Annotated in this window: 104 protein-coding genes, 1 tRNA gene and 3 pseudogenes (2 of these 108 cut by a window edge); 72 read left to right on the forward strand and 36 right to left on the reverse strand. The window is 64.2% G+C overall.

Annotation, left to right across the window (positions count from 1 at the left end):
• A protein-coding gene (locus P6U30_RS08460) for an IclR family transcriptional regulator (RefSeq protein WP_407168953.1) crosses the window boundary here: on the forward strand, positions 1-471 show its 3' portion. It extends 408 nt beyond the left edge of the window; only the last 471 of its 879 coding nucleotides appear in the window; its start codon lies beyond the left edge, outside the window; it ends in the stop codon at positions 469-471.
• Positions 472-873: 402 nt separating this feature from the next.
• Here the strand turns inward: P6U30_RS08460 and P6U30_RS08465 are convergent, their stop codons facing one another.
• The 4 genes from P6U30_RS08465 to P6U30_RS08480 all read right to left on the reverse strand — a co-directional run bounded on the left by P6U30_RS08465 (position 874) and on the right by P6U30_RS08480 (position 5347).
• A complete protein-coding gene (locus P6U30_RS08465) occupies positions 874-1977 on the reverse strand; it encodes an alkene reductase (RefSeq protein ID WP_407168954.1) in 1104 nt (367 codons plus the stop codon).
• Between the two features lie 87 nt (positions 1978-2064).
• A complete protein-coding gene (locus P6U30_RS08470; protein WP_407168955.1) occupies positions 2065-2925 on the reverse strand; it encodes an SDR family NAD(P)-dependent oxidoreductase in 861 nt (286 codons plus the stop codon).
• Positions 2926-3024: 99 nt separating this feature from the next.
• Positions 3025-3528 (reverse strand): DUF1993 family protein, encoded by a 504-nt coding sequence (locus P6U30_RS08475; protein ID WP_407168956.1) that lies wholly within the window; start codon positions 3526-3528, stop codon positions 3025-3027.
• 472 nt (positions 3529-4000) lie between these two features.
• A complete protein-coding gene (locus P6U30_RS08480; RefSeq protein WP_407168957.1) occupies positions 4001-5347 on the reverse strand; it encodes a lytic murein transglycosylase in 1347 nt (448 codons plus the stop codon).
• A gap of 411 nt (positions 5348-5758) precedes the next feature.
• Between P6U30_RS08480 and htpX the strand changes: the two genes are divergently transcribed.
• Both htpX and P6U30_RS08490 read left to right on the forward strand, forming a co-directional pair.
• Entirely contained in the window at positions 5759-6691 is a 933-nt protein-coding gene (htpX, locus tag P6U30_RS08485; protein WP_407168958.1) for a zinc metalloprotease HtpX, read from the forward strand.
• Positions 6692-6908: 217 nt separating this feature from the next.
• The gene (locus P6U30_RS08490; protein WP_407168959.1) at positions 6909-8654 is read left to right on the forward strand and encodes an adenylate/guanylate cyclase domain-containing protein; all 1746 of its coding nucleotides are present in this window, start codon (positions 6909-6911) and stop codon (positions 8652-8654) included.
• A 169-nt stretch (positions 8655-8823) separates the two neighbouring features.
• Here the strand turns inward: P6U30_RS08490 and P6U30_RS08495 are convergent, their stop codons facing one another.
• The 4 genes from P6U30_RS08495 to P6U30_RS08510 form a co-directional block, all read right to left on the reverse strand.
• The gene (locus tag P6U30_RS08495; protein ID WP_407168960.1) at positions 8824-9774 is read right to left on the reverse strand and encodes an aldo/keto reductase; all 951 of its coding nucleotides are present in this window, start codon (positions 9772-9774) and stop codon (positions 8824-8826) included.
• 179 nt (positions 9775-9953) lie between these two features.
• Positions 9954-10172 (reverse strand): hypothetical protein, encoded by a 219-nt coding sequence (locus P6U30_RS08500; RefSeq protein WP_407168961.1) that lies wholly within the window; start codon positions 10170-10172, stop codon positions 9954-9956.
• 714 nt (positions 10173-10886) lie between these two features.
• On the reverse strand, positions 10887-11681 hold the full coding sequence (locus P6U30_RS08505) for a DUF2927 domain-containing protein (protein WP_407170403.1): 795 nt from the start codon (positions 11679-11681) through the stop codon (positions 10887-10889).
• Positions 11682-11771: 90 nt separating this feature from the next.
• Positions 11772-12341: a L,D-transpeptidase gene (locus P6U30_RS08510; protein WP_407150914.1), complete on the reverse strand. Its 570-nt coding sequence runs from the start codon at positions 12339-12341 to the stop codon at positions 11772-11774.
• A 224-nt stretch (positions 12342-12565) separates the two neighbouring features.
• Here P6U30_RS08510 and P6U30_RS08515 point away from each other — a divergent pair, with 224 nt between their 5' ends.
• Together P6U30_RS08515 and P6U30_RS08520 are read left to right on the forward strand one after the other, a co-directional pair.
• Positions 12566-14113 carry an acetolactate synthase large subunit gene (locus P6U30_RS08515; RefSeq protein WP_407168962.1) on the forward strand — a complete coding sequence of 516 codons (1548 nt, stop codon included), beginning with the start codon at positions 12566-12568 and terminating at the stop codon, positions 14111-14113.
• Between the two features lie 146 nt (positions 14114-14259).
• Positions 14260-14796 (forward strand): hypothetical protein, encoded by a 537-nt coding sequence (locus tag P6U30_RS08520; RefSeq protein ID WP_407168963.1) that lies wholly within the window; start codon positions 14260-14262, stop codon positions 14794-14796.
• A 295-nt stretch (positions 14797-15091) separates the two neighbouring features.
• Here P6U30_RS08520 and P6U30_RS08525 read toward each other — a convergent pair whose 3' ends face one another.
• Positions 15092-15304 carry a hypothetical protein gene (locus tag P6U30_RS08525; protein ID WP_407168964.1) on the reverse strand — a complete coding sequence of 71 codons (213 nt, stop codon included), beginning with the start codon at positions 15302-15304 and terminating at the stop codon, positions 15092-15094.
• Between the two features lie 184 nt (positions 15305-15488).
• On the opposite strand from P6U30_RS08525, the gene P6U30_RS08530 reads away from it, so the two are divergent.
• The gene (locus P6U30_RS08530) at positions 15489-15629 is read left to right on the forward strand and encodes a hypothetical protein (RefSeq protein WP_407168965.1); all 141 of its coding nucleotides are present in this window, start codon (positions 15489-15491) and stop codon (positions 15627-15629) included.
• Positions 15630-15726: 97 nt separating this feature from the next.
• On the opposite strand, the gene P6U30_RS08535 is transcribed toward P6U30_RS08530, so the two are convergent.
• Positions 15727-16098: a DUF4118 domain-containing protein gene (locus P6U30_RS08535; RefSeq protein ID WP_407168966.1), complete on the reverse strand. Its 372-nt coding sequence runs from the start codon at positions 16096-16098 to the stop codon at positions 15727-15729.
• A 193-nt stretch (positions 16099-16291) separates the two neighbouring features.
• Here P6U30_RS08535 and P6U30_RS08540 point away from each other — a divergent pair, with 193 nt between their 5' ends.
• A complete protein-coding gene (locus P6U30_RS08540) occupies positions 16292-16651 on the forward strand; it encodes a hypothetical protein (protein WP_407168967.1) in 360 nt (119 codons plus the stop codon).
• 131 nt (positions 16652-16782) lie between these two features.
• Here the strand turns inward: P6U30_RS08540 and P6U30_RS08545 are convergent, their stop codons facing one another.
• From P6U30_RS08545 to P6U30_RS08560, 4 genes are all read right to left on the reverse strand, one after another.
• Positions 16783-16971 (reverse strand): hypothetical protein, encoded by a 189-nt coding sequence (locus tag P6U30_RS08545; protein WP_407150921.1) that lies wholly within the window; start codon positions 16969-16971, stop codon positions 16783-16785.
• A 201-nt stretch (positions 16972-17172) separates the two neighbouring features.
• Positions 17173-17247 (reverse strand) — tRNA-Val (locus P6U30_RS08550).
• 111 nt (positions 17248-17358) lie between these two features.
• Positions 17359-18633, reverse strand: a complete 1275-nt coding sequence (locus P6U30_RS08555; RefSeq protein ID WP_407168968.1) for a hypothetical protein — start codon at positions 18631-18633, stop codon at positions 17359-17361.
• 136 nt (positions 18634-18769) lie between these two features.
• Positions 18770-19375, reverse strand: a complete 606-nt coding sequence (locus P6U30_RS08560; RefSeq protein WP_407168969.1) for a DUF1134 domain-containing protein — start codon at positions 19373-19375, stop codon at positions 18770-18772.
• A 92-nt stretch (positions 19376-19467) separates the two neighbouring features.
• On the opposite strand from P6U30_RS08560, the gene P6U30_RS08565 reads away from it, so the two are divergent.
• Complete coding sequence (locus tag P6U30_RS08565) at positions 19468-19992, forward strand: YHS domain-containing (seleno)protein (protein ID WP_407168970.1); 525 nt, start codon at positions 19468-19470, stop codon at positions 19990-19992.
• A gap of 104 nt (positions 19993-20096) precedes the next feature.
• Here the strand turns inward: P6U30_RS08565 and cysQ are convergent, their stop codons facing one another.
• Entirely contained in the window at positions 20097-20924 is an 828-nt protein-coding gene (gene cysQ, locus P6U30_RS08570; protein ID WP_407168971.1) for a 3'(2'),5'-bisphosphate nucleotidase CysQ, read from the reverse strand.
• Positions 20925-21109: 185 nt separating this feature from the next.
• Between cysQ and chpT the strand changes: the two genes are divergently transcribed.
• The 6 genes from chpT to P6U30_RS08600 all read left to right on the forward strand — a co-directional run bounded on the left by chpT (position 21110) and on the right by P6U30_RS08600 (position 27793).
• Complete coding sequence (chpT, locus tag P6U30_RS08575; protein ID WP_407168972.1) at positions 21110-21757, forward strand: histidine phosphotransferase ChpT; 648 nt, start codon at positions 21110-21112, stop codon at positions 21755-21757.
• Between the two features lie 191 nt (positions 21758-21948).
• Entirely contained in the window at positions 21949-24669 is a 2721-nt protein-coding gene (locus P6U30_RS08580; protein WP_407168973.1) for a chemotaxis protein CheW, read from the forward strand.
• 98 nt (positions 24670-24767) lie between these two features.
• Complete coding sequence (locus P6U30_RS08585) at positions 24768-25238, forward strand: chemotaxis protein CheW (protein WP_407168974.1); 471 nt, start codon at positions 24768-24770, stop codon at positions 25236-25238.
• 74 nt (positions 25239-25312) lie between these two features.
• Complete coding sequence (locus P6U30_RS08590) at positions 25313-25678, forward strand: PleD family two-component system response regulator (RefSeq protein ID WP_407168975.1); 366 nt, start codon at positions 25313-25315, stop codon at positions 25676-25678.
• Positions 25679-25754: 76 nt separating this feature from the next.
• Positions 25755-26930: a chemotaxis response regulator protein-glutamate methylesterase gene (locus P6U30_RS08595; protein ID WP_407168976.1), complete on the forward strand. Its 1176-nt coding sequence runs from the start codon at positions 25755-25757 to the stop codon at positions 26928-26930.
• Positions 26927-27793: a CheR family methyltransferase gene (locus P6U30_RS08600; protein WP_407168977.1), complete on the forward strand. Its 867-nt coding sequence runs from the start codon at positions 26927-26929 to the stop codon at positions 27791-27793. Before P6U30_RS08595 ends, P6U30_RS08600 begins: the two co-directional genes overlap by 4 nt.
• A 236-nt stretch (positions 27794-28029) precedes the next feature.
• Here P6U30_RS08600 and ctrA read toward each other — a convergent pair whose 3' ends face one another.
• On the reverse strand, positions 28030-28731 hold the full coding sequence (ctrA, locus tag P6U30_RS08605) for a response regulator transcription factor CtrA (RefSeq protein ID WP_016848562.1): 702 nt from the start codon (positions 28729-28731) through the stop codon (positions 28030-28032).
• A gap of 367 nt (positions 28732-29098) precedes the next feature.
• Here ctrA and fliI point away from each other — a divergent pair, with 367 nt between their 5' ends.
• The 4 genes from fliI (at position 29099) to P6U30_RS08625 (ending at position 32636) form a co-directional block, all read left to right on the forward strand.
• Entirely contained in the window at positions 29099-30424 is a 1326-nt protein-coding gene (gene fliI / locus P6U30_RS08610) for a flagellar protein export ATPase FliI (protein WP_407168978.1), read from the forward strand.
• Positions 30425-30533: 109 nt separating this feature from the next.
• The gene (gene fliJ / locus P6U30_RS08615; protein WP_407150931.1) at positions 30534-30953 is read left to right on the forward strand and encodes a flagellar export protein FliJ; all 420 of its coding nucleotides are present in this window, start codon (positions 30534-30536) and stop codon (positions 30951-30953) included.
• 234 nt (positions 30954-31187) lie between these two features.
• Positions 31188-31733: a sigma-70 family RNA polymerase sigma factor gene (locus P6U30_RS08620; protein ID WP_407168979.1), complete on the forward strand. Its 546-nt coding sequence runs from the start codon at positions 31188-31190 to the stop codon at positions 31731-31733.
• A gap of 3 nt (positions 31734-31736) precedes the next feature.
• On the forward strand, positions 31737-32636 hold the full coding sequence (locus P6U30_RS08625) for an anti-sigma factor domain-containing protein (RefSeq protein ID WP_407168980.1): 900 nt from the start codon (positions 31737-31739) through the stop codon (positions 32634-32636).
• Positions 32637-32790: 154 nt separating this feature from the next.
• On the opposite strand, the gene P6U30_RS08630 is transcribed toward P6U30_RS08625, so the two are convergent.
• From P6U30_RS08630 to P6U30_RS08640, 3 genes are all read right to left on the reverse strand, one after another.
• Positions 32791-32991, reverse strand: a complete 201-nt coding sequence (locus P6U30_RS08630; RefSeq protein ID WP_407168981.1) for a hypothetical protein — start codon at positions 32989-32991, stop codon at positions 32791-32793.
• Between the two features lie 350 nt (positions 32992-33341).
• Positions 33342-35477 (reverse strand): flagellar biosynthesis protein FlhA, encoded by a 2136-nt coding sequence (gene flhA / locus P6U30_RS08635; protein WP_407168982.1) that lies wholly within the window; start codon positions 35475-35477, stop codon positions 33342-33344.
• Between the two features lie 300 nt (positions 35478-35777).
• Positions 35778-36074: a hypothetical protein gene (locus tag P6U30_RS08640; RefSeq protein WP_407168983.1), complete on the reverse strand. Its 297-nt coding sequence runs from the start codon at positions 36072-36074 to the stop codon at positions 35778-35780.
• Between the two features lie 627 nt (positions 36075-36701).
• Between P6U30_RS08640 and P6U30_RS08645 the strand changes: the two genes are divergently transcribed.
• Entirely contained in the window at positions 36702-37160 is a 459-nt protein-coding gene (locus P6U30_RS08645) for a hypothetical protein (RefSeq protein WP_407168984.1), read from the forward strand.
• Between the two features lie 109 nt (positions 37161-37269).
• Positions 37270-38505, forward strand: a complete 1236-nt coding sequence (locus tag P6U30_RS08650; RefSeq protein ID WP_407168985.1) for an MFS transporter — start codon at positions 37270-37272, stop codon at positions 38503-38505.
• A gap of 95 nt (positions 38506-38600) precedes the next feature.
• On the opposite strand, the gene P6U30_RS08655 is transcribed toward P6U30_RS08650, so the two are convergent.
• The gene (locus P6U30_RS08655) at positions 38601-39149 is read right to left on the reverse strand and encodes a cupin domain-containing protein (RefSeq protein WP_407150938.1); all 549 of its coding nucleotides are present in this window, start codon (positions 39147-39149) and stop codon (positions 38601-38603) included.
• A gap of 197 nt (positions 39150-39346) precedes the next feature.
• Between P6U30_RS08655 and P6U30_RS08660 the strand changes: the two genes are divergently transcribed.
• The gene (locus P6U30_RS08660) at positions 39347-40627 is read left to right on the forward strand and encodes an aspartate aminotransferase family protein (protein ID WP_407170404.1); all 1281 of its coding nucleotides are present in this window, start codon (positions 39347-39349) and stop codon (positions 40625-40627) included.
• Positions 40628-40903: 276 nt separating this feature from the next.
• Entirely contained in the window at positions 40904-42169 is a 1266-nt protein-coding gene (locus P6U30_RS08665; protein ID WP_407168986.1) for a D-amino acid dehydrogenase, read from the forward strand.
• A 34-nt stretch (positions 42170-42203) separates the two neighbouring features.
• Here P6U30_RS08665 and P6U30_RS08670 read toward each other — a convergent pair whose 3' ends face one another.
• Complete coding sequence (locus P6U30_RS08670) at positions 42204-42407, reverse strand: hypothetical protein (protein WP_407168987.1); 204 nt, start codon at positions 42405-42407, stop codon at positions 42204-42206.
• A gap of 159 nt (positions 42408-42566) precedes the next feature.
• Here P6U30_RS08670 and P6U30_RS08675 point away from each other — a divergent pair, with 159 nt between their 5' ends.
• On the forward strand, positions 42567-42956 hold the full coding sequence (locus P6U30_RS08675; protein ID WP_407168988.1) for a hypothetical protein: 390 nt from the start codon (positions 42567-42569) through the stop codon (positions 42954-42956).
• 65 nt (positions 42957-43021) lie between these two features.
• Here the strand turns inward: P6U30_RS08675 and P6U30_RS08680 are convergent, their stop codons facing one another.
• Entirely contained in the window at positions 43022-43660 is a 639-nt protein-coding gene (locus P6U30_RS08680) for a TetR/AcrR family transcriptional regulator (RefSeq protein ID WP_407168989.1), read from the reverse strand.
• Positions 43661-43811: 151 nt separating this feature from the next.
• Between P6U30_RS08680 and P6U30_RS08685 the strand changes: the two genes are divergently transcribed.
• The 5 genes and pseudogenes from P6U30_RS08685 (at position 43812) to P6U30_RS08705 (ending at position 48974) form a co-directional block, all read left to right on the forward strand.
• Positions 43812-44309, forward strand: a complete 498-nt coding sequence (locus P6U30_RS08685) for a (2Fe-2S)-binding protein (RefSeq protein WP_407168990.1) — start codon at positions 43812-43814, stop codon at positions 44307-44309.
• Positions 44306-45352: an FAD binding domain-containing protein gene (locus P6U30_RS08690; RefSeq protein WP_407168991.1), complete on the forward strand. Its 1047-nt coding sequence runs from the start codon at positions 44306-44308 to the stop codon at positions 45350-45352. The genes P6U30_RS08685 and P6U30_RS08690 overlap by 4 nt, the downstream gene beginning before the upstream one ends.
• A gap of 3 nt (positions 45353-45355) precedes the next feature.
• Positions 45356-47626, forward strand: a complete 2271-nt coding sequence (locus tag P6U30_RS08695) for a xanthine dehydrogenase family protein molybdopterin-binding subunit (protein WP_407168992.1) — start codon at positions 45356-45358, stop codon at positions 47624-47626.
• 248 nt (positions 47627-47874) lie between these two features.
• Positions 47875-48456, forward strand: a pseudogene (locus P6U30_RS08700) (IS4/IS5 family transposase); the annotation flags it as partial.
• 113 nt (positions 48457-48569) lie between these two features.
• Positions 48570-48974, forward strand: coding sequence for a transposase (locus tag P6U30_RS08705; protein ID WP_407170405.1), 405 nt, complete (start codon positions 48570-48572; stop codon positions 48972-48974).
• Positions 48975-49283: 309 nt separating this feature from the next.
• On the opposite strand, the gene P6U30_RS08710 is transcribed toward P6U30_RS08705, so the two are convergent.
• Positions 49284-49922 carry a cupin domain-containing protein gene (locus tag P6U30_RS08710; RefSeq protein ID WP_407168993.1) on the reverse strand — a complete coding sequence of 213 codons (639 nt, stop codon included), beginning with the start codon at positions 49920-49922 and terminating at the stop codon, positions 49284-49286.
• Positions 49923-50105: 183 nt separating this feature from the next.
• Here P6U30_RS08710 and P6U30_RS08715 point away from each other — a divergent pair.
• From P6U30_RS08715 to P6U30_RS08730, 4 genes and pseudogenes are all read left to right on the forward strand, one after another.
• A pseudogene (locus P6U30_RS08715) lies at positions 50106-50874 on the forward strand (ABC transporter substrate-binding protein).
• 174 nt (positions 50875-51048) lie between these two features.
• Positions 51049-51702, forward strand: coding sequence for an amino acid ABC transporter permease (locus P6U30_RS08720; RefSeq protein ID WP_407150949.1), 654 nt, complete (start codon positions 51049-51051; stop codon positions 51700-51702).
• Positions 51699-52430, forward strand: coding sequence for an amino acid ABC transporter ATP-binding protein (locus P6U30_RS08725; protein WP_407168994.1), 732 nt, complete (start codon positions 51699-51701; stop codon positions 52428-52430). Before P6U30_RS08720 ends, P6U30_RS08725 begins: the two co-directional genes overlap by 4 nt.
• Positions 52431-52616: 186 nt before the next feature.
• Complete coding sequence (locus P6U30_RS08730) at positions 52617-53909, forward strand: NAD(P)/FAD-dependent oxidoreductase (RefSeq protein WP_407168995.1); 1293 nt, start codon at positions 52617-52619, stop codon at positions 53907-53909.
• Between the two features lie 353 nt (positions 53910-54262).
• Here P6U30_RS08730 and P6U30_RS08735 read toward each other — a convergent pair whose 3' ends face one another.
• Positions 54263-55855, reverse strand: coding sequence for a gamma-glutamyltransferase family protein (locus P6U30_RS08735; RefSeq protein ID WP_407168996.1), 1593 nt, complete (start codon positions 55853-55855; stop codon positions 54263-54265).
• Between the two features lie 101 nt (positions 55856-55956).
• Here P6U30_RS08735 and P6U30_RS08740 point away from each other — a divergent pair, with 101 nt between their 5' ends.
• The gene (locus tag P6U30_RS08740; RefSeq protein WP_407168997.1) at positions 55957-56730 is read left to right on the forward strand and encodes an enoyl-CoA hydratase-related protein; all 774 of its coding nucleotides are present in this window, start codon (positions 55957-55959) and stop codon (positions 56728-56730) included.
• Positions 56731-56994: 264 nt separating this feature from the next.
• Here P6U30_RS08740 and P6U30_RS08745 read toward each other — a convergent pair whose 3' ends face one another.
• Entirely contained in the window at positions 56995-58008 is a 1014-nt protein-coding gene (locus P6U30_RS08745; RefSeq protein ID WP_407168998.1) for an NAD(P)-dependent alcohol dehydrogenase, read from the reverse strand.
• A gap of 194 nt (positions 58009-58202) precedes the next feature.
• Between P6U30_RS08745 and P6U30_RS08750 the strand changes: the two genes are divergently transcribed.
• From P6U30_RS08750 to P6U30_RS08775, 6 genes are all read left to right on the forward strand, one after another.
• Positions 58203-59081, forward strand: a complete 879-nt coding sequence (locus P6U30_RS08750; protein ID WP_407168999.1) for a DUF2066 domain-containing protein — start codon at positions 58203-58205, stop codon at positions 59079-59081.
• A 281-nt stretch (positions 59082-59362) separates the two neighbouring features.
• Positions 59363-60889, forward strand: a complete 1527-nt coding sequence (locus P6U30_RS08755; RefSeq protein ID WP_407169000.1) for an FAD-binding oxidoreductase — start codon at positions 59363-59365, stop codon at positions 60887-60889.
• Between the two features lie 23 nt (positions 60890-60912).
• A complete protein-coding gene (locus tag P6U30_RS08760; protein WP_407169001.1) occupies positions 60913-62562 on the forward strand; it encodes a hypothetical protein in 1650 nt (549 codons plus the stop codon).
• Between the two features lie 11 nt (positions 62563-62573).
• Positions 62574-64319 (forward strand): ferritin-like domain-containing protein, encoded by a 1746-nt coding sequence (locus P6U30_RS08765; protein WP_407169002.1) that lies wholly within the window; start codon positions 62574-62576, stop codon positions 64317-64319.
• 89 nt (positions 64320-64408) lie between these two features.
• Complete coding sequence (locus P6U30_RS08770) at positions 64409-65671, forward strand: radical SAM protein (protein WP_407169003.1); 1263 nt, start codon at positions 64409-64411, stop codon at positions 65669-65671.
• Positions 65668-67077, forward strand: coding sequence for an NAD(P)/FAD-dependent oxidoreductase (locus P6U30_RS08775; protein WP_407169004.1), 1410 nt, complete (start codon positions 65668-65670; stop codon positions 67075-67077). Before P6U30_RS08770 ends, P6U30_RS08775 begins: the two co-directional genes overlap by 4 nt.
• A 4-nt stretch (positions 67078-67081) precedes the next feature.
• Here P6U30_RS08775 and P6U30_RS08780 read toward each other — a convergent pair whose 3' ends face one another.
• Both P6U30_RS08780 and P6U30_RS08785 read right to left on the reverse strand, forming a co-directional pair.
• Complete coding sequence (locus P6U30_RS08780) at positions 67082-70465, reverse strand: adenylate/guanylate cyclase domain-containing protein (protein WP_407169005.1); 3384 nt, start codon at positions 70463-70465, stop codon at positions 67082-67084.
• 258 nt (positions 70466-70723) lie between these two features.
• The gene (locus P6U30_RS08785) at positions 70724-71419 is read right to left on the reverse strand and encodes a GntR family transcriptional regulator (RefSeq protein ID WP_407170406.1); all 696 of its coding nucleotides are present in this window, start codon (positions 71417-71419) and stop codon (positions 70724-70726) included.
• Positions 71420-71635: 216 nt separating this feature from the next.
• Here P6U30_RS08785 and P6U30_RS08790 point away from each other — a divergent pair, with 216 nt between their 5' ends.
• The 9 genes from P6U30_RS08790 to P6U30_RS08830 all read left to right on the forward strand — a co-directional run bounded on the left by P6U30_RS08790 (position 71636) and on the right by P6U30_RS08830 (position 82048).
• On the forward strand, positions 71636-72958 hold the full coding sequence (locus P6U30_RS08790) for an MFS transporter (RefSeq protein ID WP_407169006.1): 1323 nt from the start codon (positions 71636-71638) through the stop codon (positions 72956-72958).
• Positions 72959-73047: 89 nt separating this feature from the next.
• Positions 73048-74112, forward strand: a complete 1065-nt coding sequence (locus P6U30_RS08795) for a phosphotransferase (protein WP_407169007.1) — start codon at positions 73048-73050, stop codon at positions 74110-74112.
• Positions 74113-74116: 4 nt separating this feature from the next.
• On the forward strand, positions 74117-75433 hold the full coding sequence (locus tag P6U30_RS08800) for an aspartate aminotransferase family protein (protein ID WP_407169008.1): 1317 nt from the start codon (positions 74117-74119) through the stop codon (positions 75431-75433).
• A gap of 58 nt (positions 75434-75491) precedes the next feature.
• Positions 75492-76772 carry an ArgE/DapE family deacylase gene (locus P6U30_RS08805; RefSeq protein ID WP_407170407.1) on the forward strand — a complete coding sequence of 427 codons (1281 nt, stop codon included), beginning with the start codon at positions 75492-75494 and terminating at the stop codon, positions 76770-76772.
• A gap of 157 nt (positions 76773-76929) precedes the next feature.
• Positions 76930-78123: an adenylate/guanylate cyclase domain-containing protein gene (locus P6U30_RS08810; protein WP_407169009.1), complete on the forward strand. Its 1194-nt coding sequence runs from the start codon at positions 76930-76932 to the stop codon at positions 78121-78123.
• Positions 78124-78333: 210 nt separating this feature from the next.
• A complete protein-coding gene (locus tag P6U30_RS08815) occupies positions 78334-78696 on the forward strand; it encodes a hypothetical protein (protein WP_407150965.1) in 363 nt (120 codons plus the stop codon).
• 220 nt (positions 78697-78916) lie between these two features.
• Positions 78917-80068 (forward strand): efflux RND transporter periplasmic adaptor subunit, encoded by a 1152-nt coding sequence (locus P6U30_RS08820; RefSeq protein ID WP_407169010.1) that lies wholly within the window; start codon positions 78917-78919, stop codon positions 80066-80068.
• 28 nt (positions 80069-80096) lie between these two features.
• Complete coding sequence (locus P6U30_RS08825) at positions 80097-80792, forward strand: ABC transporter ATP-binding protein (RefSeq protein WP_407169011.1); 696 nt, start codon at positions 80097-80099, stop codon at positions 80790-80792.
• Between the two features lie 23 nt (positions 80793-80815).
• On the forward strand, positions 80816-82048 hold the full coding sequence (locus tag P6U30_RS08830) for an ABC transporter permease (RefSeq protein WP_407169012.1): 1233 nt from the start codon (positions 80816-80818) through the stop codon (positions 82046-82048).
• Positions 82049-82124: 76 nt separating this feature from the next.
• Here P6U30_RS08830 and P6U30_RS08835 read toward each other — a convergent pair whose 3' ends face one another.
• Both P6U30_RS08835 and P6U30_RS08840 read right to left on the reverse strand, forming a co-directional pair.
• Positions 82125-82415, reverse strand: a complete 291-nt coding sequence (locus P6U30_RS08835) for a hypothetical protein (protein ID WP_407169013.1) — start codon at positions 82413-82415, stop codon at positions 82125-82127.
• 91 nt (positions 82416-82506) lie between these two features.
• On the reverse strand, positions 82507-84855 hold the full coding sequence (locus P6U30_RS08840; protein WP_407169014.1) for an LPS-assembly protein LptD: 2349 nt from the start codon (positions 84853-84855) through the stop codon (positions 82507-82509).
• A 426-nt stretch (positions 84856-85281) separates the two neighbouring features.
• Here P6U30_RS08840 and P6U30_RS08845 point away from each other — a divergent pair, with 426 nt between their 5' ends.
• Positions 85282-86010, forward strand: a complete 729-nt coding sequence (locus tag P6U30_RS08845; protein WP_407169015.1) for a response regulator — start codon at positions 85282-85284, stop codon at positions 86008-86010.
• A complete protein-coding gene (locus tag P6U30_RS08850; RefSeq protein WP_407169016.1) occupies positions 86007-87431 on the forward strand; it encodes an ATP-binding protein in 1425 nt (474 codons plus the stop codon). The genes P6U30_RS08845 and P6U30_RS08850 overlap by 4 nt, the downstream gene beginning before the upstream one ends.
• Before the next feature lie 239 nt (positions 87432-87670).
• Here the strand turns inward: P6U30_RS08850 and P6U30_RS08855 are convergent, their stop codons facing one another.
• The 3 genes from P6U30_RS08855 to P6U30_RS08865 are packed head-to-tail and all read right to left on the reverse strand — an operon-like array spanning position 87671 to position 90568.
• Positions 87671-88669, reverse strand: coding sequence for an SIS domain-containing protein (locus P6U30_RS08855; protein WP_407169017.1), 999 nt, complete (start codon positions 88667-88669; stop codon positions 87671-87673).
• 11 nt (positions 88670-88680) lie between these two features.
• Entirely contained in the window at positions 88681-89625 is a 945-nt protein-coding gene (locus tag P6U30_RS08860) for an N-acetylmuramic acid 6-phosphate etherase (RefSeq protein WP_407169018.1), read from the reverse strand.
• Between the two features lie 19 nt (positions 89626-89644).
• A complete protein-coding gene (locus tag P6U30_RS08865; protein WP_407169019.1) occupies positions 89645-90568 on the reverse strand; it encodes a BadF/BadG/BcrA/BcrD ATPase family protein in 924 nt (307 codons plus the stop codon).
• A gap of 114 nt (positions 90569-90682) precedes the next feature.
• Between P6U30_RS08865 and nagA the strand changes: the two genes are divergently transcribed.
• On the forward strand, positions 90683-91855 hold the full coding sequence (nagA, locus tag P6U30_RS08870; RefSeq protein WP_407169020.1) for an N-acetylglucosamine-6-phosphate deacetylase: 1173 nt from the start codon (positions 90683-90685) through the stop codon (positions 91853-91855).
• Entirely contained in the window at positions 91856-93058 is a 1203-nt protein-coding gene (locus P6U30_RS08875) for an aspartate kinase (protein ID WP_407169021.1), read from the forward strand. It abuts the gene before it with no gap.
• 139 nt (positions 93059-93197) lie between these two features.
• Here P6U30_RS08875 and P6U30_RS08880 read toward each other — a convergent pair whose 3' ends face one another.
• Genes P6U30_RS08880 through P6U30_RS08890 form a run of 3 tightly spaced genes read right to left on the reverse strand, consistent with a single transcriptional unit; the run spans position 93198 to position 95097 of the window.
• The gene (locus P6U30_RS08880) at positions 93198-93755 is read right to left on the reverse strand and encodes a TetR/AcrR family transcriptional regulator (RefSeq protein ID WP_407169022.1); all 558 of its coding nucleotides are present in this window, start codon (positions 93753-93755) and stop codon (positions 93198-93200) included.
• Positions 93756-93757: 2 nt separating this feature from the next.
• Complete coding sequence (locus tag P6U30_RS08885) at positions 93758-94483, reverse strand: SDR family NAD(P)-dependent oxidoreductase (RefSeq protein WP_407169023.1); 726 nt, start codon at positions 94481-94483, stop codon at positions 93758-93760.
• 17 nt (positions 94484-94500) lie between these two features.
• Positions 94501-95097, reverse strand: a complete 597-nt coding sequence (locus P6U30_RS08890; RefSeq protein ID WP_407169024.1) for a glutathione S-transferase N-terminal domain-containing protein — start codon at positions 95095-95097, stop codon at positions 94501-94503.
• A gap of 146 nt (positions 95098-95243) precedes the next feature.
• Here P6U30_RS08890 and P6U30_RS08895 point away from each other — a divergent pair, with 146 nt between their 5' ends.
• From P6U30_RS08895 to dhaK, 13 genes are all read left to right on the forward strand, one after another.
• Complete coding sequence (locus P6U30_RS08895) at positions 95244-95753, forward strand: EamA family transporter (RefSeq protein WP_407169025.1); 510 nt, start codon at positions 95244-95246, stop codon at positions 95751-95753.
• Positions 95754-96163: 410 nt separating this feature from the next.
• A complete protein-coding gene (locus tag P6U30_RS08900) occupies positions 96164-97522 on the forward strand; it encodes an ABC transporter substrate-binding protein (RefSeq protein ID WP_407169026.1) in 1359 nt (452 codons plus the stop codon).
• Positions 97523-97590: 68 nt separating this feature from the next.
• Positions 97591-98565: a carbohydrate ABC transporter permease gene (locus P6U30_RS08905; protein WP_407169027.1), complete on the forward strand. Its 975-nt coding sequence runs from the start codon at positions 97591-97593 to the stop codon at positions 98563-98565.
• Positions 98562-99518 (forward strand): carbohydrate ABC transporter permease, encoded by a 957-nt coding sequence (locus tag P6U30_RS08910; protein WP_407150974.1) that lies wholly within the window; start codon positions 98562-98564, stop codon positions 99516-99518. Before P6U30_RS08905 ends, P6U30_RS08910 begins: the two co-directional genes overlap by 4 nt.
• A complete protein-coding gene (locus P6U30_RS08915; protein ID WP_407169028.1) occupies positions 99515-99715 on the forward strand; it encodes a hypothetical protein in 201 nt (66 codons plus the stop codon). The genes P6U30_RS08910 and P6U30_RS08915 overlap by 4 nt, the downstream gene beginning before the upstream one ends.
• Positions 99716-99723: 8 nt before the next feature.
• Positions 99724-100821: an ABC transporter ATP-binding protein gene (locus P6U30_RS08920; protein WP_407169029.1), complete on the forward strand. Its 1098-nt coding sequence runs from the start codon at positions 99724-99726 to the stop codon at positions 100819-100821.
• The gene (locus tag P6U30_RS08925; RefSeq protein WP_407169030.1) at positions 100814-101839 is read left to right on the forward strand and encodes an ABC transporter ATP-binding protein; all 1026 of its coding nucleotides are present in this window, start codon (positions 100814-100816) and stop codon (positions 101837-101839) included. Before P6U30_RS08920 ends, P6U30_RS08925 begins: the two co-directional genes overlap by 8 nt.
• 14 nt (positions 101840-101853) lie before the next feature.
• Positions 101854-102477, forward strand: coding sequence for a dihydroxyacetone kinase subunit DhaL (dhaL, locus tag P6U30_RS08930; protein WP_407169031.1), 624 nt, complete (start codon positions 101854-101856; stop codon positions 102475-102477).
• A complete protein-coding gene (dhaM, locus tag P6U30_RS08935) occupies positions 102474-102866 on the forward strand; it encodes a dihydroxyacetone kinase phosphoryl donor subunit DhaM (RefSeq protein WP_407150979.1) in 393 nt (130 codons plus the stop codon). The genes dhaL and dhaM overlap by 4 nt, the downstream gene beginning before the upstream one ends.
• Positions 102867-102891: 25 nt before the next feature.
• The gene (locus P6U30_RS08940; RefSeq protein WP_407169032.1) at positions 102892-103200 is read left to right on the forward strand and encodes an HPr family phosphocarrier protein; all 309 of its coding nucleotides are present in this window, start codon (positions 102892-102894) and stop codon (positions 103198-103200) included.
• Between the two features lies 1 nt (position 103201).
• The gene (gene ptsP / locus P6U30_RS08945; protein WP_407169033.1) at positions 103202-104821 is read left to right on the forward strand and encodes a phosphoenolpyruvate--protein phosphotransferase; all 1620 of its coding nucleotides are present in this window, start codon (positions 103202-103204) and stop codon (positions 104819-104821) included.
• Positions 104814-105236 carry a hypothetical protein gene (locus P6U30_RS08950; protein ID WP_407169034.1) on the forward strand — a complete coding sequence of 141 codons (423 nt, stop codon included), beginning with the start codon at positions 104814-104816 and terminating at the stop codon, positions 105234-105236. Before ptsP ends, P6U30_RS08950 begins: the two co-directional genes overlap by 8 nt.
• Positions 105237-105272: 36 nt before the next feature.
• Positions 105273-106256, forward strand: coding sequence for a dihydroxyacetone kinase subunit DhaK (gene dhaK, locus P6U30_RS08955; protein ID WP_407169035.1), 984 nt, complete (start codon positions 105273-105275; stop codon positions 106254-106256).
• 177 nt (positions 106257-106433) lie between these two features.
• Here the strand turns inward: dhaK and P6U30_RS08960 are convergent, their stop codons facing one another.
• Positions 106434-108536, reverse strand: coding sequence for a bifunctional rhamnulose-1-phosphate aldolase/short-chain dehydrogenase (locus tag P6U30_RS08960; RefSeq protein WP_407169036.1), 2103 nt, complete (start codon positions 108534-108536; stop codon positions 106434-106436).
• Between the two features lie 195 nt (positions 108537-108731).
• Between P6U30_RS08960 and P6U30_RS08965 the strand changes: the two genes are divergently transcribed.
• From P6U30_RS08965 to P6U30_RS08995, 7 genes and pseudogenes are all read left to right on the forward strand, one after another.
• Entirely contained in the window at positions 108732-109514 is a 783-nt protein-coding gene (locus P6U30_RS08965; RefSeq protein WP_407169037.1) for a DeoR/GlpR family DNA-binding transcription regulator, read from the forward strand.
• 91 nt (positions 109515-109605) lie between these two features.
• Positions 109606-109986, forward strand: a pseudogene (locus tag P6U30_RS08970) (ATP-binding cassette domain-containing protein); the annotation flags it as partial.
• 15 nt (positions 109987-110001) lie between these two features.
• Entirely contained in the window at positions 110002-111051 is a 1050-nt protein-coding gene (locus P6U30_RS08975) for a sugar ABC transporter ATP-binding protein (protein ID WP_407170408.1), read from the forward strand.
• A complete protein-coding gene (locus tag P6U30_RS08980; RefSeq protein ID WP_407169038.1) occupies positions 111048-112046 on the forward strand; it encodes an ABC transporter permease subunit in 999 nt (332 codons plus the stop codon). The genes P6U30_RS08975 and P6U30_RS08980 overlap by 4 nt, the downstream gene beginning before the upstream one ends.
• A gap of 133 nt (positions 112047-112179) precedes the next feature.
• Positions 112180-113118 (forward strand): ABC transporter substrate-binding protein, encoded by a 939-nt coding sequence (locus tag P6U30_RS08985; RefSeq protein WP_407169039.1) that lies wholly within the window; start codon positions 112180-112182, stop codon positions 113116-113118.
• A gap of 66 nt (positions 113119-113184) precedes the next feature.
• Entirely contained in the window at positions 113185-114078 is an 894-nt protein-coding gene (locus P6U30_RS08990; protein WP_407169040.1) for a sugar phosphate isomerase/epimerase family protein, read from the forward strand.
• Positions 114075-114377, forward strand: partial view of an FGGY-family carbohydrate kinase gene (locus tag P6U30_RS08995; RefSeq protein WP_407169041.1) — the 5' portion only. The gene runs 1113 nt beyond the window's last position; 303 of the gene's 1416 nt are visible here — the first part of the coding sequence; its start codon is at positions 114075-114077; its stop codon lies beyond the right edge, outside the window. The genes P6U30_RS08990 and P6U30_RS08995 overlap by 4 nt, the downstream gene beginning before the upstream one ends.

Genomic DNA, 114377 nt, shown 5'->3' on the forward strand with positions numbered 1-114377 from the left:
TGCAACATGCACGAGCTCGACGGCCACGAAGTCGTGTTCGTGGCCCGCTTCCCGGGACAGCACCTGATCAACATCGACATCGTGATCGGCAGCCGGCTGCCGACTTACTTCACCGCGTCAGGCACGGCGATCCTGTCGGCGCTTCCCGAGGATGAGCGGATCGAATTGCTCAAGCGCACGCCGCTGGTGCCGCTGACACCCTACACCGTGACCGATCCGGACCAGCTCCTGGAGCGGGTGCGCGTCGCCGCGAAGCGCGGCTATTCCGTGATCATGAACGAGACGGTGATGGGGGACATCTCGGTCGCCGCGCCGATCATCGACGAGCACGGCCGGGCGGTCGCCGCGATCAATATCTCGGTGCCGACGACGCGCTGGACCCGCGAACGCGCGGAAGCCGAGCTGGTGCAGCACGTCCACGTCGCCGCGACCTCGATCTCGAAGTCAAAGTTCAATCGCTACGCGGCGTGACGCCGATGGTGCGCTAGCGCTGACAAAAGAGGCCGGGAGCGATCCCGGCTTCTTCTTTCTTACCTCGCCCCGCTTGCGGGGAGAGGTCGGGTTGCGAAGCAATCCGGGTGAGGGGGACTCCCCGCATATCCGCCTCTCGAATTTGCGAAGAGAGCCTCTCACCCCAACCCTCTCCCCATCGGGGACAGGGCTATCGCATATGCCGCCTTGGCGGCTGCGCACGAACCCGGCCTCGTGGTTCGAGACGCGCCGCAAGCGGCGCTCCTCACCATGAGGGTCTACTATTGTGCCGCAAAAACAAGACCTCATCCGGAGGAGCCCGCCAAAGGCGGGCGTCTCGAGGATGGCCACAGGGCGCTTTCTCCCAAATGCCGTAAGAACGGGGAGAGGGAGCGCATTGTGCTACTCCGCCGCTTCCGTCGCCTTTAGCGTCGGATAGTCGGTGTAGCCCTTGGCGCCGCCGCCGTAGAAGGTGGCCTTGTCCCAATCGTTGAGCGGCGCGCCCGTCTCCAGCCGCTCGACCAGATCGGGGTTGGAGATGAACGGCTTGCCGAACGCGATCAGGTCGGCGGCGCCGGCATCCAGCACCTTGGTCGCCAGCGCGAGGTCGTAGCCGTTGTTGGCCATGTAGGCCTGCTTGAAGCGCTTGCGCAAGCTTGCGTAGTCGAACGGCGCGACGTCGCGTGGGCCGCCGGTCGCGCCCTCGATGACGTGGATGTAGGTCAGCTTCAGCGCATTGAGGTGATCGACGATGTAGTCGAACAGCGGCTGCGGGTTGGAGTCGGAGACGTCGTTGGCCGGCGTCACCGGCGAGATGCGGATGCCGGTGCGATCGGCGCCTGCCTCGGCAGCCACGGCCTTCGAGACCTCGAGCATCAGCTTGGCGCGGTTCTCGATCGATCCGCCGTAGGCATCGGTGCGCTTGTTGGTGCCGTCCTTGGCGAACTGGTCGAGCAGATAGCCGTTGGCGCCGTGGATCTCGACGCCGTCGAAGCCGGCGGCCAGCGCGTTTGCGGTGCCGCGCTTGAAGTCGTCGATGATCCCGGGAATTTCCGACAATTCCAGCGCGCGCGGTTCGGAGACGTCGGCGAAGGTGCCGTTGACGAAGGTCTTGGTCTTGGCCTTGAGCGCGCTCGGCGCCACCGGCGCGCCGCCGTTCGGCTGCAGTGCCACATGCGAGATGCGGCCGACATGCCAGATCTGGATGAAGATGCGGCCGCCGCGCTCATGCACGCGGTCGGTGATCTTCTTCCATCCCTCGACCTGCTCCTTCGAGTAGATGCCGGGCGTGTCCTGATAGCCCTGGCCCTGCTGCGAGACCTGGCTCGCCTCGGTAATGAGAAGGCCGGCGGAGGCGCGCTGGGCGTAATAGTCCACGGCGAGCGGGCTCGGCACCATCGCGGGCGGCACCGCGCGGTTGCGCGTCAGCGGCGCCATCACCAGGCGGTTCGGCAGCGTCAGCGCGCCAAGCTTGAAGGGCTCGAAGAGTTTGGTCGGTTGGCTCATGGGGAAATGTTCCAGGACATGACGGATAGGGGAGAGTTGTGCATCGCGGCGACGAGCGCAATGGCCGCGCCATTCCGATCCTGCAGACTAGCCACGCACGATCCCGCCCATGTGGCCGGCGTCGAGGAACAGCGTGTGCGCGTTCACGTAGGACGATTCATTCGAGATCAGGAACAACGCGGTATAGGCGACCTCCCAACCGGTGCCCTGGCGGCCGAAAGGCACTGTCAGCGCCCGATCGGTCCGCCTGCGGCTGGCATCGCGGCCCATCGGCGTGTCCATGAAGCCGGGCGCGATCACATTGCAGCGAATGCCCTTGTCCTCGCCGGCGCGCGCGATCGCCCGGCCGAGCGCGATCTGCGCGGCCTTGGAGGATTCATAGGCGGGGTTGCGGCCGCCGGCGCGCTGGCTCGCCATCGAGGAGATCAGGATGATCGCGCCGCCAGGCGCCATCACCTCCAGCGCCTTCTGCGCGAACAGCATGTGGCTGCGGACATTGACGGCGTAGTCGCGGTCCCACGCTTCAGCGGTCATCTTGGGCAGCGGCAGCCCGCAGGAGATGCCGACATTGAGCGCCAGCCCGTCGAGGCCGCCGAGCTTTTGCGCACAGCGCTCGACCACGGGCGCGATCGCTGCTGCGTTGGAGACGTCGACCACCTCGGTGAACGCCTTGCCGCCCTCGCGTGAGATCTGTGCGACGGTGTCGTCGGCTGCTTCCTTGTTGATGTCGAGGCACGCAACCGAGGCGCCCTCGCGCGCGAACAGCACGCTCATCGCGCGGCCGTTGCCGATGGGCGGATCCTCATCGACGGTGTTGCGCTGTCCCGCGCCAACCACGACGATGCGGCGGCCGGCAAGGCGACCGTGGTTCTTCGCCTGCCCCAGCGCCTCCGCGTGCAGCGAAGCGGAGGGATCGATGGACTTTGGCGCGTGGGTGGTGACGGACATGGCGTGCTCCCTGACGTCTTGTTGTTGTCAGGGAGCAGTAGCACGGCTGCGCGCGCGAGGCTAAAATCCCGCGGCGGGGAATATGACGCGCGAAGCGCGTCAGCTCACGCCGAGGAAATCGCGCTTGCCGATCTCGACGCCGTTGTGGCGCAGGATGCCGTGCGCGGTCACGGCGTGAAAGTAGAAATTCGGGAACGAGAACGCGCTGAGGAATTGCTGGCCCTTCAGGGTCATGGTGCGGCCGGCGCCGATCGGGAAGGTGACATCCTTGGCGTCGGCGCCCTCGAACTGCGCGGGCGTGAACGACTTTACATAGTCGATCGTCTTCGCCAACCGCTGCTTCAATTCGGCAAACGTGGTCTCGGTGTCGGGCGTCGACGGCACCTCGCTATGCGTCAGCCGCGCGCAGCCCCTCGAGGCGTGATCGCAGACGAGCTGCACCTGCTTGGTCAGCGGCAGCATGTCCGGATAGAGGCGCGATCCCAGGAGCACCTCGGGCTGAATCGTCTTCGCCTCGCAATACGCCTCCGCCTTGGTGAGGAGGCCGGTGAGGCTGTTGAGCATTTGCAGGTAGGCCGGGACAACGGCGTCATAAAAGGACATGGGATGCTCTCTCGATGTGGAAATCGGATGTGCCGAACGGCGATGCTGCAAATGGGGCGGCAGGGGGAGGAATACAACTGTGAGAGGCTGTAACAGTTGGTCAAATATTTCTTGTCTTCACCTCGCCCCGCTTGCGGGGAGAGGTCGGATCGCATCGCAAGATGCGATCCGGGTGAGGGGGATTCACCGCAAGTCCGCTGCGTGAAGAGAGCCCTCACCCCGACCCTCTCCCCGCAAGAGCTAGGGCAATCGCATTTGGGAGAAAAGTGCCCCGCGGCCATCCTTCGAGACGCCCGCCTTTGGCGGGCTCCTCAGGAAGAGGTCTTGTTTTGCGGCACAATAGTAGACCCTCATGGTGAGGAGCGTCGCTTGCGGCGCGTCTCGAACCACGAGGCCGAGCATGTGCGCAGCCGCCGCCCAAGGCGGCATATGCGATAGCCATGCCGCAAGAGCGGGGCGAGGGGGCTAAGATCTACCGCATCCCTGGCAGCGCGGCTTCCGTGGGCGGCGGCGTGCGCGTCCCGTGCATCCGCGCCAGGAGCTCGGCGGTCGGCCAGGAATCCGCCGGCAGACCGTATTTGAGCTGCATCGCCTTCACCGCGCTGCGGCTCGCCTGTCCAAGCACGCCGTCGACCTTGCCGACATCGAAGCCGGCGCGCACCAGCAGACCCTGCAATTCCTTGATCTGGTTGAACGGCAGTTGCGCGACCGCCCCCTGGGGCCGCTGCATCGGCGGCGCGCCGGCGATGCGGTTGGCGAGATAGCCGGCGGTGGTCGAATAGATCAGCGAGTTATTCCACTCGGTGTAGGCGGCGAAATTCGCGTAGGCGAGAAACGCCGGGCCCATCCGGCCCATCGGCAGCAGCAGCGAGGCCGGCATGTCGTCGTTCGGCAGCGGCCTGCCGTCGCTATAGGTGACGCCGAGCGAAGCCCATTTTGCGCGCGGCAGCTTGACGGTGAGATCGGCCTGGTCCCAAGGGAAGCTTGCGGAGCTCGCCTGCGGCACGCGCACCTCCTGCAGCCACGGCTCGCCGCGCCGCCACTTCAATCCGTTGGCGATGTAGTTTGCGGTCGAGCCGATCACATCCGGCCCGCTGCTGAGCAGGTTGCGACGGCCGTCACCGTCATAGTCGACCGCGTAGTTGAAGTAATGCGTCGGCAGGAATTGCGTTTGCCCGAGTTCGCCGGCCCAGGAGCCGATCATCTCGTCGGGTGCCAGATCGCCGCGATCGATGACCTTCAGCGCCGCGATGGTCTCGCCCTGGAACATCTCGGAGCGGCGGCAATCATAGGCGAGCGACACCAGTGATTTCAGCGTCGGCAGGTTGCCCATCTGGGCGCCGAAATCGCTCTCCAGTCCCCAGAAGGCGGCGATCACCGCAGGCGGCACGCCATATTCCTTTTCGGCGCGCGCGAAGGCTGCGGCATAGGTCCTGATGTGCTGCTGGCCCTGCTGCATCCGATAGGTCGCAGCCATGCGGCCGGCGAACTGGGTGAACAGTTGGCCGAACACGCGCTGGCCGCGATCGCGATTGACGATGCCCTGATCGTAGACGAGGTAGGGCGAGGCCTCCGCGATGGTCTGCTGCGAGACGCCAGCAGCGATAGCCTTCTGCTTCAGCTCGGCGAGGAAGCGATCGAAGTTTTGCCCGTTGTGGCATGACGCTGCGCGCGGCGCGGCCGCGGCCGGCCGCGGTTTTGCCGGCGGGGAGGTGAGAGGGGCCGGAAACGGCTGTTGCGCCGAGGCGAGGGATGACAGCGCCAGCGCAGCCGCCATCGCAGCGACGGTGATGGAGGCGCGAGGGGAGGGGGCTGGCATCGATGTCACCGGTTTGGGGGAAAGGAGGAAAGGCACGTCCTGCATACACCAGCCCGGCGCCGCGCAACAACAGGATCGACTGTTACACCCGGAATGCCTTCGACCAGGACGTCCGCCGCGCATGAGGCACGTCGCTTCGCGCCTTGTCCCGCCCTGCGCCAGATGGCCGATCGTTAACCCGTGCCCGCGTCGCCGCGACGCAGTGGTTCCCCTTGCGGCGCCGACCGTCAAATCCCTACCTGAATGGCGTCGGTTATGGCAGCATACAGGCTGCCCCTGGAGCATGATCCGGACCCAAAGGGCCGCGTTGGCGCAAAGTGTGAAGCGGCTTTTCGAAAAGATCATGCTCAAACAAGGAGCTGAAGCGCGATGACATCTCGATCCAATCTCATTGTGCTTTAGGGGATCACGATGAACTATTTCCGCACTGCGCTTCTGCTTGCCGGCCTCACCGCCCTGTTCATGGGCGTCGGCTACCTGATCGGCGGAGGGACCGGCGCTGTCATCGCGCTTCTGGTCGCGGCTGCGACAAATCTGTTCACCTACTGGAATTCCGATCGCATGGTGCTGTCGATGTACGGCGCCCATCAGGTCGATCAGCGTACCGCGCCGGAGCTTTATAATCTCGTCGCCGAGCTCGCCCAGCGCGCGAGCCTGCCGATGCCGCGCGTGTTCCTGATGGACGAGGCGCAGCCCAACGCGTTCGCGACCGGCCGTAACCCAGAGAACGCGGCGGTCGCCGTCACCACCGGCCTGATGCAGCAGCTCAGCCGCGAGGAGCTCGCCGGCGTGATCGCGCACGAGCTCGCGCATATCAAGCATCACGACACGCTGACGATGACGATTACAGCGACGATCGCCGGCGCGATCTCGATGCTGGCGCAGTTCGGCATGTTCTTCGGCAACCGCAGCAGCAACAACGGCCCCGGCATCATCGGCTCGATCGCGATGATGATCCTGGCGCCGCTCGGCGCCATGCTGGTGCAGATGGCGATCAGCCGCACCCGCGAATACGCCGCCGACAATTTCGGCGCGCGCATCGTCGGACAGCCGATGTGGCTGGCGTCTGCACTCGCGAAAATCGAGAATGCCGCGCATCAGGTCCCGAACATGGAGGCCGAGCGCAATCCCGCGACCGCGCACATGTTCATCATCAATCCGCTGTCAGGCCACGGCGTCGACAATCTGTTCGCCACCCATCCCTCGACCGCCAACCGTATCGCCGCGCTGCAGCAGCTCGCCGCCGAGCTCGGCACGCAGACCGCGCCGCGCTCGGCTCCGACCGATTATCCACCGCGCGGTCCGTGGGGAGGATCGTCCGCTCCTCGTGGTCCTTGGGGCTGAATGCTCGTAGACGTTGCCTTCGGGGGAAAAGCGGACCTCTGGTGCTGCGCTTCCGCAATTCCGGAGTTGCCCCAACTTGAACTTCCCCAGTTGGCACGCGCTTGTCGCCGCTGTGCGCTGGCCCGGCAAATGCCGGTTGAGGCAAGCCCTCAATTCCGCTCGCGGGACCACACCACCATGCTAATGTAAGTCCATTCAAAAAGCTCTCGGAGGCGCCGTGACTGGGGAGCGGGTTCAACGGCGGTTAGCGGCCATCCTGGCGGCCGATGTGGTCGGCTATTCCGCTCTTATGGAGCGAGCCGAGGAGGCGACCTATGCGGAGATCGGGCGGCTCAGGCGGGAGGTGATCGATCCTTGCTTCGGCCGACATCAGGGTCGCCTCATCAAGACGACCGGAGACGGCATCCTCGCGGAATTTGCCAGCCCGCTGGCTGCGGTAAAGTGCGGGCTGGAAATTCAGGATCATCTCGCGTCGAATCAAAGCCCCCTTCAACTGAGGATCGGCATCAACCTCGGCGATGTGATCGTTGATGAACAGGGCGACGTTTTTGGCGACGGGATCAACGTCGCGGCCCGGCTTGAAAGCGTTGCCAATCCGGGCGGCATCCTGATCTCTGGCAAGGTCCACAGCGAAGTCGAAGGCAAGCTCGACGTTGGCTTCGAGGATCGCGGTGAGCAGCAGCTCAAGAACATCTCCAAAGCGGTCCGTGCTTACGCAGTATGCGAGGGAGCGCATCGTGCGCCGACCGGGCGGCTCAGCACGGCTCCTCCACTCCCAGACAAGCCATCTATCGCCGTGCTGCCCTTCCAAAACATGTCCGGCGATCCTGAGCAAGAATTTTTTGCAGATGGGATCGCCGAGGACGTGCTCACGACGTTGTCGAAGCTCCAAGAGCTGCTTGTGATCGCTCGCAATTCAAGTTTTGTCTTCAAAGGTCAGGCTAAGGATGTGCGCGAGGTCGGCCGGATATTGGGTGCCCGCTATGTGCTGGAGGGAAGCGTGCGCAAGGCCGGCAATCGAGTGAGGTTGGCGGCACAGTTGATCGACAGCCTGAATGGCAGCCATGTGTGGGCCGATCGTTTCGAGGGTGATCTCAACGACGTGTTCGAGCTTCAGGACCGAATAACGCAGGACATCGTCGTCGCACTCGAGGTCCGGCTGACACTCGGCGAGCAAGCAAGGGTTTGGCGAAAACGGTCTGGAAGCCCGCTTGTCTATGAGCATTTTCTCAAAGGTCGAAGCCTGTACGTCAATTTCGCCCGACACACTCACGCGCAGGCCCGGAGCGACCTTGAGCAAGCACTGGAAATTAATCCCAACTTCACACCGGCACTGGTATGTTTGGGATGGACACTGACTGACCAAGCTCGATTTGGCTGGGAAAAAGACCAGGCCGCAACCTACGACGCGGCGCTAGAGTGCGCTGCTCGTGCTTTGGGAGCCGATCCAGGCTGCGGCGAAGCGTACACGGTCGTCGGGTATGTGCGCACGTATCAACGTCGTCATGAAGAGGCGTTGGAAGCCGGAGAAAAGGCGGTCGCCTTGTGTCCGAGCGGAACGGATGCATATCACATGACGGCAATGTCTTATGGATACGCGGGCGATTTTGAACGGGCCATTCTGTATGAAGAGCAGGCGCAGCGCTTGAGTCCGATCGAGCTCAGTGTATCCATGGTTGATGAGGCCCGTGCGAGGTTTCACCTGAACGACTTGACGGCGGCGCGGGACATCGCGCGACGCGTCCTGCAGGCGAAGCCGCGCTGGCTTACTGCGCAAACAACTTTAACCGCGTCTCTTTGGAACCTGGCCGAGTATGATGACGCTCGTGCGATCGCAAGAAGCATACTGGCCGGTCACCCTCATTTCTCCGTCAGGCGCTGGGGACGAGGGTTACCCTATCGGTATGATGAGCATCTCGATGCATTGCTTGCACCATTGCGATTGGCAGGGCTTCCAGACTGAGCGGCGTGTCTCCGCTGTTTGGCGCTACCAGCGACAGAACTCACCAGGTCCGGTTCTGCCCCCAAAGCCGACATGCGTTCGTGTCGGCTGCACATCGCCTTTCGAATCGTAAAGCCGACGTCACGAACCTTATGCGTAGCCACCCTCGGCGCGGGAGCGCCGCTTCGTTCTATGCGCTCGCGGCATCCAGTCGCTCGACTTGATCCTTCGTCAGCTCGAGCCGGGTCGCCGCGACCAGCGTTGCGACGTGCTCGGGCTTGGTCGCGCTGGCGATCGGCGCCGTGACGGACGGCTTGGCCATCAACCAGGCGAGCGCGATCGCGGCGGGCTCGGCGCGGGTTTCGGCGGCGACCTCGTCGAGGCCGGCCAGGATGCGCTTGCCGCGTGCATTCATATACTTTGGAATGCTGCGCGCGCCACGCGGGCTCTTGGCGAAGTCGGCCTCCGAGCGATACTTGCCGGTCAGGAATCCCGCGGCGAGCGAGAAGAACGTGATCACGCCGACGTCGTTGTCCTTGCAGACGCGTTCTAGCGCGCCTTCATAGCTCGACCGCTCCGCCAGGCTGTATTCGGGCTGCATGCTTTCGTAGCGCGGCAGCCCGTTCGCCTTGGCGATCTCGAGCGCGCTCTTCAGCCGCTCCGCGGAGAAGTTCGATGCGCCGATCGCCCTGACCTTGCCGGCCTTGATCAGTTTGTCATAAGCCGCGAGCGTCTCTTCCTGCGGCGTCGCCTCGTCGTCCTTGTGGGATTGGTAAAGGTCGATGGTGTCGGTCTGCAGGCGTCGCAGCGAGTCCTCCACCGCGCGCGTGATGTAGTCCGGCTTCAGCCCGACATTGCCGTTGCCCATGTCCATGCCGACCTTGGTGGCGAGGATGACGCGGTCGCGGTTGCCGCGCGCCTTCATCCATTTGCCGATGATCTTCTCGGACTCGCCGCCGCTGTGGCCCGGTACCCAACGCGAATAGACGTCCGCCGTATCCAGAAACGTCAGCCCGTGCTCGAGCACGGTGTCGAGCAATCGAAACGATGCGGCCTCGTCTACCGTCCAGCCGAACACATTGCAGCCGAAGCACAGGGGAGGGACGGTGAGGCCCGAACGGCCGAGCGGACGATGCTTCATGAGTTTCTTTCGTTTGTTCTTGATGGCAGGCACTGACACGGAAACACTGAGGCAGATCGATCTCATTTGCAAGACCGCCCGCGTCGGTCGTGCCAAGCCGGCGCGACCAAAGGCGAGACGGCGATACGAGCTAGCGTCGCAGGGCATGACGCGAGCGGTCATATCATCGCCCAGAGATCCTAGTCGTTTGACGCCAGCGCAAGCTCCAGCAACGCTATCCGTTGCAGCGCGTCGACCTCGCGTTCGCCTTCATGCGCGGTGCGCAAGATCGATTCCGCGATCAGGGTGACCTGCGAGGTGTTGACGGGATCGGGCAGCGTTGCGACCGAGGATTCCAGCGCCCGTGTCATCAGCTCGATCACTTCGGGAGAAAATGCAGCATCGGGAAAATTCTTCATTGTTCAGGCCGTCGCGTTGACAAGCAATTGCCGCCGCTGCGTTCCCAACTCTGAAGACGACGTGCCTGTTCCGGCGCCGGACGAGGGCAAAATCGTGTGATGTGCCGGAACTGGTCTGTCGGGCGAGCGAAATCCCCGGCGTTTTCGTTATTCCGGGGCTCGCGCCGGGAGGCGCGCCCATAGCGCTGAGTTGCCCCGACGGCGCAAGACCTGGCGGCAAGAATATTTCGGTTTATCGTGCCGCGAGAACACAATGCCACATCTCAGTGCCTGTCATCGCCCGCGAAGGCGGGCGAGCCAGTATTCCAGAGGCCGCAGTGATGGATCCGAGAGGCCGCAGCGTACTGGATTCCCCGCATGCGCGGGGGATGACGGTGGAGAGAGATGAGTTGCGTCGCGGAGCCTGTCGTCGGGTGCGTTCGCGCGACCCGTTGGCCGCTCGCAATGACGGCGTTGAGACATCGCGCGAGAACGATCCCCATCGTCGTCCCGGCCGAGTGCGCAATTGCGCACGGTGGCCGGGACCCAATGTCAGCTATTGCGCGACGCTGAGACCACGATCGGGTTCATCACCAAATGCGGTGGTCATGGGTCCCGGTCTTCGCCCGAATGACGAGTCCCTTTCACAACATCTGCTGCGGCGTATGGGTCCCTGCTTTCGCTGGGACGACCGGCGTTGCGAGCGGCGCGCAACGCGGCTCGAAGCCTCCAGCGTTACTCCAGGTGGTTCACCTTTTTCACCCACGCGCGCACGTCGGCGAGGACATCGGGCAGCACGCCCTTGACCTCCTGCACGGTCATGCCGGCCTTGATGCGGGGATCGTAGAGCAGGTTGAGCAGATATTGATCGTAGACGTCGAAATAACCCATCGAGACATTGTCGTTGAACATGGTCCACGGCACGGTCGCGGTGTCGTTGATCGGTCCGAGCGACTGCAGCAGTTCCTCATAGGCGCAATCGAGGAAGACAAAGTCGCCGTTGTCGACGGTGAGGATCACGTCGGAATGCTCGATCTCGTAATTGTCGTTCTTGCGGAAGCCGGACAGGCACTGCGGATCGAGCGAGGTGCGGATCTCCCGGGCGCGTTCGCGGCCGTAGAAGGTCGCGATGGTGCGATAGAGGTCGTGGTCGCGCACGAGCTTGACGCGCACATTGGCCGCGTTGTTGTCCTCGGTCATCGCAATGTCGAGATGCCGGACCTTGGCGCGGATGTCGGCGACGACTTTCGCGAGCTGGGTCTTGCGGTCGGCGCGGGTGCCGTCGGCGAATACGCGCACCGGGCTGTCGTATTTTCTGATGCGATCGACTCGGCCGGCGAGATGATATTCGGCGCCGAACGCCGTCTTCAGGAAGCCCTCGACGATCTCGGTGTCGCTGAAAGCTTTCCGCTCGGTGTGCTGGCGCGAGGTGATGGCCGGAATTTCGGTGGCGACCGCGAACGTGGTCGCAGCGTCGACGGCAGCAACTGCCGCGGCGAAGAGAAGCAGGGTCGAGAGGCGGTGCCGCATTCGGACGACGCTGCCGCAAGTGCTGCGGCAGCGCAAGTCGGGATCAGTCATGCCGGATTGCGGCCTTGGCGCCGGCGGGGGGCGGCGCGGTCAGTTCTTCACCACCACCGTGGTGCCGACCGAGACCCGATTGTAGAGGTCGACGATGTCGTCGTTGGTCATGCGGAAGCAGCCCGACGAGACCGCCTGGCCGATGGTCTCGGGCTCGTTCGAGCCGTGGATGCGGTACAGGGTCGAGCCGAGATACAGCGCACGCGCACCGAGCGGATTCTCGATACCGCCGGCCATGTGGCGCGGCAGGTCGGGACGGCGGCGCAGCATCTGGGAGGGGGGCGTCCACCCCGGCCACGCCTTCTTCGCGGTGATACGATGGGTTCCGCTCCAGCGGAAGCCGTCGCGGCCGACGCCGATGCCGTAGCGCAGCGCTTCGCCGCCGGGCAGCACCAGATAGAGCCGCCGCTCGGCGGTGTTCACGATGATGGTGCCGGGCGCATAGTTGGTCGGATACATCACGGTTGTGCGCTGGATCGGACTCGCGCCGCTACCGAAGAAGCTCGGGCCGAAGCCCATGAAGTCGCGGGTGTCGAGGCCTTCCGCCAGCGCCTGGCCCGCGCCTGCGAGCATCGTGAGCGCAGCAAAGATCAGGGCAATCGGGCGCATCGTCGTGATCCCCCAGGAAGCATCAAGTACGTGTCGAGACAGGCCACAATCTCAGGTGTTTCGCAACCGACGATGCTGTGAGATCGCGAGTTTCGAACAACAGGGTTTAAAAAGGCAACACATCGGACGCGATACCTGCATTGATCGGCTAAACCTTTGACGAACCGGGCGAACAATGGTTGATCTGGGCCGACGACGAGAACATCTCTGACGGGAGCGAGACCATGAATGGTGCGGAAAGCCTGGTGCGGACATTGGTCGCAGGCGGTGTGGACGTCTGCTTTACCAACCCGGGCACGTCCGAGATGCATTTCGTCGCGGCGCTGGACAGGGTCCCGGGCATGCGCTGCGTGCTCGGCCTGTTCGAGGGCATCGTGACCGGCGCGGCCGACGGCTATTTCCGCATGAAGGGCACGCCGGCCTCGACGCTGCTGCATCTCGGGCCCGGCCTCGCCAACGGGCTCGCCAATCTGCACAACGCCAAGAAGGCTCATTCCGGCATCGTCAATATCGTCGGCCAGCATGCGACCTATCACATCGGCTACAACGCGCCGCTGACGTCTGACATCGAGGGGCTCGCGCGGCCGATGTCGTCCTGGGTGCGCACCTCGCCGGATGCGAAGTCGGTCGCCGCCGACGGCGCAGCGGCGATCGCGGCGGCCAGGAGCGCACCGCCGCAGATCGCAACGCTGATCCTGCCCGCCGACACCGCATGGAACGAGGCCGACGGCATTGCCGAGATGCCGGCGGAGAAGCAGCGCCCGAGCTATTCGCCGCAGGCGGTCGATACCGCAGCGAAGATCCTGCACGGCGATGCAGCGCATACACTGCTCCTAATCACCGGCAGCGCGCTCTCCGAGCAGGGGCTGGCGCTGGCGGAGCGGATCGCCGGCAAGACCGGCTGCACCGTGATGGGCCAGACCTTCCACCCGCGCATGGCGCGCGGCCGGGGCCGGTTTTCGATCAACCGCATTCCCTATGTGATCGAGCAGGCGCTGCCGATCCTCAAGGATTTCCGGCACATCGTGCTGGTCGAAGCCAATGATCCGGTGGCGTTCTTCGCCTATCCGAACAAGCCGAGCCTATTGAAAGCGGAGGGCTGCGATGTGCATCGCATGACCGCCTGGGGCGAGAACTCGGTCGCGGCGCTCGAGGCGCTCGCCAATGTGCTCCACGCCACGCCGCAGCACGTCAAGCCGCAGCAGCGGCAAGAGCTGGTCAAGCCGACCGGCGCCCTCAATCACACGACGATCGCGCAGGCGATCGCCTATGCGATCCCTGAGAACGCTATCATGGTCGACGAATCCGTCACCACCGGCCGCGGCTTCTTTCCGCCGACGGCCGCCGCGGCGCCGCATGACTGGCTGCAGAACATGGGCGGCTCGATCGGTTTCTCGACGCCGGTCGCAACTGGGGCGGCGATCGCCTGCCCGGACCGCAAGGTGATCTGCATGGTCGGCGACGGCAGCGCGATGTACACGATCCAGTCGCTCTGGACGCAGGCACGCGAGGGGCTCAACGTCGTCACCATCGTGTTCGCCAACCGCATCTATCAGATCCTGCGCGGCGAGTTCGACGGCGTCGGCGCCGGCGAGCCGGGCCAGCGGGCGCAGGACATGTTGAAGATCGACCGGCCGACGCTCGATTTCGTCGCGCTCGCCAAGGGCATGGGCGTGCCGGGCCGCGCGGTGACCAATGCGGACGAGTTCAACAAGGCCTTGGCGGAAGCCGTCGCGGAGCCGGGCCCGCGACTGATCGAAGTGCAGATGTAGCAGCATGATCCGGACCCGAAGGGCCGCGCGAGCGCAAAGTGGAAACCGGTTTTCCCTGCGACAAACGCGAAGCGTTTGCGCGGGGATCATGCTCAACTAAAGCATCGCAACCGGCCGCAGCGGCGGCCCTGTCAGTCGGAGGCCTGATGCAGACCGCGCTGAACAAGGTGATCGCCGCGCTGCAGGACTTCTACGCACAGGAACGCTTCCTGCTGGAGCGCGATTTCGGCGAACGGACGCTCACGCACCGGCTGGCGGTCTATGTCGAGCGGCAGTTCGCCGGCTGGCAGGTTGATTGCAACTACGACCGGCTCGGCGAGCGCACGCTGCGGCTGCCGCACGGCTCGACCGTCTCGTCCGACGATCATCTCGGCAAGTCGATCTATCCCGACATCGTCGTGCATCAGCGCGACATCCCCAACAATCTGCTGGCCATCGAGCTGCGCAAGGAGAGCAATCACCAGCCGATCGAGCACGATCAGCACAAGCTGCGGGCGTTGACCGATCCGCTTGTCTGGTTCGCCTACGAGATCGGCGTGCTGGTGATCGTCGGACGGGATGGGGTGACCTCGTCGGAGGTCTATGCGGGCGGTGCGATCGAGCGGGGGGCGTCGCTGTGGTTTGCCGAGCGGCTGCGCGTGAGCGGGCTTGCGCGAAGGCGCGACGATGACGCTGGACGTTAGGTCTGTCGTTGAACGGTGGGGTCCCGATCGTCCTCGTGATAGCCCGTTTGGATCATGCGCTGCTCGCGGCATCACGCCACAAGTAAGGTGCGGCAGGTGGAGCAATTACAGGGGCTGGTGGTCAATTTTCAGTACGGTCCAATAGCGCTGCTCATCACCGGCTTCGCTTGGCTTCCCCCTCCGCACCTGAGTTCACCGGCGATGACGGTTGCACTGATCGCAATGTCACCGGCCGGGACCGAGAAAGGCCGCCCCGCAGGCGGCCTTTCCTGTGCGCACCGGGCGCGATTGTTTCCTACTGTTGCTTGGTCGCTTCGCCGCCGGATTTGGCGCTGGACTTCTTCGCCGTCTTCTTCGCCTTCTTCGGCGCCATCTTGCTCGTATCGCCCTTGCTCATCGTGTCACCGCTCTGTGCGGCGGGCGCGGGGCTGGCGCCGGTCTTGTCTTGCGCGAGCGCGGTGGAGGACAGGAAGGCAAGAGCAGTGGCGGCGAGGATCAGTGTTCGCATCGGATAGGTCTCCCAAGTTGCTGTTTTCCGGCGCGCCTCAACGGGGCGGAATGTCGCAGGGTTCCGCGGGCTGGATCAGTTGTCCGTGAGTGGTCCGTGAACTGTGCGGCTCACGATCGCCGGCGGGAACCGGGAACTTTGCTGCGCGTTATGCCGATGGGCAGGAGTTCCGAGGAGAGACGCCATGCGCTGGCGGTCAATGACGGAAACGACCGATGCGGTGCTCGACACCGCTCCCGAGAATGCGTTCTACGCGGTCGGCTGGACAATCAGCGGCGTGGCGACACTCGCCACCATCATCGCCGTCTGGATGTTCGGGATGTGAGGGCGCCGATAACGGCGCCACAGCGAGCCGCGGCGAGGTCAAGCCGGTCGGCTTGGTTGCCGGTGCAAACGGGCGGCGCTGGGGACGCGATCGAATTTCACTTCCGCAGAATGGCGAGCGCTTCGCGATAGAGCTGCGAGAAGCAGACGAGGAGGGCGCTCGACAGCAAGAAGCTCGAGATGCTGTCGTAGTCGGCAGCCGTGGGCCAGGCAAACTCGAAGCAGGGCGGCATGAACATCCACCACACGATTGGGACCGTAATGACGGTGGCAAAGGCGCCGGCCGGGGCGCCGCCCAACAGGCCTGCGATCAGGATCGCTGGCACGAAGGTTGCGAAGTAGAGCTGCAGGCCGAAGGTCGCGAAGACTTCCTGCATCGCGGTGGCGAACACCACGGCCAGCAGGGCGGCGGCGAAGGTAGACAGCGACCACGGGCGCAGCTTCAAAATGTAGTCGTTGCCCTTGCGCATCGGATTCCCACGCCCCCGCGAGTTCCGCGGAAGGTAGCGAAGCAGGACATCAAATAAAAGCCCGTAGGATTCCGTGGACCACGGCGCTCCGTCGGCACCCGCGCATCCTCCACGAAACCGAACCGTCCTCGTCAAGCCCCTGCCTCATTGTCGCGCTTACTGCATTGCGGCAGGGTGATTGCGGGACAACACAATGCTCGGACTTCTGATCATTCTTATCGCCGTCGGCATGGGCTTCTGTTCGGGATATGCCGTACGCGAAATGGAGTCGCGCCGTCGCCGCCGGATTGCGCGCGGGGATGCACCGGCGGCCCACCCACAGCGGCGCGCGCCGCCCGCTGCCGGTGCAGGACGAGACGATCTGATGATCAATCTCGAGGGGCTTCTGGTCGCCGCCAATGGCAGCTTCTCCGGACGCCGCAAGGCGTCACGCCGCACGCCGCAGGTCGATCCTCGTCGGCAGCCCGATGAATTCGATGGGGCCGTGCGCGATTTGCTCGGTGAACTCAACCGGCGCCCGTCCGCGCCGTCGCCGCATCCCGTCCGGCAATGAGCCGGAGGCCGGGACGTCGCCGGCCGGCGGTGAATTGGCGGGCGCGCGAGGCCGCACAGCGGTCCGCTGCGAAGGGGCCCGTTTCAGGACTTAAATACCTGAACCAGCACAAAAAATTCCGGCGGGGAGAATCAATTCATCATGTGTGACGGCGCAAATTTTCCGATCTTGCGCGCGCCGTCCCAAAGCTCCACCGGCTGATCGTCAGTCGCCAGATTCTGGGCCTGCTCCCGCGCGTCGTCGTCGTTGCCGCAGAACAGATCAACCCGCCATAGAATGCGGTCGTCGGAGCTGAGGACGTACGCCGTGTAACCGTGCATCGGATCGTCCTTTCGACCCTGCCTTCACCGAAACAACATCCAAGACCTATTGTTCCTCGGACTGACCTAGCCTCAGGCAAGCCGAAGCTCGATGCACGGAATCCGCATACCTTCGCACGCAACTTTCATGGACAGATATCGACCGAGCGCCTCCATCGAGCGGGCCACATCTTCCGATCTAATTGATTTTATTGAGGTAAATGGTGGACGCACAAGGGATCGAACCTTGGACCTCTCCCGTGTGAAGGGAACGCTCTCCCGCTGAGCTATGCGTCCGGGATAACGGCGCACGAAAGGCCGCTGCTCGGCGGCCGGTCGAAACGTGCTTCGTCAGAGGCTGCGATTTACGAAGTGCCGGGTGGAGGTGTCAAGCCAAGACCTTCGAGATCAGGCGCCCCGCCGGCGGGCGCGGGAGGCGTGCGACTGCAGCGCCCGGATGCGTTCGGCCAGTGTACCGCCACCCTCGGGCGGGCCGCTGCCGGCGGCAGCCCCATTTCCGGTCCCACCGGCGGGTTTGGCGGCCGTCTTGGCCGGCACCGTCGGTTCGGCCGCCAGCATGGCCTCGATCGTCGAATTCGGTCCCTCGAGCTGGATCGCAAGCTTCGCCACTTCGGCGGCGATGTCGTTGATGCGCTCGCGCAGCAGCGCGTTCTCCATGCGCTCGGTCGTCCAGGAGCTCTCGGCCTGCTGCTGGATCTCGCTAATGTCGCGTTGCAGCTTGGCGCCCTCATCACGAGCGACACTGAGCTGCTCCTCGGCTGCGGCCTTCTCCTGGCGCAGTTTCGCAAGGAGCGATGATTTGCCTCCGCTTGGCGCGGCGGTCTCCTCGCGCAGCTTCTGCAGGGCCAGCTCGGCGGCGGCGTTCGCCTGCTTGAGCTGGCTGTTCTCGTATTCGCGTTCGGCGAGCAGCTTGCCCTGGGTCGCGAGCCGCGTCTCGAGATCGTTGACGCGGTTGCCGAGCGTTTCGGCTTCCTTGACAAGGTCGGCGACGCGCTGGGTCAAATTCTTGACCCGGCCGCGCGCTTCCGCCAGGTCGCGGGTCGCGATTTCCGACTGGCTGCGCTCCTCGGCGAGGCGGGCCTGGGTCGCCGCGTATTCCTTCTCGGCGTTGCCGATGCGGCCCTTCAGCGCCTCAACCTGCGTTTGCGCCGTGACGAGCTCGATCCGGCGACTGTCCACCGTCAGGGAGCGATCGCTCAGCACGGCGTTGATCTTGCCAAGCTCGGTCTGCTTCTCGGTCAGTGCCTGCTCGACCGCGCGCAATTGCTCGGTCTTGGCGGAGATTTCCTGCTCGGTGGCTTGGAGCTGCTCCTGCATCGCCTTATCGCGTGTTTCCAATGCGAAAATCGCGGCGTTCTTCTCGCCAAGCTCGATCTTCATGCGGTTGATCGCATCGGTCTTCTTGCCGAGTTCGGCGAGCTGGCTCGTGGTCTTGCTCTTGAGCTGGTCGACGCTCATCTCGAGCCGGCGTGCCGACATCGCGAATTCGGCGCGAAGCTGGTCCTTGTCGGCCTGGATCTCGGCCATCGAGAGCGGGGTGGCCGCCTCCATGCGGCGCGTCGTTAACCGCACGGCGCGATTGTGCACCAGCGGCACGATCATCAGGCCGCACAGCATCGAGATCAGGAAACCGATCGCGCCGTACATGATCGGTTCGATCATGAAGGGTCACTCCACAAGAAATAATTGGTTAATCACAATGCCATGGCGGGCTGGCCAAAGGCCAGCCCGTTGCAGCGTTAACGTGAATCGCTGATTGGCGGCCAAGGTCGTCCACGACAACCCGCACAGACGGCGATTAGAACGGGTTCCAGGTCGCCCGCGGAGTGTATTTGAGGTAGCCGACATTCGCGCCGAGCCGCAAGCCGATGCCGGAGCGGATCGGTACCAGCACGATGTTGTTGGCGGTCAACGCGGTCATGCCGAAACCACCGATGATGTAGGCAGACCCGTCGATGCCGACGAAGCGCTGATAGATCGCGCTGGTGGAGGGCAGGTTATAGACCAGCGTCATGGTGCGGGCGCCGTCCCCACCCCAGTCGAAGCCCACTGACGGCCCCTGCCAGTAGACTCGAAGGTCGCCGGCATTCTTGGTGTAGAGCGTGCCTTCGCCGTAGCGCAGCCCCGCCACGAAGGCGCCGGAGCCTTCCTCGCCGAGCACATAGCCGTTGGGAAGCCCCCACTGGCTGACGGCGCGCTCGATGATCGAGGCGAGTCCACGAGACACGTTGCCGAAGAACTTGTGTCCGGCGTTGACCAATTCCTCCGGTCCGTAGGTATACGGGGTCGGGTCACGCTGGGGCGGTGGATATTGCGGCGGCGGGGGCTGCTGCGCGGACGCATGTCCGGTCCAGCACATCAGCGCGGCAAACGCGACCGCGGCAAGGCGTGATGCGAAAGTCATTAAGAACCCCTGCTATCGAAATCCGGACGTCACCCTTAACCCTATGCCAACAGGCACGGCTCTAGGTTGCGCCCAGTGTCCCCTCGACTCGGATGTTATCGGTATCAACTATGACGGCACAACGGCAGGAAAAATATGGTTGGTGCCGTCGAGTGGCGATTTTCGGCCTGTTGGCGGGCATTTTGGCGGCCACCTGGCTCGACTCGTCCGCCCGAGCCTCCACCACCGAGCGGGTGGTGACGAACCGATTTTCCGGTCTCGCGATCGAGGGATTCGATCCCGTCGCCTATTTCACCGACGCCGCCGCGTCCGTCGGCCGGCCTGAATTCGAGGCCGCCGAGGGTGGCGCGGTCTGGCGCTTTCGCAACGAGGGCAACCGCGCCTCCTTCGTGGCGCATCCTGAAATCTATGGCCCGCAGTTCGGTGGTTACGATCCGACCGATTTGGTGCGCGGGGTGACCTGCGCGGGCAATCCGCGATTCTGGGTGGTCGCCGGGAACAGGCTCTATCTCTTCAATCGGGAAAAGAGCCGCGACGCCTTTGCTGCCGATCCGGCGCGCTTTCTGAAGGAGGCCAAAGCGCGCTGGCCGAAGCTCGAAGAGAATCTCGCCCAATAGAGTGTTTTCGAGCGCAGTGGACACCGGTTCGCGTGAAGAAGACGCGTCAAACCGGGAATCGAGAGCTTCGGCTCTGATTCAATCAGGACCGATAAGGCTCTGGATCAGGACGCTGCAGCCGGGTCACCCCAGGCAATGAATTCCGGGACCAGGAAGTCCTCGCGACCCAACCCGAAATGCAGCGGTTGCCCTCGCGAATCGGTCACCTTGCCGCCGGCCGCGACGACCACCGCGGCGCCGGCCGCGACATCCCATTCCGACGTCGGCGAAAGGCGGGGATAGATATCAACCTCTCCCTCGGCGACCCGGCCGAATTTAACCGCTGAGCCCAGCACCGCGCGCGTGGCGCCGCCGCGCGCGTCGATGAAGGCTTCGGTGCGCGGATCGCCATGCGACCGGCTGACCGCCACGGTCCACGGCGCGCCACGCGCCGGGCGCGGACGGGTCTTGATCGGCACCGTGTGCGAAACCTTGCCGTCACGCAGCGTCAGCCGTTCCGCGCCCGCGCCGACGATGCCGCGCCAGATCAATCCCAGCGCAGGTGCACCGACGATGCCAAGCAGCGGTGCGCCGTGTGTGACGAGCGCCACATTGACCGTGAACTCGTTGCGGCCGGCGACGAACTCCTTGGTGCCGTCGAGCGGATCGATCAGGAAAAAGCTGTCCTTGTAGGGTGGCTTCGCCAGATGAGCGCGCTCTTCCGACAGCAGCGATACTCGTGGTGCCAGCCGCCCTAATCCCTCGACGATGATCTGATCGGCGGCAAGATCCGCTTCCGTCACCGGCGAGCCGTCACCCTTGCCGGCAACCTTCATCGTGGAACGATTGACTGAAAGAATCGCCTCGCCGGCCTGGATCACCAGCTCGGTCAGCGATTCGAGCAGCGCGGCGGCGATATCGCGACCGATGGCGGGCGATTTTGCCTCATTCATAAGCGGGTCCCATGTCCTGTTGATCTTTTATTTGAGCATAATGCGCTAACGCGGCCGTTCCCGTCCGGATCATGCCTTATCAGTCCCGCCGCAAGCTGGCAGCATGCGTCTTCGCAGTGTATCAAGCCGACAGGCATGCGTGATTCGCACTCCTCCCGCGGCGTGCGGCTTTCCAGGAACAATCTATGTCTGGCACTTCGTCTCCCGGTCCCGCTCCCGACGCACTTGAACTCGCCGCGCTGCTGTGCTCGCGGGTCTGTCACGATCTCATCAGTCCGGTTGGTGCGATCGTCAATGGACTTGAGGTCCTCGACGACAATCCCAAGCCCGAAGATCGTGACTTCGCACTCGATCTGATCCGCAAGAGCGCCAAGACCGCTTCGGCGCGATTGCAGTTCTGTCGGCTGGCGTTCGGCGCAGCCGGTTCTTCCGGTGCGCAGATCGACCTCGGCGACGCCCACAACATGGCGAAGGGCCATATCGAGGACGGCAAGGTCACGATGAGCTGGAATTTGCCGCGGCTGCTGCTGCCCAAGAACCGGGTCAAGCTGCTGTTGAACATGCTCGTGATCGCGCAGCAGACGATTCCGCGCGGCGGCACGCTCACCATCGATCCGGTCGGCGAGGGCGAAGCCTTGAGCTTCCGCATCACGTCCGCCGGTCTCAATGCCCGCGTGCCGCAGAACATCGTCGATCTCCTCAACGGAACGGCGGCCAACACGGTCGACGCGCATGCGGTGCAGCCGCATTACACGCGGCTCCTCGCGGAAGCCTGCGGGCTCAAGGTGACGCTCGCGCTGGACGGCGACAAGGTGATTGTCGCGGCGTCCTGAACGCGGTCTCCGCCACACTGTTAATCAACGGTTACCACAGGCCGCGCGATTTGATCGCGCGGCCTTATGTCTTTGTTGATCCCGTTCCTTTGCGATTACTCAACCAAACTTAAACGCTTTGCAGGGAAGCTGGCCCGGTTCCGTAAGGCGCGGCGATGTCGCGCGCCGCTGCGTTTTAAAGGCTGGTTTCCATGGACGATCTGTTGCGCGAGTTCCTGACGGAGAGCAGCGAGAGCCTGGACACGGTCGACAACCAGCTTGTGCAGTTCGAGCAGGATCCGAACAACGCCAAGATCCTGGATAACATCTTCCGCCTGGTGCACACGATCAAGGGGACCTGCGGCTTCCTCGGGCTGCCGCGGTTGGAGGCGTTGGCGCATGCCGGCGAGACCTTGATGGGCAAGTTCCGCGACGGCATGCCGGTGACCGCGGAGGCGGTGACGCTGATCCTGTCCTCGATCGACCGCATTAAGGAGATTTTGGCCGGGCTCGAGGCCACCGAGGCCGAGCCCGACGGCACCGACCGCGACCTGATCGATCAGCTCGAAGCGATGGTCGCGCGCGGCATGGCGGCGATGGCCGAGACCAGCGCGGCTGACGCTACGGCGGTGCCGGTGGTGGAGGCGCCCCCGGTGCAGCCGGCGCTCGCCACGGGCACGCTGGTGGCGCAGACATTGGAGCGGCCGTTGCGCCCGGGCGAGGTCTCGCTCGACGAGCTCGAGCGCGCCTTCCGCGAGACCGCAACCGAGGTGGTGGCGCCGGTCGCTAGGCCCGCCGCGGCGCCTGCCGCCGCCCCCGCCCCACCCGAGGGCGCGAAGCGGCCGGCGCGCCGGAGCGCCATCGAGGCCGAGGCCGAGGCCGGCGACAAGATCGCCAACCAGTCGATCCGGGTCAATGTCGACACCCTCGAGCACCTGATGACCATGGTCTCCGAGCTGGTCTTGACCCGCAACCAGCTCCTGGAGATCTCAAGGCGCAACGAGGATACCGAGTTCAAGGTGCCGCTGCAGCGGCTCTCCAACGTCACCGCCGAGCTGCAGGAGGGCGTCATGAAGACGCGGATGCAGCCGATCGGCAACGCCTGGCAGAAGCTGCCGCGCATCGTCCGCGACCTCTCCGGCGAGCTCGGCAAGCAGATCGAACTCGAGATGCACGGCGCCGACACCGAGCTCGACCGCCAGGTGCTCGACCTGATCAAGGATCCGCTGACCCACATGGTGCGCAACTCCGCCGACCATGGCCTCGAGACCCCGGCCGAGCGGCTCGCGAGCGGCAAGCCCGAGCAGGGCACCATCCGGCTGTCCGCCTATCACGAGGGCGGCCACATCATCATCGGCATCGCCGACAATGGCCGCGGCCTCAACACCGAGCGGATCAAGGCCAAGGCGCTCTCGAACGGTCTCGTCACCGAGGCCGAGCTGGAGAAGATGACGGAAGCGCAGGTCCACAAGTTCATCTTCGCGCCCGGCTTCTCGACCGCCGCGCAGGTGACCTCGGTGTCCGGCCGCGGCGTCGGCATGGACGTGGTGCGCACCAATATCGACCAGATCGGCGGCACCATCGACATCAAGAGCGTGGCCGGCGAGGGCGCCAGCGTCACCATCAAGATCCCGCTGACGCTGGCGATCGTCTCCGCGCTGATCGTCGAGGCCGCCGGCGACCGCTTTGCGATCCCGCAATTGTCGGTGGTCGAATTGGTGCGGGCCCGCGCCAACTCCGAGCACCGCATCGAGCGCATCAAGGACACCGCGGTCTTGCGGCTGCGCAACAAGCTGTTGCCGCTGATCCACCTGAAGAAGCTCCTGCAGATCGACGACGGCGCGGCCGCCGCGGCCGAGAACGGCTTCATCGTGGTGACGCAGGTCGGCAGCCAGACCTTCGGCATCGTGGTCGACGGCGTGTTCCACACCGAGGAGATCGTGGTCAAGCCGATGTCGACCAAGCTGCGCCACATCGACATGTTCTCCGGCAACACCATCCTCGGCGACGGCGCGGTGATCATGATCATCGACCCCAACGGCATCGCCAAGGCGCTCGGCGCCTCCGGCGCCGCGGCCCATGAGCTGGCCGAGGACACCGCCGCCGCCCATGCCGCAAGCGGCGAGCAACTGACCTCGCTCTTGGTGTTCCGCGCCGGCACCTCGCAGCCCAAGGCGGTGCCGCTCGGCCTCGTCACCCGGCTCGAGGAGATCGCCGCCGACAAGATCGAGCTCTCTAACGGCCGCCACATGGTGCAGTACCGCGAGCAGCTGATGCCGCTGGTGCAGATGGCGGGCGTCGAGGTGCAGCGCCAGGGCGCGCAGCCGATCCTGGTGTTCTCCGACGACGGCCGCTCGATGGGGCTGGTGGTCGACGAGATCATCGACATCGTCGAGGAGCGGCTCAACATCGAGGTCGCGGGCTCCCAGGACGGCATTCTGGGCTCGGCGGTGATCAAGGGCCAGGCCACCGAGGTGATCGACGTCGGCCACTTCCTGCCGATGGCGTTTGCCGACTGGTTCGCGCGCAAGGAGATGCGCCCGTCGGCCAGCGCGCAGTCGGTGCTGCTGGTCGATGATAGCGCGTTCTTCCGCAACATGCTGGCGCCGGTCTTGAAGGCCGCCGGCTACAGGGTGCGCACCGCGGGCGGCGCGCAGGAGGGGCTCGCGGCGCTGCGCTCGGGGCAGGCCTTCGACGTGGTGCTGACCGACATCGAGATGCCGGAGATGAACGGCTTCGAGTTCGCCGAGGTGATCCGCGCCGACGGCAACCTGACCGGGCTGCCGATCATCGCGCTGTCGGCGATGGTGTCGCCGGCGGCGATCGAGCGCGGCCGGCAGGCCGGCTTCCACGACTACGTCGCCAAGTTCGACCGTCCCGGGCTGATCGCGGCGCTCAAGGAGCAGACCGCCGAACTGCGCAAGGCGGCGTAGAGCATGATCCGGACCCAAAGGGCCGCGTTAGCGAAAAGTGGGAACCGGTTTTCCGATCAGATCATGCTCAAAACAAGGGGCTTGAAGGACCAGATGCGATGACCAGCACGAGCGAGATCAGCGACGGCGCGATGGCCGAATACGTCACCGCTGTGATCGGCGGGCAATTGTTCGGGCTGCCGATCTCGCGGGTGCAGGACGTGTTCATGCCGGAGCGGCTGACCCGGGTGCCGCTGGCCTCCGGCGAGATCGCCGGCGTGCTCAACTTGCGCGGCCGCATCGTCACCGTGATCGACATGCGCGCCCGGCTCGGCCTGCCCAAGGCCGACAGCGGCCAGGTGATGATGGCGGTCGGCGTCGACCTGCGCGGGGAATCCTACGGCCTCCTGATCGACCAGATCGGCGAGGTGCTGCGGCTGCCCGAGGCGAGCCGCGAGGACAATCCGGTCAACCTCGATCCCCGCATGGCCAAGCTCGCCGGCGGCGTCCACCGCCTCGACGGCCAGCTCATGGTCGTCCTCGATGTCGATCGCGTGCTCGAATTGATGCCCGACGTCAAGGCCGCCTGAGAAAGGCAGCGTGACCAGGGTAACCGAAGTGAAGAACAGACATCCCCGAGGGGATGAGGAAGCAGAGGTCGCAGATGAGAACCTGTCTTGTTGTCGATGACTCCAGCGTCATTCGCAAGGTCGCCCGCCGCATCCTCGAAGGTCTCGATTTCCAAATCGTCGAGGCCGAGGACGGCGAAAAGGCGCTCGAGGTTTGCAAGCGCGCAATGCCGGACGCGGTGCTGCTCGACTGGAACATGCCCGTGATGGATGGCTACGAGTTTCTCGGCAATCTGCGGCGCATGCCGGGCGGCGATCAGCCCAAGGTGGTGTTCTGCACCACCGAGAACGACGTCGCGCATATTGCCCGCGCGCTGCATGCCGGCGCCAACGAGTACATCATGAAGCCGTTCGACCGGGACATCGTCACCGCGAAGTTCCAAGAAGTCGGGCTCATCTAAAGTTTGCGTCCGATCCGGCGGCGGAAGCCATCGGCTCTACCGTTATCCTACGTGCCGTTGCGTCGCTGGTGAGTTCATGAGTGTTGCGTTGACAAGTGCTGCGACCCCGACATCGCCCCGTACCGAGAAGGTGCGGGTGATGGTGGTCGATGACTCCGTCGTGATCCGCGGGATGATCTCGCGCTGGATCGGGGCGGAGCCCGACATGGAAGTCGTGGCGTCGCTGCGCACCGGCCTCGACGCCGTCAATCAGCTCCAGCGGATCAATCCCGACGTTGCTGTGCTCGACATCGAAATGCCCGATCTCGACGGCATTTCGGCGCTGCCGCAACTGCTGGCCAAGAAGCGCGACCTTGTCGTCATCATGGCGTCGACGCTGACCCGCCGCAACGCCGAGATCAGCCTGAAGGCGCTGTCGCTCGGCGCCTCCGACTACATTCCGAAGCCGGAAAGCACACGCGAAGCGACCGCCGCGGAAACCTTCCGCCACGACCTGATCCAGAAGATCCGTCATCTCGGCGCCAAGGCGCGCCGCAACGCCGTCAGTAGCACGGCGAGCCCGACGCTGGCGCCGGGGCATGACAGGCCGCGTGTGACGGCAGCGGGCGCTGCGCCTGCGTCGGCCGCCGCGCCGGTGCAATTCGTCCGCCGCCAGCTCGGCCTGATGCCGCCGAAGGTGCTGCTGATCGGCTCCTCGACCGGCGGTCCGCAGGCGCTGATGGCGCTGGTCGCCGAGATCGGACCGGTGATCGATCGCTTCCCGGTGCTGATCACCCAGCACATGCCGCCAACCTTCACCACCATTCTCGCCGAGCATTTGGCGCGCACCAGCAAGCGGCCGGCGCATGAGGCTGTCGACGGCGAGGTCATCAAGGCCGGTCAGATCTATCTTGCGCCGGGCGGCCGCCATATGCGCGTCGCCCGTCAGGGCATCCATGCGGTGATCGCGCTCGACGACGGACCGCCGGTCAATTTCTGCAAGCCCGCCGTCGATCCAATGTTCATCTCTGCGATCGAAGTCTGGCAAGGCAGCATCATGTCGTTGATCCTGACCGGGATGGGCTCCGACGGCATGCGTGGGGGCAAGGAGATCGTCGCGGCCGGCGGCAGCGTGATCGCCCAGGACGAGGCGACCAGCGTGGTGTGGGGTATGCCCGGCGCGGCGGCCAATGCCGGCATCTGCGCCGCCGTGCTGCCGCTCAATCAAATCGCACCGAAACTTGTTCGTGTGTTTTCGGGAGACCGTTCGTGACGCCGCTGGATTATGAGTATCTGCGCAAGCTGCTGAAGGAGCGGTCCGGGCTCGACCTCTCGGCCGACAAGCAATACCTGGTCGAGAGCCGTCTCCTGCCGCTGGCTCGCCGATGGAATCTCGCCGGCATCCCGGAGCTCGTGCAGAGGATGATGAAGGGCGGTGCGGACGCGCTGGTAGCAGAGGTGGTCGAGGCGATGACCACCAATGAGACCTTCTTCTTTCGCGACAAGATCCCGTTCGACCATCTGAGGGAGGCGGTGCTGCCGGCGCTCGCGCAGGCGCGTGCGGCACGTCGCTCGCTACGCATCTGGTGCGCGGCCTCGTCGACCGGGCAGGAGCCTTATTCGATCGCGATGTGCCTGAAGGAGGCAAGCGCGCTGTTCGCCGGCTGGCGGATCGAGATCGTCGCCACCGACCTGTCGCAGGCGGTGCTGGAGAAAGCCAAGGCCGGCCTGTTCAGCCAGTTCGAGGTCCAGCGCGGCTTGCCGATCCATCTGCTGCTCAAATATTTCACCCAACACGGCGAGCTCTGGCAGCTCAACGCGGATATCCGCGGCATGGTGCAGCATCGCCAGCTCAATCTCCTGCACGACCTCTCTCATCTCGGCACCTTCGACGTTATCTTCTGCCGCAACGTGCTGATCTATTTCGATCAGGACACCAAGACGGGCATCTTCGCCAAGCTGTCGCGGATGCTCGAGCCCGATGGCGTGCTGGCGCTCGGCGCCGCCGAATCCGTGGTCGGCATCACCAATCTGTTCAGGCCCTATCCGGAGAGGCGCGGGCTCTATCAGCCGAATACCGTGGCGCGTGCCGGCGCAGTCCATGTGCTGAAAGCGGTGGCTTCGGCTGCGCGCTGAGGCGAGCGAGATTCTCTTGTGGCGCGACGCGGCTTACCGCCCGTGATCCTGAGAGGCTGTGAATCTATGCAGTCTCGCTCCACACATCTCCCGTAGCAGGGCAAGGATGTCGTTGTTCGACAGGATCGGCCCATACAAAGCGACGGGTCAATCCAAACAAAAACCCCGCCGGTTGCGGCGGGGTTCAGTCGGGAGCAGCGAACCGGATGGTTCGGCTGCTGATACCCTTGAGAAGATCAGGCGGGGATGCGCTCGTCGGCCTCGTGCGGCTCGCGCAGCACGTAGCCGCGGCCCCACACGGTCTCGATGAAGTTGCGGCCCTCGGAGGCGTTGGCGAGCTTCTTGCGCAGCTTGCAGATGAAGACGTCGATGATCTTCAGCTCCGGCTCGTCCATGCCGCCATAGAGATGGTTGAGGAACATTTCCTTGGTCAGCGTGGTGCCCTTGCGGAGCGAGAGCAGCTCCAGCATCTGGTATTCCTTGCCGGTCAGATGCACGCGCTGGCCGCCGACCTCGACCGTCTTGGTGTCGAGATTGACGACGAGGTCGCCGGTCTGGATGACGGACTGGGCGTGGCCCTTGGAGCGGCGCACGATCGCATGGATGCGGGCGACCAGTTCGTCCTTGTGGAAGGGCTTGGTCATGTAGTCGTCGGCGCCGACGCCGAGACCCTTGACCTTGTCCTCGATGCCGGCGAGGCCGGAAAGGATCAGAATGGGGGTTTTGATCTTCGACACCCGGAGCTGCTTGAGCACGTCGTAGCCGGACATGTCGGGCAGGTTGAGGTCGAGAAGGATGATGTCGTAGTCGTAAAGTTTGCCGAGATCGACGCCTTCTTCCCCGAGGTCCGTCGTGTAGACGTTGAAACTCTCGGACTTCAGCATCAATTCGATCGACTGCGCGACGGCGCTGTCATCTTCAATCAGCAAAACGCGCATGCCAGTCCCCTTTAGTCGCCGCTCCGGGCGTCAGGTCGGCCGCACTTGCGGCACTCACAGAACGCCTTTGAACAACTGATTCGGATCCTGACGAGCTATGGTTAACAAAAACTGATTCCTCGACGCAAGCTCTAACCGTGCAATTTCTGTCGAATCGCCCTAAGATATTGCGTAGAAGAAGCTTTTCCTACCCGCTCTCGTTCAAGTTCCAGATTAAGAGACGGCGCTAACCGACTCTCGCGACTCGCCCTTCTTCTGACGGGCAAGCGACCTCAGTCACCAAAGACAGTGACGCAATGATTAATGATGCGGGTAAACACGAAGTTAAGCGGCAAATCCAAAAGCGCGGAAACTTAAGGTTTTCGCAATGAAGGCGCTCGCGGAGCAGATCGGCGACATCGACGGTGTCAATATTTATGGCCGCGTCGTCGGGGTGCGCGGGCTCATGGTCGAGATCGCGGGGCCGATTCACGCGATGTCGGTCGGCGCCCGCATCGTGATCGACGTCGGCGCCGGCCGCGTCATCCCGGCCGAGGTGATCGGCTTCTCCGGTGAGAACGCGGTCGTGATGCCGTTCGGCGGCCTCGACGGCGTCAGGCGCGGCTGCCGCGCCGTGATCGCCAACGCGGCAAGCCAGGTGCGGCCGTCGCCGGCTTGGCTCGGCCGCGTCATCAACGCGATGGGCGAGCCGATCGACGGCAAGGGGCCGCTGGTTCACGGCGCCTCGCCGATGCCCTACCGCAACTCGCCGCCGCCGGCGCATTCGCGCAAGCGGGTCGGCGCCCCGCTCGATCTCGGCGTGCGCGGCCTCAATACATTCCTGACCTGCTGCCGCGGCCAGCGGCTCGGCATCTTCGCGGGCTCCGGTGTCGGCAAGTCGGTGCTGCTGTCGATGCTGGCGCGCAACGTCGATGCCGACATCTCCGTGATCGGCCTGATCGGCGAACGCGGCCGAGAGGTGCAGGAATTCCTGCAGGAGGACCTCGGGGAAGAGGGCCTGGCGCGCTCGGTCGTCGTGGTCGCGACCTCGGACGAGCCGGCGCTGATGCGGCGGCAGGCCGCCTATCTCACGCTCGCGATCGCGGAATATTTCCGCGACGAGGACAAGGACGTGCTGTGCCTGATGGACTCGGTGACGCGCTTTGCGATGGCACAGCGCGAGATCGGCCTGTCGGCGGGCGAGCCGCCGACCGCCAAGGGCTACACGCCGACCGTGTTCACCGAATTGCCGAAGCTGCTTGAGCGGGCAGGGCCGGGCACGGGGGCCGGCACCATCACCGCGATCTTCACGGTGCTGGTCGATGGCGACGATCACAACGAGCCGATCGCGGACGCGGTGCGCGGCATTCTCGACGGCCACATCGTGATGCAGCGCGCGATCGCCGAGCGTGGTCGCTATCCGGCGGTCAACATCCTGAAGTCGGTGTCGCGCACCATGCCGCGGTCCGCCGATCCGGCCTTCCTGCCGTTCATCACCAAGGCGCGGCAGGTGATGGCGACCTATGCCGACATGGAAGAACTGATCCGGCTCGGCGCCTATCGGCCGGGTTCCAGCGCCGAGGTCGACGAGGCGATCCGGCTGCACGAGCCGCTGGAAGCCTTCCTGCGTCAGGCCAAGGACGAGGCGACCAGCCTCGGTGATGGCTACCGGCAACTCGCTCAAATCCTGTCGGGTTTGGAAACGGAACGCTAACTTTGTCAGGCCATCATCCGCGGCAGACCATTAGCGATGCCGGCGGGGCCCAGCGGGAAGCCGGCTCTGTCCCGCGTTCAAAATCGGGACTTCTGGGGAGTAGGAGTCGATGAAGTCACGTGAAACGCTGATCCGGCTGAAGAAGTTTCAGGTCGACGAAAAGCGCCGCCGGGTCACCCAGATCGAAGGCATGATCGCCGACTTCCAGCGCATGTCGGTCGAGCTGGAGCGCGAGATCCAGGTCGAGCAGGAGCGTGCCGGGATCAACGATCCCACCCATTTCGCCTATCCGACCTACGCCAAGGCGGCGATCCAGCGCCGGGAAAATCTCACCCGCTCCGCCGACGAATTGCGCAGCCAGCTCGAGGACGCCAAGGCTCTGCTGTCGGAGGCATTCGAGGAGCTCAAGAAGGTCGAGCTGCTCGACGAGCGCGACCAGGCGCGTGAGCGCGCCGAAGAGACCGCCCGCGAGCAGGCCGACATGGACTCGATCGGGTTGATGCGCGCCCGTCTCGGCGTCATCGCCTGACGCATCGCCTCCAGCTTGCAAGACGATGACAGCCCGGGCTTTGGCCCGGGCTTTTGTTTGAGCTGTCCACAACCCGGCCCATTGGCTGGGTCGGCTGGCAAAAAAGTATGCTACGAGCGTTCAGGAGATGGCGACGGAAAGACAATTGGCGGCAAGACCATTGGCAACAGGGCAGGCGGGCACCGAGCGGTCGGCGAGGACGCGATGGGGGAAGCGGGCTTTGGGGGACGCTGAATGCTGACCTCGGCTGAGCTGGTCTGGCTGGTCGCCGCCGTCGCCAAGGGGGACGAGGCCGCCTTTGAGCGGCTTTACGTTGCCACGCGCGCGAAACTCTTCGGCGTTGTGCTCCGTATCTTGCGGCGTCAGGACCTCGCCGAGGAAGTCATCCAGGAGGCTTACGTCAAGATCTGGAACGGCGCCGGGCAGTTCAATCCAGCCCTCTCTTCCCCGATCACCTGGATGACGTCGATCGCGCGCAACCGCGCCATCGATGTCGCGCGCAAGCGAGGCGAGGTCTCGCTCGAGGAGGAGCCGGCGGCCATGGAAGCGGCCGCGGAATCGCCCGATCCGCTGGCGCGACGGGAGATGACGGAAGAGTTGAGGCGATTGCTCGAGTGCGTCGGCCGTCTGGAGCCGGATCGTCAGAAGCTCGTACTGCTCGCCTACTACAACGGTTGGAGCCGCGAGCAATTGGCCGCGAAATTCGAGACGCCGGTCAACACGGTAAAGACCTGGCTGCGCCGGAGCATGATGGAAATCAGGGAGTGTCTTGGACTCTAAGTGATGGCCTATAGCGAAGACCATATCGTGCTCGCCGCGGAATATGCGCTCGGCACGCTCGATGCCGACGAGCGCACGCAGGTCGAGACCATGATGGCCGTCGACACGGAGTTCGCCGCGGTCGTGCAAGCGTGGGAATTCAGGCTCGGGCCGCTGAACCAGATGGTCGGCCTGGTCGAGCCGCGGCCGATCGTCTGGGAGAACATCAAATTCGCGATCGGTCGTCCCGGCGAAGCGCAGGCGCCGCTCGCGCTACCCGAGCCGGTGCCGCCACCGGAGCCAATGCCTGCGCCGTCACCGTCGCCGCAAGTCGAGCCGGCCGAGATTCGCGCACCGGTCGCCGACCAGAGCAACGTCATCGATCTCGCGGGTCGCGTGAAGCGCTGGCGCGGCATCGCGTCGGTTGCGAGCGCGATCGCGGCGGCGCTGCTCGTGATGGTCGGGTTGCAGATCTTCCAGCCCGACGCCTTGCCGGACAGCCTGCGGCCGAAGCCGCGCATCCGCACCGTCGAGGTGAAGACGCCGGCGCCGGTGCTCACGCCATCAGCGCAATATGTCGCACTGCTACAGGGCCAGGGCGGCGGCCCGGCCTTCATCCTGACCATCGACGGCGCGACCAAGAACTTCACGGTGCGCAAGGTCGGCGCCGCGGCGGAGCAAGGCAAGAGCTTCGAGCTATGGCTGATCTCCGACAAGCTGCCGCAGCCCCGCTCGCTCGGCGTGATCGGCGCTGATGATTTCACCGAGCGCCCGGCACTCGCGGGCTACGATCCCGACGTCATCAACGGCGCCACCTATGCCGTCACGATCGAACAAGAGGGCGGATCGCCGAGCGGACAGCCGACCTCCGCACCGGTCTTCACCGGCAAGCTGATCGAGACGGTGCCGGGCGGGCAGAATTAGCGGTCGCCTTTGGTCAGAAATGCACAAAAAAGAAAACGCCCGTGGGGAGCGGGCGTTTTCAACAGTCAACTTGGGGGTAGTTGGGGGTCTTAATATCCACGTAGCGACTTTGGGGGGCTGTAAAGAGCTACGTGAATTCCGTGAAATTCTCCTGTTAGCGGACGAGCGAGTTGCCCGAGCTTGTCACTGCAACCGGCTTGCCGGCCTTGATAACGCGCGCCGTCTGGGCATAGCCATCGTCCGACGCGTTGTGTACCGAGATACCGAAACCGGCGACCAGGATACCCGCGATCAGGGCAACCACGACGATCTTCAGGTGCGTCATACGATCGGCGCTATAGATCGAGTGGTTCATGGAAGTCTCCTGCCGCCTTCCTGCTCTCTGCTCTCGTCGATGTGTCGCTTACGTTCGTCGATGTGTCGCTTACGTTCGCTGCCGGGTTCAATGTCTCGCGCCCCGCTAACGTAGGATTTGTCCATTCCGTTCCCTAGAGGCGATCACAAGGCAGTGATGAGACGTGATCCTGCGCGATCAAAAGCGGCGATGTGAAGGTCATCCAAGAAGATAAACGAAATTATATCAGGTGCTTATAAGGAAGGTGCGCTGCGGCGGTCAAGATAGGGCCGTTCCGGTCCGGTTCCGAACAAATCGGTTGCCTGTGACGGAAAAGCACTCGGCGAACGCAACTGATTTGCCTCGAAAACCTAGACGCTGCCGACCGTTTTCAGGCGTGCCCGCGGATGGATCTCGGCCTGCGACAGCACGGTGGTTTGCGAGCGGAACCGCTCGACCAGCGAGCGGACGAACGGCCGGATCGCAGCCGACGTCACCAGCACCGGAGCCTCGCCTTCGCGCGCCGCCTGCTCGAAGGCGTTGCGCACCGCGGTCATGAACTCGGAAAGCTTCGAGGGTTGCATCGCCAGGCTGCGGTCATCGCCCTGTCCGACGATCGACTCGGCGAAGGCCTGTTCCCATCGCGCCGACAGTGCGATCAGCGGCAAATAGCCGTTCGGCGAGGTGTTCTGCGCGCAGATCTGTCGCGCCAGCCGGGCGCGGACGTGTTCGACCATGGCAGCGGGATTGCGCGAGAACGCCAGCGCGTCGGCGATGCCCTCGAGGATGGTCGAGAGGTCGCGGATCGAGATGCGCTCGGCGAGCAGGAGCTGCAGCACGCGCTGGATGCCCGACACCGTGACCTGGCTCGGCACGATGTCCTTGATCAGCTCGCCCTGCTCCTTCGGCAGCTCCTTGAGCAGCTTCTGCACCTCGCCATAGGACAGCAGGTCCGCCATGTTGGTCTTGAGCAATTCGGTCAGGTGGGTCGACAGTACGGTGGCGGCATCGACCACGGTGTATCCCTTCAGCGCGGCCTCTTCCTTGAGGCCGGCATCGACCCAGGTTGCCGGCAAGCCGAAGGTCGGCTCGATGGTGTGGATGCCGGGTAGCTGAACCTGGTTGCCGGCGGGGTCCATGACCATGAACTGGTTCGGCCAGATCTTGCCGGTGCCGGCGTCGACCTCCTTGATCTTGATGGCGTAGCTGTTGGCCTCGAGCTGCACATTGTCGAGGATGCGCACCGCCGGCATCACGAAGCCCATCTCGATCGCGAGCGAGCGGCGCAGCGCCTTGATCTGCTCGGTCAGGCGGTCGGTGCCGTCGGGGCCGTTCACCAGGGGCAACAGCGCGTAGCCGAGCTCGATCTTGAGGTCGTCGATCTTCAGCGCGGCTGAGATCGACTCGTCCGCGGCGGCAGCGGCGGCGGCCGCCGCGGCAGCCGGGGCCGCTGCGGCGGCGGCTTCGGCGGCCTTCACCGCCCGCTTCTGTTTGCGCGCGGACCAGGCCAGTGCCGCGGCGCCCGAGCCGAGCGCCATGAAGGGGAGCATCGGAATGCCAGGCAAGAGCGATAGCACCAGCATGACGCCGGCGGACATGCCGAGCGCCTGCGGATAGCCGGAGAGCTGCCCCATCAGCGCCTTGTCGGCGGCGCCGGTGATGCCAGCCTTGGAGACGAGCAAGCCCGCCGCAGTCGAGACGATCAGGGCGGGCACTTGGGTGACGAGGCCGTCGCCGACGGTCAGCACCGTGTAGGTGCGGGCGGCTTCGCTGAAGGAAAGGCCCTGCTGGGCGACGCCGATGATGATGCCGCCGACGATGTTGATGCCGACAATCAAAAGGCCCGCGATGGCATCGCCGCGGACGAATTTCGAGGCGCCGTCCATCGCGCCGAAGAAACCGCTCTCGTCCTCCAGCGCTTTGCGCCGTTCCTTGGCGGTCTTCTCGTCGATCAATCCGGCGGAGAGGTCGGCGTCGATCGCCATCTGCTTGCCGGGCATCGAGTCGAGCTGGAAGCGCGCCGCGACCTCGGCGATGCGGCCCGAACCCTTGGTGATGACCACGAAGTTCACGATCACCAGGATCGCGAACACGATGATGCCGATCACGAAGTTGCCGCCCATCACGAAGTTGCCGAACGCCTCGATGACATGGCCGGCGGCGGCGGTGCCCTCATGGCCGTGGCTCAGGATCAGCCGGGTCGAAGCCATGTTCAGCGACAGCCGCAGCATGGTCGAGATCAGGAGGATGGTCGGGAACGACGAAAATTCCAGCGGCGCCTGGATGAACAGCGAGGTCATCAGGATCAGGACCGAGACCGTGATCGAGACCGCCAGGAAGAGGTCGAGCACGATCGAGGGCAGCGGCAGGATCAGCACCACCAGGATAGTGAGGACGCCGAGCGCAAGCGCGAGATCGCCGCGCTTTAAGATATCGCCGATGTCACTGAGGCTCGGGAAGCTGCCGCCTTTGCCCGCCGTGCCCTGACCCGCCGTGATGTCGACCATGGTAGCCGCTCTCCCCCGCGATTGGCGGCTGCGGCCGCCAAGCGTCTGCGCGACCGCCGAAGGGCCGCCGCTTCGAAAGTGAGGCACCGCACTTGCGTCCACGGGGATCTCCGCCCGTCATACGCGATCGACGACACTCGACTTCACTCGGCAATTTTTGCCCGGTGTATGGTTAGCAAAGGGTTAATTCGGCTCGCGGTTGCGCCGTTCTGGGCCGATCGGCGGGGCGGGAGGCTGGCCTGCTACATCCGCGAGCGGCAGGGCTGCGCGGTTACTCCGGCTGCGGGTTGGGGCCAACGGCTATCTGAGGGCGCCGAACACGACGCCCGATGCGGCGACCAGGCCCAGCAGGATGACGCTTGCGCGCCAGAGCAACTGCCGGCGCGCGGTGCGCCGGTCATGAAAGGCCAGCCAGTCGCGCACAAAGCCGGCGGGGATATCGAACACCACGGCCGGCTCTTCGAGATGGTGCGTTTCGTGCTCGCAGAACATGGCTCTCACGGTCGGGACGCCCAGCCGCTCAAGCTCGCAATGCCATTCCCAGGCATGCTTGCCGTTGGTCCAGCGATTTTCGAAAGGGATCGCGTGCGATTCCATGACGAGCCTCCGGCTCACCCTGAACCCACACGACAACTCTAGCCGATTTTCCAGATCGGTGCGAGGCGCTGCTTCGAGACCGGTGCGCCCCGTCGCCTAATTCGCCGCATGCCTCCAGTTGCGCCAATGCGTCGGCTGGATGTCGAGGTGCTTCCTGTTGGCGTCGTCGACCCATTCGGCGCCTTGCCGGTGACAAGGGAAGACGAGCGCATGAACAATCCCATCATAGTCGAGGACGCAGACTTCGAGGTCCCGGTCCGACGGCGCGGTTGAGACGGGTAGCCATTCCGCTGACGACAAATGCATGGTGACCCTCCGACGATGCAGCATTGCTCGTTGTCTTCCAAGGCGTGCGGCACGGTGCCGGCCCGCAGGCAACTCCTTCCGGTCCAGGCTGAACAGGCGTGCGAAGAGTGTCCCGGGCACGCGCGGCCATGGTAACGGGAATGGCAAATGGCCTGTGTGAACCGACACACATTGTAACAGCCTTCGTAGCTGCCTTCCTGGCCAGGATGATCACCATCCAGCGAGCGATATTCCCGAACGGCCCGCTGCGGCTGGGATTGAACCTGCCGACCGCTGCGTCCGACGAAGTGCGAGGTCATCGTCCATGGAACAGGAGGCAAGATGCCAAGCCAAATGCACCGCACGATTGCCGCAACCAGCAGGCACGGCTGCGCGGCGATTGGCCTTGTCGTGGCCGTCACCCTTTGCTTCGCGACGGCTGCCGCCGCCAAGCCTCCGGGCTTCGAAGCCGCGATGATCCGCATGATGGCTTGCGAGGGTGAGGGTGTCCGGATGGAGCTCTACCTGCCGCTATCGGTCGATCGCCACATGCGCGGCGGACAATCGGTGATCGGCTACTACGCACTCGATCTGACTGATGTAAACAAGGGTAAGCCGCTCGAGCCGGTTCGCGTCACCTTGAGCGATGACGAGAAGACCGTGACCGTCAATCAGTACCTCCGGGGCCTGCCGCCGACCCGCATTCCCGTCACCGGCGGCACCGTCGACTTCGATCAGCGGTTCGCAACGCACGCGAAATGCGGCCCGTTCCAGTCGCAGGATCCGAATTTCGGCAATTGATCCGGCTCGCATTCCCGTCGCGGGGCACGCGTCCCGTTGTTCGCGCATGCCTAATCTCTCGGCATTGCGGCTTGACGTTGCGGCAAATGCCGACGAAGTTCCGGCTGCCGTGGCAATTTATTCTCAATTTTCCTCCGAACCTGCAACGTTCGTTCCCGACTCGCGCCGGGCATGGCTGAGGCTTGCCGTCGCCGTAGTCATCGGTTCGCTCGGCAGCGTCGGCATGTGGTCGGTCGTGGTGGCGCTGCCGGTGGTGCAGTCCGATTTCGGCGCAACGCGCGGGACCGCATCGCTCGCCTTCACCATGGTGATGCTCGGCTTCGGCCTCGGCCAGGTGGTGACCGGCAGGATCAGCGATCGCTATGGCATTGTCGCCGCGATCGGCGTCGGGATCGGCATCCTAGGCCTTGGCTATATCGGGGCCGGCTACGCACCGTCGGTCTGGGCGTTCATTCTGCTGCATTTCGCCATCGGGCTGTCCTCGGCCGCGACCTTTGGTCCGTTGATGGCCGAGGCCTCGCACTGGTTCGACCGCTTTCGCGGGCTCGCGGTCGCGATCGCGGCGAGCGGCAACTACATCGGCGGCACGCTGTGGCCGCCGGCGGTGAATTTCGGACTCCAGACCTTCGGCTGGCGGACCACCCATATCGCGATCGGCATCTTCACCGCGATCGCCATGGCGGTCTCGCTCGTCGCGCTGCGCCTGTTGATGGGGGCGGCGACCCAGCGCAGCCATGTCAACGCGCCGCCGCCACGGGTCGACCTGAAGCTCTCCACCAATGCCCTGACCGCGATCCTGTCGGTGGCCTCGATCGCTTGTTGCGTCGCGATGTCGATGCCGCAAGTCCACATCGTCGCCTACTGCGGCGATCTTGGCTATGGCGTGGCGCGCGGCGCCGAGATGCTGTCGCTGATGCTCGGCTTCGGCATTATCAGCCGGATCGGCTCCGGCTTCCTCGCCGACAAGATCGGAGGCATCCGCACACTCCTGATCGGCTCGGTCGCGCAAGGGTCGGCGCTGTTGTTCTATCTGTTCTTCGACAGCCTGACCTCGCTGTACATCATCTCCGCGATGTTCGGCCTGTTCCAGGGCGGTATCGTGCCGAGCTATGCGATCATCGTGCGGGAGGCGATGCCGGCGGCGGAAGCGGCGACCCGCATCGGCATCGTGATCTTCGCTTCGGTGTTCGGCATGTCTCTCGGCGGCTGGATCTCGGGCGTGATCTTCGACGCCACCGGCTCCTATGCGGCGGCCTTCGCCAATGGGCTGGCCTGGAACCTGCTCAACGTCACCATCATGGTGCTGTTGCTGCTGCGCGCCCGGCAGCGGCTGGCGCTGGCATAGAGCATGATCCGTCGCGCGTTTTCATGCGAAGCCTGTCCCGCATTTGATCCGTGACGGCGAGGCAGAAGCACACGCAAGACTTGCGGGCGCGGGGTTCAAAATGACGGCGGCGTGCAGGCCGAGATCACCTCGCAGGGCTTGGCGCCGATGCAGCGGAAACGATGCGGGCGGCGGCTCTCGAAATAATAGGCGTCGCCGGCATTCAGCACCCGCCGCTCGTCGTCGACCGTGACCTCGAGCCGTCCGCTCACCACGATGCCGCCTTCCTCGCCCTCATGGGACAGCGGCACCCGGCCGGTATCGCTGCCGGGCTCGTAACGTTCTTTCAGGATCTGCAAGGCACGGCCGAACAGATTGTCGCCGACCTGGCGGTAGGAGATCGGCTTCTTGCCGATCTCAGTCAGCTCCTCGGCGCGGTAAAATGCCTTGCGCGGGCGCTCCGGCTCGATCGCGAAGAACTCCGCAAGCCCCATCGGGATGCCATCGAGGATGCGCTTCAGGGCGCCGACCGAAGGATTCATCTGGTTGGATTCGATCAGCGAGATCGTCGAATTGGTGACGCCGGACCGCTTGGCGAGTTCCCGCTGCGACAGCTTGTGGCGCGCGCGGATGAATCGCAGCCGTCCGCCGATATCGACGCTCATGGCAAAGTCCTGTTGCAGGTGTTGCGGATCGAACAAATCTTCGCAGACCGCCCCAATCAGATCAATGGCTTGCGGTGCGACAGAAAAGGACTTGTTGAGTAGCGCGAAGCGTGGTCCGACTAGGCAAACTCAGCCCATGGAGCGCCGCCGTGACCGTTCATCAGATTCCGAACACCATCAAGACCGATTCGTTCTGGATGCCGTTCACGGCCAACCGGCAGTTCAAGAAGACGCCGCGGCTGTTCTCCTCCGCCAAGGGCATGTACTACACCTCCGTCGACGGGCGACAGGTGATCGACGGCTCCGCCGGCCTCTGGTGCGTCAACGCCGGCCACGGCCGTCCGCAGATTGCATCCGCCGTCGAGCGCCAGCTCGCCACGCTGGATTTCGCGCCCTCCTTCAACATGGGCCACCCGCTGGCGTTCGATTTCGCCGAGCGGCTCGCCGAGATCGCGCCGAAGGGCCTCGACCGCGTCTTCTTCACCAATTCGGGTTCTGAATCGGTCGACACCGCGCTGAAGATCGCGCTCGCCTATCACCGTGCGACCGGCCAGCCGACCCGCACCCGGCTGATCGGCCGCGAGCGCGGCTATCACGGCGTCGGCTTCGGCGGCATGTCGGTCGGCGGCATGGTCGCCAACCGCCGCGCCTTCGCGACCCATCTGCCCGGCGTGGACCACATCCGCCACACCCACGATCTCGCCCGCAACGCCTTCGCCAAGGACCTGCCGGAGCACGGCGCCGAGCTCGCCGACGACGTCGAGCGGATGGTGGCGCTGCATGGCGCCGACACCATCGCGGCCGTCATCGTCGAGCCGGTGCCCGGCTCGACCGCGGTGCTGCCGCCGCCGAAGGGTTACCTGCAGCGGCTGCGCGAGCTCTGCACCAAGCACGGCATCCTCCTGATCTTCGACGAGGTCATCACCGGCTTTGGCCGTCTCGGCACGCCGTTCGCCGCCAACTTCTTCGGCGTCACGCCCGACCTGATGACGACCGCCAAGGGCATCACCAACGGTGCCGTGCCCTGCGGTGCCGTGTTCGCCGACCGCAAGATCTATGACGGGCTGATGAACGGCCCGGAGGGCACGATCGAGCTGTTCCACGGCTACACTTATTCGGCCCATCCAGTGGCCTGCGCGGCCGGCCTGGCCACGCTCGACATCTACAAGGATGAGGGTCTGCTGACCCGCGGCGCATCGCTCGCCGACTACTGGCGCGATGCCTTGCACTCGCTGAAGGGCCTGCCGAATGTCATCGACATCCGCAATGTCGGGCTGATGGGCGCGGTCGAAGTCGCGCCGCGCAAGGACGCGGTCGGCACGCGCGGCTACGACATCATGGTCGATTGCTTCAACTCCGGCCTCTATCTGCGCCTCGGCGGCGATTCCATGGCGATGTCGCCGCCCTTGATCGTCGAGAAGAAGCACATCGACGACATGGTCTCGATCCTCGGCGACGCCATCAAGCGCGCGGCCTGATAGTTGCTATAAGCCGCGACGAGATTGGGTCGATAGGAGCAGGCGCGGGAATTCACCTCTCCCTTGGGAGAGGTCGGCGCGTAGCGCCGGGTGAGGGGTTAAGGTCCCTCGCTGGCGCTGCGGCCCCTCACCCGATTTGCTGCGCAAATCGACCTCTCCCCATTGGGGAGAGGTGAGACCGAATCCGCGGTCAACGTGTTCAATGCGAAGTCATTCCGCTCTAGCTCCTGCGGAACGTGTCTTGCAGCGGCAGTCCAGCGCCGCAGGAGTGTGATCGTGAAGGTCCTTGTTCTCGGTAGTGGCGTGATCGGCGTCACCTCGGCCTATTATCTCGCCCGTGCCGGCCACGAGGTGACGGTGATCGACCGTCAGCCCAAGCCCGCGCTCGAAACCTCGTTCGCCAATGCCGGCGAGGTGTCGCCGGGCTATTCCTCGCCCTGGGCCGGCCCAGGCGTGCCGGTGAAGGCGGTGAAGTGGCTGTTGATGAAGCACGGCCCGCTGGTGATCCGCCCGAAGCCCGATCCGGTGATGTGGCTGTGGCTGCTCAAGATGCTGCGCAACTGCACCAGCGCGCGCTACGCGGTGAACAAGAGCCGGATGATTCCAATCGCGGAATACAGCCGCGATTGCCTGCGCGGCCTGCGCGACGAGATCGGCATCCGCTACGACGAGCGCGCGCGCGGCACGCTGCAACTGTTCCGCTACCAGGCTCAGCTCGATGGCACCGGCGAGGACATCGCCGTGCTCAAGCAATATGGCGTGCCGTTCGAGGTGCTCGACCGCGAGGGCTGCATCGCCGCCGAGCCGGCGCTGGCGCAGGTCAAGCAGAAGTTCGCGGGCGGGCTGCGATTGCCGCACGACGAGACCGGCGATTGCCATATGTTCACGCAGGCGCTGGCGCTGGAGGCCGAGAAGCTCGGCGTGCGCTTCAATTTCAACGTCGGCATCGACGGGCTGAACGCGGATGCGACGCGGATCACGGGAGTAGCGACCAGCGCCGGCGTGATGCAGGCCGATGCCTACATCGTCGCGCTTGGCAGCTATTCGCCGCATCTGGTGCGGCCGCTCGGCATCTCGCTGCCGGTCTATCCGGTGAAGGGCTATTCGATCACCGTGCCGATCAAGGATGCGGCCGGCGCCCCGGAATCGACCGTGATGGACGAGAGCTACAAGGTCGCGATCACGCGGCTCGGCGACCGCATCCGCGTCGGCGGCACCGCGGAGATCTCGGGCTATTCCACCAAGCTCTATGCCGCGCGGCGCGCAACGCTGGATCATTCATTGACCGACTTGTTTCCGGGCGGCGGCGATCTTTCCAGGGCGACGTTCTGGTGCGGCCTGCGCCCGATGACGCCGGACGGCCCGCCGGTGATCGGCGCGACGCGCTACCCCAATCTACATCTCAACACCGGCCACGGCACGCTCGGCTGGACCATGGCTTGCGGCTCGGGAAGAGTGCTGGCCGATCTGCTCTCGGGCAGGACGCCCGAGATCGACACCAAGGAGCTGTCGATCACCCGCTACGACCACCGGTTCGGGTAAGGCCATGCGTCCGGCGCGCCAATGATGGTGTGCGCTAGGCGATGTCGAACTCGCCCTGCATCCGCGTGACCTCCTCGCGCAGTTGCTTTTCCTTCGCCTCGTCCAGCGCGGTCTCGCGCGTGCCCCCGAGGTCCCAGCTCGGGTCGTAGCCCTTGAGGCGGATCAGCTTCAGTCCTTTGACGCCGGATCGCCGTTCGAGTTCGGTGGTGAGTTCGTGCTGCATCAGAAGCGTCTTCATAGCGTTCTCCTCAGTCTTGTTGCCGGGCTGAACAGGAGAGGCGGCCGCAGGTTCCTTGCGCCGTGCGGGAGGCTGCTGGGTGGGAAACGCCCGTCGCGCCCTAGGAACGTGGCTGCGCGGGACACGTTTGGTCCGATCGAAACCAGGAAAGGATTTCGCATGAAGAAACTGGCAACGATCGGTCTAGCCGCGGTCATGGCGTTATCGTCTTCGCTCGCTTTCGCGCAGGCAGGGGGCGGCGCGGGTGGCGGTGCAGGCGGCGGAGCCGCAGGTGGCTCGAGTGGGAGCACCGGGATGAGCGGTACAGGTTCAGGTACGGGCACCGGTACCGGCACAGGTTCGTCGGGCATGGGCGGCACGACCGGCATGGGAACCGGCTCGTCGGGCATGACTCAGCCGCCCGGCAGCACCACCGGCAATAATATGAACAACAACCCGAACACATCGACACCAGGCGGTTCGACCAGTCCGAGCAACAACTCCGCGACCGGGACCGGGACGTCGAACCTGCCCGGGAACAACTCGACATCACCGAAAAATCCGCAGTGAGCGCAAAGAGCCCCGCATCGCGCGGGGCTTTTCTTTTGGGCGTTCGGAATGTGCCGCAGCGCAGGCTAGCGCGCGGGCTTGCGCCGCGCCTTCGTCTTGGCAGGCTTTGCTGTCGCCGCACTTGCCGGCCGCACGCGCAAGCCGTCAACGAACACATCCAATAGCCGCAGCGTCGTGGTCTGCCATCCGGCCTGGTCGTGCATGTAGCACATGCCGATCAGGGCGCGCAGCACGTCCTCGGCGCTGATGTCGGCGCGGATCTCGCCGGCTGCGACCGCGCGCGCGAGCAGGGTGCCGATCGCCTTGGTCAGCCGATCGAAGGAATAGGCGTGCAGCTCGGTCGAGCCGTGCGCGACCAGCGCCAGCGCCGCCACCATGCCCTTCTTGGTTGCGACGAATTCGACATTGGCGCGCAGCCAGCGCCGCAGCGCCTCGACCGGATCGGGCGCGTTCTGCAGTTGCTCGGCGAGATCCCCGAGCTGCTCGACCTCGCGGCGATAGACGGCCTCATACAGGGCTTCGCGGGTCGGAAAGTGGCGATAGAGCGTGCCGATGCCGACCCCCGCATGCCGCGCGACGGCTTCAAGGCTCGCCTCGCTGCCGCCGGCCGAGAACACCGCCTTGGCTGCTTCCAGCACACGCTCGCGGTTGCGCACGGCGTCCGCGCGGGGCTTGCGAACAATTTCTGTTGAATGACCGGCCATTCCTTTTTCTTCTCACCCTCCCTTGTAAACGGAGGACGCCTCCGTATATGGCGGCCAGCATCCGGCCTGACAAGGCGCGCCGACCATCGGTTGGCGGCCACGGGACTGCGTTGCTCGCTTCAACCCGACCATACACGGATCGGAGCCCTGCATGAATTTTCCTCTCAGTCTCACCATCAACGGAGTTCGCCGGGACATTGTGCTCGACGACCCCCGCGTCACCCTGCTCGATCTCCTGCGCGAGCGCCTCGATCTCACCGGCACCAAGAAGGGATGCGACCGCGGCCAGTGCGGAGCGTGCACCATCCTGGTCGACGGCCGCCGCATCAACTCCTGCCTCGCGCTCGCCGTCAGCCATGACGGTGCCGAGATCACCACCATCGAGGGTATCGCGCAGGGCGACCAGTTGCATCCGGTGCAGGCCGCCTTCATCGCGCATGACGGTTTCCAGTGCGGCTTCTGCACGCCGGGCCAGATCATGAGCGGGATCGGCTTGATCCAGGAAGGCCAGGCCGGCGACGATCCGGAGCGCGTGCGCGAATGCATGAGCGGCAATCTCTGCCGTTGCGGCGCCTATGCCGGGATCACCGAGGCCGTGCTCGAGGCGACGGCCGAAATCAATGCTGCCAATCGGAGGCGCTCCGCATGATGAACTTCGATTACGTCAGGCCGGCCAGCGTCGCGGAGGCGATCGCGGCGGCATCCGAAAAGGGCGCGAGCTATCTCGCTTCCGGCACCAATCTGCTCGACCTGATGAAGGGCGGCGTCAGCCGGCCGAGCCGGCTGGTCGATGTCACGCGCCTTCCCGGGCTCGACCGCATCGAACGTCTGGCCGATGGCGCCTTGCGCATCGGCGCGCTGGTGCGCAATGCCGATCTCGCGCATGACGCCGAATTCTCGCGCAGCTATCCTGCGGTCGCCGAGGCATTGCTGTCGGGCGCGTCGGCGCAACTGCGCAACGCCGCGACCGTCGGCGGCAATCTGATGCAGCGGACGCGCTGCGCCTATTTCTACGACGCCGCCAGCGCCTGCAACCGGCGCTGGCCCGGGGCCGGCTGCGACGCGCGACACGGCGAGAACCGCCTGCACGCGGTGCTCGGCTGGAGCGAGGGCTGCATCGCCACCCATCCGTCCGACTTCTGCGTGCCGCTGGTTGCGTTCGACGCCGTCGTCGAGATCGAGGGCGCCGGCGGCCGGCGCGAGCTGCCGCTTGAATCGCTGCATCACCTGCCCGGCGAGACGGCAGAACGCGAGACCGCGCTGGAGCCGGGCGATCTCATCGTCGCGCTGCGCCTGCCGGCCGAGGCGAAGGATTTCGCCGCGCATGCGCGCTACATCAAGGTGCGCGAGCGCACCTCCTATGCCTTCGCGGTGGTGTCGGCCGCAGCAGGCCTGCGCATTGAGGACGGCGCAATCCGCGAGGCGCGGCTTGCGCTCGGCGGTGTCGCGGCCAAGCCGTGGCGGTCGCGCGAGGCCGAGCAGGTGCTCGCGGGGCGCGCGCCCGATGCCGCGCTCTATCGCGAGGCGGCGCGTGCCGCGCTCACGGATGCCACGCCGTCCGGTGACAACGCGTTCAAGATCGAGCTCGCGCAGCGCATCATCGTGCGCGCGCTTTCCCTTGCCGCCGCAGGTACGCCGGCGCGCATTCCCGCGCTGCCGGGCTCTCCTTTCTCATCCGTTGCAGGAGCGTAAAGCATGACGGTTGAACTCAATCCCACCCGCGATCCCGCCCATCTCAGGCACGGCTCGAACATCGGCCAGCCGCTGACCCGTACCGACGGCGTGCTGAAGGTGACCGGCAAGGCGCGCTACGCCGCGGACAATCATCCGCCCGGCATGCTCTATGCCGTGATCGCGACGAGCTGTATCGCGCGCGGCCGCGTCAAATCGCTCGATGTCGCCGCTGCCAAGCGTCATCCCGGCGTCGTCGACGTGATGACGCCTTCGCACAAGCCCGAGCTTGCCGAAGATCCCGACGCCAAGGGTAATCCGTTCACCTTCCGCATGGAGCTGTTGCAGAGCGACGAGGTGCGTTACGCCAACCAGGCGATCGCGGTGGTGATCGCGGAAACGCTGGAGGCTGCCACCGAAGGCGCGGCACTGCTGTCGCCGCGTTTCCAGGTCGAGATCGCCCGCGTCGGCCTCGACGCCGGCGAGCCCTACGTGCCGCCGGCGGTCGGAATAGGTAATCCCGCCGAAGTCCAGCACGGTGATATCGATGCGGGTTTTGCCGCTGCGTCGAAGCTGATCGACGCCACCTATGAGACGCCGGCGCAGTATCACAACGCGATGGAGCCGCACGCGATCGTCGCGGTGTGGGACGGTGACAAGCTGTTCATCGACACGCCGAGCCAGGGCATGGCGATGGCGCAGCTCCGCATCGGTGGACTGTTCGGCATTCCGCCGGCCAACATCCACATCAACAGCCCGTACCTCGGCGGCGGCTTCGGCTCCAAGGGCCTGGTGTCGGGGTCGCAGGTGCTTGGCATCATGGCCGCAAAGCTGGTGGGACGTCCGGTCAAGCTGGTGCTGCGCCGGAGCCAGATGTATGGCCCGGTCGGGCATCGTTCGGCGACCCGGCAACGCATCCGCATCGGCGCCGACGATGCCGGCAAGCTGACCGCGCTCGATCATCACGCGCGGATCACCACGTCGAGCTTCGATGACTTCTACGAGCCTGCCGCCGATGCCTCGCACACGCTCTATGCAAGTCCCGCGATCCGCACCGCACATGACGCGGTGCGCATCGATACCGGCACGCCGCTGTTCATGCGCGCGCCGGGTGAGGCGACCGGATCGATCGCGCTGGAGAGTGCGATCGACGAGGCGGCATTCGCCTGCGGCATCGATCCGCTGGACTTCCGGCTGAAGAATTATGCCGAGGTCGAGCCGACCACCGGCAAGCCGTTTTCGTCGAAGGCGCTGCGGCAGTGCTATGCCCGTGGCGCCGAACGCTTCGGCTGGGCGCGTCGTCCGCTGCGGCCGCGGCAGATGCGCGACGAGAATGGCTTCCTGGTCGGCTGGGGCATGGGCACGGCGACCTTCCCGGCGCTGATGTTCCAGGGCAACGCTCGCGCGGTGATCCGCGCCGATGGCCGCGGCGTGATGGAGAGCGGCGCGCACGACATGGGGCAGGGCGCCTGGACCGCGCTGACCCAGATCTCGGCTGACGCGCTTGCCCTCGATCTCGCGCAGATCGAATTCCGCTCCGGCTCGTCGGATTTGCCCGATGCCGGCATCGCCGGCGGCTCGGCGCATACTGCAACCGTTGGAGCTGCGATCCACAATGCCGGCGCGGCCGTGATCGCAAAGCTTGCCGAGCTCGCGACCTCGGATGAACGCTCGCCGCTGTTCGGCGCCGGCAACGCCGGCGTGGTCGCGCGCGCCGGGCGGCTGCATCGCCGCGACGACGATGATCGCAGCGAGAGCTATGCCGACATCCTCGCCCGCGCCGGTCTTGCCGAGATCGAGGCCAGCGGCACCGGCGCGGCCGATCCGGCGGCGCAATCGCAATACGCGATGCATGCACACGGTGCCGTGTTCGCCGAGGTGAAGGTCGATCCGGCGCTCGGCCAGATTCGCTCGACCCGGCTGGTTGGCGCCTTCGCCGCCGGCCGCATCATCAATCCGCTGTTGGTGCAGAGCCAGCTCCGTGGCGGCATGATCTGGGGCCTCTCCTTTGCGCTGCATGAGGAGGCGGTGATGGACCGCAGGTCGGGCCGCATCCTGAATGCCAACCTTGCCGAATATCATGTGCCGGTGAATGCCGACGTGCCGCCGATGGATGTGATCACGGTCGACGAGCATGATCCGCATGTGAATGCGCTCGGCATCAAGGGCGTCGGCGAAATCGGCATTACCGGCAGCGCCGGCGCCGTCGCCAACGCCGTCTGGCACGCCACCGGCATCCGCGTGCGGAAATTCCCGATCAAGATCGAGGAGGTGGTGAGGGGGGTAGCGGACTAACTAACCCAGTCCGTCATTGCGAGCGAAGTAAGCAATCCATGTCTTCGCTCGGGAGCGATGAATTGCTTCCGCCTTCGCCAAGGGTTCGGCGGACAAGTCGTCGCTTCAGCGCAAAATTGCTTTGCAATTTTGCCGCAAGCTCCTCGCAATGACGGTGCGCGAAACGCCCATCAGCGTCGTCCCGGCGAAAGCCCATGGGCGCTAAAATAGGATTTGCGGGTTGGGTTTGCTTGTGATTCCAAGATGGGATGAGACACGAATCGCTTGTGAACGAAGACTGGGCGCGTGTTGTTGCGCGGCTTGGCGGAGCCGATGCTCTGGAGGTCAGCGCCCGCGAGACGAAGGCGTTTGTCCGGCCGCGAGAGATTAGCAATGCAGTCGATTTGCTGCGTCTGATCCTTGCGTACTGTCTCGGCGAGAGGGGTCTGCGGTTGACAACGGCCTGGGCAACCTCGGTGGGCCTTGTCGATATCTCCAACGTGGCTCTGTTGTATCGCTTGCGTCAATGCGGGGATTGGCTGGCGCGCCTGGTAGGCCAAGCGCTTGTGAGCGGCGCACCGAAGGCGAGCCGCGGTCGCCTGATCCGCATTGTTGACGCCACGACGGTCCCCAAGGCTGGGACGAGCGGCAGGAACAAGAACGCGGTGTGGCGCGTCCACAGTGCGTTCGATCTTCCGCGGGAGCGTTTTGGTCACTTCGAATTGACTGATGAGCGCGGGGGCGAGACGCTGGATCGGATACCGGCGGTTGCCGGCGAAATCCGTCTTGCCGATCGCGCCTATCTGCAGCCCGAGCGGATGGCACGTCTGCGCGATGCCGGTGCGGACTTCGTGATCCGGTCCGGCTGGAAGAGCGCGCGTTGGCTTGATGCCGAAGGTGGTCTGGTTGATCTCACGGCCGAACTGCGCAAAGCCACGGCAGGCGGCATGATCGATCGGCCGATCTGGATAAAACGCAAGTCTGGCGCGCCGCTCGCCGTGCGTCTGGTTGCGATCAGGAAGCCGGCGCAAGCTGCCGCGGCTGCGCGACGCAAGGCACGCCGGACCGCACAAAGGGAGGCCATCAGCTCTCCAGCCAAACACTGGACGCCGCAGATTGGGTGATCCTGGTGACCTCACTCAAACCAAAGGACTTCACGACGGCCGACATTCTCGCCCTCTATCGGCTGCGATGGCGCATCGAGCTCGGCTTCAAGCGGCTGAAAAGCTTGATTGGCCTGAAGGGGCCGCCCGGAACTGACGAGCGATCCGCCAGACCCCATATCCTTGCCCATCTGCTGATCATTCTTCTGCTCGAGCCGCTCGTCGACGAACTCGAGGACTCTCCCCGCTTGGCCGACGCCGCCTGACCCGCCCAGGGGCGTGGCGACTCCTGCACCAGCTCGTCGCTTCGCTCCGGCAAGCCATCATTCCCCAGCCCGCAATCGCTTGCCTCCGCAGACTCCGCTCCACGCTCCGACGGCACCTCCGCGAGCCGCCCAGACACAAGCGTCGCTATCAAGCAATCCAACTACCTTAGCGCCTATGGGCGAAAGCCGGGACCCATAACCACGAATGTGGGTTATGGCGCGACGCTGGGGCTGCAGCTTTCGTAAACAACACAACCCTGTGGTCATGGTCCCGGCTTTCGCCGGGACGACGCGAGATAGGTTGGCGGCTCACCCCGCTGCCGTCACGCAGTTCACCCACAGCACCACGGCATTCGCATCGGCGTCCGGATTGGAAAAACTATGCGGCCTCCGGCTGGCGAAGCGGAAGCTGTCACCTTGTTTCAAGGTCCAGGTCTCGGCATCCACGGTCAACGTCATTTCGCCTTCGAGCACGAGGCCGGCTTCCTCGCCGTCATGAGTGTAGAGTTCGTCGCCGGTGCTGCCGCCGGGGGCGAGATGCACCAGGAAAAGATTGAGCCGGCTCTCGCTGCCGGCCGGGCTCAGCAATTGTTTCGAGACACCGCTGCGCCACAGCTTCAGCTCGGCGCGCTGCGCCTCGCGCGTGACCACGCCGTTTGCCGCCGCGTCGTCATTCGGCGTGGTACCGAACAGCGCGGCGATGCCGACGCCGAGCACGTCGGCGAGCGTCGCCAGCACGCGCAACGAGGGCGACGACAGGCCGCGTTCGATCTGGCTGACGAAGCCGATCGACAGCTTCGTGCGCGCGGCGACCATCTCCAGCGACATCTGCCGGGCGCGACGCAGGTCGCGGATGCGGCGTCCGACGGCGAGGTCGACCAGCGGCTCGGCCGGCTTCCTTGCCGCGCGGCGCGCCGTCGCAGGCTTGCCTGTCGTTGCTTTGCGCATTCGCTTGCCGCCACTCACGTCAAGCCGCTTCCTTCATGTGCATGAAAATAACTTGCATTGGCCGTGATTTCGTGACCACAATTTCATATTGGTGAAAATAGGCCGGAAGGGCGTTGCCCGCAACAACAAGCTCGAAAGTAAACGGGCGACGCGGCGCCGGTGTCAGCTTCGGGAGGTGTTGCGATGTCGTTTCAGCGTCTCGTCCAGGCCGCGATCGCGGCGCTTGCGCTTGCCTTGAGCGCGCCGTCTGAGGCGCAGCAGGTCCTGAAGGTCGGCTCCACGCCGACCGGGATCCCCTTCACCTTCCTCGACACCAAGACCAATTCGATCCAGGGCATCATGGTCGATCTCGCCACCGAGATCGGCAAGGATGCCGGCTTTTCGGTGCAGATCGAGCCGATGCAGTTCTCGGCACTGATCCCCTCGCTGACCTCGAACAAGATCGATATCATCGCCGCCGCGATGTTCGCGACCGCGGCGCGCAAGGAGGTGATCGACTTCTCCGACGCCGTCTACACCTATGGCGAGGGCCTCGTGGTGCCGAAGACCGACACCAAGGCCTACACCTCGCAGGAGGATCTGAAGGGCACGGTGGTCGGCGCCCCAGGTCGGCACCGCCTTCGTCGATGCGCTGAAGAAGACCGGGCTGTTCAGCGAGGTGAAAGTCTACGACAACATTCCCGATATCCTGCGTGATGTGAATGCAGGCCGCCTCAAGGCCGGCTTCGCCGACTATCCGATCCTCGCCTATAATCTGCAGCAGGGCAATTTCGCCGAGGTGCGTCTGGTCGATGGCTACAAGCCCGTCACCGTCGGCACGGTCGCGATCGGCGTGCGCAAGAGCGATACCGAGCTGCTCAAGAAGATCAACGCCTCGCTCGCCAAGCTGAAAGGCAACGGCAGCATCGCAAAGATTCTCGAGAAGTGGGGCCAGAAGGGCAGTGCTTCGTGAGAGCGCCGATGGCATTCGGTTGCACAGTACCATCCACGTCATTGCGAGCAAAGCGAAGCAATCCATTTCGCCGCGCTCGCGGAAGGATGGATTGCTTCGTCGCTTCGCTCCTCGCAATGACGGGTTCGTGCGGCAGCCGGCTAATCGTGCCGATGTCGTCTCGCGTTTGAGCCGATGCAGAAATTCTTCAGTGACGCCGTCGAGTTCGTGCCTATCCTGTTGCAGGGGGTCTGGCTGACAGTCGTCGTCACCGTCGGCTCGCTGGCTCTGTCGACCGTGCTTGGGCTGGTATGGGCGCTGATGCGGGTGTCCGGCATCGGATTTTTCGTCGGCCTTAGTGCCTCGCTGATCAACGTGATCCGCGGCATCCCGATCATCGTGCTGCTGTTCTACCTCTATTTCGTGATGCCCGATTTCGGCATCGCGCTCACCGCGTTGCAGGCGGCGATCCTCGGGCTCGGCATCGCCTATTCGGCCTATCAGGCCGAAAACTTCCGCGCCGGCATCGAGGCGATCGACAAGGGGCAGATCGAGGCGGCGCAGACCATCGGCATGGGCTGGTGGCTCACCATGCGCCGTGTGGTGCTGCCGCAGGCAATCAGGATCGTGCTGCCGCCCTACGGCAACATCATGATCATGATGCTGAAGGATTCCTCGCAGGCCTCGACCATCACGGTCGCCGAACTCGCGCTGCAGGGCAAGCTGATCGCCTCCTCCACCTTCAAGAACACCAGCGTGTTCACGCTTGTTGCGCTGATGTATCTGACCATGAGCATTCCACTCATCCTATTGGTTCGGCATTTCGAGACCAAGGCGAACCGCAAATGATCGAGCTGAAGGACGTTCACAAGAGCTTTGGCAAGGTCGAGGTGCTGAAGGGCATCTCGGCGTCGGTCGCGAAAAGCGAGGTGGTCTGCATCATAGGCCCCTCCGGCTCCGGCAAGTCGACCATCCTGCGCTGCATCAACGGGCTGGAGAGCTATGACCGCGGCGAGATCAGCGTCGAGGGTGCGCGGGTGGATCGCGACTCGCCTTCGATCGTGGCGATCCGCACCCAGGTCTCGATGGTGTTCCAGCGCTTCAACCTGTTCCCGCATCGCACCGCGCTGGAGAACGTCATCGAGGGCCCGCTCTATGTGAAGAAGGAGCCGCGTGAGCAGGCGATCGCGCGTGGCCGCGCGTTGCTGGCGCAGGTCGGGCTCGCCGAGAAGGCCGACGTGCATCCACCGCAGCTCTCGGGCGGCCAGCAGCAGCGCGTCGCCATCGCCCGCGCGCTGGCGATGCAGCCGAAGGCGATCCTGTTCGACGAGCCGACATCGGCGCTCGATCCTGAACTGGTCGGCGAGGTGCTCTCGGTGATGCGCAAGCTCGCCGACGACGGCATGACCATGGTCGTCGTCACCCACGAGATGGGCTTCGCCCGCGACGTCGCCGACCGCGTGCTGTTCATCGACGGCGGCGTCATCGTCGAGCAGGGCGCGGCGAAGTCGGTCCTCAACCAGCCGCAACACCCGCGCACGCAGGATTTCTTGCGTCGCGTGTTGCACCCGTTGTGAGGGATCTATTGTGACGTCGGATCGTGAGGCATCAAAGGTTCACCTCTCCCCTTGTGGGAGAGGTCGGATTGCATCGCTAGACGAGATCCGGGTGAGGGGTTGCGCTCTCTCGTGGGATCTGAACCCCTCGCCCGACGCTGCGCGTCGACCTCTCCCTACGGGAGAGGTGAAACGAGAGCTTGCAACATGACCCTCCCCACCCGCCAGCCGCTGCCGCCGAGCCTCTACGCCGACACCGCAGTCGAGGCGGCGCCAACGCCGCCGCTCACCGCAGACAAAAGCGTCCCCGTCGCGATCATCGGCGGCGGCTTCACCGGGCTCTCCACTGCGCTGCATCTTGCCGAGCAGGGCGTCTTCGCCACCGTGCTGGAAGCGCAAGAGCCGGGCTGGGGTGCATCCGGTAACAATGGCGGGCAAACCAATCCCGGGCTGAAGCACGACCCCGACCAGATCGAAGCCGATTTCGGCCCCGATCTCGGCCGCCGCATGATCGAATTTTCCTACGGCACCACCAACTTCACGCACGACCTGATCCGCCGCTACCAGATCCCCTGCGAGGCGCGGCAGAACGGCACGCTGCGCGCCGCCTACAACGAGGCCAGCGCCGCTGCGATCGCGGCGACCGCGAAGCAATGCATCGTACGCGGCATGCCGGTGAAGCTGCTGGACGCCGCCGAGGTGCGCGAGATGACCGGCAGCGACCGCTACCTCTGCGCCATGCTGGATGCGCGTGGGGGCGATCTGCATCCGCTGAGCTACGCGCGCGGATTGGCGCGTGCCGCGATTAGCGCGGGCGCGGCTGTCCATGGCGAGACGCCGGCGCTGCGGCTCGGCCGCGACGGCGGCCGCTGGCGGATCGAGACGCCGCGAGCAGTCGTCCACGCCGATAAGGTGCTGCTCGCGACCAACGGCTTCACCGACGACCTCTGGCCGGCGCTCCGCCGTAGCATCGTGCCGGTGTTCTCGTCGATCGCCTGCACTGCGCCGCTTTCGGACGAGGTCGCGCGCGCGATCATGCCGACGCGGCCGGTGCTCTACGAGAGCGGCCACATCACGGTCTATTACCGCATCGATCAGCGCAATCGCCTGTTGATGGGCGGCCGCGGCCCGATGCGCTGGATCAACAGCCCGTCCGACGTCGCCTATCTGATCCGCTATGCCGAGCGGCTGTGGCCGCAGCTCAAAGGTGTCGCCTGGACCCACGGCTGGAACAGCCGCCTCGCCATCACCGCCGATCACTATCCGCATGTGCACGAGCCCGCCGACAACCTTTTGATCTCGCTCGGCTGCAACGGCCGTGGCGTCGCGCTCTCGACCGCGATGGGCGCGCAACTCACCCGCCGCCTGATCGGCGGAAGCAAGGCCGAGATCGACATGCCGATCACGGGCATCAAGCCGATCCCGATGCACGCCTTCTGGCGCGTCGGCGTCACCACTGCGGTGCTGACGGGGCGGGTGAGGGACCGGCTCGGGGTATGATCGAGCAGTGCCGTCGAAACGTACCTCATGCCGCGAGAATGCGGACCCTTACCAGCCGTCATGCCCGCGCATGCGGGCATCCAGTACGCGGCGGCCTTCCGCTCTAGGCCTGACGTCCCTGGAATACTGGATCACCCGCATGCGCGGGTGATGACACTGTGGTTGTTTGATATGTGAATCGGAATCCAGCCGCACGTCAGTCCGGCGTAGTGACGTCCCATCAGGTCGACAGCGGCCTCAAGTCATACAACCCGACGACCCCACCACGGATACTGGCTCGGCATGTCCTGTGAGACCTTGCCCGGAAGGGCCGGCTTGCGCTTCTCGACAAAGCAATGATGGCTCTGACCGCTTCACGCCTCCGCAACCGCATCGCCCCAAGGCTGGAACGTCTCGGTGGCGCCGCTGTTGGTCGCACCATCGCGCAGCACGACGCTCGGGCAGGCGAACTTCATCGGCAAGGTCTGGATGCGCGCCTCCTCGTAGGAGAAGCGCCCGCGCAGCGTATCGCGCACCGCCTGCGGCAGCCGCACGTCGCCGATCACGACGGCGCCTTCGCTGGCGTCGATCCGCGGCTGATGGATCGCGGTGTCGAGGTCCATGCCGAAATCCATCACGAAGGACAGGAGCTGCGACACCGCCGGCAGGATGCGGCGGCCGCCCGATGCGCCGGCGGCGAGGCGACGTCCATCGGCGGCTTGCGCGATCACTGGCGTGTAGTTGGTCAGGCAGCGCTTGCCGCCGGCGAGCGAGTTCGGATTGCCCGGCGTCGGATCGAACCACATGATGCCGTTGTTCATGGTGAGCCCGGTGTTCGGCGTCACGAATTTCGAGCCGAAGGTCGACAGCAGCGTCTGCGTCACCGCTGCCATGTTGCCGTCGCGGTCGACCGCGGCGAAATGCGTGGTGCAGGAGGGAGCGATCGCCTCGGCGCCGAGCGAGCGGCGGCCGTCGACGTCGCCCATGTCCTTCAGCCGCTCGCGATAGGCCGCCTGCAGCGACTCGGCATAGGCCGCGTAAGCCGCGGCATCCGGGCCGCTGCGCGCGGGCTCGAACGCCTTCTGCAGCAGGCCGAGCGTGCGCGCCATGGTGGGCCCCGCGGTCAATTCCGGCGTCGCGTAGACCGTGCCGCCGCGATAGGGGATCGCCAGTGGCTCGCGCAGATGGGCGCGGAAGGCAGCGAGGTCGCGCACCGACAACGCACCGCCGGCGGCCTGGATGTCGTCGGCGATGCTGCGTGCCAGATCGCCCTCGTAGAAGTCGCGCGGGCCGGCCGCGGCAAGCTGGGCCATCGTCGCCTTCAGCCTGTCCTGCGGCATGCGCACCACCGACTTGATGCCCCATTGCGCGCTCGGCGGCAGGCCGTCGTGTAGATAGGCGGCGGCGCTGGCGGGGTAGCGGCGCAGGTCGGCGGCGGAGCTTGCGATCATCGCGGTGGTCCACCAATCGACCAGCAGGCCTTCGCCGGCGAGTGTCACGCTCGGCGCCAACAGCTCCTTCCACGGCATCCTGGCGTGGCGGCGATGCGCCTCCTCCATGCCAGCGACCACGCCGGGCACCGCGATCGATCCGGGGCCATGCAGGTTGCGGTCGTTCTTGACGCGGGCCCAGGGGAAGAGATCGGAGGCCGCGCCCGAGCCGGTCAGCGGATAGTCCTCGATGCGCAGACTATCGGGCGCGCGCATGCCGTAGTCGATCACCTCGGTGCGGTTCTCGCGCGCGCGGTAGAGCACCATGGCGCCGCCACCGCCGACGCCGCTCATCCAGGGCTCCACCACGCCGAGCGCGAACGTGGTTGCAATCACCGCGTCGACGCAATCGCCGCCCGCTGCCAATACCGCCGCGCCGATCTCCGCGGCCTTGCGCGATTGCGCGGCGACGATGCCGCCCTTCGAGGTCACGGCGGGTTTGCGGATCACTTGCGAGTTGGAGAACTGATCGGACATGGCGCTGTTTTCGCTGTTCTTGTTGCGGGTGGATGACCTTAGCGTAGCATGCCAAGCAAGGCACGGTGAGCGCAACAACTAGCAATTCCGGGGAGAGGAAAATGACCGCAGTGAAGCGCGAGCGGGACGGCAGTATCGGCATCCTGACACTCAACGATCCCGCCAGCCTGAACGCGATGACGCCGGAGTTGCTCGGCGATCTCGCGACGGCGATCGGCGAGATGAGCAGCAACGCCGGGCTGCGGGCACTCGTGCTGACCGGGGAGGGGCGTGGCTTCTGCTCGGGGCAGAACCTCAAGGCGTCCCAGTCGCTCGGTGACAACATCTATGTCGGCGTGATGAGGCATTATTGGCCGGCGCTGCAGGCTTTGCGCGAATGTCGCGTGCCGGTCGTGGTCGCGGTCAATGGCGTTGCGGCCGGCGGCGGCTTCAGCCTTGCGATGTCCGGCGACATGATCCTCGCAGGCCGGTCGGCGAGCTTCATCCAGGTGTTCAGCCGGATCGGCCTGGTGCCCGACCTCGGCTCGACCTGGCTGCTGCCGCGGCTGATCGGCCGCCAGCGCGCGCTCGACCTGATGCTGTTGAACGAGCCGCTGTCGGCCGAGCGCGCCAAGGAATGGGGATTGGTGCGCGAGGTGGTCGACGATGCAAGATTACTCGACGAAGCCAAGGTGCTGGCGCGGCGTCTCGCCGACGGGCCGACCCGGGCGCTGGTCGCGACACGGCAGTTGCTCGAGGCGAGCGAGCACGCAAGCTATGCGGATCAGTTCCGCCGCGAGCTCGAGGTGCAGATGGTGATCCGTGAGAGCGCCGATGCGCAGGAAGGCCGCAAGGCCTTCGTCGAGAAGCGCAAGGCCCAGTTCACGGGACGTTAGGTGGAGGACGCGTGGTTGTCGAATCGGCGGGCGGCGATTTCGGTTCACCTCTCCCCAGCCGGGGAGAGGTCGGATTGCGTAGCAATCCGGGTGAGGGGTCTTGTTCTCTCATTGGACCGTAACCCCTCACCCGATTTGCACTGGACGATGCTTCGCATCGCCGGGCGCAAATCGACCTCTCTCAAGGGAGAGGTGAACCTTCGATGCGGTTCAAGTTCAACCTGATCTCTTCTTTCAGGCCGTGGCACCAGCTTCTTCGACGCGCTACCCGATCGCGATGGCGACCTTGCCGAAATGCGCGCCGCTGGCCATGTGGGCGAATGCGTTCCTCACCTGGTCGAACGCGAAGACCTTGTCGATCACGGGCTTGACGCCGTGCATGCTGATCCCGTCGCACAGCGCTTGCAGGTCCTCGACCGAGCCCACCGTGACGCCCTGCAGCCGCTGCTGCTGCATCACCATCAGCGGCAGCCGCGTGTCGGATGCTGCGGGACCGGCGAGCACGCCGATGAAGGCGATAGTGCCGCCGATCTTGGTGGCGCGGATCGATTCGTTCAGCGTGCCGACGCCGCCGACCTCGACGACCAGATCGACGCCGCGCCCGGTCACCTCGCGCGCCTTCTTGCCCCAATCGGGCGTCGTCTTGTAGTTCAGCGTGACGTCGGCGCCGAGCTGCTTCAGCCGTGCGATCTTGGCGTCGCTGGAGGATGTCGCGATCACGCGGGCGCCGCACATCTTGGCGAATTGCAGCGCGAACAGCGAGACGCCGCCGGTGCCTTGGGTGAGCACGGTCTGTCCCGGCTTCACGTCGCCGAGCTTGACCACTGCGCTCCAGGCCGTGAGGCCGGCGCATGGCAGTGCCGCGGCCTCGATATCGCTCAGGTGATCCGGTGTGCGCACCAGCGCGCGTGTCGGAAACAGCCGATACTCGGTCAACACGCCGTCGACGCTGCCGCCGAGCGCCGCGCGCATCCGTGTCTCGCTCGGCGCGCCGCCGAGCCAGTCCTCGAAGAAGCTGCCGATGACGCGATCGCCGGGCGCGAAACCCGTGACGTCGGCGCCGACCGCCTCGACGACTCCAGCGCCGTCGGAGACCGGTACCAGCGGAAATTTCTGGCGCGAGCCGTAGCCGCCCTTGACCGTCAGCAGGTCGCGATAGTTGAGCGTCGCCGCCTTCAGCCGGACCAGAACCTCGCCGGGGCCGGCTTGCGGCACCGGCTTATCGACCAGCGCAAGCGCATCAACGCCCCCTGGGCCTTGCAACTCGTAGCACTTCAAAGGACGTCTCCCGTAGCGGACTGTTGTCTCGGACGGCGCTTGCTGCGTCGTCGCGCGTGCACTGAGCATATGTCAGCCGGGCCGGGCGTGGCCATAGCGTGCAACGCAGCGCGCAACATGGTGCCCATGTCGGAACCTATTGGCGCCGTGCCCAAATGCGGTCAATCTGTGCGGACCCAGCGCGGGAGGTGAGCATGGCTGCCTTGCTTGAGACGGGAAAGACTCTGATCGGTATCCTCGTGCGTCGCATGGCTTGGGCGATGGTTGCCGTAGCCCTGATCAGTTGCGGCGGCGCGATGGCGCAGGCGGCCGATGGTCTCTACCGCGCGCAGACCGTCGTCACCGGCCAGGGCGAACCAAACCGGATCATCGGGTTCGGCGCGTGCCTGGAAGACGTGCTGATCAAGGTCTCCGGCCAGCAGGCGCTCGCTAGCGACAAGCGGCTCGCCGCGTACAAATCGAAGGCCAAGGAGTTCGTCAGCGACTTCAGCTATCATGACCAGTACGCCGGCAAGCCGCATCACGACGAACAGGGCACCCGCGACCGCCCGTTCGATCTGACGGTGACATTTGACGAGCAGAAGATCGACGGCCTGCTGACCACGTTGGGCCTGAAGCCGTGGAAGGCACAACGGCCGATGCTCGGCGTCTTCGTCGAGATGCAGCAAGGTCCGAAGGACTACATCGTCACCGCCGACGGCACGCAGGCGGACCTGCAGCGCGACGCGCTTTCGGCGGCGGCGGATAAGCGCGGGATGCGCCTTATTCTGCCGAGCGCGGCCGCGCTCGCCGCGTCGAACATCACCGCAGCCGGCCTCAATAAGGTGCCGTCAGCGAAACTGATCTCCATTGTCGCGCCGCAGGGCGGCGAGACCGCCTTGGTCGGACGGCTGGTTTGGGATGACAACGATCTCGGCTGGGCGACGCAATGGCGGATCGACTGGCAGGGCAAATCGTACACGTGGCGGATGCGCGGCGTCACTTTCGACGAGGCCTTTCGTCGTGGCATTGGTGGCGCGGCACAGGCCTTGTCGGGCAACGGTCATCCAGGGACGGACAATCGATCCAGGTGATGTCAGGGTCGGAGAGTTCGTCAGTCGCGCGAATTGCCCTCGGTGCGATTGTGTCAGGAATATTTCAGCGGTTCGAGAACCGTGAGCGGATTGACTTATTGCCTGATCGGGCATTGGATACCCGGCATATTTCAGGGACGGTGATTTATACTCATGGCAACTCCAGGTTTAGTTACTGTGACGGTTTGTTTCAGCGCGTTTTCCCAATTCGCAAGACCAGCCTTCCAGACGGCATCGCGAGCTGAGCGTCCCGATAGCAAGACGATCGGCTAGGCAGCGATATGTGGAAGAGCGCGAAGCTCAGGCACCGCGAGGCGAGAGTCGCAGGCCTTCGTGCGGCCCATTCACCGGTATCGGCCATTCCGACACCTGATGCGATCGCCGAGCTCCAATCGCAGCTCGAGGGCTCCGTGGTCCTGCCGACCGATCCCAATTACCATGCCGCCCGGCAGGTCTTTAGCCAGGAATTTCAGGTCCTCCCGCAACTCATCGTCTATTGCGAGGTGTTCGAGGACGTCAGGCATTGCCTGAAATTCGCCCGGCGCCACAAATTCTGGGCGATCACGCGTTCTGGCGGGCACAGTACGGCCGGCTATTCGGTCATCTGCGACATGGTGATCGACCTGAGCCGCATGAACTACGTCGTCGTCGACGCGGTGGCCAAGCGGGCGGTGATCGGTGCGGGCGCCACGTTCGGCCACATCAATGCGGTGCTCAACGGCTACCGGTTGCACATGCCGGGCGGCGCCTGCGAGGATGTGGCGATCGCGGGCTACATGCAGGGAGGCGGCTATGGCTTCACCTCCCGCGAGTACGGCATGAATTGCGACAATCTGATCGATGCAACTGTCATGCTCGCGGATGGCAGCATCGTGCTGGCTAGCGAAACCGTGAATCAGGATCTGTTCTGGGCCATCAGGGGCGGCACAGGCAACAATTTCGGCGTGGTGCTGCAGGCGACCTACCAGTTGCACGACCTCTGGAAGATCTGGGGGTTCGGTCTGCTGTGGCCGATCGAGCACGCGCCCGCCGCGCTCGTCGAGCTGCAAAAGAACTACATGACCAAGGGCGCTGCGGATCAACTCGGCTACATGGTGATCGTCACCGCCCAGCAGGGCAAGAATGTCATGCTGATGCGCGGCACCTATCATGGAAGCCGCGAGGAGGGGATGGCCGCGCTGTCTTCGTTGCTGGCGACCAAGGGCGTTCAGCTCCAGGTCGACATGGTCGACACCTATCTGGCGGTGAATCGCTACATCGTCGACAAGCCGTTTCCGATCCCCGACGTGCCGAACTCGGTGATGGAGGACAAGCAGAGCGCCTATGTCTCGCGGCCCTTGAGCCTCAACGACTGGCGCAAAATCATGAACCGCTTCGCGCAATCGCCGTGCCCTTGGAGCTGGTTCGTGATCGAGCCTTATGGAGGCCAGATCAACCGCGTCCGCAAGGGCGCCAACGCGTTCATCCATCGCGACGTATTGATGAACACGTTCTTTGGCCTGTTCTGGCGCACGCCGGAAGAAAAGGCTCCTTACGAGCAGTTCCTCGACGACTTCATGAAGATGTACGCGCCCTACTGCAACGGGCATTCCTATCAGAACTACCCGCGCCGCCAGCAGAAGGGTTTCGCGAAGGCGTATTGGGGTGACTATGACTCGTCATTGGTGGCGATCAAACGCAAGTACGACCCCGATGGCTTCTTCCATTACCAACAGGCCGTCGCGATGAAGGGTGGAGGCCGCAAACCACCTTTGGTGCCGCCCACGCCGGGGCCCATCGTGCGCGAGCCCTATTCCAGCGGCGCCTAGCTTCGATGCATTGGGAGGGATGGATGGACCGCGTCGTCGAAATGTACTTCCTGCCTCCGATCGCGATCGCGCGGGTCGGCGGCAGCGATAATCCGCTGGAAGCGTTCGAATGGGACACTGACGTCTCGACGCACGGAGCCCATCAAACCGTCATCAAGCCCTCCGTCACGCTGGATGTCGGCGCGGACGGCTCGCTTCGGCCGTATATTCCCAATGTCATCAGGTTCAAGGACGGCGATCAGCTCCGACCTGCGGCGCCGTTCTTCGAGCTATGGCTGAGGGTGCAGTCGTCGCACGACGGCGAGGTCCGCGAGGAGAGGGCGACGCCGGCGAGGCTGGCGCAATTGGGGGCGTCGATCGACAATCTGCAGTTCAACGTGACCGTGGCCAACTGCAAGGCGCAGCGGCGAACCGGATCTCCGGCGTGCTCCTATATCGCCCGGCTCGAAGTCAGTGGCACCGACCATGAGCGCAAGCCATTGCTTGCCATCAGCCCGCACACGCCGGGTCAGGAGCCATTGGTCTATCCGGATCGTCCGATACCGCTCGGGGCCTTTCAGGTGATCAAGCCGGCGCCGGCGACGGCGATGGGCATCGACCTGTCGCAGATCCGCGTCCGCTTCACGCCGGCGCGTGGCGAGGTCTATGGACCGCCCAATGCGATCGCGGGCCCGTCGTCGCCGGGGCAGCCCGGCGACATCATCGCCGCGGCGATCTTGCCCGGCGCGATCCACGAAATCGTGCCGGCGCGCAATCGCATACTCAACCCCAACACGCCGTGGTCGACCTACATCATGAACGCGCCGGGGCAGACTGATCCGCAGCCATGCGATTCTTACGACGGTGCCGATGTCGGCGATTGGCGCTCCTGGGGCGTGGTCGACGACACCTGCGATGGCGTCATCTCGGCGCAACTCGTCGTCGCCGGCGCACGTTTCGTCGCGACCGCGAGGGTGCTGTCCGGCGTGCCGGACTACGCGCCAGACCGGCGGCCCTTCGCGTCGCTGGCCGCCGATCTCGCCGATCGCGAACTGCCTCCGGTCGAGGTATCCGAGCAAACGATCGAACAGACCAGCGCCGAGATTGCCGACCTGTTCGCACGCGTCTTCGAGACCGCGGGCCTGATGAATCTCGACGCTGTGCGCTACAAGGCGATCCAGAGCAATATCAACGATCCGCCACCGTCGAACTATCCCGGGCTGCCGCAGATCGACAAACGCATGATGACAAAGGACGACAAGCCGTATGTCGACCTCACGCCGATTTTGCTGGATTCCGATGAGGTGGCGCAGCAGAGCGATGGCGTCCCGTTCCTGCCATTGCCCTATTCCGCCGTTGCGATGGCGGCGCATGCGCCGCTCACCGACCTGATCACGTTGCGGGATTTCCTGCGCACCCGCAAGGAGCATGTCCAACGATTGATCCGACCGCCATATGGCCGCTTCTCCCAATTTGAGGAAGCGCCGGGGAAGATTCCCGATCCGAGCTTCCGCGACTCCCGGGTGTCGCGCGATGGCCTGCATGACATGCGCATGCCGCCCTTCATGCGCGATTCCGACGAGAACGCGCTGTCCCTGACCTGGCGTGACTACGACACGCTGATGAGATTCATCGACTTGCTTGCCGAGCAGGCCGCGACTGACGCAACGTCGGGCCCGCTGCGGAAGGCGTGAGGACAACAACCATGGACAAGCGATCGGGGAAGATATTTCCGCGCAATCTCACCGCCCGCGCCGCCTATCAGGTGCCGGGCAATCCGGCCGTGACGCGGCTCGAGGATGCCGTCGGCAATTGCTACCCGGGTCTCGAGCTCGACGTTCGCAATTTCGACCGCCGATTCTTCCCGGGCCTGGTCTTCGAATTCGTCGGCCGCGACGACAACAGCGCACCCTATGACGAGCCCCAGCGCTACGGCGCGTGGCTCCGGTATGTCGACTATCTGTTCGATCCCGAACTGCAGGCCGATAACGCCGACGCACGGCGACTGCTGCTCGATATCGAACTCGCCGCCGGCACGCTCGGCGCGCACACCGACTGGTATCTCGAATGGGTCGAGCAGGGCGGCAAGCGCCTGTCGATGCGCCTGCACAACCCCGATAATCCGGATTATCCGCTCGACGGTCTCTACGTCTGGCGACTGCTGCGCGGGCTCGCGCCCGGCGCGCTGAAGATCGGGTTGAAGCGGCGCGGTGCGGCCGACGCCGCCGAGGTTGTTCTCGATGGCTGGCGGCGGCACTTCACCGACCCCGTCACCGGCGTGATCAGCGGCGCCTATCTACCGGGTGAACTGTTGCAGAGCCTCTGCTCGCCCTGGCAGCACGATTTTCGCGACTGCGCCTGCATGTACTGGGCCTCCAATCATCCAGACGCGGTATTCCAGGAGCTAGACCCCGGCGAGCCGACGCTGCCGAACGGCGAGGCCGCCAATCCGCTGCTGGCCAATCTGCGGGTCGACTGGTTGCGTGCCGAGCGCTCGCGTGACGTTTCGGCGGAAGCAGCGAACACCATCGCCAAGAACCGCCCCTACCAGTTCGACCACTTTCAGATCAATCACGAGTGGCAAAACCTCAACGTCGTGCTCCACGACCGGGAGATCGATTCGGTCTATGTCCCGCTGCGTGAAAGGCATGCCAATCCGTTCGCGAGCCCGGAAGAGCTCGCGTGCGAATTGCGCGACAAGCTCGGCCCGATGGAGATGGCGCTCGCGCTCGAATATCTCTATGCGCGCTTTTCGCTGCTCTCTTCCGAAGAGGCGGCGGGATCGCATTGGAGCACGATGAAGGACGACGTGACCTTCATCCGCGGCGGCCTGATGATCATCGCCACCTGTGAGATGCAGCACCTGCGTTGGGTCAATGAGCTGCTGTGGATGCTTCACGACGCCGGTCTCATCGCGTCCTATCAGCCGGTTTTGCACCCGGCAAACAAGTTGCCCGACGGGAAGGGCGGCTGGCGCGACGCTGCCTTGCGCCGCCTGACGCCGGACGCGCTGAACGACTTCATCAACATCGAACGTCCCAGCGGCTTCCTCGATGGAGCCTACTCGAAGGTGATCGCGACGTTGCGATCTCCAATCTATCCCGCTCATGCGATCGAGCTCGCTGAACGGATCGACAGCGACGGCGTCGATCACTACAGCCGCTTCCGTGAGGTGGAGACGGCGCTCAAAGCCTATCAGGGCGCTGAACCGGCCTTGCCGTATCTGCGACGGGTCGAAATCGGTACGCCCCGCCAAGCGGCTGCGGCGCTCGCGATCTACCAGGACATCCTGCGCGACCTCGGCAAGGGCTACGCGGATTACGCGCGCGGAGGGATGACGGAAGGGGCGCCGCTCGTCAATGCCGCGCGGCTGAAAATGAACGAGCTGCTGCAGGTCGGTGAAAAGCTCGCAGCTGACGGCATCGGCATTCCATTCTGGCCACAGCAATGATCGCGGCGAGCCTGTCCGACACGTCGCCTGACGTTCATCTGTTCGACACCGAGTTCGGGCCGCACGCACTGTTGGCCGACGCCTCGCAGGTGTTCGCGCTCGACGAGGAGACCCGGCAAGAGCTGCTGCGTGCGGCCGGGCTCGGTCCCGGTGCCGTGCGCGAGGCGATGGGGTTGTCGCGTCCGCTCGCGATGCCCATGACGGCACCGCGCGATCCACCGCTGCGGTCGTTGTCGCTCGCGGTTGCGCAAGCCTGCAATCTCGGCTGCACCTATTGCTATGCGCAAGAGGGGGGCTTCGGCGGCAAGGCCAAGGAAATGGCATGGCGTACCGCCGAAGTGGCGGTGCGCCGGCTGTTCGCCGATGCGGAGAGGGGAGACACGCTCCATATCTCGTTCCTGGGTGGCGAGCCGCTTGCAGCACGCGACCTGCTCCGCGACGCGACCGAGCTGGCCACGCGGCTGGCGCGCGAGAAGGGCGCCAATGCCAAATTCTCGATCACAACCAACGGCACGCTGCTGCGTCCGGACGACGGCGCGTTCTTCGAGCGGCATCGATTTGCGGTGACGGTCAGTCTCGACGGCATCGGGGCGGTACACGATCGGTTGCGGCCGTTCAAGAGCGGGCGCGGCAGCTATCAGCGGGCGATCGAGAATGTGATGCCGCTGCTCGCGATGCAGCGGCGCATGCAGATTTCGGCGCGAGTCACGGTGACGCCGGACAATCTCGATCTACGCGAAACCCTGGACGGGTTCGCCGAGCTGGGATTCACCAGCGTCGGGTTCTCCCCGGTGCTGCGTTCGCCGACCGGCAGAAGCGAGCTCGCGGTGTCCGATTTCCAGTTGCTACTCGCGCAGATGATCGACTGCGGGCGGGAATTCGAACGCCGCGCGGCGCTCGGGCAACCCTATCCGTTCGCCAACATGGCGAGCGCGTTGCGCGAGATTCATCGCGGTACCCATCGCCCTTATCCCTGTGGTGCGGGCGCGGGGTATTTCGGCGTGTCGGCCGATGGCGACATGTTCGCCTGCCATCGCTTCGTCGATGACGAGGCCGGCGCCATGGGGCATGTCGAGACGGGCGTCGACCGCGCGCGTCAGCGGCAGTGGCTCGAGGAACGTCTGGTCGATCGGCAGGAGCCGTGCCGCTCCTGCTGGGCGCGGTACCTCTGCGGCGGCGGCTGCCATCACGAGGTGATCGCCCGGGGACGGCCGGCTTGCGATTTCATCAGGGGTTGGCTCGAGTACTGCCTGCAGGCTTATGTGAGGCTGTCCGTGCTTCGCCCTGACTATCTCAGTGGTGCCATGGCGCCCGAAAGCCGGGCTGCTGGCGATGCCCCGGCTCTGCCATGACGCGCGTGATAACGGCCGAGGTCTGCGTGATTGGGGGCGGGCCGGCGGGAGCGGCCTTCGCGGCACGGCTCGCGAGGCTCGGCCACGACGTCGTTGTGGTCGAGCGGACTGCGTTCCCGCGCCCGCACATCGGCGAGGCGATGGCGCCGTCGATCTGGACTGTCCTCGATCTCCTGGGGATCCGCGATGCGATCGCGCAAGCCGGCTTCGTACGGGTCGAGAAATCCGTGCTGCGGTGGGCTGGTGACACGGATGAAGATGTATCACCGCCGCCCGGTCGCTTCGGTTTGATGGTCGACCGCGGACGCTTCGACGCAATCCTCCTGGATGCGGCGAGGAAGGCCGGCGCACGCATCCTTCAGCCGGCAAGGGCGAAGGCTCCGCGTGCGGGTGCTGAGGGATGGCTCGTTCCGGTCGAGACAGGCGAAGGCAGCATTCTGATCGAGGCCCGGTTTCTGGTCGACGCCGCGGGCCGCTACTCCAACATCCGCAAGACGGACCAGCCGACGGACCCGCGAACGGTGGCGCTGTCGGGGAATTGGCGGGATACATCACTGGGTCCCGGCCCCAATCGCGTCGAAGCCGGAACGACCTGTTGGTACTGGGGCGCGCCACGGCCTGACGGTGCGTTTTGCGCGATGGTTTTCGTCGATGCCGACCAATGTCACGGCCGGCGCCGGGGCGATATCGAAGCCGATTATCGCGCGCGGCTTTCGGAGTCGTTGCTGCTGCGGGACTGCTTGCGCGGCAGATTGGAAGGTGGGGTCCGGTTTCACGAAGCGACGCCGCATCAGAGCGCCGTTTGCGTGACAGAGAATTTGATCAGGATCGGGGAGGCGAGCTTCTCGCTTGATCCGTTGTCGTCGCAGGGCGTTCAGGCCGCAATGAATTCCGGCCTTCAGGCCGCGATCGTGGTCCACACCATGCTCACACGTCCAGTAGATGCTCGGGCCGCAATGATCTTCTATCGAAATGCCCGAAAGGACACGGTTGAGCGGCATCGCGCAGCAGCGGCGCGTCACTATGCGGCGGTGGCGGGCATGACGTCGGCTCGCTTCTGGCACGAACGCGCGGCCATGGCGCAAGCTTCGGCGGCGCCAATGCCGCTGCGGGTGCCACCAATGTTCGCCGGACGGGCGCGCCTGTCGCACGACGTTCGCATTGCCGACGTGCCAATCATCGAACGCGATCGGGTTACCTTGCGTAAGGGCCTGCATCATCCGGCGCTTGCCCGCCCGTTCGCCTATCTCGACGGCGTCGCGGTCGAGACGTTGCTTGAGCGGATGGCACAGAGCGACAGCCTCGAGGCACTTGGGCATCAATTGGCGCGGGACACCAGTCGTGAGCGCGGGCAGCGCATGGTGTCGTGGTTGGTCGAACGCAGGATTCTTGTGGCGTCGGAATGACCGGTCAGGCGATGGAGGAGGTCTGCGGCATCAGGATCGCGCGCGCGGCGGCAAGGTCGACGCTGTCGAATCCCTCGTCGAAACGGCGATAAACCGCTTCCACGAGCGCCTTGCCTTCGGCGGCGCGTCCAAGCTCGCCCAGCAGGCGAGCCAGATCGACCGAGGCACGCAACTCCCATGCCTGCGCCGCGTGGTCGCGCGCGATGGCGATTGCCTTCCGCAAGCAGGCTTCGCACTCGGCAATCCGCCGCTCCGGCAATGCGAGCAGCAACATGCCTTCCACGCGATAGAGCTCGGCTTCGGCCCATCGCTCGTCAGTTGCCTCGAGCAACTCCTTGCCCTGTGCCACGATCGATAAGCCTTTCTCAGGCTGGTTCGCGTCCAGATAGGTTTCCGCGATCACAGTCAGGACATAGCCCTGGTACTGGCGGGCACCCGTCGCCCACCACAGCTCGGCAGCGCGCAGCATCTCCGGCAGCAATTCGTCCGGCGGCACCTGCCCGCGCCGCGCGGCGGCGAGGAAGAAGCTCGCGCCGTGCTCCATCAGGTCGAACGACAGACGCCGGGCCAGATGGATCCCTTGAGTGGCCGATTCGATGACGCCGGGGTGGTCGCGCGCCAACACGCGAAGCAGCGCGCTGTAGATCAGCGCTTGGCAAATGCTGGGCAGGTGCTTCAGGCTCTCGGCATGAGACAGAGCCTCCTGTTGCGAGGCCTCCGCCTGAGCGGGCCGCCCGAGCAGCCAGAGCGTGGTCGAGCGGAACGAGGCCGCGACCTCCTTGTGATCCAATCCAAAGGAGGAAGCGAGCGGACCATGCGCCACGGGATCGTACAGCGACAGCGATTGCTCGAAGTGTTCGAGCGCGGCAGGTTGGTATCCGAGCTGAAACTGAACGCATCCGATGCTGCGCAGCCCGATCATGATGTAGTTGGTGTCGCCCTGCTGCCGCGCGAGGGTCAGCAGTTTCTCGGCGACCTCTCCCGCCCGAATCGTCTCGGAATGGACGAGGTGGTAGGCATAGAGGCCGGCGAGCGTCAGCAGCAACTGCGCCGGCTCGCCGACGCTCTGGCTCAGCGTGTAGGCGCGGCTGATGGCCTCGCCGGTTTCCGGCGCGGAATAGCCCTTGGTGCCGCGCAGGGCTCCCGCGCGCTGTAATTGCACCTGCAACTCCAGCCGGTCGCGCTCGGTGCCGGGCGGCAGCGTCTCGATGACCCGCAGTCCGTCATTCAGATAGGCGAGGGCTTCGACGTTTGCCGAACGCGCCGCAGCGCGGCCGCCGGCGAGCCGATAATAATCGGCGGCGCGTGCCGGGTTGCCGCCGTGCTCGTGATGCATCGCCGCAATCTCGGGCTGGGTTTCGACGATCTGCGGAAACCGTGCCTCGAGGGTGCTGACGATGCTGCGATGCACGTCGCGGCGTCGTCCGCGGATCATGAGCTGATAGGCGGAGTCGCGCAGCAACGCGTGTTTGAAGGTGTAGACGGCCTCGGGCGGATCACCGCTGCGGTGGATGATGTTGGCGGCGATCAGCTTGTCGAGTGCGTCCATGAGCGCTGCACCGCGCATGCTCGACACTTCCTCGAGCAGACGGTGCGAAAATTCGCGGCCGATCGCCGCGCCGATCTGGGCGATGTCCTTCACCGAATTGAGCCGGTCCAGGCGGGCCAGCAGTGAGTCCTGGAGGGTCGACGGGATCGCGATCGGCGTTCGTCCCGAAACGAGCTGATAAGAGTCGCCGTCTTCGCGAAGCAGACCGGACTCCATCACGGTTTTTGTCAGCTCTTCGACAAACAGCGGCACGCCGTCGGTCTTGACGATGATCTCCTCGAGGATTTGGGCCGGCAGCGTTTTCCCTCCGGCCACGCCATGAACGATGGCAGTCGTTTCGTCCTTTGGCAGCGGGCTGAGATTCAGGACGGACAGATTCGCCTGGTTTTCCCAGGGAGAGATGAATTCGGGGCGGGCGGTGACGACGATAAGCGCGCTCAGGCCCGGCACCTGGTCGAACAGGCGTCCCAGCACGACGAGTGACGTCGGGTCGATCCAATGCACGTCTTCGAGCAGTGCAAGCGCAGGGACGCGCTGGGCTCTCGCTGTGAAGAGCACGACCAGTGCCGAGATCGTGCGTTCCTTCAGTTCCGCCGCTGTCAGATCGATCGGGGCGTAACGGTCAGCCGCAGGGATGGAAAGCGCCCCGGCAAGGATCGGTGCGTACTCGCGAGCGTCGAGCCCATGGCGCACAAGCATGTCTTCGATCTTGTCGAGCTTCACCGTCGGCGGTTCGTCGTCGACCAATCCCGCCGCGCGCCCGATTTCACTCAAGATCGGATAGAGCGCATTGTTCACATGATGCGGCGAGCATTGATAGCGGATTGCGACGTGGGGCGATGCGGCGGCGTGTTCGGCGAGCGTGGCCACGATGCGCGACTTTCCGATTCCCGCTTCGCCCGAGACGAGGACCACATGCCCTTCACCGTTCTGCGAGCGTCGCCAGCGGTCCCGCAGCAGCGCCGTCTCCTGCTCGCGGTTGACCATGGGCGAAAGCCCCTGCGATCGGAACGCTTCGAAGCGGGTGCTGGTCCGGGCATCGCGCAGCACCGACCAGATCGGGACCGGCGTTTCGAATCCTTTGAGCGCATGAACGCCGAGTGGCGCCAGATCAAAAGTCCGGCCGATCAGTCGCATGGTGGCTTCCGCGATCACCACGGTGCCCGGCGCCGCCAGAGCCTGCAGCCGCGCCGCCAGATTCGGCGTCTCGCCAACGACGTCCCGTTCCTGACCGGGACCGTGTCCGATCAGATCGCCGACCACGACAATGCCGGTGGCGATGCCGATCCGCACCGCGAGCTTGCGTCGCGCCGGCGTCTCCAGCTTTGCGACGGCGTCGACGATATCGAGGCCCGACCTGATCGCGCGCTCGGCTTCATCCTCATGCGCGCGCGGGAAGCCGAAATAGGTGAGGATGCCGTCGCCCATGAAACGTGCCACGAAGCCGTCGTAGCGGGCGACCGCCCCCGAGCACGCATCCTGATAAGCGCGGATCACGTCGCGCATGTCTTCGGGATCGAGCCGCGCTGAAATCTCGGTCGATCCCACGAGATCGCAGAACATCACGGTCAATTGGCGGCGTTCGGCTTCATCCGGGCCCGGCTCGCCCGACGGCACCGGCGCTCTGCGCAGGGCGGCGATCGCCCTCAATAGACGCTTGCGGTTGCCAAGCGATACGCCCAATTCGACAAGATCGGCGTCGGTGAGGTCAGGCAGAACGTCGAGTCCGATTTCCGCTTCGCGAAACGCGGTCTCATATTGCTCAAGACCTAGGCCTCGCAGCCACTCGACAACGTCCATGATCACTTCCTGCCACCACACGCTAAGGTCTTCCAACATCTCGCGGAAGTCCAGTGGATAAGTGGTCTGGCGAGATCACCCGACATTGGGAATGTCCCCGCTGACGGTGCACGAAGCGCACCTCAGAATACCGTTGGTCATCACCCCGTCGCGCGCATCGTCCGCTCGCGAGCTTTCGTTGCGATGTTCAGGTGTGAGCTTGGCAAGGCGCCGCGACAATATCTGCGGCGGACCAGCTCCGAAGGTCGCGCTGCGCAATTCGTTCTTGCGAGGAAGGCCGTGCTTGCGGATATAGCGTCAAGCCAGCGCCTTCAATCCCGCGTGACTTGTCGCCGGCTCGTTCGACAGCAGAAGCCCGGACTGGAGCAGGATTTCCGCTGTGGCATTGATGTCGGCCTGGATGGCGGCTTCGGCGGCCGCAGGGTCGCGCTTCCGGAGCGCGTCGAGGATCTCGTGGTGATAGGCGATCATGGGCCGTCCGCCAGAGACATAGACTGCCGCGATCAGCGGGCCCATCCGCAGCCACATGTTCTCGATCATGTCGTGCAGCACGGGCAGGCCGGCGATTTCGGCGATCTTGGAGTGAAACAGGCGGTTGAGCTTGACTGCGGTGACGGTATCGCCCTTGGTTCGCGCCTCCTCGTTCTCCTCGAGGATGCGCGTCAGCATCACCTCCGAGGTGCGGTCGATGCGCGAGGCGGCAAGTTGGGCAGCAAGGCCTTCCAGGCGTAACCGGATCAGCCGCACCTCCTGCAACTGATCGACGCGCATCCGCGGGACGCGGATGTCCTTCAGCCCGCGCATCTCCAGCGCCCGTTCCTTGACGAGGCGGAGCAGGGCGTCCCGCACGGGCGTGACGCTGACGCCGAGCTGATCGGCAAGAGCCCGGATCCGGACCTTGTCGTCCGGCTGGAGCTGCCCCTCGATCAGCGCGAGGGCAATCTGCGAGTACACGGTCTCGTACAGGCTGCTGCGATCGACCTGTAAAAACATGTCCTTCACAAGGGGTTCCCTATCTCGCGGTGGATCAGCCCGATCACGATTCAATGTTTCGAGAAGCTATATCAGCGCGCCTGTTTGATAACCAGCCTGCTGATATTTGATGCATCAAAATTATCTTGACGCATCATGCATCAAATGCATACGAAGGAATCGCCGGAGATCACACGTTCAAAACCCGCGCACGAACTGGGGAGAAGGAACAGGGGCATGGTTGAGCGACAGCCGATCAGGGCGGCATTGGCCGCGTTTCTCGGGACCGCCATCGAGTGGTACGACTTCTACATTTATGGGACGGCCGCCGCGCTGGTGTTCGGCGACGTGTTCTTCGCCACCAAAGATCCCTTCATGGGCGTTCTGGCTTCGCTGGCGACGTTTGCCGTCGGCTTCGTGGCGCGGCCGTTCGGCGCGCTGATCTTCGGGCATCTCGGTGACAAGGTCGGCCGCAAGAAGAGCCTGATCATCACGCTGGCCGTGATGGGCATCGCGACCACGCTGATCGGTATCCTGCCGAGCTTCCATTCCATCGGCATCATGGCCGCGGTCATGCTCGTGCTGCTGCGTTTGGTTCAGGGCGTCGCCGTCGGCGGCGAATGGGGTGGCGCGGTGCTGATTGCCACCGAGCACGCACCGGCAAAATGGCGGACGTTCCTGGCGTCCGCGCCGCAATACGGCAGCCCGATCGGTCTCATCCTGGCGACGCTCGCGTTTCGCGCGGTGTCCGCGCTGCCGCAACAGGACTTTCAGTCCTGGGGCTGGCGAATTCCGTTCATCCTCAGCGGCGTGCTTGTGATCGTGGCCTTCATCATCCGTGCCGGCGTCAATGAAAGCCCCGAGATGCTCGCGCAACTCAACAAGGCGTCGTCCCACGACGTCGTTCCGGTCCGCGAGGTGCTGAAGACCAGGAAGAGAGCGGTGGTGCTCGGCATCGGCCTGAGCCTGCTCGGCATCGCCGGATTCTATTTCATCACCACGCTGATGATCAGCTACACGACGACCTATCTGAACATCCAGCGCAGCCAGATCCTCGATATCATCTCCTGGGTCGGCATCGTCGAACTCGCTTCGTTCCCGGTCGGTTCGTATATTGCCACGAGGATCGGCGAGCGACGCCTGCTGTTGCTGACGACCGGCGCGGCCTGTCTCTGGTCGGCTCCGATGATGATGCTGGTGGTGTCGGGCAGTGTTGCGAATATTGCGATCGGCATCCTGGTTGCGACCTTTCTGATTGGCGCCTACTACGCGGTGATCGCCTCCTATTTGCCGCGGGCATTTCCGGTGCGCATGCGCTACACCGGCATTTCGCTGAGCTTCCAGCTCTGCGGCGCGATCTTCGGTGGCACCACGCCGCTGGTCGGCGTCTGGCTGGCGCACGCCTATGGCGTCCAGTGGGGGCCGCTGGCAGCGCTGTTCGCGCTCATTGCCGGCGGTGCATTCCTGTCGATCTGGTTCCTGCCGGTCGAGGATGAAGCCGCCGCCACGAAGGTCGCGCTCGGCCGGGCGGATCGTTCCGCCTACGCCGTCAACAGCTAGACTGGACTCTCAAGCAGCATTCGCGGCAGCCTATCGTGGCTGCCGCGAGCGCATGTCACCGCCTAGTGATTGTATGTCGGAATGCCGGAATGAATGACGTGGCGATCCAGAGTGAATCTCGCGCTTCGGCCAGCGACGTGCTGTCGTCGCACTGGATGCTGCTGCCGCTCGCCGAGGTCGAGGCTCTGGTCGCGCGGATCTACGGCCTGTCCGGTTCGGTGACCCGGCTGTCGAGCGAGCGCGACGAGACCTTCAAACTCGTCGCCTCGACTGGCGATGCCTACGTGCTGAAGATCGCCAATCCCGTCGAAGATCCGGCGTCGCTGGCGTTTCAGGATGGTGCGCTGATGCATCTCGAGGCGACGGCCCCGGATGTCCCGGTGCCGCGGCTGATTCCCACCCTGCAAGGCGTACGCAGCCATGATCTGTCCTTGGCAGACGGTGCGGTCCGGAAGGTGCGGCTGCTCAGCTATCTTGATGGCGACCAGCTCTATCGTCTGCCGGCATCGATCGCTCGCAACCACAATCTCGGACGAGTACTTGGGGTTCTCGGTCGAGGGCTCGCCGGCTTCCAGGGGCGTCCGCCCGCCGGCAAGCTGCTCTGGGACATCAGTCATACCCTCGATCTTGCCGACCTCGTCGGCCATGTCGGCGAGGAACGGCAACCACTCGTGCGCGGCGTGCTCGATGCATTTGCGCGAGAGATTCCACCGGTGGCGGGCTCGCTGCCGCATCAGATCATCCACAACGATTTCAATCCCCACAACATCCTGGTCGATGCGGCGTCGCCGCTGGAGATCGCGGGGATCATCGATTTCGGCGACATGGTGTTTGCGCCGCGCGTCAATGATCTCGCCGTGGCACTTGCCTATCACCTGGCGAGCGACGATTGGCAGGACCTCGCGGGCGCGATCCTGCGCGGCTACAGCACTGTGACGCGGCTCGAGGCTGATGAGGTCCACGTGCTTCCGGTCCTGGTCAAGGCACGGGTGGCGATGTCGATCATCATCTCGGAATGGCGGGCCGCGAGCCGGCCCGACAACAGGGACTACATCCTGCGAAACCATCATGCTGCCTGGCAGGGCCTGCAGCGTCTGTCCGGATTGTCCGCGTCCGATCTCGCGCGGTTCGTCTCATCCAATTGCGAGGGTTAAGCACATGGCCATGGTCAACGCCTTCACTCCCGAGGACTTCGCCCGGCTCAATCCGGAAGAGCAGCGTCTGATCGAGCGGCGGCAGCGCGTGCTCGGCACCGCCTACCGGCTGTTCTATGAGAGACCGCTGCACATCGTGAAGGGTGAGGGCGTCTGGCTTTACGATGCCAGCGGCAACAAATATCTCGACGCCTACAATAACGTCGCTTCGATGGGGCACTGCCATCCACGGGTGGTCGAGGCGATCACGCGGCAGACAGGCATCCTCAATACCCACACGCGCTATCTGCACGAGTCCATCATCTCCTATGCCGAGGCGCTGACGGCGACGTTCCCTGCCGCGCTGAGCCAGGTGATGTTCGCCTGCACGGGCAGCGAGGCCAATGATCTCGCCGTGCGCATCGCCCGTCACGTGACCGGCGGCACCGGCATCATCGTGACCAGCCTTGCCTATCACGGCCTGACCAGCGCGGTTGCCGAATTCTCGCCGTCGCTCGGCGAGTTCGTGCATCTCGGCGGCCATGTCAGGACCGTGCCGGCGCCCGATTCCTATCGTACGGCGCCGGGCGACATGGCGGAGCGCTTCGGGCGCGATGTGCGCGCCGCGATCGCCGATCTCGAGCGGCATGGCATCAAGCCGGCGCTTTTGATCGTGGATACGATCTTCTCCAGCGACGGCGTGATGGCTGAGCCCAAGGGCTTCCTGAAGCCGGCGGTCGACGCCATCCACGCGGCCGGCGGTCTTTTCATCGCCGACGAAGTGCAGCCCGGCTTCGGTCGCACCGGCGATGCGATGTGGGGCTTCCTGCGCCACGGCGTTGCGCCCGACATGGTCACGATCGGCAAGCCGATGGGCAACGGCTATCCGATGTCGGGCGTCATCATCCGACCCGAGGTCGTGGCCGAGTTCGGCGAGCGGGCGCGCTATTTCAACACCTTCGGCGGCAATCCTGTGGCGGCTGCGGCAGGCCTTGCCGTGCTCGACACCATCAGGGATGAAGGGTTGCAGGCGAGCGCCGCCGATGTCGGCGCCTATATGCGCCACGGGTTGCAACAACTCGGCCGCGACTTCCCGCAGATTGGCGACGTCCGCGGCGCCGGCCTGTTCATCGGCGTCGAGATCGTCGCTGATCGCTCGGCGAAAACGCCGGATGCGGCGACCACGACGCGGCTGGTCAACGGCTTGCGCGAGCGCCGCGTTCTGATCAGCGCCTCGGGCCCAAACGCCAACGTGCTCAAGATCCGTCCGCCGCTGGTGTTCTCGCGTGACAATGCCGACACCCTGATCGCGGCGCTCCGCGATGTCCTGGCTTCACTGTAGCGACAAGAGTCGAGAGGAAATTTCTCCCGTGAGTGCGAAACACGACACCGCCCGGACCATGCAAATTCTTGCCGCGGTCGATGCCCTGTTCGATGAACAGGTGCAGTTCCTGCAGCAGCTCGTGCGCATTCCCTCGCAGCGCGGCGAGGAAGCCGCTGCGCAGGACATTATGGCGGACGCGATGGCCGGGCTCGGTCTTGCGGTTGACAAGTGGGTGATCGACGCCGACAGCATGCGCGACCATCCCGGCTTCTCACCGGTGTCGATCTCCTATGACAAGTCGTGGAACGTGGTCGGCACCCATCACCCGAAAGCCGCCTTCGGCCGTTCGCTGATCCTCAACGGGCACATCGACGTGGTGCCGACCGGCGTTGCCACCTCATGGACCTACGGTCCCTATGAGCCCGTGATCAAGGACGGCTGGATGTATGGCCGCGGCGCCGGCGACATGAAGTCGGGGCTCACGGCTAACCTGTTCGCACTCAAGGCGCTGTACCGCCTCGGGCTGCAGCCGGCCGCCAGGGTGCATGTACAGTCGGTGGTCGAGGAGGAGTGTACCGGCAACGGCGCGCTGGCTTGCGTCGTGCGCGGCTATACGGCCGATGCCGCCTTCATCCCCGAACCGCTGGAGCCGAAGTTGTTGCGCGGACAGATCGGTCCGATCTGGATCCGGGTGGAGGTCGCCGGCGCGCCGGGCCATGCTTCCGGCGACTTCGGCAAGGGCGCGAGCGCGATCAACAATGCCATCGAGTTGATCCAGGCGCTCGGTGAGCTCGAAACGCGCTGGAATGCGCGAAAGGCGGACTATCCGCCATTCCAGAACCATCCCCATCCGATCAACTTCAATGTCGGCCGCATCGAAGGCGGAGAGTGGACATCGAGCGCGCCGTCGGCCTGCGCCTTCGAGGTGCGGGTCGCGGTGTATCCCGGCCAGTCCCCGGCGAACGCCTGCGCCGAGTTCGAGCAGTTCATCGCCGAGGTGTCGGCGCGCAATCCATTCCTCGCGACGCACCCGCCGCGAATCTCCTATCCCGGATTCATGGCGGAGGGCTATCATCTGGTCGGTGCCGAGCAACAGGAGGCCGTGCTGCGCCGCTGCCATGCCGAGGTATGGGGCGCCGAGCTCAAGGAGCACGCCTTCGCGGCCACCACCGATGCGCGCTTCTTCGGCCTCTATGCGGATTGTCCGACGCTGGTCTACGGCCCCTACTGCCGCAATCCTCATGCGTTCGACGAATGCGTTGATCTGGAATCGCTGCGCAAGGTGACCAAGACGCTGGCGCTGTTCATCGCCGATTGGTGTGGCCTCGAGGCGATGGACAGCGAAGCCCGCCGGTAGGCGTCACGCCCGCCGGCCGGCGGCGTTCGGGGGCCGACGGCCCTCGGCGTCCCGGCAACCTGATGCGCACAATCGCGGCGGAATGTGTTGACGTCGCCCAGCGGGAGCACGACATAGTCGGTACCGCCGGATCCGGGTCACCGCTCAGGAGCAGGGTATGAATGCGCCGCCAAACATCGATTCCGCCGCCAGGGGTTCAGACAGCGACGTCGTGCACTGGCTGACCAACGAGACGCGCGAGGAGCGCTTCGTCGACAATATTTTCGCCGAGCTGTGTGTCCGGCTGCAACGCGCGGGGATTCCGATCAAGCGGGCGTCCCTCCATCTCCTGATCCAGCATCCCCAGTGGCTGGGTGCCAGGATCCTGTGGGTCGACGGGATACGGGAGGCCACGATCACGCGGGTCGACTACGATGTCCGGCAGCGCTCCGAATATATCGGCAGTCCGGTTGCGGAGATCCAGGACGGCGCCAGCGAGATCCGGGAGAATCTCGAGCGCGATCCGGCACTCGGCCGCAAGCATGGCGTCTATGACGAGTTGCGGTCGAAGGGCCTGACCGATTATGTGGCGTGGCCGATGCACCATACGCTCGGAAAGCGGCACGCGGTGGCGTTCTCGACGGACCGCCCCGGCGGCTTCGACGACGCGCATATCGCGGGCCTGTTGCGCGTGATGCCGATCCTCTCGATGGTCAGCGAAATCCGCATGAAGAACCGGATGGCACGTACGCTGCTCGAAACCTATGTCGGCGCGCATGCGGGCGAGCTCATCCTGGCCGGCGCCACAAGGCGCGGAAGCGGGACCACGGTGCGTGCCGCGATCATGATCTGCGACCTGCGCGATTTCACCCGGATCTCCGATAGCTGGCCGCGGGACGACGTCATCGGTCTGTTGAACGACTATTTCGACGCGATGTCGGAGCCGATCGCGCGACACGGCGGCGAGATCCTGAAATTCATGGGCGACGGTCTGCTTGCCATCTTTCCGCTCAGCGAGCCGTCGGCCTGCGCAAACCTGCTGCATGCCGTGACCGAGGCGCGTCAGGCCATGGCCGCCTTGAACGCGAAGAGCCGCGAGGCCGGTGGCGCGCCGTTGAACTTCGGCATCGGCGTCCACGTCGGAGACGTCATGTACGGCAACATCGGTTCGCGGACGCGGCTCGACTTCACCGTCATCGGCCCCGCGGTCAACATGGCCTCGCGCCTCGAGACCCTCACCAAGCAGGTGGGACGAACCGTGCTGCTGTCCCGCGCATTCGCCGACCTGGTCGCAAGCGATTTCGAGCTCGAACGCGTCGGCGAATTTCCGGTGCGCGGCTTCAGTGACCCGATCGAGCTGTTTGCGTATTAGGGGTGAATCTCGACCAGATGACGGCAAAGGACCGTCCGCTATTTCTACAATTCTGACTTCTCTGTCAGAAACTAACTCACTCATGATCGCGAACATCGCGCGTCATTCTCCGAAAAAATTTAGGAACTGCTGGAGATCAACTGCATTCAAGCGTTCGACGCAGCCAACCGGCTTTGCGCCTTGGCGAACGCAAACGAAGAGGAGTTGATGATGAGAAGACTCGCAATCATCGCAGCAGGCGTATCATTGCTTGCGGGCACGTGCCCCAGCCAGGCCTCCGACCACCTGTTCACGGCGGTAGGTGCTGGCGGCCTGACGACGACCTCCAGCAACCCGTTCGTCAAAACCAATGGACGGTCGGCCGACACCGTGCCCGGTCAGGGAAGCCCGCTGTCCGGTGCAGATCACACAACCCCGGCGGTCGAAATGGGGTCGTTGCTCACGCACCACTTCACGCAGCCCAACACGAATGCCAATCCTGGCAACGGCACCCTGAAGACCCCTCCGCCGGTCACGGCTGGAAAGGTGGCACCCTCAGCCAACAGTCCGCATACGGCGGTCATCATACCCTGATCCGGCCGACAGCGATCGCTTCGGACCGCGTCCCGCGGCGGCGCGGGTACGTCTCGGTTCTCTGAGCCGTCTCGCGCCGCCCGCGAAGCAGAGCGAAAGGCGGCCACGCCTGTTCTCAAAAATGGAGCACCGCATCAGCTAGCGCGGCGAGATCACTATTCGCACGGACACTCAGCCGAACTTGTCTCGAAGCCTTCTGGCGCGTGTCGTGCTGGGAGCCTTGGCGATTGCCGCCACCTACCCGCTGTGGGCTCCGGACAATTCAGTCTCTGCAATCGGGGATGATCGCGACAATCTGCGCTATGTCAGCATCGCCCGCGACAACGTCGTTCAGAATGTCACCGCTTCAGGAACGCTCGAGGCGGTCGACACGGTCGAAGTCAGCTCGCAGCTTTCGGGGCAGGTCGCCAAACTGATGGCCGATCACAATTCCCGCGTCCGGACCGGCGAGCCGCTCGCTGCACTCGACGCCGCGACATTTGAAGTCCAGGTCAAGGAAGCGGAAGCCGCGCTCGCGATCGCGCTGGCCCAGCACGAGGAGGCTAAGGCCGCCGTCGAAGGCGCGCAGGCGCGCCAAGACGACGCCCTGCGCGATCTTCAGATCAAGGGCACGCTGAGCAGGAACGGCACTGTTTCGCAGCGCGATGCCGAGCGCGCACAGATGGCGGCGCGGTCGCGCGCCGCGGAGGTATCCGCCGCCAGGGCGGGCGAGCAGATGCGGGCGGCCGGAGTCATGGCGGCGCGCGCCGCACTCGAACGGGCCCGGCTCGATCTGGAACGGAGCACCATCAAGTCTCCGATCGACGGGATCGTGATTCGACGCAGCGTGGAGCTCGGCCAAACGGTGGCTGCGAGCCTGCAGGCGCCGACATTGTTCACGATCGCGCGCGATCTTTCTGATATGCGCGTGAGTGCATCCGTCAGCGAGGCCGACATTGGCGCGGTCCAAACCGGGCAGCGTGCCTTGTTCAGCGTCGATTCTTATCCCGGCCGCGCGTTCGAAGGTCGCGTCCTCGAGATCCGAAAGGCGGCACAGATGGTGCAAAACGTAGTGACCTACACCGTGATGATTTCGGCGCCCAACCCCGATGGCTTGTTGCTTCCGGGAATGACGGCTGACGTTCGCGTCGCGGTTCAGGAGCAACAGGACGTGATGGTCGTTCCCAATGCGGCGCTGAGCTTTCGGCCGACCCGTGACCGCCCCGACAATCACGCCCCCGGGAAGGGGCTGATCTGGATTCGCACCGAATCGGGCCATCTCGAGCCCACCGTCGTGTCACTGGGCGCTACCGGAGATTCGCTAACCCAGATCATGTCGCCGGATCTTCAGGTCGGCGAACGGGTCGCTGTCGGTTACCGGAGTAAACCCTAACAATGAAAGCCGCCCGGCCAGTTAGCGTATGAGCTTGCTCGTCACACTCGATCACGTCCACAAGCTGCATCAGCTCGGCGACCAAACCGTTCGCGCATTGTCGGATGTCTGTCTGGAGATCGATCGCGGAGATTTCGTCGCCGTCGTGGGGCCGTCCGGATCGGGAAAGTCGACGCTGCTCTCGATCCTGGGCTGCCTCGACCAACCCACGCGCGGACATTATCTTCTGCACGGCGAAAATGTATTCGCGCAGACAAAAAGCCGCCTGAGCGAGCTGCGAAATCAGCGCATCGGCATCGTCTTCCAAAATTTCAATATGCTGCCGCGCCTGACCGCGCTCGAGAATGTCGCCTTACCCCTGTTCTACCGACGCGAACCACTGCGGAATCCGGCTGCGACGGCGCGAGCCGTTCTCGAACGGGTCGGTCTCGGCGCCCGGATCCACCATATGCCGGCCCAGCTCTCGGGAGGCGAGCAACAGCGTGTTGCGATCGCACGGGCGATCGTCAACGGTCCCGACCTTCTCCTGGCCGATGAGCCGACCGGGGCACTCGATACGAGCACGCGCGATGCCATTCTCGCGCTCCTTCGCGAGCTGCAGCGCGCCGCGCTCACCGTCGTGCTGGTGACCCACGATCTCGAGGTCGCGGCATGCGCGCGTCGCGCGATCAGGCTTCGGGACGGCGCCGTCGTCGGCGACTCCCGACGTTGCGACAGCGCGTGAATATTGACAGGCGAAGGCCTCGAATGCGATCGCTCAACTATGTTCATCTCGCGTTTCGGTCCCTGCGTGCGCACATCCTGCGCTCCATTCTCGCCGTGACCGGCATTGTCATCGGTGTTGCTGCTGTCGTGATCGTGGTTGCGGTGGCGGAAGGGGCACGTGCCGAAATCTCGAAGCAGATTAATTCGCTTGGCTCGAATCTGTTGCTTGTGAGGCCCGGCGCGCAGCTCACACACGGCGTGCGGCAACAGGCGGGCACCATCCTCTCGCTCACGAGCGCCGATGCGCGGGCGCTCGCCCGCGAGGTGCCGGACATTGTCATCGCCGCACCATTCGTCGGTGAGCAAAAGACGGCAGTATCGGGCGATTTGAACTGGTCGACCCTGGTTGCGGGCGTGACGCCGGATTTTTTCGAAGCGCGAGGTTGGAGGCTCGCGGAGGGCCAACTCTTCAACGATGATCACGTGACGTCGGCGGCAAAGGTCGCGGTAATCGGCCGCACCGTGGCGCGCGAACTGTTCAAGGACAGGGACCCGCTTGGCCACTTCCTGCGCATTGAACGCGCCTCCTATCTCGTGATCGGCGTGCTTGCCGAAAAGGGACAGGACTTCACAGGCCGAGACCAGGACGACGTCATGTTCATTCCGTTGTCAGCCGCGAAAATCTTCACGGTCGGGCGCAGCCAGGCCAACCCTGATGCCGTGCATACGATTCTCGTGAAGGCCGAATCCGCTGAGGCGATGCAGGCGGCAGAATCGGCGATTGCCCGTGTCCTGCGGTTGCGTCACAAGATCGTGGGGCGCAAGTCCGACGATTTTAGCATTCAGAACCTTATCCAGGTCGCCCAGACCCACGACCGGGCCTATCGACAGTTCACCTTGCTAGTGTCCACACTTGCCGGAATCTCCCTGCTGGTCGGCGGCATCGGCGTGATGAACATCATGCTTGTATCGGTCACTGAACGGATCAATGAGATTGGAATCCGGTTGGCCTTTGGCGCCCGGCCACAAGACATCCGCTGGCAGTTTCTATTGGAAGCGGTGCTGCTGTGCACGATCGGCGGTTTGTTGGGGCTCATCGCCGGCTATGCATGCGCTCGTGTCATCCCCACTGCGCTCGGCTGGCCGATCGAGGTCAACGAACGGATGGCGCTGATCGCGATCGCCTGCTCGAGCGTCATCGGCATCGGCTTCGGTCTTCTGCCCGCCGAGCGGGCCGCGCGGTTGGATCCGGCGGCACTGCTCAGGTCGGGATAGGCGGAAAACTGGCTCAGGCGACTCAAGCCGCAGCAGTGCGCCAGCTTTCGATCGTCAGCCAACGGATAGTCGGCGATTAAAACGTCTCGGTGATCTTGCTCAGGCGAGGGGGACGATCCGGGTCAAATCCGCTCGCGCGCGCCGTCTGCTCGATCATCCGGTAGGCCGGAACCAGCATCGTGATCGGGGCGGTGGCAGGGTCGTCCTCGGCCAGCCACGGCAGCGACCCATGCGGTCCGCCGCAGAGATGCAGCGCGATCTTTTGCTCTCGCAATTCTTCTGCCAGTGCGTCCACCGTTGCCGCTGTTCCATCCATGAGGCGCATCATGACAACCGGCGTGTAACGATAGCGCGGCACGCGGTCCATGCTGCAACTCGGCGGCACTCAGACCAACGGAGGGCAGACGCAGGATTTCCGAAAGCTTGAACGCTCACGCTAGCGTTCTACGAGGATGCGCTTAGGGCAAAGGAATCGAAAGAGTTCCGATCGTCCGCAGTCCGATCTGCAGCATGTAAGTGTCGTTGACCACCGGTGGTGCGCCGCCCACCGCATAGTTGTAGGACCTGATGTAGTTCAATGCCAGCACGAAGCAATCGTCCACATAGCCTGCGGCAATCACATATTGATTGATCTTGTTCGCCTCCAGGTCCCAGCGCGCAGCGCCGGTCACCACCCAGTTTGTCGCGACCTTGACGGAGGCGCTGCCTAGCAGGCCTTCCCGGCGCGAGAGATAGCCGAGCTCGGGCTGCGGTGCATAGTTGCCGTATGTCATGCTGACCGACCAGCGATTGAAATTCGCCCTCGCTTCGGCCTCGAAGCGCTGGACGTTCCAGGTCTGCCCGTCGAAGCGCGAGCGTACGCTGAACGTGTAGGTCGAGCTCGGCGAGTAGGTCACGCTGCTCACATAGTCCGATCGCGGTGTCGCGAGGCCGGAATCGACACCGGTATTCGTTACGTCCTGCACCGCGAAGGAGTTGAGGCCGAATAGCTGGTAGGACTGGCCGAATAGCACCTTGATGGCGCCGCCGCGATCGAACTGCGTGGTCGCCTGCACGCCGACATTGGCGCGTCCGCCGCCCTCGATACGGTCATAGCCGGAGAACTTGTCAACGCTGAACAGATTGCTCGTGTCGAAGACAAGGCTCTGGGCGTCCTCATTGGGAAGCTTGCCGGCATAGGTCTCGTTCGGGCGGATGATGACCTGCGCGATCGGCTCGATCGTCGTCGAGCCCCACGGCTGCACGTTGATGAAGGGATAGCGGTATTCAAGGCCGACGGTCGGCATCAGGCGCAGCGCCTGGGTGTCGCCGACGGGGAGGAAGTTGGAGACGCCCGGCTGGCTCAAGACGTCGGAGTTGATGACGTCCGCACGCATAATCGCAAACGGCGTCCATATCTCGCCGATGGAATCGGTGAACGAGCGGCGCCACTGCGCTTCCACCGTGAGCCGCGCGTAGGTTCCCGGGAAGCCGCGCAACAGGCACTGCGTCGGAATCCTCGCCATCGGATCGGCGGAGGCGACCGAGCAGAGCCCGCTGGTGTTCGCAAGCGTCGTGATCGGATCGAACACTGTGTCGTTGCGCGTCAGGCTGACGAAGTTCGTTTTGTAGGAAACCTCGCCGCCGAAGATCGGATAGTTGAACACGTTCGAATAATCGAGCACGGGGTAGATCACGGGCACCTGCTGCTGGTTGCCCGAGAAGCTCAAATAGTAGATCGAACGCAGGTCGAAATAGCTGCGGTCGCCGACACCGGTCAGATAGAGCTGCGAGATCGCCTCCGTCGGCAGGCTGAGGAAGGAGCTGAAAGGATCGCGGTACTGCGCCAGGTGGTAGTCGGAGAAGAAATAAAAGTCCGACAAGAGAACGCCGTCCCAGCCCCAAACCCACTTGTCGTTGATGGCGAACTGGCCCTTGGTGTCGATGCCGCCGCGGAACTGGCGGTCGCCGGGTTGGCCCGCGAAGGCGCCAGGATCGAGCTGGTCGATGCCGTAGGCGCGGATCTGGTAGGAGCCGTCGATCAGGCGCTGGCGGAATTCGGCCTGCATCAGCACACCCTGGCGGGTGGTAATGCGCGGGGTGAAAGTGGCATCGTAGTCCGGCGCAATCGCCCAGTAATAGGGGACCTCCATCGCGTATCCGTAAGTCGAGGATTCGCTGAAGCCCGGCATCAGGAAGCCCGACTTGCGCTTCGCGGTCGGATCGGGCGTCGAGAAAAACGGCATGTAGGCCAGCGGCACGTCGAAGAACTCGAGCTGCGCCGTCTCGAAATACAGCATCTTCTCGTTCTGGTCATGGATGATGCGCTCGCCCTTGACCTGCCACAGCGGTGGCTTCTTCGGATCGTCACGGCAAGGGGCGCAGGCGGTGTAGACGCCCTTCTCGAAAACCGTGTAATTACCGCTCGATCGATCCAATCGCGTCGCCGCCATGCGCGTGTTATCTGCGGCCTCGACGTGGAGCGAATCGACGAAGCCGTCGCGATAGTCGTCGCTCAGATCCATGATATCGGCATAGGTGATCTTGCCCTCGGCATCCGTCATGCGAATGTTGCCTTCGGCATGCAGCCGCTTGGTCTTCCGGTCGTAGATCACCTTGTCGGCTTCGATACTGGTGCCGTTGTAGAACAGCTGCACGTCGCCCACCGCCGACACGCGGTTGTTGTTGTAGTCGTAATCGACCTCGACCGCCTGCACCAGCATCTGGTTGTCATTGGGTGCGCGCGGGCGGGCGGGCTGCGGCGGGCGCGGATTGTAGATGAAGCCCTGCGCGACGGCAGATGGCGTGATCTCTGTTGCGAAGACCACGGCAATCAGAGGGATGAGAGAAACTGCAATCAGCCTAGCCTGGATCGCTGATGGCCGAGCGAACGGAGGTCGTATGATCTGCTTCTCCTGCGGAGCGGAGCCTGCGATCCGGGACTTCAACGCTGACCTCAATGCGTACCCATCCGCCACTTGACGGTCAGGAATCAAATCCGCCGATGTTCGAGGCGTCTTACATCTGACCGGCTCGGCGCATCTTCTTAGCTCGGAAGCTCCGAGCGCTTGATGTCTCCCAAAACCCCGAAAAGGCCCGAACTGTTGCACATTGTTGCATCACGAGCCCTGGGTTACAGAAGGTTACAAAATCGTTTGCCAAAAGGGCTCAACGCGCCGGCGACGCTCGTATAAAGGGACGCACATGCCGGGTTCCAGGTCGAAATGCGAGGTTTGCGAGGGGGCTCCAGCGTCATGAACGCTGCACCACATCTTCTCATTGTGGATGACGACAAAGAGCTTTGCTCATTGCTGTCGAAGTTTTTTAGCCGGCACGGCTACCGCGTTTCCATTGCCCATAATGGCAGCGAGATGGCTTCGATCCTGGAGGCGTCACGCGTCAATCTCGTGATCCTCGATCTGATGTTGCCGGGCGACGACGGGCTGGTGCTATGTCGTCGTTTGCGCGCCACCAGCACATTGCCGATCATCATGCTGACGGCGATGGGCGATGAGGTGGACCGAATCGTAGGCCTCGAAATGGGCGCGGACGACTATCTTGCAAAGGTTGCGAATCCGCGCGAACTGCTGGCACGTGTCCGCGCCGTGCTTCGCCGTGCAGGGGCGCCCGAAGCCGGCGGCTCGGGCGATCAAAAGCGCATTCTTGAATTTTCCGGTTGGCGCCTGGATGTGATTCACCGGCAGCTTTATTCTGCGAAGAACGCCCTCGTGCCATTGCGGGCCGGCGAGTTCGAATTGCTTCTTGCGTTTGTCGAGCGGCCGCGGCGCGTGCTTTCGCGTGACCAACTGCTCGACCTTTCTCGCGGACGTTCTGCCAGCGTCTTCGACCGAAGCATCGACGTCCAGGTCAGCCGGCTTCGTCGCAAGATCGAACCTGACCCGAAGTCACCGACGCTGATCAAGACCGTTCGGAGCGGCGGCTATGTGTTCGCAGCGAACGTCACCGTGGTGCCGGCGTCATGATCATGCCGGCGGGACTGAACAGCATCGCAGCGAGAATCGCGATCGCGATCGTTCTTGCCATCACGCTCGGGCTACTGGCGGCAATCGGGCTAGGCCTCGCTGCCAATTACTACGGCTACGGTCAGGCTAAGGATGACAGTGCGCGCACCCATGTCATGATCTCCAGATCCAACTTCACCGTTATCAGCTCCCGCGGCAATGCGATGATGCTTTCCGGGAGAATTGCCGTAATCGTACGTTCGGTGGCGTCGGCTCCTCAATCCAAACAGCAGAGTATCGTCGCGGGAGTTGCGGAGCCCGACATGCAGGTTTCGCTCGATGTGCCCGCGCAGCCCTATGCCGTGCGTGCCGTCGACGAGAACCTTGATAGGCTCCGCCAGCTCGTTCAAATCCAGCTGGAAACGATGTCGCCGCCGATATCGGTGAGCGCGCGGCGGGTGCCTGTCGACGACCGCAGGAATGATGGTCTTGACCATTCCGACCTGACGTCAAGCGGCACCGCCGTCATCGAGGCAGCTTTGTGGGACGGTCGGAGGATTACGTTTACCATTGCCGATTATCCGATGGGATCCGGAAACGGATTGATCTTGCTCCTGATCTCCATTGCCCTCGTTGCGGGACTCGTATCAATCTGGACAGCGCGTCATCTGGCGGCCCCGATCAGAGAGTTCTCGAACGCGGCTGAGCGGCTTGGTACCGATTTGACGGCGCCTCCGCTTGTCGTGCGTGGACCGCAGGAGTTGCGGGCCACGATTCGGGCGGTCAACTGCATGCAGCATAGATTGCAGCGCTTTCTGGAAGATCGGACACAGATGCTGGCCGCAATCTCGCACGACTTGAGGGCGCCGCTTGCACGCCTGCGCCTGCGTGCCGAACTGATTGGAGACGATGAACAACAGCGTAAAATGTTTTCTGATCTGGAAGCCATGAATGCCATGATCGAATCCACGTTGGCGTTCGCTCAGGATGACGCTCGCCAGGAGCCGCGTACGCTCGTGGATCTCGGTGTCCTGGTCGGGGATGTTTGCGAGGACGTTGAGGATACGGGTGGCAAGGTCTCCTATTCCGAGGGACGCGGCATCGATGTTCGTTGCCGGCCGGCCCTTGTTCGCCGCGCCGTCGCGAACCTCATCGACAATGCGGTCAAATATGGGGGAGGCGCGCGCGTAAAGATCGTTCAAGATATCAACCGCGTCGTCATCACCGTTGATGACGACGGGCCGGGTATCCCACCAGAGGAACAGGAGAGAGTTTTTGCACCTTTCTATAGACGGGAACCTGCGCGCGATCCGGGAAGGGCCGGGGTTGGCTTGGGCCTAAGCATAGCCCGAACGGTCGCGCGCGAGCATGGTGGTGATGTTACGCTCAAGAATCGTGACAGCGGAGGGCTGAGCGCTCTTCTTGAGTTACCAACCTTGTGACGCGTGCATTGCTACGAAGGCGGTCATCGCGCCTATCCCGCAACAGTCGACCTCAGCGTGCGCGTGTGCGCGAGGTCGTTTTGCTGCGAAGCTGGTGCGGCGATGCTCCAGCTTTCGTTCAACAGCTAAGGGCATGATCCAGAAAAGCGCGAAGCGGTTCTCCGGATCAGGCCCAAACCAAGAAACTAAAGTGCGATGACGATTTATCCCGATCTCATCGCGCTTTAGGTGGTCGGCTGTCAAAACGTCTCGGTGATCTTGCTCAGGCGGGGAGGACGATCCGGGTCAAATCCACTTGCGCGCGCCGTCTGCTCGATCATCCGATAGGCCGGAACCAGCATGGTGATCGGGTCGGTGGCAGGGTCGTCCTCAGCCAGCCAGGGCAGCGAGCCATGCGGTCCGCCGCAGAGATGCAGCGCGATCTTCTGCTCTCGCAATTCTTCTGCCAGTGCGTCCACCGTTGCCGCTGTTTCATCCATGAGGCGCATCATGACAACCGGCGTGCGCGACGATAGCGCGGCACGCGGCCCATGCTGCAACTCGGCGGCACTCAGACCAACGGAGGGCAGACGCAGGATTTCCGAAAGCTTGAGCGCGATCTCGCGCGCCGATCCCAGGCCCAGGCCCCGCGCCGCTACGAACACCGCCGACGCCCTGGCGAGATCATCGGCAATCTCAGACCAGTCGAGCGCCAGCGCGCCGCGCACGCGCTCGGGCAGCCTGTCGAGAGCTGACCGCAGCGCATGATCCTCCGCGAGCTCGGCAACAAGTCCGACGCAGGCTGCCATCGAGCCGATCACGGTCTTGGTTGCCGCGACGGAGTGCTCCTCCCCGGCTTCGATCGGAATGACGAACTCCGCTTCGTCAGCCACCGGCGACGACGTCGCATTGACGATCGCGATGGTGCGGGCGCCCGCGATGCGCGCCGACCTGGTGGCCGCCACAAGATCCGGGCTGCGGCCGGATTGCGAGATCACGATGAACAGCGCATGGCGCAGCATCAACGGCGTGCGGAATGCCGTGATCACGGAGGGAGCGCTGGCTGAAACGGGAAGGCGCAGGCGTGTCTCGACAAGGTATCTTAAGAAGACCCCGGCATGCCCGGAGCTTCCCCGGCCGCACACGACGCACACGGGGACAGAGCCAATTCCAATTCGCTGTGCGATGTCGCGCGTAGCGGCGCGGTTACGGACAATTCTGGCGACAACGTCCGCGCTTTCGCCGATTTCGTTTGCCATCGCGGATGTCGTCACGACTTGACTGCTCCGCTTGGCTTGCGCTCCGCTGTTACCTTGGGATGTCGATCGCGTTCCTTGGCGAGCTCGGCAAACACGCGCCGAAGGTTGCCGTCGCAGCTTTTCAGAACGGCCTCGGCATCACCCCGGTCGACACCCAACGCCAGAAGAACTGCCGTCTTGATGTCTCCCTCGGCCTGCTCAAGCGAGCGTGCCGCGTGCTGCGGATCGCAGTGCGCGATTTGCGCCACCATGGCTTCGGCGCGCCGCTTCAGCTTGGCATTGGTCGGCGGCATGTTGACCATCATGCCGCGATACACCCGGCCAAGGCGCAGCATGATCCCCGAGGAGATCAGGTTGAGCACAACCTTCTGCGCGGTGCCCGCCTTCATCCGCGTGGAGCCGGCGATCAACTCGCGGCCGGTCTCGATCAAGATCGGAAACTTTGCCGATGCCAAGAGTGTGGTGCCGGGATTGTTGGCGATAGCGATCGTCACGGCGCCGAAAGAGCCTGCCTGCTGCAGCGCCGCAACCGTGAAGGGTGTGGTGCCGCTGGCGGCAACGGCGATCACCACGTCGTGCGGCGTAAGCCGCGCGGCATTGATTTGCGCGACCGCGGCATCGACATCGTCCTCCGCACCCTCGATGCTGGTGACGAACGCGCTGTCTCCACCGGCGACGATGAAGCGGACGCGCTCGCGGGGCCAGGCGAAGGTCGGCATCAACTCGGCGCCGTCCTGCACCGCCACGCGGCCGGAGGTGCCGGCCCCGACATACACAATGCGTCCGCGGTCGCCCAGCGCGACCTTGGCCGCTTCGGCAGCCGCAGTGATCGCGGGAAGGGCATGGCCGATCGCGGCGACGGCCGCAAGTTGGCCCTCCCACATGGCTTCCATCGCTGACGCCAGTGGCCATGCATCAAGATCGGCAAAGCGAGGATCGACTTCTTCGGTGGCCATATAGTTGATCCATCCGCTGTCAAACGCTGAACTTTGAAGCTTGTTCATGGTCAGTTTTTCCATGGGACAGGTCAATCCGCCCTCGTGCCACCAGTAACGCGCCGGCCGCCGCGTCGGCGTCGGGACGCTTCAGGCGGCCGCGTAGGTCAGGCGTCAGCCAGGGAGCAATGGCATCGGCGAGCCCGCCCACCAGCGAGAGCCGGTCGATTCCTCTCGCCAGGAACAGATCGAGCAGATCGCCAATGGCATCGGCCGCGCGTTCGACAATGCGACGGCCGACCGGATCGCCCTGATTGGCGTGCCGCATCACGATCGGCGCGAACGCAGCGTAGTCCGTGGCCCTGGCCTCCTCTGACCAGGCCACCGCCTGGTAAGGGTCATGATCGAATGCGCCCAGCACCTCCGCAAGCAATGGGGTCAATTCGCTGCGGCGATCCGCGGCCCGCAGCGCCAGTCGAACAACCTGGAGACCGATATCGGCCCCGCTGCCTTCGTCCGACACCGGAAAACCGTAGCCGGCGAGACGGATTTCGTGGCCGTCGATCAGGCCGACACCCACCGAGCCTGTGCCGGCGACCACGATGGCTCCGTTCGCCCCGCCATGGGCGCCGAGACAGGCCGCCAAGCCGTCGCTAATGAAGATAACGGACGCGAAGGGATGGGCAATGTTTTTGAGCGCAGCTTCCGCGCCCCGGCGGCCAAGCCCGGCGAGGCCAATTCCGGCGTGCATTCGGGCAAAATCCTCGCGCGCCAGCCCCGCCTGTGCGGCGGCCGCTTCGGTTGCCTCCATGATGGAGCGCCAGGCCTTTTCGACGCCGATCCGCGTCGTGGCGGGCCCCGAGCTTGCCTCGCCGAGCAGCCTGCCCTTGTCATCTTCAATCCGGGCGCGGCAGCGGGTTCCGCCCCCGTCAATTCCGAGATACGTGGTACCCTTCGTTTCCATCGGATGTTAACGCGAGGACTCCGGTCCGGGTCCCCCAATGCCTAGATGGGGGAATATTTGAGGTTACGGCAGTCGTCTCACGGGCCCGTGACTGCCACTCTCGGATGAATGCTGATGGGCGACCGCTCCTCTTCCGACGTTATTACGATTGCTGCGCCGCAAATTTTTGACGGTATCGTCATGCGCGGGCCGGGATCGGTCAGCATTTCGAACGGTCGGATCGAAGGCATCATATTCGGGCAGTCACAGTCGCGCACGCCAATCGAGCTTCCTTCAGATGCGATCCTTGCACCCGGATTCATCGACATTCAGGTCAATGGTGGCGGGGGCGTCCTTCTCAACGAGCAGCCAACGGCGGCCGGCGTTCGGCGCATCGTCGCGGCGCACCGCAAGGCGGGGACCACGGGCTGCTTGCCAACCCTCATCACGGATCGAAGCGAGGTCATCCAGCGATTGGCCGCGGCGGCTCGGGCGTGCCTTGGAATTCCCGGTGTGCTCGGCTTTCATTTGGAAGGTCCGGCCCTCAACAGGTCCCGCAAGGGGATTCATCCGGAGGCCGAGATACGCGTGCCCGATCGACGTGATCTCGCCGCCATCAAAAGCTTTGGCGAGCGTGGCCGCTCCATTGTCACCCTGGCCCCGGAATGCGCGCCTGCGTCCATGATCGACGAACTGATCGGCTCCGGATTGCGGATCGCCGCCGGCCACAGCGACGCCACCGCGGCCGAAATCGGACAGGCGGTCGATCGCGGCGTCTCAGGGGTGACCCATCTGTTCAATGCCATGTCGCAGTTGAACGCCCGGGAGCCGGGTTTGGTGGGCGCCGCGCTGGGGGATGACCGGCTGTTTGCCGGGATCATCTGCGACGGCATCCATGTTGACCCTGCCTGCTTGCGGGTTGCCTTCCGCTGCAAGGGGCGCGATCGATTGATGGTCATTACCGACGCCATGCCATTGGCGGGCACAAAGGATCGGCAATTCACGCTGCAGGGACGGCAGATCACGTTGCATGAAAATCGCCTGACCGGACCCGACGGCACACTCGCTGGCGCTCACCTCACCATGATCGAGGCGGTGCGCAACGCTGTTGCGATGCTCGGAATCTCCCTTGCTGATGCCCTCATCATGGCCTCTCGGACGCCCGCGGTATTTCTGGGCCTTGACTCCGAGCTTGGACGGATCGCGCCCGGCTACCGCGCGGATCTTGTCGCTCTTAACCCGAAATTCGAAGTCGTCGACACCTGGATAGGCGGTGTCGGATCGATGGGCGTGGCAAGCGAGGGTTAGATGCGTAGCCATCCCATCATCGTGCAGAAATATGGCGGTGTCTGTCTCGAAACGCCGGCAAGAATTCGCGCGGTGGCGAGCAGCCTCGCCGAGCTGCATGGCCGTGGTCATCGGGTCGTGGCGATCGTCTCTGCCATGGGCACGACCACCGACCAATTGATCCAGATGGCTCATAAGGTGAGCCCCGCTCCCAATCGCCGTGAACTCGACATGCTGCTGACAACCGGTGAGCGCATCAGCATGTCCCTGATGAGCATGGCGCTCACCGATCTCGGCGTGCCCGCGATCAGCTTTACCGGCAGCCAGGCCGGCGTGATGACCGACGACTCGCATTCCTCGGCGCGCATTCTGGACGTGCGGCCCATTCGGGTGCGTGAGGAGCTTGATCGTGGGCGTGTCGTGGTGCTGGCAGGATTTCAGGGCGTGAACCCGGCGACGAGGGAAATCACCACGCTCGGCCGGGGCGGCAGCGACACCACGGCTGTTGCGATGGCTGCGGCGCTCAAAGCCGAGCGCTGTGAAATCATCAAAGAGGTCGACGGCATTTGTTCGGCCGATCCGCGTATGGTGCCGGATGCACAGCCGTTGCGGCGAGTGGACTTCGCATCCCTGTCCGAGATGTGCTTCTGGGGTGCAAAGATCCTGCATTTTCGCAGCGTAGAGCTGGCGCAAACTCAGGATGTGCCGCTGGTTCTCAAGCAGTGGGGTGGCATTGAACATAGCACCGAAGTGATGAAAGAGGTTGCGGGCATGGAAAACGGGAAGGTTCTCGCCGTCAACTCGATGGCTCGGGTCGAGCATGTGGAGATCGATTGCAGCGATCTCAATCACGGATTTGAGAAATTCGCGCAGCATCTCAAGCAAAACAGCCTGTCGTGGCCGCAACTCCTCGCCTCACACTTCGCCATGGGCAAGACCAGCATGACTGTGGCCTCGGATTCAGAGTGGCTCGACGCGCTGTTGCGCACGCTTCAGGACGCCAAGGATTTGCGTAAGCAGCGGGAGGCTTCAAGCTCGGTCAGTCTCACTTGCGTTGGCGCCGTTTCGTCGGAATTGCCGTTCAGGGCATTGCAGGTTCTCGGACAGCACGGAATTGTCCCCGACAGGTACGTGTTGTCGCCGCATTCGATCAGCCTGTTTGTCCCCGTGGAGAGCCGGGAGGCTGCCGTTAGGGCGCTGCATTCGCTTGTCCAGCAAGCATAGCGTCGAGAAGTGTGGGATCGCTTCCGCCTTCGGTCGCGCGCGGCCTGCCAAGCCGTCGCTCGCGACATCAGGACCGGAATGCACCCTGAGCAGCCATGAATTAGCTATGGTTCAAAACGGAGCGGGGATCGGCTATGCGTCACGGCGCCAACAAATGCCGCAGCGTTCGACGTGCCATGTTGAGCGGCTTGGGGCCGCGCTCGACCTTCGCTGAGAGCACCGCGCCTTCCCAAAGCGCCAGAACCGTGCGCGCAAGCTCGGTGACGGGCACGTCGGTTCGCACGCTGCCGTCGCGCTGCCCATCCGCGAGACACTGGGAAAGTGCATCCGTCCACTGGCGCCACAGGCGTGACAAATCCTGGCGGAAGGCGTCGAGTTGCGCGAGTTCGGCCGTGAAATTGCCGATCAGGCAGCCATCCTCGCTATAACCGAGCGCCGCGAGATAGCGGTCAAGCCGCTCGAGCCCGGGAAGGCTGGTGTCCCGCAGCAGGGCACGCGCCTTGGCGCGGTCCTCCCAGTAACGCGCCAGCGCCGCCAGGCCGAGGGCGTCCTTGCTTTCGAAATGGCTGTAGAAGGAGCCCTTCGGCACACCGGCCGACGAGACGATCTCCTGAACGCCGGTCGCATGATAGCCGCGGTGATGAAACGCCGCGAGGCCCGCGTCGAGTAGTGCTTCCCTATGATTAGGTTTCGGCATGGTCAGTTCAGGGTCCAGTTCTCAGCGAAAGGCCGGATGACGTGATCGAACGACCAGGTCGAAGGGTGTTGATGCGCGATGTGGTAAACTTCGTCGGCAATCGCGTCGGGATGTGCGAAATGGTCAACTGGCTTATCGTGCCAATCCGGGAGCGGCAGGGTGTCCCTCCTCCATGGGGCGTCGATCGCGGCATCGATGGTGATATATCCAACATGCACGCGCTTCGGGCCCAAATCCTTTGCGAGCGACTGCGCGAGGATGCGCTGGGCAGCCTTGGTCGGCGCGAAGGCCGGGCGCAGCGGGATGCCCCGGAACGACGATGTGTTTCCAGTGACCATGATGGCTCCCTCGCCGCGGTCGATCATCGCCGGCGCGAGCTTCTGCACCAGATAGAACAGGGAGGTGGTGTTCACCTGAAAATTTCGCTCCAGATCCTCGACCGACGCATCGAGGATCTTGGCGAATGTCGCCGCGACGGCGTTATGGATGAGCACATGGGGTGCCCCTAGCTCGGTCTGCACGCGCTCGACAATTTCGCCGAGCCGGTTAAGATTGGCGACGTCGCAAGGATAGCCGCGCGCACGAGGTATCTGCATCTCGAGCTCCGCGAGCCGCTCGGCGTTGCGGGCAATCATCGCCACACGATATCCGCCTTGTGCGAAGCGCCGCGAAAGCGCAGCGCCGGTCGCGCCGCCAACACCGGCGATGAGAGCGATCCGATCAGTCATGCTTTCCTCCATGCGCCTCAAGCGGCTGGCCTCGTCAGCGCGAAGGGCGGTGCGTTTCGATACTCGGCCGCTAGCTCGGCCAAGGCGGGGATTGCGGAAAGGGTCTCCAAATCCGGGTTCGTCCGCGCGATGTATTCCACCGCTACGATCGCGGTGATCGCAGCCGCGTCCAGTGGCGTCGCCCTGAGTGGTCCGCCATCGCGCGCGGCTTCGTCGAGCGCGCGTAAGCCTCCAAGGATCTGCGCCTTCCAGCGCTTGGCCTCGGTCGCAGGGACCTCGCGTCCGCGGAACGAAAGGCTGGAGGCCTGTTCATAGACGCCGTAACCAATCGCCGCGAGCTTGAGCGTCGTCCGGCGGGCTCTCGACCCGGCGGGGATCAGCGGCGCCGAAGGCGTTAGTTCATTGAGGTAGTCGAGGATGGCGGTGCTGTCGATCAGGACCTCGCCATCATCGAGCACGAGCGAAGGTACCTTCGCCACTGGATTATAACGGCTTGCGGTCTCGAACTCTCGGTAGCCGTTCACCGCCTCATGCTCGAAAGGCAGACCGCGAGAGATCAGGGCCGCTGCGACCCGCCTCGCGTAGGGCGATAGATAGGTGCCTATCAGCTTCATACAAACTCTCCTCGGCAAGTGCATTCAGGCGTATAGACGACCGGTCATATTGCTCTAATACGACCGGTCGTCTATAAAGTCAATCGTGAAGTCGTCCAATCTGGAAACTGATTTGAACCTTCCCCAATGCTCGCGGAAGCCTGCTGATGACTTCTGCCATGGCGACCTTCAATATAAACGACGCGATCACTAAGGCGGTGTCGGCCAAGATGAATTTTGGCCAGGTCCTGCTAGTGCGTGGCTTGTTCGCGATTGTGCTGATCGCAGCGCTTGCTTGGCTTCAGCGGGCGCTGCGTCCGCTACGGGCGCTGATGATGATGCCGGTCGTGCTTCGGGTGGCTGGCGAAGTCGGCGGAACGATATTGTTGCTGGTGGCGATCGTGAACTTGCCTCTGGCGAATGCTGCGGCAATCATTCAGGTGCTGCCACTCGCCGTCACGCTCGGTGCAGCCTTGGCAGTCGGTGAACCCGTCGGCTGGCGGCGTTGGCTCGCGATCGCGGCCTTCGGTCGTGCGCGTGGCCTGTCCAATCGTCGCTCGTGGTCCCGGTCCGCCTTCACCCTGCGCGCTTTGCCGCGACAGCCTTCGCACGCCTCGCTTGGGGTTCGCTCGCCTAGCCGAAGCTCGCTCACAATCGCTTTGCTAAACGTTCAGTAACGTAACTTACTAAACATCAGAATGACAATGAGGCACGTGTTCTGGTATTCAGAAAGATCGAAATTGCTTGCGCCGGGCCAACTCGGCAAGCGTGCTTCTGACAGAATTCCACATTTTGCTGCGCTGCGAGCATGCAAGTTGCGCGTGCGAGCGTCGCAAATATTTATACAAGGTCGCGAGAACCCGCTTGACGGCGAAAAAAATTTAGTAATACGTTTAGTGACATAAAAAGCTAAACATCGCGCATCGAGCCGATGTGTAGGAGGAGCCCAAGCCATTCCGGAGCCGTCTCCGGAAGCGGTCCATATCGTCCTTCACTCATCGCTCCTCAACTCGGTTTCAGGGTCTCGGCGTCGTTCCGGCAGGGCGCGCCGAGCGGGTTAGATGCTTCAACGAGAGAGGAAACGGATATGCGGACATTCAATTGGTTAAGAAGCTCAGCGGCCACCACGGTTCTAGGGGCGGCGCTGCTGGGCGTATTCGGCGGAGGCGAAGCTGCGGCCCAGGGCAAGCAACTCACGCTGTGCTGGGCGGCATGGGATCCGGCCAACGCGCTGGTCGAGCTTGGCAAGGACTTCACCAAGCAATCCGGCATCGAGATGAAATACGAGTTCGTTCCCTGGACCAGTTATGCGGATCGCTTTCTCAACGAGCTCAACTCCCACGGCAAGCTCTGCGACCTGATCATCGGCGACAGCCAGTGGATCGGCGGCGCCGCCGAGAACAAGTGGTACGTCAAGCTCAACGACTTCTTCACCAAGGAGAAGATCTCGATGGACGACTTCGTTCCGGCGACGGTGGTCGGCTATTCGCAGTGGCCGAAGAACTCGACGAACTATTGGGCGCTGCCGGCAATGGCTGACGCGGTCGGCTGGACCTATCGCAAGGACTGGTTCTCGCGGCCGGAGATCCAGTCGGCGTTCAAGGCCAAGTACGGCCGCGATCTGGCGCCGCCGAAGACCTACGACGAGTTGAAGCAGATCGCGGAGTTCTTCCAGGGCCGCGAGATCGACGGCAAGAAAGTCTATGGCGCCTACATCTTCACCGAGCGCGGCTCCGAAGGCATCACCATGGGCGTGACCAACGTGCTCTACAACTACGGCTTCAGCTACGACAACCCGAAGAAGCCGTATCAGATGCAGGGCGTCGTCAACTCGGCCGAGGCGACCAAAGGGCTCGAGTTCTACAAGGAGCTCTACAAGTGTTGCACTGCGCCCGGCATGACCAACGCCTACATGCAGGAGGGGCTCGACGCCTTCAAGTCCGGACAGGTGGCGATGCAGATGAACTGGTTCGCCTTCTTCCCCGGCCTCTACAAGGATCCGAATGTCGGGGGCGACAAGATCGGCTTCTTCGTCAACCCGGCTGGCCCGAGCGGGCATTTCACCCAGCTCGGCGGGCAGGGCATCTCGGTGGTCGCGACCTCCGACCACAAGGATGACGCGCTCGCTTACATCAAATGGTTCGCGCAGCCCGCCGTGCAGCAGCGCTGGTGGCAACTCGGCGGCTACTCTGCCTTGAAGGCCGTGGTCGACGCGCCGGACTTCCCGAAGAGCGCGGCATTCGCGCCGCAATTCCTGGAGTCGATGGCTATCGTCAAGGACTTCTGGGCCGAGCCGTCCTACGCGCAGTTGCTGCTCGACATGCAGAAGCGCGTGCATGACTACGTCGTCGCCGACAAGGGCACGGCGCAGCAGGCCCTCGATCTGCTGGTCAAGGACTGGACCAAGGTCTTCAAGGAGCAGGGCAAGCAGGTCGCATCACAATAGACGAGCCGTATCAAGCGAACCGGGTTTCCCCGAGCGGAGTGTCTCGGGGAAACCGCCCCAGCCCGCAGATGGACAAGATGACCACGATCTCTCAACCTGATGATGCCACGGTCGCCGGCATGGGCGAGCCTGCGAGGTCTCGGACCACGCGCCGCGTGCGCGGCCTGTCGGACCGCGCCATCGCCTGGTTGTTCGTGGCACCGACGATCGCGCTCTTGCTGGCGATCAACATCTTTCCGCTGGTGTGGATGATCCGGCTGTCCTTCACCAGTCTCAATCTCAGCATGTCCTATCTGCCACTGCGCTTCGTCGGCCTCGACAATTTCACCGACATTCTCGGCGACGAAGACGTCTGGCTCCGATTGCAGACCACGGCGCAGTTCGTGATCTGGTCGGTCACGTTGGAGGTGATCATCGGATTCGGCCTCGCGCTGCTGATCAACCGCCAGTTCCGCGGCCACAGCTTCTGGACCACCATCCTCCTGTTGCCGATGATGCTGTCGCCGGCGGTGGTCGGCAACTTCTGGACCCTGCTGCTGCAGCCGCAGATCGGGCCGTTCAATTATCTGATCAGCCTGTTCACAGGCGTGCCGCCGAGCGCGTTCAGCATGACCGGTCAGGTCTCGCTTGCACCCTGGACCATCGTCCTGGTCGACACCTGGATGTGGGCCCCCTACGTCATGCTGATCTGCCTCGCCGGGCTTCGCTCCATTCCCGATTACATCTATGAGGCGGCCGAAGTCGATCGCGCCTCAGCCTGGCGGCAGTTCTGGTCGATCACGCTGCCGATGACGGTCCCGTTCCTGATGCTGGCGGTGCTGTTCCGCGCGATCGAGAACTTCAAGATGTTCGACATGGTCAACCTCCTGACCTCCGGCGGACCGGGGTCGACGACGGAGCTCGTCTCGATCACGCTGAAGCGCGCCGCCTTCGAGAAATGGCGCACTGGCTATTCGTCCGCGCTCGCCATCATCCTGTTCGTCACCGTGTTCGGTGCCGCCAACATCTACGTCAAAGCGCTCAACAAGGTGAAGCAACGATGACCGTCGCCACATCCACCGCGCATTCCATCGTCGAGGCATCGCCCCGTTCGAAGGCCGTGGCCGGCGGCCTCGTCATCCTCTACGCCGTGATCACGATCCTGCCGCTGCTCTGGATCGTCGCCACCGCGTTCAAGTCGCAGAGCGACGCCATCGCCTATCCGCCCAAGGTGATCTTCGAGCCGACGCTGGAAGGCTATGTCAACCTGTTCACCGTGCGCACCCGCCAGACGCCGGATTTCATCGCCAAGCTGCCGCCGCCGGAGACCTGGTATGACAAGCTGGTGCGCCAGCGCGACATGGTGATCGCAGGACCGTCCAAGGTCGTGCCGCGCTTCGTCAACTCGCTGATCATCGGCTTCGGCTCGACGTTCCTCGCGGTCTTCCTCGGCACGCTCGCGGCCTACGCCTTCTCGCGTTTCCGCATTCCCTTGGCGGATGATCTCCTGTTCTTCATCCTGTCAACGCGGATGATGCCTCCGGTCGCCGTCGCGATCCCGATCTATCTGATGTACCGGCAGCTCAATCTGACCGACACCAGGCTCGGTATGATCCTGCTCTACACCGCAGTGAACGTCTCGCTCGCGGTCTGGCTGCTCAAGGGGTTCATCGACGAGATCCCGCGCGAGTATGAGGAAGCTGCCCTGGTCGACGGCTACACGCGGCTGCAGGCGCTGCGCAAGGTGGTGTTGCCGCAGGCGGTCACGGGGATCGCCGCCACCGCGATCTTCTGCCTGATCTTCTCGTGGAACGAATACGCCTTCGCGGTTCTGCTGACCAGCGGCGAGGCGCAGACCATGCCGCCCTTCATTCCCTTCATTATCGGTGAGGGCGGACAGGACTGGCCGGCGGTTGCCGCTGCGACCACGCTGTTCGTCGTGCCGATCGTCCTGTTCACGGTGCTGCTCCGCAAGCATTTGCTGCGCGGCATCACCTTCGGAGCTGTGCGCAAATGAGCGGTTCTGCCATTGCCAAGAGCGGAATGTCCCGCTGGCTCCGTCGCGGGCCCTGGGAGACCGCGACGATGACCCTGATCGGAGGCGGCATCATCATGCTGGTGCAGCCGCTGTCCATGGATCTCTACAGCTATTCCTTCGTGACGATCCTCGCCGGCACGGTCGGCTATGTCATCGTCAGCCATTTTCCGGAGTAGAGGCTGACATGGCACAAATCCGCGTCGAAAACCTGCGCAAGTCGTTCGATCAGTTCACGGCCGTGCACGGCTCGAACTTCACGATCGATGACGGCGCCTTCTTTGCCATGCTCGGCCCGTCCGGCTGCGGCAAGACCACTACGCTGCGCATGATTGCGGGTCTCGAGCTGCCGACCGAGGGCAGGATTCTGCTCGATGGTGAGGACGTGACGTTCCGCCGTGCCGCCGCCCGCGACATCGCCTTCGTGTTCCAGTTGTTCGCGCTCTATCCGCATATGAACGTCGCGGCGAACATTGCGTTTCCCCTGAAGTGCCAGGGCATGGCGAAGCGAGAGATCTCCGCGCGGGTGCAGGACACGGCGCGATTGCTGCGGATCGAGCATCTGCTGTCGAGCAAGACATCGAAGCTCTCGGGCGGTGACCGCCAGCGGGTCGCGCTCGGCCGCGCCATGGTGCGGCGGCCGAAAGCGTTTCTGATGGACGAGCCGCTCGGCGCGCTCGATGCCGAGTTTCGCCATCTGATGTGCGGCGAACTGCGCGATTTGCACGAGCGGATCGGCGCCACCACGGTCTATGTCACGCACGACCAGCTCGAGGCGATGTCGATGGCCGATCAAATCGCCGTCATGAACAAGGGATGTGTCGAGCAGATCGGTTCACCACAGGAGATCTACGACCGGCCTGCGAGCATGTTCGTCGCCGACTTCATCGGCTCGCCGGCGATGAACTTCCTGCGCTTCGAGGGCGGCCTCAAGTCCGGCGACCGGACCATCGCCTTCCATGATGCGCGCGTTGCGGTGCCGGAAATTCGGCAGGATTGCGCGCCCGCGCCACTGGCGCTCGGGGTTCGCCCGGAGCACATCCGCTTCAGCGACGCGGCTGCCGTCCGCGGCGAGGTGTTCGGCGCGGAGTATCTCGGCACCACGCAGATCGTCACCGTCGATACCGCCCACGGCCGCGTCGCGGCGCGGCTGCCCGCCAGCGCATCGGTGCGGATCGGCGAGACGGTGGGGCTCGCGTTCAGCTCGGAGAGGCTGGTGCTGTTCGATGTCGGAAGTGGCCTTGCGATCCGGACCGCCAATGACGGGAGTGTGCATCGTGGCTGACGTCGCCTTACGCAACATCACCAAGCGCTTCGGCGCGGTGGAGGCTGTGCGCGAGCTCTCGCTGACGGTAAACGACGGCGAGTTCCTGGTGTTGCTCGGACCGAGCGGCGCGGGCAAGACCACAACGCTGCGGCTGATCACGGGGCTGGAGAGACCGGACGGCGGCTCGATCATAATCGACGGGCGCGACGTCACCCGTGACCCGCCGGGATCGCGCGACATCGCGTTCGTGTTCCAGCAATATTCGCTCTACCCGCATCTGACGGTCTACGACAATCTGGCGTTTCCGCTGCGCTCGCCCGCACGGCGCGTGCCGGAACCCGTCATTCGCAAGCGCATCGAGCGGACGGCGGAGCTGCTGCATATCGCAAGCAAGCTGAACAACCGCGCAACCCGCCTCTCCGGTGGCGAGATGCAGCGCGTCGCGATCGGCCGTGCGCTCGTGCGCGATCCCTCGATCTATCTGATGGACGAGCCGCTGTCGTCGCTGGACGCCAAGCTTCGCTCCGAGCTTCGTCTCGAGCTCAAGCGGATCCAGCTCGAGCTCGGCGCCACCATTCTCTACGTGACCCACGACCAGGTCGAGGCCATGACGATGGCGTCCCGAATCGGTGTGATCAGGGATGGCCAGTTGCTTCAGTGCGGCACGCCGCGGGAGATTTATGAAAGCCCCTCGTCGAGCTATGTCGCCTCGCGTCTCGGCACGCCTCAGATCAACTTCCTGCCCGCGCGCCTCTTGTCCGACGTCGCGATCCCGCCTGGAACCGAGACGGTCGGCATCCGCACCGAGCACCTGCGGATCGGCGCGCGCAATGGCGGGCAGATGGTTGGTCGCGTGCACAGGGTCGAGCACCTCGGCGAGCAGAATCATGTCCATCTGGACTATAAGGGTGAGACATTGGTGATGCTTGCGGATCCGCATCAGCCACTGCAGGCTGGTCAGGAGGTCGAATTGCATCTGATGCACCCGCTCTGCTTCGATTCTGCAGGGCAGCGCGTTCTTGCGCCGGCCCGTTGAAAGGATTGTTCGCGATGTCGATACAAGCCGAGACATTCAAGTCGCTGGTCAAGGTGGCCGCCGAGCAGGTCATCGCCAGCGCGCCGGAGCTGACCAGCCTCGATCAGGCGATCGGCGATGGCGACCACGGCACCAACATGAAGCGTGGCTGCGAGGCCGTGCTCGGCAAGCTCGATGCGATCTCCGCGCAGCCGCTCGACGAGGCGCTGAAAATGATCGGCAAGACGCTGGTGATGACGGTCGGCGGCGCCTCGGGGCCGCTCTATGGCAGCTTGTTTCTGGCCGCCGGCGAAGCGCTCTCGCACAACAAGCATCTGCCCGAGGATCTCGCTGACGTCTTTGGCAGCGCGGTGAACGCGGTCAGCGCGCGCGGCCGCTCGCACGCCGGCGAGAAGACCATGCTCGACGTGCTCGTCCCGGTGCTGGAGACACTGAAGACTGCGGCCGGCCAACCTGACCTGATCGAACGGGTTCGTGCTACCGCGAACGAAGCCGTCGAGCGGACCGCGCCGATGCTGGCGACCAAGGGGCGAGCCTCGTTCCTCGGAGCGCGCAGCGTCGGACATATCGATCCCGGTGCGCGGTCGAGCTGCGTTCTTGTGCAGGCGGTCTGCGCGAGCCTGGAGGCAAAGCAATGAGTGAAACCGTGGGCATCGTGATCGTCTCGCATTCACGGGACATCGCCAAGGGTACCGCCGACATGGTGCGGCAGATGGTCGGCAGCGAAGTCCGGGTCGCCTTCTGCGGCGGCAATCCCGACGGCGGGCTCGGCACCAGCGTTCCCTCGATCATCGACGCCATCAATGATGCTTGGTCCGCCAAGGGTGTCGCGATCCTGGTCGATCTCGGCGGCGCCGAGACGAACAGCGAGATGGCGGTCGAAATGCTGGAGCCCGCGCGGCGCGATCACGTTGTCGTATGCAACGCGCCGATCGTCGAGGGCGCGGTGATGGCGGCGACTGAAGCGGCGGGCGGCAGCACACTGGCCCAAGTGAAAGCCGTGGCCGAGGAACTCTCTGCCGACTGAGACGTCGGCGAAGCGATGATGGAATATGACGATGCTGGATAAAGCGGACGGACAGATCTTCAGCGGCAACGTACGGCTGGTGCATGCGGTGGGCATGCATGCGCGCCCGGCGGTCAAGCTGACCAAGCTTGCCAAGAAGTTCCAAGCCCAGATTTCTGTCCGGGTCGAAGGCGCGGCCGAATGGATCAATGCCAAGAGCGTTGCCAAGATCATGGCGATGCGTGCGGCGCACGGCAGCACGATCGAGATCAAGGCGGCAGGCAGTGACGCAGAGGCGGCCGTTGCGGCAGTGGTCAAGCTGATCGAAACCGATTTCCCGGACGAGGTGTCGTAACATGCAGGGCGGCGCCGCAGCACTGGCCTACCGCGGCAGGACCGCCTCGATCGGCTTTGCCCATGGTCCGTTCGTCCGCGTCGGTGCGGATGCGAGCGGGGAGCGGATTGCGGGTTCGCTGGTCGAGGAAGCGCTCGCACTTCGCAAGGCCATCGACGCTGCGAGCGGGCAGATCGCTGAGCTTGCGGCGATGGCCGGCGGCGAGGCCGCGCAGATTCTCGAATTCCAGGTCGCACTGCTCGAGGACGAGGATTTCATCGAAGGGATATTCGCGGCGATCGGCGAGGGCGATGCTGCCGACGTCGCATGGCGCTCGGCGCTCGACGCGCAGATCGCCGACTACAATTCCGCCGAGGATGAATATCTGAAGGCGCGCTCCTCCGACCTCGCCGACCTGCGCGATCGTGTGACGACGATCCTGCGCGGCGGCGGCGCTCAGGCGCTGACGATTCCGAGCGGCGCCGTGGTCTGCGCCGATGACCTGCCGCCGTCGCGATTCCTGGAGATCGACTGGTCTGGTGGCGGGGGCCTCGCGCTGCTGCGCGGCAGTCCGACCAGCCACGTCGCAATGCTGGCGCGTGCGCGCGGCATTCCCATGGTGGTGCAGCTCGGCGCCGTGCCTGAACTCGGAGCCACCGCGCTGCTCGACGGCGAAGGCGCAACGCTCGAGCTCGACCCGAATGCCGAGCAGCTTCGCCTGTTCGAGAAGCGGCGCGACATCCATCGCAAGAGCCGGGCCTCCGCCCGCGCGATCCTACGGCGGCCGACGGCCTTGTGGCGTGGCGAGCGGATCAAGCTGTTCATCAATATCCAGCACGTCGACGATCTCGCGCATGCCGATGCGCAATATGCCGACGGCATCGGGCTGATGCGAACCGAGTTTCTGCTCACCGAGCGGGGCGGCCTGCCCGACGAGGAGGCCCAGTTCGCAGCCTATGATGCGGTCTTGCGCTGGGCCGGGCAGCGCCCGGTCACGATTCGCACCTTCGATGCCGGCGGCGACAAGCCGGTGCCGGGATTTACGATCGACGGCGAGGCCAATCCCTTTCTTGGCGTTCGCGGCTTGCGGCTGTGCCTGGCGCGACCCGAGATTTTCACCGTCCAGCTCCGCGCGTTGGCGCGTGCGGCGGCGCGTGGCAACCTCAAGGTCATGTTCCCGATGGTCACCTGTGCCGACGAGCTCGAGGCGGGGCGGAAGCTGTTCGCCGACACGGTACAACGCTTGCAGGCCGAGGGCATTGCCGCGATGCTTCCGGAGCTGGGAATCATGGTTGAGGTCCCGGCGGCGGCTCTGGCGGTCGACAGCTTCGAGGCCGCCTTCTTCTCAATCGGCTCGAACGATCTCGCGCAATATGTGCTGGCCTGCGATCGTTCCAATGGAGCGCTTGCCCCGTTGATGGATCCCCTGCATCCGGCCGTGCTCGAACTGATCGCGCGGACCGCGGAGCATGGGCGGCGCGCCGGAATCAGCGTGAGCCTGTGCGGCGACATGGCGAGCGACCCGCGCTGCCTGCCTGCGCTGTTGAACTGCGGCATGCGCGAGCTGTCCGTGACCACGTCTGCGCTCGCGCAGATCAAGCAGACCATGGATCGGCTGAGCAGCGGAGGCAGCTTTGGCTGACACGGCGACCGATGAACCGGCTGAAGCCGGCGCTGTTGCGGTCTACAAGCGCATCTTCAAGGAGGTGCTGGAGAGCCGCCCGTCGGGCATGCGGCTTCGCCTTGCCCACGCCATGGGCAAGAACCGCAGCTTCGTCAGCCAGATCAGTAATCCGGCCTATCCGGTGCCGATCCCGGTGCAGCATCTCAGCACGATCTTCGACGTCTGCCACTTTCCGCCGCAAGCCAAGGCCGCCTTCCTGCGCGCCTACGCCCGCGCGCATCCGCGCCGGATCGGCCGGCTGACCGAAGGCTCGCATGAGCGGACCTTGATGCTGCATTTGCCGGATCTCGGCAGTTCCAAGCGCAACGCCGAGCTGGATGCGCTGCTGCAGGAGTTCGCGCGGCGGCTCGTTGCCATCATGCGGGAAAAATAGCCGCGGGGTGCAGAGAGACGGAGAGGGGAGGAAAGAGTGAAAAAATTCTTCAATTCGGTCGAAAGCGTGCTTGCAGAAAGCCTCGATGGGTTCGCGGCGGCGCATGCCGATCTCGTCGCGCTCGGCGCGGAGCGGAAATTCATCCGACGCCGCGAGCTCAATCCGCGGAAGGTCGCGCTGGTCTCGGGCGGCGGCAGCGGACACGAACCGCTGCATGCGGGCTTCGTCGGCTACGGCATGCTGGATGCGGCCTGTCCGGGCCAGGTGTTCACCTCGCCGACGCCCGACCAGATCGTCGAGGCCGCGCAGGCCGTTGCAGGCGATGCCGGCGTGCTGTTCATCGTGAAGAACTATGCGGGCGATCGCATGAACTTCGAGATGGCGGCCGAGATCGCCGAGGGCCGCGTCGCCACCATCGTGACGGATGACGACGTCGCGGTCGAGAACTCCACGCACAGCATCGGGCGCCGTGGCGTCGCCGGCACGCTGGTCGTCGAGAAGATCGTGGGCGCCGCCGCCGAGAAGGGTCTCGACCTCGAGGGTTGCGTCGCACTCGGCGAGCGCGTCAATGCGCGAACCCGTTCGATGGGCGTGGCACTGACGAGCTGCACGGTGCCGGCCGCGGGCACGCCGACGTTTTCGCTTGGCGAGGACGAGATAGAGATCGGGGTCGGTATTCACGGTGAACCGGGACGTCGGCGCGTCAAGCTGGCGCGTGCCGACGCGATCGCGGACGAGGTGACCACAGCCATCGTTCAGGATCTCGACGTGCGCGACGAGGCTGAGGCCCTCCTGCTCGTTAACGGATTTGGCGGGACGCCGACAATCGAGCTTTATCTGATGTACGACGCGGCGCGCCGCATGCTGGAGGCGCGCGGCCTGCGCATCGCACGCTCGTTGGTCGGCAGCTACGTCACTTCGCTCGATATGGCCGGATGCTCGCTGACCGTGAGCCTGCTCGATAGCGAGACCATTGCGCTCTGGGATCATCCCGTGCGCACGGCCGCATTGAAATGGTGACCGATACAATGCGCGGCTGCTGATTTTCAGATCGCGCCTTGCCGACGATCGGGATCGTACGCATGCATCGGAAGTGTGCCGGTTCACCCTCCCTGAAACTTGCCGTGTCCTTCGGGCACGGCATCTTTTTGTCTGGAGCATGCAGACGGAGCATGGCGAGCGACAGCGAGTGACCGGTCAGCGCGTGAAACTCTGGGCGTTGCCGGCGTCGACATTGATAATGTTGCCCGTCGATTTGGCCGACATGTCCGAAGCCAGGAAATAGACGGCCTCCGCGATGTCTTCCGGGAACACCGAGCGCTTGAGCATTGACCGCTTGCGATAGTGCTCTTCCAGCTCGTCCGGGTGCATCGAATAGGCGGCAGCACGCTGCTCTCGCCATTCGCCGGTCCATATCTTGGAGCCGCGCAGCACTGCGTCCGGATTTACCGTGTTCACTCGGATCTGATGCTCCGCGCCTTCGAGCGCCAGGCAGCGGGCGAGGTGAATTTCGGCTGCCTTCGCCGTACAATAGGCGGCGGCATTGGGCGAGGCGGCGAGCCCGTTTTTCGATGCGATGAAGACGATATTGCCGCCGATCTGCTGCTGTATGAAATAGCGGAACGCTTCGCGCGAGACCAGAAAATAGCCTTTCGTTAGGATATCGTGGTTGCGGTTCCACATGGAAAGCTTGGTGTCCACGATGGATGCGGACGATGAGATGCCGGCATTGGACACCACGATGTCGATACCGCCGAACTCTACAACACTGGTGATGAAGGCAGCGGCGACGTCGCTTTCCTCGGTGACATCGAGCTTCACCGGCCGCACGCAATCCTTGCCATAGGCGGCGCCGAGTTCTTCGTTGGCCTCCGCGAGCGAGGCCTCGTCGATGTCCGCGATCATAACGCAGGCGCCTTCGCGCAGCAGCCGCGTGGCGGTCGCCCTGCCGATACCGCCGGCGCCGCCGGTGACGAGCGCGATGCGTCCTGCCAGCGATTTCGGCTTCGGCATGCGCTGCAACTTGGCTTCCTCGAGCGACCAGTATTCGATGTCGAAAGCTTCCTGGTCGGGCAGACCGACATAGGAGGAGACGGCCGAGGCGCCGCGCATGACATTGATCGCGTTCACGTAGAATTCGCTGGAAATGCGCGCCGTCGCCTTGTCGGCGGCGAAAGTGAACATGCCGATTCCGGGCATCAGATAAACCACCGGGTTTGGGTCGCGTATGGCCGGCGAAGCCGCGCGTTTGCACCTGTCGTAATAGGCCTGGTAGTCCGCGCGATAGACGGCGACCGAATTGGAGAGGTGGGCAAGCACAGTGTCGACATCGGGTTTGGCCGGGTCGAACTCGATCACCAGCGGTCGAATCTTTGTGCGCAGGAAATGATCGGGGCACGACGTACCGAGGGCTGCCAGCGGCCGCAGGTTGTTGGAGTTGACGAACTCCAGAACAGCATCGGAATCGTCGAAATGGCCGATCTTGTAGCTTCCGCCCGATATCATGCCGCGAATCTTCGGCATCAATCTCGCGGCGATTTCACGCCGCCGGTCTGCGGGCAGCGATGTGACCGCCGCTCCGCCAAAGGCCGCCTTGTGCCCGGTTTCGTCTTCGAACCACTGGATAGCTCGGTTGATTGTCGCAATGGTCGTCTCGTAGCACTGCTTCGGCGTATCGCCCCAGGTGAAGAGCCCGTGACTTTCCAGCACGACGCCGTTGGCGTCGGGGTTGTCTCGACAGAATTTTTCGAGCCAGAGGCCAAGCTCGAAGCCTGGCCGTTTCCACGGCAGCCAGCCGATCCGGTTGCCGAAGATCTGCTGCGTGAGCATCCTGGAGTCCTTCGCTGCCGCGATGGCGATGATCGCGTCCGGATGCATGTGGTCGACGAAGGGCTTTGGCACGAAGGCGTGCAAAGGCGTGTCGATAGAAGCCGCCCGGGGATTGAGATCGAAGGTACAGTGCGGCAGATAGGCGACCATCTCGTCCTCGTGCTCGAGTCCTCGGTAGAGACGTTTCAGCGCGCGCAGCCGGTCCATGTACAGGGTGGCGAAGCCCTCGAGTTTGATCGTGGCGCTGTCGCCGCCGGAGCCTTTCACCCACAGAATTTCGACTTGCTCGCCGGTCAGCGGATCCCTCTGCCAGATCTTGGATGAAGTGTTGCCGCCTCCGTAATTGGTCACGCGTTTGTCGGAGCCGAGGATGTTGGAACGGTACACGAGCCGCTCGGGCTCGCTCATCGCCGCCGCCTTGGCGTCGTCCCAAAGGTTCGCGAGCCGGGCTGCAGCGTGTGTGTCTGACATGGAATTCTCCTGTGCGGCACGGACGATGGACGAGATCCATTCAGGGCAACCAACGATAAAAGTCAATCACCGAGAGACGCAATCCAATCGTATTGCGGCGCGTCATGATTGTCCTCGATCAAAATTGCTTGCGTTCTGCGCGATGGTGCGTAAGTTAGATCAAGACGCTGAAGCGCGGTGCCCGGAGGAAATTCATTGAACGATTTGGTCCGCCAGCGGCTGATCGTGGAATTGCTGCGCGATCGCCCGTTCGCGTCAGTGCGCGAATTGCAGGAGCGCCTCGGCGTTTCAGCGGCGACTGTCCGGCGCGATATCGACAAGATCGATGAACTGGGCAACGCGCGGAAGGTCTACGGCGGCGTTTCGGCGCTTGACGTGGCGTCGAAGGCGGGCACCGCTTTCGCGCGCCCCTATGACGAGAACCGCGACCTGGCGGTGGAAGCCAAACTGCAGATCGCCGAACTCGCGGCCACGATGGTGCAGGACGGCGAAGCTGTCATTGTCAATGGTGGCTCGACCTGCTTCCACCTCGGCGTGAAGCTCGCCGACCGCAATATCCGCCTCTTCACCAATTCGATGCCGTTGGCCGGCTATCTCGGCGACCACGGGTGCTGCAGCCTGACAGTGGCGGGGGGCGATCTGCACCGCGAGCCGCGGGTGATCTATTCGCCGCACCATGCACCGCAGTTCTATGCGTCGAAATACTTCGTCGGTGCCCAGGGCATCGCGGCCGAGGGCCTGCTGGAGTCGCACCCGCTGATGGTGCGTTCGATCATCGAGCTGAGCCAGAACGCAGACCAGATCATCGTGCTGGCCGACAGCCGGAAATTCTCGATCCATGCGCGCAATGTCTCGTTACCGCTTTCACGCGTCGGCACCGTGATCACGGATGAGGCGCTGAGCGACGCCGCCGCCCGCATGCTGGAAAATGCCGGAGTGAACGTACGCATCGCGCGGGCGACGGGACAGGATGGCTGACATGCCCAGCGCCAAGCCGACATCCAAGCCCATGCTGGACATGCGCGATATCAGCAAGACGTTCGGCCCGGTGCAGGCGCTCAAGAACGTTTCCCTGACCGCATTTCCCGGCGAGCTGCATGCTCTGATGGGTGAGAACGGCGCGGGCAAGTCGACCTTGATGAAGGTGCTGTCGGGGGCCTATCGGCCGGATTCGGGCGGCGAGATCCTGATCGACGGAAAGCCGGTTGCGACCGGAGATCCGATCAAGGCGCGGGCGAATGGCATCGCCGTGATCTATCAGGAGCTGTCGCTAGCGCCCAACCTGACGGTCGCGCAGAACATTTTCCTCGGCAACGAGCCCCGGCGGTTCGGCATCGTGGATGTCGGCAAGATCACGGCGCGCGCCGAAACGATCCTCGATCGCCTCGGTGTCTCGTTTTCGCCGCGTACCAAGGTAGCGCGGTTGTCACTCGGCGAGCGGCAGTTGGTCGAGATCGCGCGCGCGTTGTCGACCGATGCGCGGATCATCGTGCTCGATGAGCCGACCACATCTCTCACGTCGCGCGAAACCGACCGTCTGTTCGAGGTCATTGCCGGCCTGAAGGCGCAAGGCATCGCCATCATCTATATCAGTCACCGGATGGAGGAGGTATACGAACTTGCTGACCGCGTCAGTGTGCTCCGCGATGGCGGTTTTGTCGGCACGCTGGAGCGCAGCGAGCTCAGCGCCTCGCGTCTGGTGTCGATGATGGTCGGGCGCGACCTATCGGCTTTCTACAAGAAGGATCATCGCCCGCCGGGCGTGCGCCGCCCGGTCGCTCTGGCGGTGCGAGGCATATGCGACGGCGTGCTGGTGCGGGACTGTTCCTTCGATTTGCACGAAGGCGAGGTTCTCGCGCTGTCGGGACTTGTCGGCTCGGGACGCACGGAACTGGCGCGGCTGATCTTTGGCGCCGATCGCAAAACGGCGGGTTCATTGCAACTCGACGGCAAGCCGGTCGACATTTCCTCGCCCGCAGCGGCGCTGAACGCTGGGATCACCTATCTGACCGAAGACCGCAAGGAGCTCGGCGTCTTCCTCGACATGTCGGTCGCGGACAACGTCAACATGGGTGTGCTGTCGCGCGACGCGAGCCGTTTCGGCTGGCGCGACTATGCGATCGGGGACAGACGGGCCGGGCAGGCGGTATCGGATCTGTCCATCCGCACCAAGTCGACCAAGGTGAATGTCGGCTCGCTGTCCGGCGGCAACCAGCAGAAGGTGCTTCTCGCCCGCCTGCTTGAAACGAAGCCGAAGGTCGTCATCCTGGACGAGCCGACCCGCGGTGTCGATGTCGGCGCCAAGTCCGAGATCTACCGGATCATCGATGACCTCGCCAAGAACGGTATCGCGATCCTGATGATCTCCAGCGAGCTGCCTGAAGTCATCGGCGTCGCCGACCGGGCGCTGGTGATGCGTGACGGCGCGATCGTCGGCGAGGTGGCTGCCTACGAGGGCAAGCCGATCAGTCAGGAAGCGATCATGGAGCTCGCGACCGGAGCATCGGGAACATGAGCAATAAAGCGACAACATCGACCGCTCGGGCGGCGGCTCTGCGACAGATGCGCTTCCAGACGGCTTTTGCCGCCTTGGGCATGCTGCCGATCCTGGTGTTGTTGGCTGTCGGCTTTCAGCTGGTCAATCCGCGCTTCATGACAGATACCAACTTGCTGATCGTTATGCAGCAGTCGTCGATCAACATCGTCCTGGCGGCCGGCATGACTTTTGTCATCCTCACCGGCGGCATCGATCTGTCGGTCGGATCCGTGCTGGCGGCCTCGGCCATGGTCGCCGTCATCGTCTCACTGATGCCTGATATCGGCCTGCTCGGCGTGCCGGCTGCCATCCTGGTCGGCCTCTGCTTCGGTCTCGTCAACGGGCTCCTCGTCGCCTATGTCAAGCTGCCGCCCTTCATCGTCACCTTGGGCTCGCTCACGGCCGTGCGCGGCATTGCGCGCCTGCTCGGCAACGACACCACTGTCTTCAATGCCTCTCTGCCTTTCGATGTCCTGGGTAACGGAGTTTTCCTCGGCATCCCCTGGCTCGTCATCATAGCGCTCGCGGTTGTTGTCATCTCGTGGCTCGTGCTCACGCGCACCGTGCTCGGAACCTGGATCTATGCAGTGGGCGGCAACGCCGAAGCCGCGCGACTCACTGGCATCAAGGTGCCGTTGGTGCTGCTCTTCGTCTATGGCGTCTCCGGCCTGCTGGCAGGCCTCGGTGGCGCATTGTCGGCAGCCCGGCTCTATGCCGCCAACGGGCTTCAACTCGGCCAGTCCTACGAACTCGACGCCATCGCCGCGGTGATTCTCGGCGGCACCAGCTTTGTCGGTGGCGTCGGCTCGATCTGGGGCACGCTGGTCGGCGGCCTGATCATTGCCGTGCTGTCCAACGGCCTCATCCTCGCCGGGATCTCCGACATCTGGCAGTACATCATCAAGGGATTGGTCATCATCGTCGCGGTTGCTCTCGACCGCTATCGGCTCCAGGCAGCGGGAGCACGGACATGATCGACCTCAATGCGCCGGCCTCTCGTGTCCCGCTTAGCAAGTTCGTTGCGTTCTCGGCCAACTCCGCGAAGCGACACTCGTCAGGCTTTACACAACGCACCGCGACAGGTGCGGCACCATCGGAGGAAACCAAATGAAGTTCGTCACCAGACTGCTCTGCGCCACCGCCCTGGCGTCGATCGCGCTTGCTCCGGCATCCGCCAAGGAGCTCAATAAGGTCGGCATCTCGGTCGGCTTGCTCGGCAATCCGTTCTTCGTCGCGACTATCAAGGGCATCGAGGACGCCGCCAAGAAGATCAATCCGAAGGTCCAGGTCACGTCCGTGTCCGCCGACTATGACCTCAACAAGCAGGTCTCGCAGGTCGACAGCTTCATCGCTGCTGGTGTCGATGTGATCATGTTGAACGCCGTCGATGCGAAGGCGATTGCGCCGGCGGTGAAGAAGGCGCAGGCGGCCGGAATTGTCGTCGCTGCATTCGATGTGTCGGCGCCCGGCGCCGACGTCACGGTGATGACCAACAACGTCAAGGCGGGCGAGGAGGCCTGCCAGTATCTGGTCGACCGAACGGGCGGCAAGGGCAACTACATCATCATCAACGGCCCGGCGTCGTCGTCCATTCTGGACCGCGTCCAGGGCTGCAAGAAGTTGCTGACCAAGTATCCCGACATCAAGATCCTGTCGGACGACCAGAACGCGGAAGGCTCGCGTGACGGTGGTCTGAAGGTGTTTCAAGCTCTGCTGACCCGCTTCGACAAGATCGATGCGGTCTTCGCCATCAACGATCCGACGGCGATCGGCGCGCAGCTTGCCGCTCGCCAGCTAAACCGCAAGGAGTTCATCATCACGGCGGTCGACGGCGCGCCCGATATCGAGAAGGAGTTCGCCAGCGGCAAGTCGCTGATCAAGGCATCGGCCTCGCAGGATCCGTATGTCATGGCCGGACAGTCGCTCAACATGGCGGCGGAGGTCCTTGCCGGCAAGAAGCCGGCCGAGCCAACCGTTCTGCTCGATCCGAAGCTGATCACGGCCGAAAACCTCAAGGACTACAAGGGCTGGACCGCAGCCCGCTAACGCGCCTCGACGAGCCCGGCCGTGCCACGGCGGCCGGGCGTTCTGACCTCAACGGGAAGCAGCACCATGGCTCATGTGGGCATTCATTCCTTCGTCTGGTCGGCCAGCTCGGATCAGGCCGCGCTGGATCGCACGCTGGAGAACACCAAAGAGGCGGGTTTCGACCTGATCGAATTCTCCTATCTCGATCCGGCCAACGTCGACATCGATCGGCTGGCCAAGCGGATCGCGTCGCTCGGACTTGGCGTCGCGACCAGCATCGGGTTGCCGGCGGACGGTGACATTTCCAGTGCGGATAAGGATGTGGCCGCGCGCGGCGTCGCCATTCTCGATCGGATGGTCGCGCTGACGCGGGATATCGGCGGCGGGACGCTTGCCGGTATCCTGCAGACAAGTCACGGCCTGCAGACCGACGTGCCGACAACGGACGGATGGAATCGCAGCGCACATACGCTCGCGGCCGTCGCGGAACGAGCCAAGCGGGCCGGCGTTTCGCTGAACGTGGAGTTGGTCAATCGATTCGAATGCAATCTGCTCAACACCGCGGCCCAGGGCCTCGCCTATATTGAGACCTCGGGTTCGGACAACATCTTCCTTCATCTTGACACCTTCCACATGAATATCGAGGAGGCCGATGTGGCGCTCGCGATACGGCATGCCCGGGACAAGATCGGCTATGTCCACATTGGAGAAAGCCATCGTGGCTATCTCGGGACCGGCAGCATTGACTGGCCGTCGGTGTTCGATGCCCTCATCGACATCGGCTATTCGAAGGACATCACCTTCGAATCCTTCTCCTCGGAGATCGTGGATCAGAACCTGTCGCGCAAGACGGCGATCTGGCGCAACCTCTGGTCCGACAACAGGGATCTTGCCACGCATGCGCGGCGTTTCATCGACGTCGGCCTGGAAACGGCACGTCGGAAGCACGCGCTCGTCAAAGCGGAACACCGGCCGTGACGACACCTGCATCGCAAAGCGGTCCGCTTGCCGTTTTCGATCTCGGGAAGACAAATTCCAAGCTGTTTGTCTTTTCGGAGGACGGCGCCGTTCTGGACGAGCGGCGCAGCAGGCCGGTTTGGGGCTCCCACAAGGGGAGGGCGGTGCTGGACGAGCAGCATCTCTTCCACTGGATGAGCCAGGAGTTGTCAGATGTGGTGGCTAGGCACGACGTGACCGGGCTCATGATCTCTGCTCACGGCTGCACCTTCGCGCTGGTGCGCGGGGACACAGGATTGCTGCATCCAATTCTCGATTAC

This window comes from Bradyrhizobium sp. ORS 111, from assembly GCF_045571485.1.
Taxonomy (GTDB): domain Bacteria; phylum Pseudomonadota; class Alphaproteobacteria; order Rhizobiales; family Xanthobacteraceae; genus Bradyrhizobium.

Coding starts and splice junctions, on each gene's coding strand:
- P6U30_RS08775 (WP_407169004.1), top strand. CDS start 65,668: ATGACGCGCGTGATAACGGCCGAGGTCTGCGTGATTGGGGGCGGGCCG.
- P6U30_RS08865 (WP_407169019.1), bottom strand. CDS start 90,568: ATGGAAACGAAGGGTACCACGTATCTCGGAATTGACGGGGGCGGAACC.
- P6U30_RS08620 (WP_407168979.1), top strand. CDS start 31,188: ATGCTGACCTCGGCTGAGCTGGTCTGGCTGGTCGCCGCCGTCGCCAAG.
- P6U30_RS08505 (WP_407170403.1), bottom strand. CDS start 11,681: ATGCGGCACCGCCTCTCGACCCTGCTTCTCTTCGCCGCGGCAGTTGCT.
- P6U30_RS08545 (WP_407150921.1), bottom strand. CDS start 16,971: ATGCACGGTTACACGGCGTACGTCCTCAGCTCCGACGACCGCATTCTA.
- P6U30_RS08680 (WP_407168989.1), bottom strand. CDS start 43,660: ATGGCCGGTCATTCAACAGAAATTGTTCGCAAGCCCCGCGCGGACGCC.
- P6U30_RS08835 (WP_407169013.1), bottom strand. CDS start 82,415: ATGGACCGCGTGCCGCGCTATCGTTACACGCCGGTTGTCATGATGCGC.
- P6U30_RS08940 (WP_407169032.1), top strand. CDS start 102,892: ATGACGATGCTGGATAAAGCGGACGGACAGATCTTCAGCGGCAACGTA.
- P6U30_RS08655 (WP_407150938.1), bottom strand. CDS start 39,149: ATGAGCGTCGATATCGGCGGACGGCTGCGATTCATCCGCGCGCGCCAC.
- P6U30_RS08690 (WP_407168991.1), top strand. CDS start 44,306: ATGATGAACTTCGATTACGTCAGGCCGGCCAGCGTCGCGGAGGCGATC.
- P6U30_RS08470 (WP_407168955.1), bottom strand. CDS start 2,925: ATGTCCGTCACCACCCACGCGCCAAAGTCCATCGATCCCTCCGCTTCG.
- flhA (WP_407168982.1), bottom strand. CDS start 35,477: ATGGTCGACATCACGGCGGGTCAGGGCACGGCGGGCAAAGGCGGCAGC.
- cysQ (WP_407168971.1), bottom strand. CDS start 20,924: ATGAATGAGGCAAAATCGCCCGCCATCGGTCGCGATATCGCCGCCGCG.
- P6U30_RS08785 (WP_407170406.1), bottom strand. CDS start 71,419: ATGTTTTTACAGGTCGATCGCAGCAGCCTGTACGAGACCGTGTACTCG.
- P6U30_RS08530 (WP_407168965.1), top strand. CDS start 15,489: ATGCGCTGGCGGTCAATGACGGAAACGACCGATGCGGTGCTCGACACC.
- ptsP (WP_407169033.1), top strand. CDS start 103,202: ATGCAGGGCGGCGCCGCAGCACTGGCCTACCGCGGCAGGACCGCCTCG.
- P6U30_RS08810 (WP_407169009.1), top strand. CDS start 76,930: ATGAATGCGCCGCCAAACATCGATTCCGCCGCCAGGGGTTCAGACAGC.
- P6U30_RS08895 (WP_407169025.1), top strand. CDS start 95,244: ATGACTTCTGCCATGGCGACCTTCAATATAAACGACGCGATCACTAAG.
- P6U30_RS08625 (WP_407168980.1), top strand. CDS start 31,737: ATGGCCTATAGCGAAGACCATATCGTGCTCGCCGCGGAATATGCGCTC.
- P6U30_RS08465 (WP_407168954.1), bottom strand. CDS start 1,977: ATGAGCCAACCGACCAAACTCTTCGAGCCCTTCAAGCTTGGCGCGCTG.
- P6U30_RS08645 (WP_407168984.1), top strand. CDS start 36,702: ATGCCAAGCCAAATGCACCGCACGATTGCCGCAACCAGCAGGCACGGC.
- P6U30_RS08795 (WP_407169007.1), top strand. CDS start 73,048: ATGAATGACGTGGCGATCCAGAGTGAATCTCGCGCTTCGGCCAGCGAC.
- ctrA (WP_016848562.1), bottom strand. CDS start 28,731: ATGCGCGTTTTGCTGATTGAAGATGACAGCGCCGTCGCGCAGTCGATC.
- nagA (WP_407169020.1), top strand. CDS start 90,683: ATGGGCGACCGCTCCTCTTCCGACGTTATTACGATTGCTGCGCCGCAA.
- P6U30_RS08855 (WP_407169017.1), bottom strand. CDS start 88,669: ATGGCAAACGAAATCGGCGAAAGCGCGGACGTTGTCGCCAGAATTGTC.
- P6U30_RS08540 (WP_407168967.1), top strand. CDS start 16,292: ATGCTCGGACTTCTGATCATTCTTATCGCCGTCGGCATGGGCTTCTGT.
- P6U30_RS08755 (WP_407169000.1), top strand. CDS start 59,363: ATGTGGAAGAGCGCGAAGCTCAGGCACCGCGAGGCGAGAGTCGCAGGC.
- P6U30_RS08790 (WP_407169006.1), top strand. CDS start 71,636: ATGGTTGAGCGACAGCCGATCAGGGCGGCATTGGCCGCGTTTCTCGGG.
- chpT (WP_407168972.1), top strand. CDS start 21,110: ATGTCTGGCACTTCGTCTCCCGGTCCCGCTCCCGACGCACTTGAACTC.
- htpX (WP_407168958.1), top strand. CDS start 5,759: ATGAACTATTTCCGCACTGCGCTTCTGCTTGCCGGCCTCACCGCCCTG.
- P6U30_RS08875 (WP_407169021.1), top strand. CDS start 91,856: ATGCGTAGCCATCCCATCATCGTGCAGAAATATGGCGGTGTCTGTCTC.
- P6U30_RS08630 (WP_407168981.1), bottom strand. CDS start 32,991: ATGAACCACTCGATCTATAGCGCCGATCGTATGACGCACCTGAAGATC.
- P6U30_RS08535 (WP_407168966.1), bottom strand. CDS start 16,098: ATGCGCAAGGGCAACGACTACATTTTGAAGCTGCGCCCGTGGTCGCTG.
- P6U30_RS08735 (WP_407168996.1), bottom strand. CDS start 55,855: ATGTCCGATCAGTTCTCCAACTCGCAAGTGATCCGCAAACCCGCCGTG.
- P6U30_RS08825 (WP_407169011.1), top strand. CDS start 80,097: ATGAGCTTGCTCGTCACACTCGATCACGTCCACAAGCTGCATCAGCTC.
- P6U30_RS08830 (WP_407169012.1), top strand. CDS start 80,816: ATGCGATCGCTCAACTATGTTCATCTCGCGTTTCGGTCCCTGCGTGCG.
- P6U30_RS08475 (WP_407168956.1), bottom strand. CDS start 3,528: ATGTCCTTTTATGACGCCGTTGTCCCGGCCTACCTGCAAATGCTCAAC.
- P6U30_RS08725 (WP_407168994.1), top strand. CDS start 51,699: ATGATCGAGCTGAAGGACGTTCACAAGAGCTTTGGCAAGGTCGAGGTG.
- P6U30_RS08710 (WP_407168993.1), bottom strand. CDS start 49,922: ATGCGCAAAGCAACGACAGGCAAGCCTGCGACGGCGCGCCGCGCGGCA.
- P6U30_RS08675 (WP_407168988.1), top strand. CDS start 42,567: ATGAAGAAACTGGCAACGATCGGTCTAGCCGCGGTCATGGCGTTATCG.
- P6U30_RS08515 (WP_407168962.1), top strand. CDS start 12,566: ATGAATGGTGCGGAAAGCCTGGTGCGGACATTGGTCGCAGGCGGTGTG.
- P6U30_RS08845 (WP_407169015.1), top strand. CDS start 85,282: ATGAACGCTGCACCACATCTTCTCATTGTGGATGACGACAAAGAGCTT.
- P6U30_RS08510 (WP_407150914.1), bottom strand. CDS start 12,341: ATGCGCCCGATTGCCCTGATCTTTGCTGCGCTCACGATGCTCGCAGGC.
- dhaL (WP_407169031.1), top strand. CDS start 101,854: ATGTCGATACAAGCCGAGACATTCAAGTCGCTGGTCAAGGTGGCCGCC.
- fliJ (WP_407150931.1), top strand. CDS start 30,534: ATGAAGTCACGTGAAACGCTGATCCGGCTGAAGAAGTTTCAGGTCGAC.
- P6U30_RS08525 (WP_407168964.1), bottom strand. CDS start 15,304: ATGCGAACACTGATCCTCGCCGCCACTGCTCTTGCCTTCCTGTCCTCC.
- P6U30_RS08695 (WP_407168992.1), top strand. CDS start 45,356: ATGACGGTTGAACTCAATCCCACCCGCGATCCCGCCCATCTCAGGCAC.
- P6U30_RS08780 (WP_407169005.1), bottom strand. CDS start 70,465: ATGTTGGAAGACCTTAGCGTGTGGTGGCAGGAAGTGATCATGGACGTT.
- P6U30_RS08885 (WP_407169023.1), bottom strand. CDS start 94,483: ATGACTGATCGGATCGCTCTCATCGCCGGTGTTGGCGGCGCGACCGGC.
- P6U30_RS08750 (WP_407168999.1), top strand. CDS start 58,203: ATGGCTGCCTTGCTTGAGACGGGAAAGACTCTGATCGGTATCCTCGTG.
- fliI (WP_407168978.1), top strand. CDS start 29,099: ATGAAGGCGCTCGCGGAGCAGATCGGCGACATCGACGGTGTCAATATT.
- P6U30_RS08915 (WP_407169028.1), top strand. CDS start 99,515: ATGAGCGGTTCTGCCATTGCCAAGAGCGGAATGTCCCGCTGGCTCCGT.
- P6U30_RS08585 (WP_407168974.1), top strand. CDS start 24,768: ATGACCAGCACGAGCGAGATCAGCGACGGCGCGATGGCCGAATACGTC.
- P6U30_RS08480 (WP_407168957.1), bottom strand. CDS start 5,347: ATGCCAGCCCCCTCCCCTCGCGCCTCCATCACCGTCGCTGCGATGGCG.
- P6U30_RS08590 (WP_407168975.1), top strand. CDS start 25,313: ATGAGAACCTGTCTTGTTGTCGATGACTCCAGCGTCATTCGCAAGGTC.
- P6U30_RS08880 (WP_407169022.1), bottom strand. CDS start 93,755: ATGCCGAAACCTAATCATAGGGAAGCACTACTCGACGCGGGCCTCGCG.
- P6U30_RS08805 (WP_407170407.1), top strand. CDS start 75,492: ATGCAAATTCTTGCCGCGGTCGATGCCCTGTTCGATGAACAGGTGCAG.
- P6U30_RS08905 (WP_407169027.1), top strand. CDS start 97,591: ATGGACAAGATGACCACGATCTCTCAACCTGATGATGCCACGGTCGCC.
- P6U30_RS08960 (WP_407169036.1), bottom strand. CDS start 108,536: ATGTCAGACACACACGCTGCAGCCCGGCTCGCGAACCTTTGGGACGAC.
- P6U30_RS08850 (WP_407169016.1), top strand. CDS start 86,007: ATGATCATGCCGGCGGGACTGAACAGCATCGCAGCGAGAATCGCGATC.
- P6U30_RS08660 (WP_407170404.1), top strand. CDS start 39,347: ATGCCGTTCACGGCCAACCGGCAGTTCAAGAAGACGCCGCGGCTGTTC.
- P6U30_RS08500 (WP_407168961.1), bottom strand. CDS start 10,172: ATGAAGAATTTTCCCGATGCTGCATTTTCTCCCGAAGTGATCGAGCTG.
- P6U30_RS08910 (WP_407150974.1), top strand. CDS start 98,562: ATGACCGTCGCCACATCCACCGCGCATTCCATCGTCGAGGCATCGCCC.
- P6U30_RS08560 (WP_407168969.1), bottom strand. CDS start 19,375: ATGACTTTCGCATCACGCCTTGCCGCGGTCGCGTTTGCCGCGCTGATG.
- P6U30_RS08980 (WP_407169038.1), top strand. CDS start 111,048: ATGAGCAATAAAGCGACAACATCGACCGCTCGGGCGGCGGCTCTGCGA.
- P6U30_RS08520 (WP_407168963.1), top strand. CDS start 14,260: ATGCAGACCGCGCTGAACAAGGTGATCGCCGCGCTGCAGGACTTCTAC.
- P6U30_RS08730 (WP_407168995.1), top strand. CDS start 52,617: ATGACCCTCCCCACCCGCCAGCCGCTGCCGCCGAGCCTCTACGCCGAC.
- P6U30_RS08565 (WP_407168970.1), top strand. CDS start 19,468: ATGTTATCGGTATCAACTATGACGGCACAACGGCAGGAAAAATATGGT.
- P6U30_RS08555 (WP_407168968.1), bottom strand. CDS start 18,633: ATGATCGAACCGATCATGTACGGCGCGATCGGTTTCCTGATCTCGATG.
- P6U30_RS08860 (WP_407169018.1), bottom strand. CDS start 89,625: ATGGCCACCGAAGAAGTCGATCCTCGCTTTGCCGATCTTGATGCATGG.
- P6U30_RS08890 (WP_407169024.1), bottom strand. CDS start 95,097: ATGAAGCTGATAGGCACCTATCTATCGCCCTACGCGAGGCGGGTCGCA.
- P6U30_RS08765 (WP_407169002.1), top strand. CDS start 62,574: ATGGACAAGCGATCGGGGAAGATATTTCCGCGCAATCTCACCGCCCGC.
- P6U30_RS08495 (WP_407168960.1), bottom strand. CDS start 9,774: ATGAAGCATCGTCCGCTCGGCCGTTCGGGCCTCACCGTCCCTCCCCTG.
- P6U30_RS08900 (WP_407169026.1), top strand. CDS start 96,164: ATGCGGACATTCAATTGGTTAAGAAGCTCAGCGGCCACCACGGTTCTA.
- P6U30_RS08580 (WP_407168973.1), top strand. CDS start 21,949: ATGGACGATCTGTTGCGCGAGTTCCTGACGGAGAGCAGCGAGAGCCTG.
- P6U30_RS08685 (WP_407168990.1), top strand. CDS start 43,812: ATGAATTTTCCTCTCAGTCTCACCATCAACGGAGTTCGCCGGGACATT.
- dhaM (WP_407150979.1), top strand. CDS start 102,474: ATGAGTGAAACCGTGGGCATCGTGATCGTCTCGCATTCACGGGACATC.
- P6U30_RS08595 (WP_407168976.1), top strand. CDS start 25,755: ATGAGTGTTGCGTTGACAAGTGCTGCGACCCCGACATCGCCCCGTACC.
- P6U30_RS08670 (WP_407168987.1), bottom strand. CDS start 42,407: ATGAAGACGCTTCTGATGCAGCACGAACTCACCACCGAACTCGAACGG.
- P6U30_RS08760 (WP_407169001.1), top strand. CDS start 60,913: ATGGACCGCGTCGTCGAAATGTACTTCCTGCCTCCGATCGCGATCGCG.
- P6U30_RS08740 (WP_407168997.1), top strand. CDS start 55,957: ATGACCGCAGTGAAGCGCGAGCGGGACGGCAGTATCGGCATCCTGACA.
- P6U30_RS08990 (WP_407169040.1), top strand. CDS start 113,185: ATGGCTCATGTGGGCATTCATTCCTTCGTCTGGTCGGCCAGCTCGGAT.
- P6U30_RS08800 (WP_407169008.1), top strand. CDS start 74,117: ATGGCCATGGTCAACGCCTTCACTCCCGAGGACTTCGCCCGGCTCAAT.
- P6U30_RS08815 (WP_407150965.1), top strand. CDS start 78,334: ATGAGAAGACTCGCAATCATCGCAGCAGGCGTATCATTGCTTGCGGGC.
- P6U30_RS08640 (WP_407168983.1), bottom strand. CDS start 36,074: ATGGAATCGCACGCGATCCCTTTCGAAAATCGCTGGACCAACGGCAAG.
- P6U30_RS08720 (WP_407150949.1), top strand. CDS start 51,049: ATGCAGAAATTCTTCAGTGACGCCGTCGAGTTCGTGCCTATCCTGTTG.
- P6U30_RS08985 (WP_407169039.1), top strand. CDS start 112,180: ATGAAGTTCGTCACCAGACTGCTCTGCGCCACCGCCCTGGCGTCGATC.
- P6U30_RS08920 (WP_407169029.1), top strand. CDS start 99,724: ATGGCACAAATCCGCGTCGAAAACCTGCGCAAGTCGTTCGATCAGTTC.